Genomic DNA, 113,628 nt, shown 5'->3' with positions numbered 1-113,628 from the left:
TCCTGGCCGCAGGGGAGAGCCCGGCCGGCATCGCACTGATTGCCGGCACCGGCTCGGTGGCGTGGGGGCGGAGCCGCACCGGCCAGGAAGCCCGCACCGGCGGATGGGGCTACCTGCTGGGCGACGAGGGCAGCGCTTACTGGATCGCCCGGGAAGCCGTCCGCCACACCCTGCGCTGCTTCAACCGCGGACTGGAACCCGACCTGCTGGCGGAGTCCCTGCTGCGGGCCTGCTCCGTGACGGAGCCGGTGCAGCTCATCTCGCTGTTCCACGCCGATTCCGCCGGACGGCGCTACTGGGCGTCCAAGGCCGGTGTGGTGTTCGAGGCCGCGCTGCAGGGGAGCGGCGCCGGCGCCGAGATCGTCGAGGGTGCCGCCCGCCACCTGGCCGGGCTGGCCGCTGACACGGCACGCCTGCTCGGCATTGCGGGCCCGGTGGTGGTCGGCGGCGGCCTGGGCAGGCATCAGCCGCTGCTCCGGGACCGGCTGCGGCAGGACCTGGAACGGGCCGGGCTGGAAGACATCCGGTTCCTGCAGCAGGACCCCGTCTACGGCGCCCGCTACCTCGCGGCGCGGGACCAGCCGCGTGGCTGAGGACTTCGACGTCCGGATCGGCGCGTATGCCGTGGTGCTATCCGGCGGCAGCATCCTGCTCTCGCACTGGAACGACCACGGCTACTCCAGCTGGACCCTGCCCGGCGGGGGACTGGAGCTGCGCGAAGACGCCCCCGCCGCCGTCGTGCGGGAAGTCCGGGAGGAGACCGGCTTCACCGTGGAACCCGAAGAGCTGCTGGGCGTGGACAGCATCTTCATTCCGCCGGAACACCGCTTCCCCGGCGAAAGCCGCCGGCTCCTCCACGCCCTGCGGATCATCTACAGCGCCCGGATCACTTCGGGAGTGCTGACCCACGAGCTCGGCGGCAGCACCGACAAAGCGGAGTGGGTGCCGCTGGACCGGATTTCCGAGCTGGGCCCGGCACCCCTGGTGCAGGTGGGGCTGAAGCTGGCCATCCGCAACGCCTCCTGTTCCGAGTGAACAGCTGGACTACCAACATTCTCTGTCCTACCGTTCAAAGCGTGTCCTACCGTTGAACTTCCGGCAGGACACGAGTTCCGCAGGACCCCATGAATTCCAACGGAAGGCACCGCCATGACCCCGCCGGACCCCGCCCCGCGGGCCGCCGAGCCGATGATCAGCTTCCGCGGCGTGACGAAGTCCTTCGCCGGCTCCCCGGCACCTGCCGTGGACGGCCTCAGCATGGACATTGCCCGCGGTTCCATCACTGTTTTCGTGGGTCCGTCCGGATGCGGAAAGACAACGTCCCTGCGCATGATCAACCGGATGATCGAACCCACGGCCGGGTCCATCACCGTGGACGGCACCGATGTCAGCGCGGTCAAGGCGCCGGAACTGCGGCGGTCGATGGGGTACGTCATGCAGTCCGCCGGCCTGATGCCGCACCGCACGGTGCTGGACAACGTGGCCACCGTTCCCCGGCTGCTTGGGCAGTCCAAGGCCCGGGCCCGGGCGCGGGCCGCGGAACTGCTCGACGTCGTCGGACTCGACCCGTCGCTGGGCGGACGCTACCCGCTCCAGCTCTCCGGCGGCCAGCAGCAGCGCGTGGGGGTGGCCCGGGCGCTCGCCGCCGATCCGCCGGTGCTGCTCATGGACGAACCCTTCAGCGCCGTGGACCCCGTGGTCCGCGCCGAGCTGCAGGAGGAGCTGCTGCGCCTGCAGCGGGACCTGGCCAAGACCATTGTGTTCGTCACCCACGACATCGACGAGGCGACCATCCTCGGGGACCGGGTCGCCGTATTTGCCGTGGGCGGGCGGCTGGCGCAGTACGCGGCGCCCGAGGAGATCCTGCGTGCCCCGGTGGACGATTTCGTGGCGGGATTTGTCGGCCGGGACCGCGGCTTCCGGCATCTGTCCTTCCAGGCGGGACAGGATGTTCCGCTGCATCCGGTGCAGCTGCTGGAGCCGGCAATGCTGGCGGATCCGTCAGAGGCGGTCGCCGGAGACTGGGCGCTGGCGGTCGACGACGGCGGCCGGCCGTTGGGCTGGGTGCCGAGGGGGAACCGGGCTGCCGTCACCACCCCGGCGCAGCTGGTGCCCGGCGGCTCGCTGTACCGGGAAGGCGAGAACCTGCGCAAGGCCCTCGACGCCGCACTGTCCTCACCCGCCGGGCTCGGCGTGGCGGTGGACGCCGACCAGCGCGTGATCGGTGCCATCCGGCCCGCCGAAGTGCTGGCCCAGATCGAGGCGGCCCGGCTGCAGCGGAGCGGAGGCTGACGTGGAGTGGTTCCTCGCGCACACCGACCAGGTGTTCCGGCTGACCGGGCTGCACCTGTACCAGTCGATCGTGCCGCTGGTGCTCGGCGTCCTCATCGCCGTGCCCCTGGCCGCCCTGATCCGCGGCAGCAGCCGGCTGCGCGGCGCCGTGCTCGCCACCGGATCGCTGCTCTACACCATTCCGTCGCTGGCCCTGTTCGTCACGCTGCCGGCGATCCTGGGGACCCGAATCCTGGACATCAGCAACATCATCATTGCCCTGACGATCTACGCCGTCGCGCTGATGCTCCGGGTGGCGGTGGACGCCTTCGACTCGGTCGACGACGGCGTGCGGCAAGCCGCCGTGGCGATGGGCTACCGGCCCCTGCGCCGGTTCCTGACCGTTGACCTGCCGCTGTCGGTGCCGGTGCTGATTGCCGGGCTGCGGGTGGTGTCGGTCAGCAACATCTCGATGGTCAGCGTGGGGGCGCTGATCGGAGTGGAAAACCTGGGCTTCTTCTTCCGGGACGGACTGCGCCGCTATTTCATCACCGAAATTGTGGTGGGCATCGTCGCGACCCTGGTGCTGGCCTTCCTGATGGACCTGGTGTTCGTGCTGCTGCAGCGCGCCCTGACGCCGTGGCTGCGGGCGGGCCGGAAGGCAGGGGCGGCCGACGGCGGATCCGGGCCGGGCAAACCGGGCGGCCGGCGCAGCGGCCGCGGCGGCGGCAGTGCCGGCACCGGTGCGCCGCTGCGGGCGGGCACCGGAGCTGCCGCCCCGGACATCGCACTGAAGGGGGCGTAGATCATGCCAGTGACGATTCCCCGAACCGACTGCACCAGCACCAACGCCCTGGGACAGGGCTGGGAATGGCTCACCGACCCTGCCAACTGGACCGGCGCCGCCGGGATTCCGGTGCGGACCCTGGAGCACCTGCAGTACACCGGGCTGACCCTGCTGATCGCCATCGCCATCGCCGTCCCGGTGGGCCTGTACATCGGCCACACCGGACGCGGCCAGGTGGCCGTCGTCGCTGTCTCCGGCTTGCTGCGCGCACTGCCGACGCTGGGCATGCTGACCCTCTTCGTCCTGCTGGCCGGGCTCGGCCTGATGCCGCCGATCTGGTCCCTGGTGCTGCTGGCGGTGCCGCCGCTGCTGGCCGGAACGTACTCCGGGATCGCTTCAGTGGACCGCAGCGTGGTGGACTCGGCCCGCAGCATGGGGCTGACCGAGCTGCAGATCCTGTTCCGGGTGGAAGTCCCCAACGGGCTGAAGGTTCTCTTCGGCGGTCTGCGCGGCGCCACCCTGCAGGTTGTTGCCACCGCTGCCGTGGTGGCCATGATCAACCTCGGCGGACTGGGACGGTACCTGATCGACGGACTGGCCCTGGCCGACTACGGGCGGGTCTTCGGCGGCGCGGTGCTCATCGCTGCGCTGGCGCTCGCCGTCGACGGCATGATTGCCTTGGCAGCACGATTCTTGATTTCACCCGGCCTGCGGGAGGGCCGCCCGTCGGCGGCGGCCGCCGGGGCCGGGAGCGTAACCATACCGACCGGAGGCGGACCTGCCGCTGCCGGCTCACAAGGAGGAAAACAATGACCCAGCACATGCGCCGGAACTCCCGGCGGAGGGGCCTGACGGCCCTGGCCGGAAGCTTCACCCTGGCTCTCGCCCTGGCCGGTTGCAGCGGCGGCGGTGGCGGCGACCCCCTGGCCTCGGAATCGCCGTCGGAAACGGCAGCGTCCGGAGCCGCGGAGGCCATTGTGGTGGGCTCGGCCGATTTCCCGGAGTCCAGCACCCTTGCCGAGATTTACGCCGGAGCGCTGAACGGAGCCGGAATTCCGGCCGAAACCAAACTCGGCATCGGTTCGCGCGAGGTCTACCTGCCCGCCCTGGAAGACGGATCCATCAACTTGATTCCGGAATACACCGGCGCCCTGCTGGTGGGAGTTGATCCCGAGACCGACTCGGTGGACGCCTCCGAGATCGTCGACGCCCTGCCCGATGCCCTGCCCGAGGGCCTGGTCATTCTGGAACCCTCCGAAGCCGAGAACAAGGACGCCATGGTCGTCACCGCGGCCACGGCCGAGAAGTACCAGCTGGAGAGCATCGAGGACCTCGCCAAGGTCTGCGACCAGCTCACCCTGGCCGCCCCGGCCGAGTTCGCCGAGCGCGCGCAGGGGCTGGCCGGCCTCAAGGACAAGTACGGCTGCGAGTTCAAGGAATTCACGCCGATTGGCGACAGCGGCGGTCCGCTCACCGTGGATGCCCTGCTGAACGACGACGTGCAGGTGGCTGACATTTATACGACGACGCCGGCCATCGAGGAAAACGACCTCGTGGTCCTGGAAGATCCCAAGCAGAACTGGCCTGCCCAGCAGGTGGTTCCGCTGGCCTCGGCGGACGCGCTCACCGACGAAGCCACCGAGGTGCTGAACCGGGTGTCGGCGCAGCTGACCACCGAGGACCTGATCGAGCTGAACCAGGCTGTGAGCGGAGACCAGAAGCTGGATCCCAGCGAAGCGGCCCGGACCTGGCTGGAAGAAAAGGGCTTCGCCTAGCCACTGCCGCCGGTCCCCGAGGACCCCTTTCCGCTTCACATGCGGAAGGGGGTCCTCTCTCTGTGGCACGATGAATGGATGGCAGAATTCAAGCAGTCGCACAAGCTCCACAACGTTCTCTATGACATCCGGGGGCCGCTGCTGGAGCATGCGCAGCGCATGGAGGCGGCCGGCCACCGGATCCTGAAGCTGAACATCGGCAATCCGGCGCCGTTCGGCTTCGAGGCCCCCGAAGCCATCCTGGTGGACATGGTGCGCCACCTGCCCAAGGCCCAGGGCTACAGCGACTCCCGCGGCATCTTCTCCGCCCGCACCGCCGTCGTGCAGTACTACCAGAGCCGGGGCATCCAGAGCATCGACGTCGACGACGTCTACCTGGGCAACGGCGTCAGCGAACTGATCACCCTGTCCATGCAGGCGCTGCTGAACACCGGCGACGAAATCCTGGTGCCGGCACCGGATTATCCGCTGTGGACCGCGTCGGTGTCGCTGGCCGGCGGCACCGCCGTGCACTACCTGTGCGACGAAGACGCGCACTGGTGGCCCGACGTCGAGGATCTTGAATCCAAGATCACCGACCGCACCAAGGGCATCGTGCTGATCAACCCGAACAACCCCACCGGCGCCGTCTATCCGGAACACATCGTCAAGGCCATCGTGGACCTGGCCCGCAAGCACGGGCTGATCATTTTCTCCGACGAGATCTACGAGAAGATCCTGTACGACGACGCCGTGCACATCAACTCGGCCGCCGTCACCGGCGACGACGTGCTGTGCCTGACGTTCAGCGGCCTGTCCAAGGCATACCGGATCGCCGGCTACCGCAGTGGCTGGATGGCGATTTCCGGTCCCAAGCATGAGGCCGCCGACTACATCGAAGGCATCAACCTGCTGGCGAACATGCGGCTGTGCGCCAATGTTCCGGGCCAGCACGCGATCCAGACCGCGCTGGGCGGCTACCAGAGCATCAACGACCTGATTCTGCCCGGCGGCCGGCTGAAAGCACAGCGCGACCTCGCCCACAAGATGCTCAACGACATTCCCGGCGTCAGCTGCGAGCTGTCAATGGGGGCGCTGTACCTGTTCCCGAAGCTGGATCCGGAGGTCTATCCGATCGCCAGCGACGAGCAGTTCGCCCTGGACCTGCTCAAGCAGCAGAAGATCCTGGTCTCCGTGGGTACAGCCTTCAACTGGGTGCGTCCGGACCACTTCCGGATGGTCACGCTGCCCAACGTGGAGGACATCGAGGACGCCATGATCCGGCTCGGCGAGTTCCTGAGCACGTACAGGCAGTAGCTGCCTGCCGGCAGGGGACCGAAGGACGCCGCCGGCAGGGGAGCGGGACCGCGGGCTATTCCCCGCGGGCCTGCTCCCGGGCAGCGTCGAGGCGCCGCCGGGCGCCCTCCAGCCAGGACTCGCAGCGGGTGGCGAGCTGCTCGCCGCGCTCCCATAGGGCGAGCGACTCTTCGAGCGAGGCGCCGCCGGTTTCGAGCCGGCCGACCACTGACACGAGTTCGTCGCGGGCCTGTTCGTAGCTCATGGCCTCGATGTCGGCGGGAACTGCTGCTGCTTCGTTTGCTGCGGGGTTCATAACTGGTGCTTCCTTCGGTTCTGGGGAGGATTCCGTGCTGGTGGGGGACGGCGCGGGGGAGGCCGCCGGGGACAATTCATTCGCGCGCGGGCGGCTCTGCGGTGCGGGGAGCGGCGGTGGCCGCCAGCTCGCCGACGGCGACCCGGATGCGCAGCTGCGCCGCGTCGGGGACCGCTGCGGCGTTCCGGACCACGGCGCCGTCGGCCAGCTGCACGACGGCGTAGCCGCGGTCCAGCGTGTTCTGCGGCGACAGGGCGCGCACCTGGGCCCGGAGATGGGAAATGCGGTCGGTGTCCCGCCGGACCTCCGACACCATGCAGGACAGGGCACGCTCCCGCAGGCGCGAGACATCCTGCGCACGCCCGTCGATCATGGTCTGCGGCGCCGCCATCACCGGCCGGGACCGGATGTGGTTCAGCCGCTCCTTTTCCCGGCCAACGGTCAGCTCCACGATGCGCCGAAGCTGCGCCCGGGCGGCGGCAATGCGGTGCAGCTCCTCGCCCACATCCGGCACGATCCGCTTCGCGGCATCGGTGGGGGTGGAGGCCCGCAGGTCGGCCACCTCGTCCAGCAGCGGCCGGTCCGCCTCGTGCCCGATGGCGCTGACCACCGGAGTGGATGCCGCGGAGACCGCCCGAACCAGGTCCTCATGGCTGAACGGCAGCAGATCCTCCAGGGACCCGCCGCCGCGTGCGATCACGATGACGTCCACCTCGGGCATGGCGTCGAGCTGGGCCAGCGCCCGGGTGACCTCGGCGACGGCGTTCACGCCCTGCACGGCGACTTCGCGTACCTCGAAGGCCACCGCAGGCCAGCGCAGCGCGGCGTTCTTCATGACGTCCTTCATGGCGTCGGAATTGCGGCCGGTGATCAGCCCGATCCGTCCGGGCAGCAGCGGCAGCGGCAGCTTCCGGTCCTCGCGGAACAGTCCTTCGGCGGCCAGGGACTGCCGCAGGCGCTCGATCCGGGCCAGCAGGTCACCGATCCCCACCGGGCGGATGTCGCGGGTCTGCATGGACAGCCGGCCGGTCTTGACCCAGAAATCGGGTTTCACCTGGGCCACCACCCGGGCGCCGCGCTCCAGCGGCAGCTCCAGCCGGTTCATCACGGTGCTCCAGACGGTCAGCGAGAGGGAGATCTCCGCATCGACGTCGCGCAGCGTGATGTAGGAGGCGTTGGCGCGCTTGTTCAGCTCGATGATCTGCCCCTCCACCCAGGTGGCGGGGGCACGGTCGATGTACGTCTTGAGGTTCTTCGAGAGCAGCTGCAGCGGCCAGGGATTCTCGGGAGTCGTTTCCGCGGCGGTCTTCGGAAGGCTGGTGGGAGCCTTTTCGTCGGCACCGGAGGGGTCCAGGGGGTCTAGGGGGTCTTGCATAAGTTAATGTCTATCAGGTGCCGCCCACAACGCGCGTTCCGGACCCGGACGGTACGCTTCTGGATACGCTTCTGGAACCGTCGGATGCAACAGGTCCGCTGAGCCATTCTGCGAAGGAACGAGGAGACAATCCATGCGAACATTCGGTTCGGCACTTTTGGGCCTGGTGGCCATCCTGCTGGCGGCCGCCGCTTTCTGTTCCGCCTGGCTGGCGGAAAACGTGGTCTCCCAGAACGGTTTCACCTCCCTGGGACAGCCGCTGGGCACCGATGAGGCTTTCCAGCAGGAACTTTCGGAAGCGCTGGGGCGGCAGGCGGCTGCCAGCATTGAGGCGCCCTCCGCCGTCATGCCCCTGGTGGAGCCGCTGATCAGCACCGCGGTGCAGGGAGTGCAGGCGCTGCCGGCGTATCCGCAGGCCTGGGATGAGACGCTGCGCGCCTCGCATGCCGAGACGTTCGACGGCGAGGGCGAGGTCACCCTGGACGTGGCGCCTCTGGTGGGGCTGGTGACGGAAACCATCGGCGGCGAGACAGGGGTCGACGTCGTTCCGCCGGAACAGTCGCCGGTGCCCCTCGCGGGAGCGGACCAGCGCCACTATGTCGAGCTGGCGGTGAGCGCGGCCAATGCCTGGCCATTCCTGGCCGCGGGTGCCGTCGTGGCCGCCGTCCTGGCCCTGCTGCTTGCGCGCAGGCGCAGCGCCGCCCTGGCCTGGCTGGGCGTCGGCGGTGTGCTGGCCGGGGGATTGATCTGGGTGGGCGCCGCCAGCCTGCCGGGGCTCGCGGACCGTCCGGCCTACGGCAGCGCCGTTGCTGAAACGTTCGGCTCCGCTTTCGCGGCGGAAGTCTCCGCGAGCCTGCAGGCCTGGACCGTGGCCTTCCTCCTCGGGGCGGCGGTGCTCCTGGTGCTGGGACTGGTGGCACATTCGGTGAGCGGATTGCGCCGGCGCCGATAGACCGGCAGCTCCGGCGGGGAGGCAGGCCGGGCAGTGCGCCGACAGCGGACTGCCCGCCCCGGTGCCCGTTGGCCGCCGGGGTAACCGATAGCATGGAGGCATGACCAGCACTGCCGTATCCGTGCCTATGCCCACCGTGCCCCGCCGGCGCCGCAGCCCCCAGGAGGTGGCTGCTGCCGCCCCTGTAAACGGCCCCCGCCGTGTCCTGCTTGCCGCACCGCGCGGCTACTGCGCCGGTGTTGACCGTGCCGTGATCGCGGTGGAGAAGGCTCTGGAGGCCTACGGGCCGCCCGTCTACGTCCGCAAGCAGATTGTGCACAACCTCCACGTCGTCCAGACACTCGAGGAAAAAGGAGCCATCTTCGTCGACGAAACCGACGAGGTTCCGGAGGGATCGCTGCTGATCTTTTCTGCCCACGGTGTGTCACCCGCCGTCGTGCAGTCCGCCGCGGACCGCCAGCTACGCACCATCGACGCCACCTGCCCGCTGGTGACCAAGGTCCACAAGGAAGCCGTCCGGTTCGCCCGCGACGACTTCGACATCCTGCTGATCGGGCACGCCGGACACGAGGAAGTCGAAGGCACCTACGGCGAGGCGCCGGAGCACACGCAGATCGTCAACGGCCCCGAAGACGTCGACAAGGTGACGGTTCGCGATCCGGACAAGGTGATCTGGCTGTCCCAGACCACGCTGAGCGTCGATGAAGCGATGCACACGGTGGAACTGCTGCGCAAGCGGTTCCCCACTCTGCAGGATCCGCCCAGCGATGACATTTGCTACGCCACCTCCAACCGCCAGACCGCGATCAAGAAGATCGCACCCGAGGCCGATCTGGTCCTGGTGGTGGGTTCGGCGAACTCCTCCAACTCGGTGCGCCTGGTCGAAGTTGCCCTGGAATACGGAGCCAAGGCCTCCTACCGGATCGATTTCGCCAACGAGGTGGACGAGAGCTGGTTCGAGGGCGTCAGCACCGTCGGAGTGACTTCCGGCGCCTCGGTTCCGGAAACCCTGGTCCAGGAGGTGCTGAACCTGCTGGCCCAGTATGGCTACGGCGACGTCGAGGAAGTGGTCACGGCGCAGGAGGACATCATGTTCTCGCTGCCCAAGGAGATCCGCGCCACCCTCAAGGCCATGGGCGACACCTCCCGCGGTTTGGGAGGCCGGCGCGCCGGAGCGTAGCCGACACCGGTATGATTGTTTACCGTGGCTCTTACTATTGGCATCGTCGGCCTGCCCAACGTCGGCAAATCAACCCTGTTCAATGCGCTGACCCGCAATAACGTTCTGGCGGCGAACTATCCGTTCGCCACCATCGAACCGAACGTCGGCGTCGTCTCGCTGCCGGATCCGCGGCTGGCCAAGCTGGCCGAAATCCACGGCTCGGCGCGCATCCTTCCGGCGACGGTGTCCTTCGTGGACATCGCCGGCATCGTCAAGGGCGCGTCCGAAGGCGAAGGCCTCGGCAACCAGTTCCTGGCGAACATCCGCGAAGCCGAGGCGATCGCCCAGGTGATCCGCGTGTTCGATGACCCCGACGTCATCCACGTGGACGGCAAGGTGGATCCGCGCTCCGACATGGAGACCATCAACACCGAACTGATCCTCGCCGACCTGCAGACGCTCGAAAAGGCGATTCCGCGGGTGGAGAAGGAAGTCAAGATCAAGAAGCGCGACGCCGCGCAGCTGGCCGCCATGCAGGCCGCCCAGAGTGTGCTGGAGCGTGGCGACACCATCTTCGCTTCCGTCGCCTCCGACAAGCTGGACATGGAGCACCTGCGCGAGCTGAGCCTGCTCACCGCCAAGCCGTTCATCTACGTGTTCAACGTCGACGACGCCGTGCTGGCCAACCCGGAACGCCAGGCCGAACTGCGCGAACTCGTGGCACCGGCCGACGCCATCTTCCTGGACGCCAAGCTCGAGGCCGACCTCGTGGAACTGGACGAGGACGAAGCCCGTGAAATGCTCGAAATGAGCGGCCAGGAGGAGTCAGGCCTGGACAAGCTGGCCCGCGTCGGCTTCCACACGCTGGGCCTGCAGACCTACCTGACCGCAGGTCCCAAGGAAACCCGCGCCTGGACCATCCGCAAGGGTGACACCGCGCCGCAGGCTGCCGGCGTCATCCACTCCGACTTCCAGCGCGGCTTCATCAAGGCCGAGGTGGTTTCCTTCGACGACCTCGTCGAGGCCGGCTCCATGGCCGAGGCCAAGTCCCGCGGCAAGGTCCGCATCGAAGGCAAGGACTACGTCATGGTCGACGGCGACGTGGTGGAGTTCCGTCACGGAATAACCTCTGCGGCTCAAGGGAAAAAGTAAGCGCCAATGATCCTAGAAGCGTATGAGGCAAACGAAACCGCTGGTCCGGCGGACTTCGAGATCGCAAGGCTGCGTGCCGCCCTGCCGGAGTACTTCGACAAGGACGGCGGCTTCATGCTTGACCGCCTCCAAGAGGCGCTTCGCGCTGGCGAGGTAAACCTGACCCGAGAGGGATACGAGCTCAAGTTTCTCGGAAAGTCGTATGCCAAATACCTGACCTCGACGAAGACTGAGACAGTCGTGGTCCCCGATCTCGAGCACAATTCTGATGTCACCAACGCCTCGTCGGAGAATCTCTATGTCGTCGGCGACAACCTTGACGCGCTTAAGCACCTCCTTGGCTCGTACAGCGACAAGGTGAAGTGCATATATATCGACCCGCCTTACAACACCGGGTCGGATGGGTTCGTCTACAACGACGACTTCGGTTTTACCGAGAAACACCTCATGGAGAAGATCGGTCTGGGAGAGGACGAGGCTCGACGGATCATTGACCTACGAGGCAGGTCTTCACACTCCGCTTGGCTTACGTTCATGTACCCACGGCTTGAGCTCGCCAAGGAGCTGTTGGCAGACGATGGCGTGATCTTCATCAGCATCGACAATAACGAGCATACGAATCTCCGTGCTATCTGCGATGAAGTCTTTGGTGAGCAGAATTTCGTTGAAACTATCGTCTGGAACAAGCGAATTCCAAAGAACGATAAGGGTGTTGGAAGTATTCACGAGTACGTCCTGGTCTACGTCCGGAACGCATCGCGGGATCATGAGTTTACAATGCCGAAGGACGGGCTTTCCAGCGTTCATACTCTCCTAGAGAAGCTGAAACGCCGAAACATCCCAATCCCACAGGCCGAAGCAGAGATCAAACAGCTGTACAAGAAACAGCAGTTTGACCGCGGGATCACTTTATATAACTCGCTGGATAAAGATTACCGGCTGTGGGGCAAAATCAACATGAGCTGGCCCAACGCTGACACTTTCGGTCCAACGTACGATGTTCTGCATCCGGTTTCCGGTGTTCCCGTAGCAGTGCCCGATCGAGGCTGGCGCTGGAAGAAAGAGACTTTTGAAGCCGCTGCGGGGATCGTAGACGGGGCCTATTCGCATGTTGAAGAACTCCCAGACGGAAGTTTCCGAGCCGGTAAGATCTGGTTTGCAAGGAACGAGAAAACGCAGCCGAGCTCGATCAGCTATCTTGATGAGCTCGACACATTGCTCCTTCGGTCAATTCTTTCAACGAAGAGTGACGGAGGCGTTGAGGTCGAAAAGCTCCTGGGCCGCAAGGGTGTCTTTTCCTACCCGAAGCCAACTTCAATCCTCCGGACTTTGATCTCTTCCGTGAATATGCAAGATGGAGACATCGTTCTCGACTTCTTCTCTGGCTCCGCGACATCAGCGCATGCCGTTATGCAGCTCAATGCTGAGGACGGTCTTCGTAGACGGTATCTTATGGTTCAGCTGCCGGAGGCCGTCGACCGTGGGGGTTCTGCTTTCAAGGCGGGTTATAGCCATATAGACGAGATTGGACGGGACCGCATCAGGCGGTCTGCAGAGAAGATACGTGCTGAGACCGACGCTCAGATCGACTACGGATTCCGACTGTTCCGGCTCACTGAGCCGAGCCAGAAGACGGTGGACGAACTTCAGTCGTTTGACCCGAACAATAGCGACGTCCTTTTCAGCGGCGACTTCTTGTCGAAGTTCAGCTTCGGTGGCACGCCCGGTGACGAGGTAGCGCTCACGACCTGGTTGGTTCAGGACGGCTTCGGCCTGACGCCTGAGGTTCAGACGATCCGACTTGACGAGTACGAGCTCCGCGTGTGCCGCGGCTCCGGTTACGTTATCCAGCCAGGCCTGACTAGCGAGGACGTCCTCCAACTCGTGTCCATGCTCGAAAATGGTGAGCTTGATCTGGATCGTATGGTCGTGTTCGGCTATTCAGTCACATTTTCAGTGATGCACGAGTTGAAAAAGAACCTTGCATCGCTCAAGTCGGGGCGCACTATCTCCGTGATCGAGAGATTCTGATCAATGCAGATTCGCCTGCAGACTCTTGAGCACCAGCAGCGCGCCCTTAGGGCACTGACGCGTGTCTTCGACGGAGTCGATCTCGATACCAGTACCCCTCCCGAGGCCAACATTGCGTTCGACCCCGCAGACCCGCAGATCGCCCATAACATCGCCGAAATCCAGTCGGGTGTGCTTGACGGCATCGCTGCTATACCGCGCCCCTGGCGTGGTCACATCGACGACGGCGCTCTCGGCATTGACGCGAAGATGGAGACTGGAACGGGCAAGACGCTCGTCTACACGCAGCTCATGTATGAGCTGAACCGTATGTACGGGTTCACGAAGTTCATCGTCCTGGTGCCGTCGACTCCGATCAAGGAGGGCACGAAGGCTTTTGTGCAGTCGGATTACGCCAGAAAGTACTTCGCTGACGCATACGGGGGGCGACTGAGCCTCCAGCTGGACGTCCTCGACCCGCAAAAGCGCTCTAAAGGGCGGAAGATGTTCCCCAGTGCCATCGCGAGCTTCGCTCACGGTTCGCGGCTCTCTCGCGGACGTATTTCGGCGCTCCTGATGACCGACGGCATGTTGTTGTCCAAGACGACCATGGCTGCCGATTATGACCAGACTGTTCTGGGCACGGCGAGCGTCCCCTACGAGGCACTGCGCCAGACGCGCCCAATCGTGATCATGGATGAGCCCCACCGCTTCCGTCGTGAGAACAAGGCCTACCGGGCAATTGTCGAAGAGATACAGCCCCTGGCGGTCTTCCGTTTCGGAGCAACGTTCCCGAAGCTCGATAAGAGCGGTAAGACCGACTACAACAACCTCGTCTTCAACCTCGGGGCGGTCGAGGCGTTCAACGAGCAGCTGGTCAAGGGCGTCGCGATCCAGTACCCGGTGGACGCGTCTGGGGAGACAACCCGGCTGAAACTCACGAGTCTCTCGCCACGCAAGCCCAAGCAGGCCACCTTTAAGAACCTCGACACGGGAAAGCCGCTCACCTTCGATCTGGGCGAGTCGCTCTCGTTCGCAGACGGCGCCTTCGCCGGCATCACCGTCGAGTCGATCGGAAAGACTGAGCATCCTGCCATCAAGGCGGGTGTGACGCTGTCGAACGGTCAGGTGCTCGCGATCGGCGATACCCTCGCTGCCCGGGTCTACTCACACACCTACCAGAGCCTGATGATGCAGCAGGCGATTGAGAACCACTTCGAAGCAGAGTGGGAGAACTTCCGCCGCGCGATCAAGGTGAAGACGCTGACCCTGTTCTTCATCGACTCGGTCGCGTCGTACCGCGGCGACGGCACCAGCGGGCACCTTCGGTTGCGCTTCGAAGAACTGCTCGCCGCGAAGCTGACGGCCGAGATCGAGAACCGCCAAGGTGATACCTCACCGGTGGCACAGGAGTACGTCGCCTACCTGAAGGCATCGCTCGCAGATGTGCCTGCGACGAACGGCGGCTACTTCGCGGCCGACAACTCGACTGCCGACGAGGCGATCAAGGCCGAGGTCGATGACATCCTTCGCAACAAGGAGTCGCTGCTCTCGTTCCACGGCGCGGACGGTGCACCGAACACGCGGCGGTTCCTGTTCTCCAAGTGGACCCTGCGAGAGGGCTGGGACAACCCCAACGTTTTCCAGATCGTGAAGCTGCGCTCCTCCGGATCCGACATCTCCAAGCTCCAGGAGGTCGGCCGCGGGCTCCGCCTGCCGGTCGATGCCAAGGGCACCCGCCTATCCGGTGAGCAGTTCTACCTGACGTACCTCATCGATTACACCGAGCAAGAGTTCGCTGACTCGCTGGTGTCCGAGATCAACTCCGACGCGGCCGTCGGCCAAGCCACGGTCAAGGAGCTGCTGCCCAAGGTCGCTGCAGAGCTCGGCATCGACGAGACCAAGCTCTTCATCGAGCTCCTCACCAAAGGGCTCGTCGATTCGGACAAAAACGTCGTCGCGGGACGTGAGAACGATCTCTACGAGGCCTACCCCGCGTTCAACAAGACCGGGCTCAAGCCGGACAAGATCCGCAAAGATGGAAAGTCGACCAAGGTCGGCATTCGCCCAGAGCGGTACAGCGAGCTCAAGGAGTTATGGGAAACGGTCAACGCTAAGTATTACCTCCGGCTTGAAGACCTGTCGCTGGACGAGATCGACGAGTGCATCGACGCAGTCCTCGATCTGGAGATCTACCGCCCCGTCGTCGGTCGGTTCACGCAGGACACGATCGTCAAGGACGCCGAGGCAGGGCTGAAGATTCAATCTGAGACCAAGAGAATCTTCGATGCTACCGAGACGATTCCCTATGGGGAGTGGCTCAAGCTCGCTTTCGCTCAGACGTACCTGCCGATAGACCGGGTCCATGCAGGGCTCGTACGTCGGAACGCGAAGACGGCGCTTCCGAGCGACTTCTTCAACAAGGCGACGCTCGGTGAGTTCGTCATGCAGTTCGCTGAGTGGATGCAGAAGGAGTTCCTTGAGCGCTTCTCGTACTCGCGGATCGACGGTCTCGTCGGCGGCACTGCGCTCACTGATGCCGACGGTGCCCCCCTCGAGAGCATCGTCCAGGGCAACATTGGTGTGCTCCGTGATGAAGGAGAGAAGGTGCCGGATAAGTTCCTCTACGACGCCTTCGTGTACGACTCCCCGAAGGAGCGGGACACGATCCGAGACTCCAAACTCGACGAGGTCGTGGTCTACGGGAAGATCCCACGGAGATCGATCAGGGTTCCGCTCTACTTTGGCGGCACGACCAGTCCCGACTTTATGTACGTGCTCAAGCGCGCCGACGGGAAGCTGTCTCTCAACTTCGTCGTCGAAACGAAGGATGTCGAGAAGCACTCCGACATGCGTGAGAGTGAGCAGCTACGGATGGAGGCAGCGAAGCGGTTCTTCGACTCGATGAGCTCCGAGAACTTCGACGTGGCATTCAAGCCGCAGGTCAAGCGCGATGACATCGTCACGATGATCAAGCAATTGCTGAAGGCCTAACCTCGGGTTGAGGCTCGCTGACGCAGACGCCGGCAAAATATTAAACAGTCGCCGGTGTCGACCTGGGCTTCTAGCTGGGGACCCCAGCAGTGGCTAGGCATCTCAGATTGGGCGTCCCGCAAACATCTCCTAATTGAGACGAGACCCGTTCACCGCCAAAGCGCCGGCGAACGGGTCTCGGAATCTTGTCTCAGAAGGCTCAGCCTCATGGCGGGGTTTATGAGACTCCGGCCGCCGAACGGTGCCGGTAGTAGGTCGCCTTCGACCAGCCGACGGTCCGGGCGGCGTCAACTACTCCGAGTCCCTCGAGATCGATGAGGTGCTTCACCGTCCGGAGGTTGAGAGCGACCTTCTCGGCGTCCGGAGTGGGACGGCCGAACTTCACACCTCGGGCCTTGGCGGCATCGACTCCGGCCTGAACACGTTCCTGGATGAGCTCGCGCTCGTACTCGGCGAAGGTGGCCATGAGGTTGAGCATCAGGCGACCTTCCCGTGTCGACGGGCCGATGCCGTCAGAGAGAGAGCGCACCTCAACTCCCCGGTGAACGAGACCATTCACCGTCGTGATGACGTCGATCATTGAACGCCCGATGCGATCGATGCGCCACACGACGAGCTCGTCGCCTCCACAGAGCCGCGCGTCCAGATTTGCCCATCCAGACCGGGTTCTGGCCTCCTTCGAACCGGAGACCTGGTCAGCGAAGATCAGTTTCGCACTGACGCCGTCAGCGATGAGTGCCCGGCGTTGGAGGTCGTCGTCCTGCTTGTCCTTCGTCGATGTGCGGGTGTAGCCGTACTTCATGATGGGTTCCTTTCAGGAATCATTAGTTAGGACGCTGCCAGGAGCTGGAGGTGCCATGCGTTTTGGATATCGGAACGCGGCGTCGGAAGGGTGATGAGATCGGGATAACCGGAGTACGCCATTCGCAGATGTAGGGCCCTGTCGAATGCGGGCTGGATACCATCTGCTGCGTGAAGCTCGGAGCCGGCGAGCCGCAGGCCCACCGACGAGATCTCGCGGCGGTGGGCATCAACGTCATCCCGAACTTCCTGCAGGATTTTGTCGATACCGGCGTCGTCAGGCTCCAGGTCCATTACCGCTTGGGCGTAGGTCAGTGCGGCGCCCAAACACGTGAGCTCCCCGTCCTCACGGACGTGCTCGGAAGAAGTCAGACCGAGTTCTGCCGCCCGGCTGGTCGCATGGGCGCTGCGGGTCGACCGGGGGCCCTTGACCTCGTCCCAGATCGCGATCATGTCGATCAAATCGCCACGAATGCGTTCTGATTCCTCGGCGGCAATCCGCTCCTTGTACTCAGGCGTGGCCTGCTCCGCCTTGAGCGCGGCTTCGCGAGCTGCCTGTTCCTCAACCAACTGACGGTCCTGCGCTTCGCGCTCTTTCTGCTCGGCAACCTCCCGCTCGGCTGCGGTTTGGCGCTCCCGCTCGGCCTGTCTTGCAGCGAAACGTGCCCGCTCGGCCTGCTGCGCCTCTGCGGCCTGCCGGCGCTCCTCGGAGGCCGTGTGCGCGGTTGCTGCGGCATCCTGACGCTTCCACTCGGCAGCCTGGCGCTCCAGCGCCGCCCAGTGGCTCGTGCTCTTGGCCAAGTAGATCCTCTTGTTCTGGTTGTGAACATCCCGGGCAGTCAGTTCGCCAGCGAGCACGCGCTGAGAGAAGCGGTCGACCACGGTAAGACGTGCCTCGCGCTCAGGATCAACCTTCTCGCGGGCATTGAGAGCGTCGACCTCTGAACGCCAGTCCCAGCCCGGTGTCGCGATCATCTCGTCATCGCCGTACCGAGCCTTGCCAAGTGCCTGCTGGTCAGGGTGCTCATGGGTGTTGTACCGGGCGCCCCGTGCCATCGCGAACTTGCCGCGGTCGGTGCCGGGTTCACCCGGGTGGGTGATGAAGGGCTTCACGATCACTGGCACCGGAAACTTTCGCTGGATCGCCGCAGCAGTGCGTTGAGTTTTCGAGTAGAAAAAGAGGTGACCGTGGACATGCCTGCCGGGATCACGGTCATGGATCGCGCCGTGCGCCCGGTCGCGCGGATGGGCCGCGACGAACTTCACGATCATCTCGCGGGTCAAGGCATTGGACACGATGGACCAGCCGCGAGGACGGGGAGGCTCTAACGCGGTACGGTGGGAAATGTTCTTGGACATGTGCTGATGTCCTCTCTGAAACCCCCGGTTGCCGCCGGGGGTTTCACGTTGTCTGGATGGAGTTGGTGGCGGCGCCGCTGGGACGTAGTCACCCTTGTTGGGTATCTACTCAGTTTTTTGCGGAAAAAGTGAGTACGGGTCTGAAGGCAAGAAGTGCAGAAAATTAGGGAAGCAGGTTGTTGAGGCGTACTCACCTTTTCGGCGACCAAATCAAGTTGAGTACGAGCGCGTACGCGCATATCCGCATGATTCCGCTGGCTTCCCGGGTTCCGAAGGTGAAACGTACTCAACTTTGGGGCGTCACTTTCGGAGCTGGCTGCCGTAGAAGATTGCGCGACGGTTTTCGCGGCACATGTCAACCTTTCTTCTCCCGCCATTGGGGCCACCGGGGCATTCCGGAGCCCTTCCAAGTTGCAACCAAGGAAGTCGTCCATCTGGCTCCCACGAAGAGCCCATAAGCGACGACGGACACACCACAGGCGACCGCCAGCCAGCGCCCGATGCCGAGCCACACGCTGCCGTCAACGTCGGTGGCCCAATGCACGCCGGTAAAGAGCCCAGCGATGACGATCCAGAGCCCAGCGACGACCGTCGCGGTCGGCAGGAGCGTAAGGAACATGGCGGCAGCTGCCGACCAGAGCTGGCGATGGGCCAGCTTGGCGGTAGCTGCCATGATCTGGTCAGCACGTTTGTTGGCACCGCCGAGATTGGCAGTGACGGCTCGGGAAGCTTCGCCGGCGATCCGCTGGACTGCCTTTTCGATCTGCTGACCGGCATGCTCCTCGATCTGCTGAAGAGCTGCACCGCCGCGGCTGACGAGGGTCCTATTCTCTTCTGCCTGAACCTGGAGCCTTTCAGTCGCCGAAACCACGGCCTGACGATTCCTCTGTGCTTCGAGAATCAAGCTCTGCGAGGCGGCGCTGAGCTTCTTTCCGTCGAGATTGCGTGAGAACTCGGCGAGAGTCTTCTCGATCTCGCTCAACCTGTTCCCGATGCTCGCGATCTGCGGCGACATGCTGACGGAGGGCGGTGAGGTCGATGGCCGGGCCTTCTGCAGTTCGTCCTTGACCGTCTCCTCGATGACGATCTGCAGATACATCTTCAGACCGTTGATGGCCTTCGTCTGCACGTTCACCGCGGCGATGACCTCGGCGTTTGACGGCTCCGACGGAATCGACGGTGTCGAGTTTTGCTGCTCCTGACGGAGCCGGTCTGCGAGTCCCATAAGTGGTGCCTTTCTGCTTGTTCTGCTGGTGAATATCGAAGATGCTGGTGGCCCCCTCTGCGGTAAACTCCGGCGTAAGTGCCGAGGCCTTTTTACGTCCGAGCTTCCCGTTGTCGGAGCGCCGCATTTTGTAGGTCCACCCGTCGCGATGGGTGACGGCCAGCCTGATGCCCTGCTCTTCGAGCACCTGCTCATATGCCTGCTGATCGACTGAGCGGGGGTCCGAAAGTGCCACATACACCTTGTCGCCGAGGGTCTGTTCGAACCCTCCGGGGCTGAAGGCCTCACGGCGGAGCTCCCAGTCGGGTTTGGGCTGCTCGGGGTCGGGGAGCACCCACAGGCCTTCATCTCGCATGAGGTCGTCGTTCAGCTGACGGAGTCCGTGCTTCCAGCTGGTGTAACGCTGGAGGGACTTCCCTGTGAGATTGTCGTGGTTGGCCACGAGGATGTGCGCATGCGCGTGACCACCTGCTGAATCGGCGTGCACCACGATGAGGTAGTCAGCGGCATGCATCCGCTCAGCGAGAGTAACCGCGATGTCTCGGATACGGTTGAGGTCGTTCAGGTCGGTGACATCGAACTCGTCGGGAGCGAATGCGAGGACGTAGGACTGGAGCATGACCTTGCGGCCATGAACGCCAGCCATCATCTCGGTTCGTTCGATGAACGCCCCCGGCGAGGCTCCAAGGTCGCCGGCGACGGAGATTGCAAACGACGCGGCACGGGTGTGACCGGACTCGATGAGTTGGGTACGGTGTTTTCTCGAATTGCCGTAGAGGACATAGTTCACCGCACCGGCGGCATCACGGGACGACCGGACGTTGATCGTGCTCATGACGAGGTCCGATCTCCGAGAGACTCACGCACATCATCGACGGCGCCGCTCACCTGACGGAGTAGCCCGTCGTCGAGCACCGAGACCTCTCCAGAGTGGACAGCCCGGAGTGCCTGGTTGAGATTCTGACCGACCTTGCGAAGGTGTTCCACAGCTGCGGCAAGTTCCGGCGGAGTCGATGTAAGCGCCGCCAAATGCATCCGCGAGATCTCGTCCCTTCGGGCGTCCAGTGCGTCAAGAACGACCCCGCGCACCCACGCACTCGGCTTGGCGCCGAGCACGTGGGAACGGAGGCGGATCGCTTCGCGCTCCGTCTCCGTGAGCCGTACGTCCAAAGAGACCCGGCGACGCTCACGGGTAGTCTCATTGGACGTACGGCTGTGCCTACGCGGGAGGGGGTACGGATGCAGGCCAGCAGGGTACTTGTCGGACATTTCGCTGGCGCTCATGTCCTCCAAATACCGCTGGCCCTCGTCCTCGCTCGCTTCGCTCCCTGCGGGCGAGGGGGAGTGGCGTCCCCCTTCGTGATCATTCAAAACGGCAGAGGACGGCTCCGGAAACTCACTCTCGAGGAGTGTGCGCTGCTCCTCGATCAAGAGCACGGCGTCGAGCTGTACGCCGGACAATCGGCCGGCTTCCCGTGCATCTTTGAGATCGTCGGCGGCCATCAGGCACCACCACCAAGGATGGCGGCCAGACGTGCACGCTGGTCCTGGCTGAGCGGAGGGGCAGCTGCCACGATACGGTCGATGGCAGCGTCGACCTCGGGCGAGAAAGTCCTGCTAGGGGCGCGGGAGCCTACAGCTACATCTGCGGCGGTTACCTTCGGGACAGTTGTTATTCGATCCAAAACGGGGTTGGGCATGACTCTCCTGCAGTAAGTTCTGCAGGAAGAGAGCCTCGTGCACCATCTCAGGTGATCAAAACGAGGAGAGCAACCAGTCGGGAATTTTCCCTAACCCTTGAGCTTGTATTTGGGCTATCCTTTGTCCGACATTTACCCTAGGTCACTCAATGCTTTGTTGGCAATAGGAATCCGCCACGTGATTGAAAGGGAATCAGAATCGAAGATCCTCACACCTCTTGGGTGGGAGAAGAGATGAACTTCGCAGAGCATTTCGATTGTGCTTCTGCGTAGTCCCAAGTCACCGGCGTCGAATGTTCCAACCGGATCAGAAGAGCCGAGGACGGCATGCGCTGAGGTGGTGACTGTCAGCCTCAGGCGTTCGACCTCTAGGATGTCGATGGCGGCGTTTTCACGGTCCCTGATGCGTTTGAGATCAAAGCCTTCAATGATCTCCTGGTCATAGTCTCGCTGGGCCCTGTGGATCCGTGCGCGGTGATCGTCGATATCCGCCTTGAGCTCGCGCATGCGCGGCGCATCGGCAGATGGCAGGAGGTCGCGGAGATCCGGCAGCCGAAGCCGCCGTCGGACGGCCTCCACGACGAAGTCGTCGATTTGCTCTCGTGAGCGCATGATGTGACCTGCGCACCTATACCTTTGGCTGTGTGTCTTCACCGCCTTATCGCACATGCCGCACCGGTACAGGCCCGAGCCGAGGTGCTTCCGGTCGGTGCCTGCCCGGTTCGTAATGCGTGCCGGGTCATCGAGGCGGTCTTGCACGGTTTCCCACACGTCGAGATTCACAATCCGGTCCCAGATACCAAGGATCGGTTCACCGTGGTCGTCACGCAGGATCTGGGCCCGCCATGATCGGCGTCGGTCGCCGTTGGTAAGCACCTCCTTCGGTGTGTAAGTGCTGTAACCGGCATAACGGGGGTTGCGCAGAATACCTAGAACGGTCGACGGCGCCCAGGCGCTGTCGTCTGGAACAGGGCGTGGTTCGAGACCAGATTCAGTGCGCCGTGCATTGCGTTCCAGCATTAGGGTCCGGTTGTGCCGGGGCAGGGCCGGGATGGCAGAAAGATCGTTCCCCTCGCCCGACAACGCTGCTGCGATGGACCGCAGGGACGCCCCCGAGGAGAACGCAGCGTAGATCTTCCTGACAGCTTTGGCCTCGTGTTCGATGACATCGCCGTTGCCGGCATAGCCGAGCGGGCGCACTCCCTTTGGGGGTCTTCCTTGCTGAGCGCGCTGCCGTTGCGCCCGTGACTGCCGTTCAGCCTTGACCTCAATCTCATTGCGGGCGATCGCCGAAAACATGTCGGCCGACAGGCGGCCGGCCGCTGTCGTGCAGTCAATGTCGGACCCCTTGGCGAATGTCAGCAGGACGTGGTTGCGCTGGGCGGTTTCGATGATCCGCACGCCGTCTGCCCGGTTGCGTTCAAGGCGGGGCCACTCCTGGGCCACGACCACGTCGATGAGACGTGACTCAATGTCTTTGAGGAGTCGTTCAAAGGCCGGCCGCTTCTTGTGCCCCTTGCCGGAGATGTCGTTGTCCTCGTATACGCCGGCGGGTGTCCATCGGCGGGCGGCAACGAGGGCTTCGGCATCCTCCCTGTGCCTGTCCACACCGAGACGTGTGTTTTCCCGGTCCTGGGAGATGCGCAAGTAGATTGCTGCACGGCGCTGTTCGGAACTCATGGAACCACGGTACTGGACGGCCCATGGCGCCGGCCGTGTTGGCTCGTGCTGACGGCGGTGCGCTGCAGTTCCAGCCATTCATTGAGTGGGTCTAGAATCTTAATCACTTCGTCGGCCGTCTTGTACGCCTGTTCGATATATTCCGACAGATCGTTTGCAGCTATGCGCCATTGACCTCCGGGGGAGATGAGCAGCGCTCGTAGATCCCCTCTGGCAATCAATTCACCAACTGTCGCCGTGTCCACGTTCAACTGCACAGCGACCTGCGCCGGCGTTAAGAGTGGCTGCACCTTCGGGTCATCCCTTCCGGACGGATTCCAGAGCCGACATAAGCCGCCGCGCATTCCTGGGTGAGCGCAGCAGGTAGCTGGTTTCCACCAGCGCCTCGTACTCGTCCTTCGACATCAGGACGGCGGATCCGCGCTTTGACACAATCTCAATCTCGGTGCGGTCGAGGTTGACCCGTTCGATGAGACGAACAAGGTTGCGACTGGCTTCACTGCTCGTTACGGCCATGGCTGCCTCCTGGTTGCACCAGACATGCTACTTCACAGCCTTCCGGCGCCGCAGCTCCGTCTGTGCAGCGTGGACATTCCGGTCGCGGTCACACGAAAATTAGGCAAGGAGGAAGCCGATGACCGTTCCACGGAAGTACGATCCGGCCCAGAAGGATCAGGTATTCAACACGCTGCGCCGTGAGATCCTCGCCGCCCGCCTGAAAATCACCCTGGACGAGAAGCTGGGCGAGCAGACCTCGGAGACGGTGAAGAAACTGGCCAGTATGACGCTGCCCCCGCGGATCAGGGGCAATCACGACGACGGTGAATTGCCCGGCAGCAGGACATACGACCGTTCACGGAAGGATCAGATATTTGGGACACTGCGCCTCGAGATCCTTGCTGCACGCCTGAAAATCACCCTGGATGAGAAGCTGGGCGAGCAAACCTCGGAGACAGTGAAGAAGCTGGCCAACATGACCCTGCCGCCGCTTGTTCAGCAGCATTACTCTGCGCCGGTATCATCAGCAGGAACTCCGTCCCTTCTTCCTGATTCTGGGTGTGATCATTGAATGTGTTCGGTGATTCCACAACGTCGAAGGGCAGTAATTGAATTCAAAGGGAACAGGCAGACGCACCAGGCCATGGTCTGACTTGGCCGGGGAAAACGGCAAAGTGACCGAGCTCTGTCGGAGGTTGAGATCCAACCGCTACAGCATTGTCAGGATTGGGAGCCGACTCTTTACTGTGGCAGCACCTCGCTCCGTACAGCATCGGCAACGGTCCTACTACGCCTATGTGCGACCGTTACCGCGCCATCGATGGAACCAGACCTTCCGCGTGGAGGATGGAACGTATCTCATGTTTCAGCTCAGGGGGAAGAAGGGGCAATTTAGTCAGATTGAAGTAGTCCAAGCACGTGCTCATCGTGGGTGGGCAACAGATATGGTCAAGGCACTGCTCAAAGCCCACCCCGATGCAGTTTGGCAGAACGGGTCACTCAACGAAAACAGCGGCCCTCTGTTCGAAAAGCTAAGCTCGCAATTCCCTACCCGCATCGCAAAAGTTGCTAGCCAACCCGATGGGAGCTTTCTGATAGGGCCGCCCCTATGGCTGGAAAGCCGGGGCTAGAAAGCCGGCGATAGGAGACCCGTCTTCAGGTGAGGCGAAGCCGACGATGCGAGCCTGCTTGTGCGGCCGCTGGCCAAAGCCTCATCTGGAGGGAGCGTCTGATACGTCCGGGGCTCCGGGGATGTGCGGAATCTCCTGGGGCCTCATCGGGTTGGTGATCTTCCACGACACCCCGGCCGCCAGGATTTCCTCATGCAGCTTCCGGACACCGTCGATGCTCCAGCCCCGGATGCTCAGCAGGGTGCCGTCGCCGAAGGGCTCCGCATCTGCTGAGGCAAAGTCCGGCGGCGTTCCGAACTCGGGACGGGCCAGCCACGTCAGGTAGCTGGCGGAGGTGCGTGCGTAGTCCGGGATCTGCCGGGAGGTCAGGAAGGTGCTGAGCGTTGCCCTGTCCGGTTGCCAGGCGCTCACCAGCCTACGGAACATATCCGCAGCTTCCTCTCTGGAACCCAGAGGGTAGTCGGGCATGAAACGGATGGTCACGGTATTGGAAGTGTTCGTGATCAGCATTCCGGCACTGACAGAGTAGCGCGCGATTCCGGTCCCGTTCGGCCCGCCCGCCATCAGGCTGGCATGGAACGGCACCAGTCCATCTGGTTCGCCGTTCTCGTCCCGTTCCGCATTCTGCATCGCCAGTTGCTCAACGTCATGAAGAGAGTGGGGCAGGCGAACGAGCTCGTTGCTGTAGTACTCACCCACACCCGCCCAGGTGATGTCCTGGTAACGGGGATCGTCGGGCGGTACGGCAGCCGTGAGCGCTGTCGCCGTGGACCACGCCCGCGCGGCAACCTGCTGGGGAGTTTCCCTGCGGCCGGCCCACAGCATCATCAGGTAGACGTATTGATCGTCCGGGGAGAACAGCTCTTTGACAGTCTGCTTCATCCGTTCAGCCTTTCCGGTTTGGTGGGGCGGGGTAGTTCGGAATCTCCTCGAACCTGAGGATCAGGTTCTCACGAAGGGGAGAGTCCGCAGGCAGGTACTCGTCGAAGGCGTCCATGACTGGTTTCTCCGTGAAAACCATCTCATGGACATACCCTTCGCTGGCCGAATGGTCCAAGGCCGCCTTCTGCCGCAGAAGTTCATCGTCAATCCATCCGTCAAATTCTTCTGTGAGCTTGGAGGGCCACATCCAGCTGTAGTATCCCTTGACCTCGGTGAAGTGCTCTCTGTACACCGGTGGATCCGACCGATAGTCCCAACGCCATTGGTGCCCGTCAAAGGACACCTCCTTGCCATTGGGCTGCTCCATCACATACTCACGGGCGTGACCGTCATCGACCCGGTCCACTCCGGTCACGTATTGCTGCTCCGGCGCTCCGTGCTGGGTTCGTGGTTCGTCCCTGTAGAACCCGTTTCCCCCTCCGGTGTCCCCGGGTTGAGGTTGGTCGGAGGGATTGGTGGCGAAGGGGCCGTAGGAGGACAGGAACGGTATCCGCGGTTTCCCGTCCTTGAACCAGATGCCGTTATCGGGAACATCTGGAGTCCCCTGATTACCGGGGACGAACCCGCCGGGCAGCGCCGGAACGAGACCCTGGTTTTCAGGCAGCAGCCGGCGGCCCAGATTCTCCAGGCTGGTCCGGGCCTTGTCCTTCCACTCCGGCACCCGGGTGCCCGGCGGGTGCGCGGTTCCCGGAGGGACGGCTGCCCCTGAACGGGTCAGGGCATGTCCATCTGCGCCGGGGCGGGAGGGGACATTACTGTCTGCGCCGTGGGCGCCTCGGGTGCCGGCCTTGATGCCGGCTTTGACCAGCCCGCCGCCAACGAAAAGGGCTGCGACGTCGAAGAGGTTCCCGCCGAGAGCATGGCCCGGGTGTTCGCCTTCCCACTGCTCCAACCGGATCAGGTCCTGCCCGAGCAGTTCCATTTCCTTCTTAGCCGCAGCAGTGCGCTCGTCGCCGGTGATCCTGGATCCCAGACCAAGGACGACAGCGTTCTCACCGACCCGGTACATGCCTTTCCACGCGTCCCCTGCTTTGGGCCAGCCCTGCGCACCGACCAGCACGCCGACGTCCTCAACGGTTTCCCCAAGTGCCATGGGAACACCGGCGATGGTGTCCCAGGTGTCCTGGTACCAGGGCAGGTCGCGGTGCATTTTTCCGCCGCCGGCTGCGAAGTGGTCGTACTCGTCGTAGCCGTACGGGATGAGCCCGTCGCGCATGATGTTGTCGTGCTCCGTGTAGGAACGCTCGCTGCCGGTGATGTTCGCGATGCGGTTTGCCGCGTCCCGCTGTGCTTCGTCCAGCTCCGAGAGAAGCCGGGAGACATCGCGGGCGATGCTGTTGCGGGCGTTCACGGCTTGCTCGTCGTTGTTCCATTCGTCGATCTCGGACTCCGGGAATTCTGCGTCGAAGTCCGCCGCACGGGCCTGCAGCTCCTGGACCCGGCTCTTGAACCACTCCACGGATTCGGCGTACGCCTTCATCAGCGTGTCCAGTTGGATGGTGTAGTTGGCCAGCTCCGCGACGACGGTTCCGGAGCGGTCCAGTGCACTGAAGGCGATGTCGTTGCCCGGCACCGAGTAGACGCCGGGGGCCGCCAGCAGCAGCCAGGTATGCCTGACGGAATCCATCAGTTCGTCTGCGCGCGCACCGATGGCCATGATCTCCGCGGCATGAGCCCGGACCGTGTCCGCGTCGGGAAGGCGCTGCTCAAGCTCGGCGAGTCCGAAATCCATCAGAAGGCCTGCGCCGGACCATGGCCGGCATGGCGGGGACGGTCAGCGGCGCCGGGAGCGTCATCGACGCCGTCCTGCGCTGCCAGGGCAGCGGATCGGCGTGCGGTGTCACTCATCTGCTCATCGGCCTGGATGAGGGCCAGCACGGCCTCGGAGACGGCACCGGAAGCCACCGTGATCCGGCCCTCGGCTGACCTGATTCTTTTGGCGAGCAGGAACGTGTAGAAGGTACTCAGCTCCCGGGAGATGGGAGGTGCCTTGCACTCCTCGGAAAGACTGGCGGCCGCGGCGCCTGCGGCCGCCAGGAGTTCCTCGAACTCTGACGCTGCAGTCTGTACCTCGACGAGGATGGCGTGCACTGCCTCGGGCATGACGTCGAAGCTGCCGTCCGCTCCTTCGGATGAGGAATCAGGCTGCTGCGCGGTGAGCTCGAACTTCATGGCTGTCCCGTCTGTGCCGGAATGGCTGCTGGTTCGGCTCATGCAACAGGCGGCCGCAACCATCGGCAACAGTAACGACGGGGCTGTGGAAAACCCTCGGAGGTCAGCGGCGGCTAAGAGTCCGAAAAGGGACGCGCACGTGTGTTGTGGGCCTCTACCGTCCGCCTTAGCAGAGACAATGTTGAGGGACTCCAGTTGAAGCTCATGGCCGGCATGCTGCCGGCAACGGCGGAGTCAGGGACGTCCCATCTGTCTTCAACGACAAGTGGTATCGGGTTCGCCAGCGCGGCCTCAATATCGCGGTGGAGCGCATCAACGAAGTCCGGCATGAGGATGAAGACACCGTTGACCCAGCCCTCCTCGGGGGCGCTCCGGGATGCCCAGGCACTGCGTTTCTGTAGCGGCTGCTCAGAGGTGGGTTCTGGCTGCATCGGTTCTCCTTATCCGCACACGGCTGACCTGCGCTTCATGGAAATGCAGCAGACGATCATTGGCAACCGTGTCCAACCTGGCTGTGGATGTAGGCAGCCTGTCAGAACGGACGCCTCACGATGCTCCCTGACCAACACGATGACATAGACGGGCCGGCAGTGAGGGGCGATGATGGGCTCCAGTGACCAGCGAGGGGAATGCAGATGGTTAAGGAGAGAGCCTATGATCCGACGGATAAAGCCCAGGTCTTCCGGGCGCTGCGCCAAGAGATCCTGGCCGCAAGGCTGAAAGTCACCCTCGACGAAGAGCTGGGCCGGGAGACTTCCCCGGAGGTACTTAGCTTATCCAAGATGAAGGTGCCTCCGATTGCTCGGCCACAGCATCTTGCCTGTGACACCCAGGCTGGTGGAACGGAGACGGGCACGAAGGACGACTAGGATCCTCAGGTGCGCCACCGAATTCAGCGTCTTGGACCACTCGTTTGGACTTGCAGCCGTGGAATTGCAAGGGCTGAGACACTTCCTAAAAGTGACTCAGCCTCCGGCTGGACCTGTTATCTTCAATTGAAATAAGCCGGCGGCTGAGTCCCACTTGCTTCTTGGTGCTGCGCAGCCATTCTCGGTCCTAAAACACATATCTGTTGGCCTGTGGATTCCTGCGGTCCGCTTTCTTCTGTCTTTCCGCGGACATCTGCTTTGAAGCGGCGCAGGGCCCAAGGACTCTGGAGTCGAACTAGGTCACCTGGTGGAAGGCCACTGCGGCGGCGCTGGCCAAATCGCTTGGGACCCCCTCTTCCGCGAGGATATAGCCGGCGGAAACCACTATTGCCATAGAGGCGATGCGGTGCGCCTCCAAGTCCCGGTCGACGGCGGGGGGAGCTCCCACGCCTATCTTGTCATCACTCTCAGCCGGAGCGTAGCGGCCAGCCAAAAACCCCGATGCATGCGTCCAAGTCGAATCCTCACGCCACAGACGGTAAATTGCGCCGAGGTTTTGTTCCATGGCATTCACGGCAGCAGTCAGGTCCTTGGCCTGCTGTTGCATGGCTTTTTCTTTGGACGGAGCCAAAACGAATTCCTCCATCGCAGCGATGTCTATGTTCGAGGGAACCCCCATCGCCTGCATATGGTTATGTGTAGTCTTTTCCGTCGAACGACCTTGGTCAAGCATCGTGTCTGCGGCCTTCTCACGTTCTGACTGAGCCATGTCGGCGAACCAGAGCAACCGCACAGCGAGTTCCCAGAACGCACGGCGGTTTGGAGCGGCAGAGTGCCCCATCCCCATTTTCGTAAGTTTGGCGATGACCCGGCTCTGTTCGAAAGCCGCACGCATCCAGCCGACCGCGAACTGATTGACATGGGATAGCGGCACCTCACTCAGATCAACCGAGAGAACAGCGTCTGCCGAGCGAAGTACGATGTCGGCGGAAACCAAGTGCGCGGGTCGCTCACGCGTCGCCTGGCGCTGCTTATTCGATCTTCTGCCACTCATGGCACAACTGTATCCGCAGTGTAGAGAAGCCCAGCGACACCCGCATAGTAGTCATGGGGGTTAGAGACCGGGGACGAGAAAGACACAAAGTCGGAGGTCCGGAATGCCATCGGCGGCCTCCTTTTTCAATCCTAAAAGGGGCCGGAAACAGCGGGGAGAATAATGCCGGCGTGGGCTCCGCTAGATCTGCAAATTTCCTTTTCGCATGTGTGGAAGGATGCCAAACATGGCAGGCAATGGTTCTACGGCAAAGCTCCACCACTACGTTCCTCAGGGATACCTTCGTGGATTCGCCAACGAAAAGGGTCGAGTCAAGGTGGTGCCCCTCGATCCCGCCCGGAAGGCGTTTATTTCATCAGTGAAGAACGTGGCAGCTCAAACGCACTTCCACACGATTGATGATCCGGAAGAGCCTGACGGTTTCGAGACTGCGCTGAGCGGGATCGAAGGGGAGGCCATAGGCATTATCGGGAAGTTCCGAAGAAACGAGTTCCCTCCATCGGAGGAGGACCGGTGGACCCTCTCCTATTACATGGCGCTCCAGAGCGTCCGTGGCCCCGACACCCGCAAGACCCTGGAGCATCTCAGGGCACAGATCGTACGGTTCGAGATCGGTGCCGCTGGCCGAGTGAATGTTGGCAAATGGATCAAAGAGAATTGCGGATTCGACCCGTCACCGGAGCAGGAAAGCAGGGTTTGGGCCGATGCGACCCAGCCGGACGGACCACCGATAAGTTTCTCCAACCTTGCACACATCCGGCACATGCTAGATATGGCAGAAGAACTGACCTCGCACTTCGCCGGCAGACAGTGGTCTTTAGTACGGTTTGAACGACGTGCCCTCGTCACCTCAGACGCCCCGGTGAGTCTGATCCGAGATCCACAGGACGACGGCTGGGACGGCGTGGGTTTCATGACGGCATGGGGTATCACGTTCCCTCTCACCAGGGAGCTTGGGCTACTCATGAACGATCCGACCAGGATGCTTGAAGGTCTCGAACCAGATGACTCCAGAGTTCAAGAGATCAGAGCTGCTGTTCTCAGGGGGGAAGTCGACGGCATGCAGGCCGGGACAACGGCCATGGAAAAGCTCTTCAACGAGAATTTGGCGCATTCAGCCAGGGAGTACATTTACTGCCACCCCGAGGACGGGAAGTACGTGCCGGACGACTTACCTGAACCAGAACTCATCAACGTCAGAGCGGCAGGCGGGTTATTCGACGCCGAGTTCGATGGCGAACCGTGGTTTGGGAAATAGGGTGCTGAGGCGCAATCTGCTCTCCGTCGACTCATGAGTAGCGGGAGCTGCCACTTCACTGTTCAGGGCGCCCCACGCATAGGTTAGTCGGCTACGGAACGTGGTGGAGTTTAGATTTAATGTGTAGATTTCTCTTCTGAATCAATAGAAATGCCGCCCTCCGCGAAAACGTAAGAGGGCGGCATTTCTATATCGGGGGCAAGCTTTGATAAGTGTCTATTCCGGCAGGCGCCAGTCGGTTACCTTCGACTGCTTGCCGACGATGCTTACACCACCAACTAGGATTTCTCGCCCCGCAGGCGCCCGAGAAACCAAATTTAAACTAGGAAGCGCCGCTGCGGGCATCTACCCTGCGAACTCAAAGGCGACGGTGATCTCGGGATCGACGCTTGCGATGATCCCGGAGTAGGTCACCTTGGCCTGCTCTTTCAACGCTGCTTCGTTTTTGCTGATGAGCGTCTGCTTGTTCTCGTCGCTGAGAATGTTGTTGATCATGCGAGTTTGAACCGCTGGCGGTGTCAGCCAGCTAAGCGCGTTGCCCTCCTCGAGGGCATCCTTGAACACGGGATCGTCAAAGCCGATGCCGATGAATTCAGGGATAGTCACGAGAAACGACCCTGGGCCGGTGGGTTCGATCTTCACCTGTGACCCATCGATGCCTAATTTTGCGTCGAACTCGTACTGGATCAGCGTCGTTTTCTCGCTCGCGGGTACGGCCACGCCGAAAATCTCGCGATTGCTTTCCTTTCTGTCGATACCCTCGATGTGAAGGCTCAGCAAGGCGACCTCTTGCATTTGCGTGACGGACTGAACCACCTGCGAATCGCGTTCGCTCGAACTGCTGGTGAACAGCGACTTGAGAGCGAGAGCGTTGAGTCCACCGAATGCGAAAGCGGCGCCCGTTCCCGCGAGAACCAAGAAGGTGATCAGCATGAGAGGCCAAAGCCGAACCCGTGCTTTGAAAAAGTTCATTACGATTAAGTCTCCAGTTTCGTTCGACGTCGAAGCGCCTTCGGAATTCCGCGGTGTTGAACGGTCACAACAGATCGCCGCGCCGAGTCCCCTCGAACCATATACGCAAGCAGGAGTTGGCCGATTATGGCGCGCCGACCTAGATATGCGGCTGCGAGCCGATGTGCACTTGTCGGGTGCCATGAAGCCGAGGGTGGGCGGTTCCCTTGCCTCGCATTGCTCGTACGTGTCCGATGGCCGGCCGATTTGGGCGGCAGCAGCGCTGGGTTCCGACTGGTGGTCCCTCAGGATGCTGCCGTTCCGAACCTGCTGGTCCGCGTCTCAGAGCGCGCACGACTATGGACGCAGGATGGTCGGTCCCGGGCGCCGGACTCGACTGGCAGCTTCCAGAGGGTATTCGGCTACGGAACGTGGTGGAGTTTAGGTTCAACGTCTAGATTCCTCGCCTGGATCATTAGAAATGCCGCCCTCCATGAACGCACGAGGGCGGCATTTCTTGTAACTGGAGTCGATAGGTTTACGCTGACCTATTCGGGCAGAACTCCTTGGTCCATAAGTCCGTTGGACAGGCCGGATACTTGAACAAGAGAACAGAATCCCTGAAAGGCACAGTCTGGGCAATTAATGGAGAAGCGGAGAAGATCACCGAGTATGCTCCGTTGGCGCCCACTGACCTGTAGAAGGCCTTATTGTAAGGAGTGAACAGTGCCCGCCTTTAGGACACATATAAGGATGTTCATGGCCGCGGCTGCTGTGCTCCTGATGGGAATGACAATGACCGGATGCGCTGAGAAGGGGCCAGCCACGACAATGTCGGAGAAGAACACCCCGGAGGAGACCATCAGTGCCAGGGAAGGTCGGGACCGTGCGGTTGAACTCGTCTTCAATACCGCCGAACAGCTCGATGTCACCGGGTGGTGGCCCCGCAACGGCGTAGCGTGGGCGCAGGAATGTATCCCCAAAAGCCGCAGTGGTATAGAGCATGCAACGTCCAGTTACAGCTATGACCGCTGGGCACCCCGTGGAACTGACCATATTGGGGACGCCAAACGCGTCGCTGAGTATTGGGAGTCCCTCGGAATGACCGTACGCACGGTAAATCCGACAACACATCCGACTGTCTTTGCGGAAGGAGGTCCCGTTGCCCGGGCCGAATTCGATACTTATGCATCTGACAACTCGTACAGTATCGGGGCTACTGCCCCCTGTTCGCCGGGTGACGCCTTCACATTGAATGAGGAGGACGAAGCAGAGCGGGATCAAGGCAAAGTTCTCCCCGGAGACGAAGGCCTCGTGCTACAGGAAGAGCCCCCGCGGTAACTCCACGAAGCAATCCCAGCCGAACCCCGGCACCGAGCGCCGACCGTCCGTCGGACAGTTCTCACTGGGTGTGTTCCCAGTAACCATTCCCCAGTGAGTAGCGGCTGTGTGGGCACTGGACTTGCCGACTGCTGCGCAGACGTTATTCGGCTACGGAACGTGGTGAATTCCGCTTCAACGTCTAGCCGTGCTCATAAAAGCGCTTCCCGGATTTCGATCCGGGAAGCGCTTTATGTTTGCCTGCAGCCCTACGAAGCGCGGCTCCAACTGCAGCGTGGGGGCTTGGCCTTGGGCCACCCCGGTTCTGGAAACCCTGGCAGCCAGGCGTGAGTGCAGGAACAGAGAAGCAGGATGGTGGTTCTAGGCGGCCACCCGAGCAAGCAGCTGGTCCCGATGTACTTGAAGTGCCTTTGCGTATGGCCCTTTTGTTGCGTAGGTGTGGTTGAGCGGTGGAGCGAGTCCCTTGACTCGAGGTCTTTGGGCATTGGATGGAGCGTCCAGGTCACCTGCAAGTGTGTTGTCATCCAGTTGGACAGACACTGCTCTTCTGCTGGCGCGAGGCTAAATTTTGGTGCGACGTCGTGGGCTTGGGTCCACGCCGATGCCGGGTAGCAAGCGCAGTTCATCGACCAACAACGCCACCAGAGAACGGCGGAGTGTGGACATCCTAGTTTTTTCTAGGCATTTTACCTGCGCGCTCTGCGAGGGTGGTTCGGGCAATGCCGATGTACAACGGCTCGGTCTGATCTACCTGCGGAAAGCCGGCGGGCCAGAAACGGGCAAGGCCAGCAGCCGTTTCCCACCAGGCATAGACGCCAGGCTGATCGATTTCGCAGAGTGTCAGGGCGACGCGGGGGCTGCGCTGACAAGTTCATCGCGTACTTCGGTCCAGTCCATGGGCCTGCCTCCATGAAACGCAAAAGCACCGTCGTTGCGCTTGTGCTCGTCTCCGTGTCAGTGCCGGCCGCGGGGTGCCGCAATGATTCTGCTTCCCCTGCCACCCCGGCAACCGTGGATCCTGCCGATTCGGTGACTCACAGTTACAGCACGGACGATCCCGGAGCTGAATACTGGACGCCGGAGCGGATGGAAAGCGCTGTCCCGGAGATGCCCACCGAAGACTGAGCACCTCGCCACCTTTCTTGTCGCGGGGGACGGCGGCTTCGCCGGCCTCGTGACTCAGAAAGTGTGTTTCGCCCGGAACGTCGGAACCATCTGCCTGTCCCTGGGGAAAGCTGTTAGTGCCGGCGCCCCGGCACCGAGCAGCTCGGTGTGCATGTTCTTAACACCGGGCACGCTCCAATCGCGGGCGGTTAGCAGGGTCCCCTCGCCGAAGGACTCGGCAGAGGCTGACGCCAGATCAGGAGGTGTGCCGAAGGGTGCACTGGAAATCCAGGTCAGGTATCCGGCATAGGTGTCATACAGATCCGTCACCTCGCGGATAGTCTCTTTTGTGCTCAGGATTCCGGCGTCCGGCTGCCAGATGCGTACGAGGCCCCGGAACAACTCGGTTGCCTGGTCAATGGTGCCAAGAGGAAAGTTTGGCTGGAACGAGAAGTTCACGCTGTTGGCTACGGTCGTTTGGATCTCCCCGGCCATGGCATGCAACGACGCTATCGGGAGGCTTTCAGGGCCTTCCGGTGTGAGCTGAAGATGCACATGTGTCCGTCCGCATCTCTTGCCGTCACGTACTTCGGTTTCCTGGAGCGCCAGTTCCTCGACGGCCGGCAGCGTATCCGGTGCAGGCACGAATTCCAGCCCGTTCCCGGCAAGGACCGTCCAGAGGGCATCCGGGCAGCCGCCGCCTGCCTGAGCATGTTCCTTGATAAGGCCCATTGTGCACCAGATGCGCCATGCCACCTCTGCCGGATCTTCCTCACGCCCGCCCCACATCAGCGGAACGTAGGCACGCCCGACCTCTTCGGAGAACAACTCCGCAACTGTCTGTTTCATGTGGTCAACCTATCTGATGGTGGGCGGCGCCTTACGGCATCGGTTCGAACCGTACTTCAACGCCGGAACTGAGCTCCGGAAAGTCGATCAGAAGATCTTTGAAGGCGTCCGCAACAACCTTCTCCGTGAAGACCCATTCATGGATGTACCCGTCGCTTGCCGAATGATTTAGCGCGTCCATCTGACTGCGGAGCTGATTTATCAGCCCTTTGAGCTTGGTTTCCAGCAAGGTAGAAGACCCGAAGTTGTTGAAAAACTCGTAGTGGCCCTTCACCTCCGTGAAAACCTCTTTGCCGTCGCGCCAAGAGTGGCCATCGAAGTCCACCAGTGTGCCGTTCGGCTTCTGCAAGGCGTATTCGCGGGCGTGGCTGTTATCCAAACGGTCAATGCCGGTGATGTACTGCTGCTCGGGTGCTCCGCTCCGGCTGCGCCACACGTCCCTGAAAAAGCCGTTGCCGCCGTCGGTGTCTCCGGGCATCGGCTGCACCGAGGGGTTCCGGGCGGACGGACTGTACCCGGGCGCGAATTCAATGCGGGGTTTGCCGCCTCTGAACCAAATGCCGTTGTCAGGGGCGGCCGGAGTCCTCTGATGACCGGGGAGAGACCCGCCGGGCAGTGCTGGAACGAGCCCCTGATTCTCCGGCAGCAGCCGGCGGCCCAGATTCTCCAGGCTGGTCCTGGTTTTGTCCTTCCACGCCGGAGCACGGGTGCCCGGCGAAAGTGCGCTTCCCGGCGCAGCCGCCCCTGGACGGGCTGGGGTGTGGCCGGTTGGCCCCGGAGTGGACGGGGCGCGACCCTCTGCGCCGTGGGAGCCTCTGGTGCCTGCCTTGATGCCGGCTTTGACCAGTCCGCCGCCAACAAATAAGGTTCCGACGTCGAAGAGGTTCCCGCCGAGCGCGTGGCCCGGGTGCTCGCCCTCCCACTGGTCCATCCGGATCAGGTCCTTTCCCAGCAACTCCAGCTCTTTCATTGCTGCAGCGGTACGCTCGTCGCCGGCGATCGTGCGTCCCACGCCAAGGACGAAAAGGTTCTCACCGACCCGGTACATGCCTTTCCAAGCATTCCCTGCCTCGTACCAGCCCTGCATGCCAAACAGTGTGCCTATGCCCTCAAGGGTTTCCCCGGCCGCCTTTGGAACACCGGCGACGGTGTCCCAAGTGTCCTGGTACCAGGGCAGGTCGCGGTGCATCTTCCCGCCGCCGGCCGCGAAGTGGTCGTACTCGTCGAACCCGTACGGGATGAGTCCGTCGCGCATGATGTTGTCGTGCTGTGTGTAGGAACGCCCGCTGCCTGTGATGTTCGCGATACGGTTTGCCGCGTCCCGCTGCGCTTCATCCAAGTCCGAGAGAAGCCGGGAAACAGCGCGGGCAATACTGTTGCGGGCGTTCACGGCTTGCTTGTCGTTGTCCCATTCGTCGATCTCGGACTCCGGGAATTCAGCGTCGAAGTCTGCCGCACGGGCCTGCAGCTCCTGGTGCCGGCTCTTGAACCACTCCACGGATTCGGCGTACACGTTCATCAGCGTGTCCAGCTGGATGGTGTAGTTGGCCAGCTCTGCGGCAGCGGTTCCGGAGCGTTCCAGAGCCCTGAAGACGACGTCGTTGCCCGGCACCGAGTAGACCCCTGGCGCAGCCAGCAGGAGCCAGGTGTGTCTGATGGAATCCATCAGTTCGTCGGTGCGCGCACCGATGGCCATGATGTCCGCTGCATGAGCCCGGACCGTGTCTGCGTCGGGAAGGCGCTGCTTAAGCTCGGCGAGCCCGAAATCCATCAGAAGGCCTGCGCCGGACCGTGTCCCGCAGGGCGGGCCCGGCCAGCGGTCCCGGGCGCGTCATCGACGGCATCCTGCGCCGCCAGGGCAGCGGAGCGGCGGGCGGTCTCGTTCATCTGTTCATCGGCCTGGATGAGGGCCAGCACGGCCTCGGAGACGGCACCCGAGGCCACCGCGATCCTGCCCTCGGCTGACCTGATCGTGTTGGCCAGCAGGAAGGTGGAGAAGGTGCTCAGCTCCCGGGAGACCGGAGGAGCCTTGCAGGCGTCCGAAAGGCCTGCCATGCCGGCCCCGGCGGCCGCCAGAAGTTCCTCAAACTCCGACGCCGCGGCCTGCACGTCGACAAGGATGGCATGCACTGCCTCGGGCATGACATCAAAGCTGCCGTCCGGTCCTCCGGAAGGGGCCACGGGCTGCTGTGCGGTGAGCTCGAACTTCATGGCTTTCCCGTCTCCGCCGGAGTAGCTGCTGGTCCGGCTCATGCAACAGGCGGCCGCACCCGCCGGCAACAGTAACGGCGGGGCTGTGGAAAACCCCGAGCTCAGAGGCAATGTTGAAAGGCCCTTTTGCCTGAAGGTTCAGAACGCCTGGCGAGGATCGCTGAGTTGCAGTCCTAGAAGCGCGACTCACCAGCAGGTACGCCTGCGTTTTCACCGGCGGCACCGGCCTGCAGCGCGAGGCCATCGGTCAGCGCACCCAGCTCCAGGGAAGGCGGCGGCACTCCGCACGGCCCGAGCCTGTGCCGGCGGAATTCCGCCGCACGTCGGGGTCAGGCGGGCAAGAGGTTGGTCGGGCTGCTGTCTATGGTCGACTTTCTGGCCCTTAGGATCAGGGGATGAAGAACCTGACACGTGCGGCGGCTGCGTGAGCCTGTATTCGTTCCACCTCGCACGCCTGCCGTTGCTCGGGGCAGCAGGCGGGCTCCTGAGCCCGCCAAGGGCCCCGGGACTGCGCCACATCGAAGTGCTCGCCGGGATGCAGCTGGGGGCGCCAGTAGTGTCTCCGCGCCGGATGCAGTTGGGGCGAACAGCGGTATTCGCGGAGTGGGAGGATGAGGAAGCGCTTACTGACTTTCTCGCCGGGCACCCGTTTGGCCGGAAGCTGAACGACGGCTGGCATGTCAGGCTCGAGTTCGTGCGCCGTTGGGGTGAACTGCACGAATTGGCCGGATTGCCGGACGCGGCGGGGCAGCTGGCGCCCGACGAGCCGGTAATTGCCGTGACATTGGCCCGCATGCGTCTGCCCGAACTGCCCAGGTTCATCCATTGGGGCCGCCCCGTCGAGCGCCAGATCCGGGACCATCCTGAAGCAACACTGGCCATGGCTGCCATCCGGCTGCCGCGGACGGTGTCCACGTTCTCGATCTGGAGCAGCACCCGGGCGATGACGGGGATGGTGTTTGGCCGCGATGACGGTGAGGCTGCCCGCCGGCACGCTGACGCGATGACTGAACGTACCCGTCGGGACTTCCACCACGAATTTACGACGCTGCGCTTCAGGCCGTTGTCCGAGCACGGCTCGTGGGACGGACGATCCGACTACGTTCCGCGGTCCGTGTAGCGCGCTGCGCGGCAGGGAGCTATCCGGCGGGCACCGTGCCCACCTGCTTCGCCGGCACCCCCAGGACCACTGCGCTCGCAGGGACATCCTTGGTGACGACCGCGCCCGCGCCGACGACGGCGTTGTCGCCGATCGTCACGCCCGGCAACACCGTCACGTTGGCTCCGAACCACACGCCGGTGCCGATCACTACGCGTGCCGGGTGCATGTCGGCCCGGCGGCTGGGCAGCATGTCGTGGTTCAACGTCGTGATGACCGCGTTGTGGCCGATGAGGGAGCCATCACCGATGTCGATGCCGCCCTGGTCCTGGAACCGGCAGCCGCTGTTGACGAACACATTTTCACCGAACCTGATGTTCTTGCCAAAGTCGGCGCTGAACGGCGGGAAGAGGTGGAAGGAATCGGGGATGCTGCGCCCGGTCAGTTCACTCATCAGGGCCCGCACCTCTGCGGGGGAGTTGTAGCGCCCGTTGAGTTCGGCGGTTATGCGCAGCGACTCCTGGCTCGCGGCATGCATAGCCTTGTGATGGATCGATCCGCCGGGAATCGTCTCCCCGGCGTTCAGTGCCGCCAGAAGGCGGTCGAGTCCGGCAATGTTGGCCATGTGCCCACGATAGCGGCACCCGCGCCTGCAGCTAGCTGCTCACCCCGAGGGCTTTGCCGATGGTGGAACGGTCAGCGAGAAGCTCGAACAGACAGGCCGCGAGATCGCGGCGGGGGATCGACCCTTTGAGTTTCCCCTCGGCGCCCGTCTCGAGGGCACGCCAAGTGCCGGACGGCTGCTTGTCCGTGAGGCCGGTAGGCCGGACGATCGTCCAGTCCAGGCCGGAATTTCGAACAGCCAGCTCCTGCTTGTTGTGATCGGCCAGCGGTTTGGCCAGCACGACCCGGGTGATCATGCCCAGCGGACCAGGCAGCTGCGAACCCGAATCTCCGGCTCCCAGCGAGGACTGCACGATCAGCCTGCGGACGCCTGCTTCCTGCATGGCGCTGATGACGGTTCCGGTGACTGCAGCGCGCTGATCGGGGACCCCCTTGGCTCCGCCCACCGTAACAACGACGGCGTCGGCTCCGGCCACGGCGGAGGAGACCGCCGCGGGCTCCGCCGCATTACCGCGGATGGCCCGGACACCGGACGGCGCGCGTCCGCTCCGGGACATGACAGTGACGTCATGGCCTGCTTCGTGTGCCAGCGAAGCCAATGCGGCTCCGGTGCCGCCGGACCCGCCGATAACGGTGATTTTCATGGGTTCCTCTGCTTGGTCCTGAAGCTGTCGATACCCGAGCATTTTATCGCCGCCGGCCGGCCCGTCCGCGTTTCCGGGACTCGTTGCACCCGGTATCCGTGCGGTGTGCAATTATCTCAAGGTGCCATCGACGCCATTACAGTCCCGGGGAGCCAGAATGCGTTTGAACCGCCTGACCAAGCTGTGCGCCGCCGGCGCCGCAACCGTCCTGGCTCTGGGCGCCTGCACGGCCGAGCAGCGGACCGCCGAGGAGACGCCGGGGTCCGCGCCCACTCCCGGCGGTGTCATCGCGGTGGCGGAGGCCGGCGTCGTCGATTCCTTCAATCCGCAGTCCACGGCGGGAAACACCGACATCAACCGCAAGCTGGCGTACGCCACGCACTCCGGCTTCAACTACATTGACAACAACCTGGACATTGTTCCGTTGGAGGACTTCGGCAGCTACGAGAGGGTCTCCGAGGATCCGCTGACGGTCAAATACACGGTTAACGAAGGCGTTGCCTGGTCCGACGGCGCACCGGTGGGCGCCGATGACATGATGCTGGCCTGGGCCGCGGCCTCCGGGCGGTTCGACGACGAACTCACCACCGTCGACGGCGCCGTCCTGTCGGGAACGCGCTATTTCGACTACGCCGGTTCCACCGAAGCACTCAGCCTCACTGACGTGCCCGAGATTGGAGACGACAACCGATCCATCACGCTGACATATTCGCAGCCGTATGCGGATTGGGAACTGGCCTTCGGGTCGCTGACGGACAGCGGCGGCATCGGAGTTCCGGCCCACATCGTGGCCAAGGGGGCAGGGCTGGGCGATGAAAAGGCGCTCACGGAACTGATTCGGGAAACCCCTGCCGGAAACCCGCTGGACCCCGCGCCGGTGGACCCGGAGCTCCGCGCCGCCGCCGACTACTGGAATACGGCATTCAGCGCCCGGACCCTCCCCGAGGATCCGGCTTTGTACCTCTCCAATGGACCCTTCATCGTGGAGGACATTAATCCGGGGGAGTCCCTGACCCTGGCGCGGAACGAGGATTACCGCTGGGGCCCGGCGCCCAGCCTGGACGAGATCACCATCCGTTTCCTGGCGGACCCGGCCGAGCAGGTGGCTGCCCTGCAGGACGGTTCGGTGGACATCATTGCCCCGCAGCCGGACAGCAGGACGTTGCCGGACCTGGAGGCCCTGGGAAACGTCGACCTCCACCAGGGCAACCAGCTCGCCTACGACCACTTGGACCTGAACTTCAGCGGCGTGTTCGCCGACCGCTCGGTCCGTGAAGCCTTCCTGAAAACGGTTCCCCGGCAGGAGATCGTTGAAGCCACGGTGCAGCAACTGCAACCCGGGGCCAGGCCCCTGGACTCCGAAGTCTTCCTCACCGACCAGGCCGCGTACGAGCAGGCGGCAGCCGCGAACGGATCCCGGGAGTTCGCGGAGGCGGACCTCGAGCGGGCCAGGCAGCTGCTCGACGGCGATACTCCGGCCGTCCGCATCCTGTACGACCGCGACAACGCCTACCGGGCCGAGGCTTTCCGGCTGATCCGGCAGGCAGCGTCGGAGGCGGGCTTCGAAGTGGTCGACGGCGGCCTGCCCGCCGGTGAGTGGGCGGGCAGGCTCGGCTCCGGCACCTACGACGCCGCGATCTTCGGCTGGACAGCCACAGGCGTGGGTGTGGCCGGGGTGCCCCAGGTCTTCCGCACCGGCGCGGCCTCCAACTACAGCGGGTTCTCCAGCCCCGAGGCGGACGGGCTGATGGCCGAGCTGGCAACGGAGACCGACACTCAGCGCAGGGATGAGCTCCAAATTGAAATCGACAGGCTCATCTGGGACGCCCGCTACGGCCTGCCGCTTTTCCAGCTGCCCGGGCTGCAGGCCTCTGCGGACACCATTGAGCACGTGGAATACATGCCCAACGCCACCGGGCTGTGGTGGAACTTCTGGGAATGGAACATCCTCCGCTGACCGCGTCCTTCCTGGCCCTCGGCCCAACGGACGCCGGATTATGACACGGGTCAGCCCTAAAAGACACCATTGCGTCGTAACATGATGCACCGATGCCAAATCGTTACACGCGCATGTGTTTCTATGTATTTCCTGCGCAGCGGGCCCCTTTTTTGCGCCGTGACCACCCCCACGGGTCATGCGGCGGTCATTTGCAGCCTTCCGAAGTGAGTACGGTATGGGCCGAAAGCAATTGCTTTCGAACTTGTGAGTCGGCTCACTGCTAGAGGGCCGCACTGCCGGCCGCCATGCGTCCGGAGTTAGAAACTAAGGAGGCGGAATGCGCTCCCCACGCACTCCCAAACTACTCAGCGTTGCAGCCGTTGCCCTCATGGCACTCACCGCCTGTGGCAGCGGCGACAGCTCGAGTGAAGCCGCAGCGGAAGGCGACACCAGCCGTGTCATCATTGCCGACGGCTCAGAGCCCGCCAAGGGCCTGATTCCCACGAACACCACCGAGGTAGGTGGCGGATCGGTCCTCGACCTGCTCTTCGCCGGACTGATCAGCTATGACGCCGACGGCAAGCCGGTGAACGAAATGGCCGAGTCCATTGAGACCGAGGACGCCCAGAACTACACCATCAAGCTGAAGGCCGGCAAGACCTTCAGCAACGGCGACCCCGTCACCGCTGCATCCTTCGTCGACGCTTGGAATTTCGGTGCTGCAGCCAAGAACGCCCAGCAGTCGGGCACCTTCTTCGAGAGCATCGAAGGCTACGCCGAGGCCAGCGCCGAGGGTTCCACCGTGGAAACCATGACCGGGCTGAAGGTCGTTGACGACACCACCTTCACCGTTGCCCTGAGCCAGCCCGAATCCGACTGGCCGCTGCGCCTGGGCTACAGCGCGTTCTACCCGATGATCCCGGCGGCTCTGGCCGATCCGGTTGCCTACGGGGAAAACCCGGTTGGCAACGGCCCGTACAAGTTCAACGGCGAGGGCGCCTGGGAGCACAACCAGCAGATCGAACTGGTCCCCAACGAGTCCTACGACGGCCCGCAGAAGGCCCAGAACGCCGGCGTGACGTTCAAGATCTACCAGAGCGACACCACCGCGTACCAGGACCTGATCTCGGACAACCTGGATGTCTTGAAGACCATCCCGACGTCTGACGTCAAGAACTTCAAGGGCGACCTCGGCGAGGAGCGCTCCATCGAAGCGCCGTACGCCGGCAACCAGACCATCGCCATCCCGTACTACCTGGAGAACTGGAGCGGCGAAGCCGGCAAGCTGCGCCGCCAGGCGCTGTCCATGGTCATTGACCGGGAAGAGATCACCCGGGTGATCTTCAGCAACGGCCGAACCCCGGCCGAGGACTTCACCGCCCCCGTGCTCGACGGCTACGACGCCGACCTGGCCGGCAGCGAAAACCTGGAGTTCAACCCGGAAAAGGCCAAGGAACTGTGGGAAGAGGCAGAAAAGCTCTCACCCTACGACGCCTCCGAGCCGCTGACCATTGCGTACAACGCCGACAAGGGCGATCACAAGACCTGGGTTGAGGCTGTCGTCAACGGCATCAAGAACAACCTCGGCATCGAGGTCACCGGCAAGCCGTACTCCACCTTCAAGGAAGCCCGCACCGAAGCCGATGACGGCGTCCTCACCGGCGCCATCCGCTCCGGCTGGCAGGCCGACTATCCGTCGCTGTACAACTTCCTCGGCCCGATTTACCGCGAAGGCGCCGGCTCCAACGATGCCCGCTACGACAACCCCGAGTTTGAAGCTCTGCTGAACACGGGTCTGGCCGCCACCTCCGTGGAAGAAGGCAACAAGATCATGAACCAGGCGCAGGAAATGCTCCTGGAAGATCTCCCCGCCATTCCGCTCTGGTACCAGGTTGCCCAGGGCGGCTGGAGCAACAACGTAACCAACGTTGAGTTCGGCTGGAACGGCGTGCCGCTGTACCACGCCATCACCGGCAAGTAATTCCTCACAGCTCGGGGCCCGGCTGCACCGCAGCCGGGCCCCGGGCCGCTCCAATGTAAAGGTGCTCCTTAGAATGAGTTTCACCAACCCCCCTCAGCGTGCGCGTCCCGTGCCACAGGAAGATATCTGATGGCCGGATATGTGCTCAGGCGTTTTCTGCAGTTAATCCCCGTTTTCCTTGGTGCCACACTGCTTCTGTATTTCCTGGTGTTCAGCCTTCCCGGTGATGCGACCGCCGCCATTTGCGGCGAAAAGGGCTGCACCCCCGCGGTCGAAGCCTCCCTGCGGGCCCAGTACAACCTGGACCAGCCGTTCTGGATGCAGTACCTCCTGTATCTGAAGGGGATCCTGTCCTTCGACCTCGGCACCAACTTCGCCGGCCGGGAAATCGCCACCATCATCGCCGAGGTGTTCCCCACCACCGCAAAGCTCGCCGTCATGGCGCTGGCCTTTGAAGCCGTCTTCGGCATTGCCTTCGGCCTGTTCGCCGGGCTGCGCAAGGGCAAGTTCTTCGACTCCACCGTCCTCGTGGTGTCGCTGGTGGTCATCTCGGTTCCGATCTTCGTGCTCGGCTTCCTCATGCAGTTCGTGTTCGGCGTCAGCCTCGCCTGGACCAAGCCAACGGTCAGCGGCGACGCCGGATTCGGTGAACTGCTGCTGCCGGCCATTGTCCTGGGCCTGGTGTCCTTCGCTTACGTGCTGCGCCTGACCCGCACCAGCGTCATCGAAAACGCGAACGCCGACTACGTCCGCACCGCCACGGCCAAGGGCCTGAGCCGGCCGCGCGTGGTCACCGTCCACATCCTTCGCAACTCGATGATTCCGGTCGCCACCTTCCTGGGCGCCGACCTGGGCGCCCTGATGGGCGGCGCAATCGTGACCGAAGGAATCTTCAACGTCAACGGCGTCGGCAACACCCTGTACCGCGCCGTGCTCAATGGTGAGGCTCCGGTGGTCGTCTCAATCGTCACCGTGCTCATCCTGATTTTTTGCCTCGCCAACCTGTTGGTAGACCTGCTGTACGCGTGGCTGGACCCGAGGATTCGATATGCCTGAGAATGACCAAGCACTGACCCCCGCCGTTCGCGGCAAGGTTTCCCCCTACCCCATCGAGCACTTCGTGGCGGAGCTGGAAGACACTCCGGTACAGCCCGTGGACAGCTCCACCGCCGACGGCGCACCGCGCAGCCTGTGGAGTGAAGCCTGGCGCAGCCTGCGCAAGCAGCCGCTGTTCATCCTCAGCGCCCTGCTGCTCCTGATGGTGCTCGTGGTGGCGCTGTTCCCCGGTTTGTTCACCAACGAACAGCCCAACGACAACTGCCTGCTCGCCAACTCCGACGGCGGTTCCAGCCCGGGACATCCCCTCGGCTTTACCCAGCAGGGCTGCGATGTCCTTGCCCGCGTGGTGTTCGGTACCCGCTCCTCGCTGATGGTGGGGCTGTTCGCAACCCTCGGCGTCGTCCTCATCGGCGGCATCATTGGTGCCCTCGCCGGCTTCTTCGGCGGCTGGGTGGATGCCATCCTGGCCCGTCTGGGCGACATCTTCTTCGCGCTGCCGATGATCCTTGGCGCAATCGTCGTCGTCCAGCTGCCGTTCTTCCGCGAAAACCGCAACGTCTGGACCATCGTCGCGATCCTCGTGGCCTTCGGCTGGCCGCAGGTGGCACGCATTACCCGCGGCGCCGTCCTGGAAGTCCGCAACGCCGACTTCGTCACGGCCGCCCGGTCACTGGGCGTCTCCCGCATGTCGGCGCTGGTCAAGCACGTCATCCCCAATGCCGTGGCACCGGTGATCGTCATCGCGACCATTTCGCTGGGCACCTTCATCGTGGCCGAATCGACGCTGTCCTTCCTGGGCATCGGCCTGCCGCCGGACGTCATGTCCTGGGGCAACGACATTTTCTCCGCGAAGTCCTCCCTGCGCAGCAATCCGATGGCCATGTTCTGGCCCGGCCTGGCCCTGTCCCTAACCGTGCTGTCCTTCATCATGCTCGGCGATGCCCTGCGGGATGCGCTCGACCCCAAGTCGCGCAAGCGATGACTAAGGATGTGACCATGTCCACGAACACCATGTCCGCGAACCCGGCCCGGGACGGGCAGCCGAAGCCGCTGCTCGAACTGCGGGACCTGGCCATCACGTTCAAGACCAACAACGGCGACGTGCCCGCGGTGCGCAACGCGCACCTGACGATCATGCCCGGGGAAACCGTGGCGATCGTGGGGGAGTCCGGCTCCGGCAAATCGACGACGGCGCTGGCCGCCATCGGCCTCCTGCCCGCCAACGGGTCAGTCAGCGGCGGAAGCATCATCTTCGACGGTGAAGACATCACCCACGCGAGCGAGAAGCGCATCATCGAGCTGCGCGGATCCTCGATCGGCATGGTTCCCCAGGACCCCATGTCCAACCTGAATCCGGTCTGGAAGATCGGTTTCCAGGTCAAGGAGACGCTGCGGGCCAACGGCCTGCCGCACGACGCGAAGGATGTCGCCCAGGTCCTCACGGAGGCCGGGCTGCCGGACGCCGCGGCGCGGGCCAACCAGTATCCGCACGAGTTCTCCGGCGGCATGCGCCAGCGCGCGCTGATCGCCATTGGGCTGTCCTGCCGGCCCCGGCTGCTCATCGCCGACGAGCCGACGTCGGCCCTGGACGTCACCGTGCAGCGCCAGATCCTGGATCACCTGGACCGCATGACCGAAGAGCTCGGCACCGCCGTCCTGCTTATCACCCACGACCTGGGGCTGGCCGCGGAGCGCGCGCACAAGGTAGTGGTGATGTACAAGGGACAGGTGGTGGAGTCCGGGCCCGCCCTGGAAATCCTCACCAACCCGCAGCACCCGTATACGCGCAAGCTCGTAGAATCGGCGCCCTCGCTCGCCTCCCGGCGGATTGAGGCGGCCAGGTCCCTGGGTGTTGACAACGCCGAGGTCCTCGCCGCCAACCCCGAAGGCGCCGGCACCGAAGCGGCCCGGGCCGACAACGTCATCGAGGTGAAGCACCTGACCAAGGTGTTCAACCTGCGCGGCGCGCTGGGGAAGTCCACGGACTTCACCGCCGTCGACGACGTGTCCTTCTCGATTCCGCGCGGGACCACCACCGCCGTGGTGGGGGAATCGGGCTCCGGCAAATCGACGGTGGCCCGCATGGTCCTGGGACTGGAAAAGGCGACGGCGGGGGACATCCTGTTTGACGGGGTGGACATCACCACCCTGAACCGGAAGAAGATGTTCGATTTCCGGCGCCGGGTACAGCCGATCTTCCAGGATCCCTACGGATCCCTGGATCCGATGTACAACATTTACCGGACCATCGAAGAGCCCCTGCGGGTGCACAACATCGGCGATGCCAAGAGCCGGGAGGCGAAGGTCCGCTCACTGCTGGACCAGGTCTCCCTGCCGGCGTCCATGATGCGGCGGTACCCGAACGAGCTCTCCGGCGGACAGCGCCAGCGCGTCGCCATCGCGCGCGCACTGGCGCTTGACCCGGAGGTCGTGATCTGCGACGAAGCCGTCTCCGCCCTGGACGTCCTCGTCCAGGCGCAGATCCTGAACCTGCTGGCGGACCTGCAGTCCGACCTGGGGTTGAGCTACCTGTTCATCACCCACGACCTTGCCGTCGTCCGGCAGATCGCGGACCGGGTCTGCGTGATGCAGAAGGGCCGGATCGTGGAGACCGGAACCACCGACGACGTGTTCGGCAACCCCCGGCAGGACTACACCAAGGCCCTGCTGGCGGCCATCCCCGGCGCCGGCCTGATGCTGCCGCCGCAAGTCGCCTAGCGACAGCGGCCGCGGTCACGGTCCCGCCGGAAAAGGCGGCAGGCAACCCCGACGGGGATGCCTGCCGCCTTTCGTGTTGGCCAAGGTGCCGCGCCCGGGCGGATAGGCTTGCCCCACGAGGTCCATTAGGGAACTTATGGTCTTCGGATTAGAATGGTAGCGTGCCCGCTGACGGCGGCGCCTTCGGTACATTCTTTACGGAGCATACGTGTAGAGCGGGATTCGTACAGAACGGCCGGATCAACCCGGAAACACCACCGGGCTACTGTGCACCACCTTCGAACTTATCTCCTATGAATTGAGTCCTCACGCATGTCAGAAACCAACACGGCTGTAAACACCGCAGTACGAAGCGACCTCCGCAACGTTGCGATTGTGGCCCACGTTGACCACGGTAAGACGACCCTCGTCGACGCCATGCTGAAGCAGACGAACTCGTTTGCCGCCCACGGAAACGTGGAAGACCGTGTGATGGACTCCGGTGACCTGGAGCGCGAAAAGGGCATCACCATCCTGGCCAAGAACACCACGGTGTTCTACGACGGCCCGGCCGCCAAGGGTGAGACCATCACCATCAACGTCATCGACACCCCGGGCCACGCCGACTTCGGCGGCGAGGTCGAGCGCGGCCTGTCCATGGTTGACGGCGTCGTTCTCCTCGTTGATGCTTCCGAGGGCCCGCTGCCGCAGACCCGCTTCGTGCTGCGCAAGGCGCTGGCCGCCAAGCTGCCTGTCATCCTGCTGGTCAACAAGACTGACCGCCCCGACTCCCGCATCGAAGAAGTCGTCAGCGAATCCATGGACCTGCTCCTGGGCCTGGCCTCCGACCTCGCGGACGAGGTTCCGGACCTGGACCTGGACCTGATCCTGAACGTTCCCGTTGTCTACGCCGCTGCCCGCGTCGGCGCTGCCTCGCTGGAGCAGCCGGCTGACGGCTCCGCTCCGGACAACGACAACCTGGAACCGCTGTTCCAGACGATCGTCGACCACATCCCGGCCCCGACCTACAACCCGGACGGCGTCCTGCAGGCCCACGTGACCAACCTGGACGCCTCGCCGTTCCTGGGCCGCCTGGCCCTGCTGCGCATCTTCAACGGCACCCTGCACAAGGGCCAGACCGTTGCCTGGGCCCGCGCCGACGGCACCCTGAAGTCCGTCAAGATCACCGAACTGCTGGCCACCAAGGCCCTGGACCGTGTTCCGACCGATTCCGCCGGACCCGGCGAAATCGTTGCCGTCGCCGGCATCGAGGACATCACCATCGGTGAAACCCTCACCGACATCGACAACCCGATGCCGCTGCCGCTGATCACTGTCGATGATCCGGCGATCTCCATGACCATCGGTATCAACACCTCGCCGCTGGCCGGCCGGGTCAAGGGCGCGAAGGTCACCGCCCGCCAGGTCAAGGACCGCCTCGACAAGGAACTGATCGGTAACGTTTCGCTGAAGGTTCTTCCGACCGAGCGTCCGGATGCCTGGGAAGTCCAGGGCCGCGGCGAGCTCGCGCTGGCCATCCTCGTGGAGCAGATGCGCCGCGAAGGCTTCGAACTGACCGTGGGCAAGCCCCAGGTTGTTACCAAGCAGATCGACGGCAAGAAGTGCGAGCCGATGGAGCACATGACCATCGACGTACCCGAGGAATACCTCGGCGCCGTGACGCAGCTGATGGCTGTCCGCAAGGGCCGCATGGTCAACATGTCCAACCACGGCACCGGCTGGGTCCGCATGGAATTCATCGTTCCCGCCCGTGGCCTGATCGGTTTCCGCACCAAGTTCCTCACGGAAACCCACGGCGCCGGCATCTCCTCCTCCATCGCCGAGGGCTACGAGCCCTGGGTCGGCCCGATCGAGTACCGCACCAACGGTTCGCTGATCGCTGACCGCTCCGGCGTCGTCACCCCGTTCGCGATGATCAAGCTGCAGGAACGCGGCTCCTTCTTCGTGGAGCCCACCTCCGAGGTTTACGAGGGCATGATCGTCGGCGAGAACTCCCGCGCCGATGACATGGACGTGAACATCACCAAGGAAAAGCAGCTCACCAACATGCGTGCTGCTTCCTCGGACACCTTCGAGAACCTGACCCCGCCGCGCAAGCTGACTCTGGAAGAGTCGCTCGAATTCGCCCGCGAAGACGAGTGCGTGGAAGTTACCCCGGAGTCCATCCGCATCCGCAAGCTGGTCCTCAACGCTTCCGAGCGTGCCAAGGTCACCCGCGCACGCGCCAAGGGCTAAATCATTACCGCAGCATTGAGCCCCGTCCGCCGGGTCCCGCTTTGGCGGGGCCCGGCGGCGGCCGTGCTCGGGGGAGTGCTTGCTGCCGTCCTGGGGACCGGGCTGCACGCCCAGATCCTCTATGTTGGGGATGCTGCCGTGCCGCTGGGCGCGGTGGCAGCGCTGGTCCTGAGCTGCGCGGTGGCCGTGTTCGCCGGAGTCTGGGCCGGTGCCGCGCTGTGGACGGCGGCGGCGGGATTGGTCGCGTACGTTGTCCTGGGGCTCTTCACGCTCGATATCTGGGACACACCGCTGATCATTACCGGCACGGTGCTTGATGAGCAGCCCGGCATCGTCCTGGCCGGCCGCATCTGGCTGTTCGGGCAGGCGCTGGTCACCATTGCCGCCCTGCTGCTGACGGCACGCGTGCTGGCCAAGGCCCGCCGCTTCGAAGCGGAACGGGCGGCGGATCAGCAAATGCCGCAATCGCCGGACCTCCGCTAAGGCTTGATAACGCTGCATGCTGACCCCGCTCCCGGACTTCCGGGGGCGGGGTCTTTGCTTTCTCCGCACCGGAAGACCCGACTGCACGACGCTGCCTCACAGCCTCACAGCGGCACCCCGTTCAGCGCCGCGGGGCGCGCGGCGGCGGCGGAGGCGGCACTTCCTTCGCCGCGGTCACCAGGGCATACGCCACGGTCACCGTTCCGCGGCGGCCCTCAACCGTCACGCCGTCGGGCCCCGCCTGCACCAGATGGCCCAGCACGTCGGTGAAGCCGCCCTCGATCCGGTAGCGGACGACCACCCGCGCACCCGCGGGCAGGGCTTGAAGGACGGCGGCAGGGCTCGGAAGGTTCACCGTTACATGGTACGCGGGCAGCTCCGGCTGGGAGATAATGGTTCGGGCTACTACCGTGGAACCAACACTTCGTGGATTTTCCCCGTCCGGGACGGTCCGCAGACTCAGGAAGGCAAGGGACGTGACGTACGTAATTGCGCAGCCATGCGTGGATGTCAAAGACAAGGCATGTATCGAGGAATGCCCGGTGGACTGCATCTACGAAGGTGAACGCTCCCTCTACATCCACCCCGACGAGTGCGTCGACTGCGGTGCCTGTGAGCCGGTCTGCCCCGTAGAGGCCATTTACTACGAGGATGACACCCCCGAAGAGTGGGCAGAATACTACAAGGCCAACGTTGAATTCTTCGACGATCTCGGATCGCCGGGCGGTGCCGCCAAGATCGGCAATACGCACAAGGACCATCCGATCATCGCCGTCCTGCCGCCGCAGAACCAAGAGGCATGAGTTCCGTTCCTTCCCGCACCTTCGGGCTGGACCTGCCGGAGTATCCGTGGGAGGCGATGGCCCCCTATGCCAAGCTGGCGGCGGAACATCCCGACGGCGCGGTGAACCTCTCCATCGGCACGCCCGTGGATCCCACTCCGGCGGTTATCCGCGAGGCGCTGGCGGCGGCAGCTGACGCCCCCGGCTACCCCACGACGCACGGCACCCCGGCCCTCCGCGAGGCCATCGCCGCGTGGTACGCCCGGCGCCGCAATGTCCCCGGGCTTGATCCGCAGAACATCATGCCCACGGTGGGTTCCAAGGAGCTGGTGGCCTGGCTGCCGCTGCTGCTGGGCCTGGGGGAGGGCGACGTCGTCGTCCGCCCCACCGTCGCGTATCCCACCTACGACATGGGCGCGCTGCTGGCCGGGGCCACGCCGGTGGCAGCGGACAACCTCGAAGAGCTCGACGACGACGTCCGCGCCCGGGTGCGGCTGGTCTGGGTCAACTCTCCGGGCAACCCGACCGGAATCGTGCGTTCCGCGGCGTCGCTGCGGACCCTCGTGGATGCGGCCCGGAACATCGGAGCCGTGGTCGCCTCGGACGAATGCTACGCGGAGCTGGGCTGGGACGAATGGGATCCCTCGCGCGGCGGCCAGCCGGTGCCGAGCATCCTCGACCCGGCCGTCAGCGGCGGCAGCCATGAACTGCTGCTGTCGGTGTATTCGCTGAGCAAGCAATCAAATGTGGCCGGCTACCGCGCGGCCTTTGTCGCCGGTGACGCGGCCATTCTTGCCAATTTGGTCAACAGCCGAAAGCACGCCGGAATGATCGTTCCGGCGCCGGTGCAGGCAGCGATGATCGCTGCGCTGTCCGATGATGTCCATGTGGCGGATCAGAAGGACCTCTACCGCGCTCGACGCGAGCTCCTGATCCCCGCGCTGCAGGCCTTTGGCCTGGACATCCGGCACTCCGAAGCCGGCCTCTACCTGTGGGCCACGGCGGGCGAGGATACCTGGACCACCATCGAGCGGCTGGCTCGGCTGGGCATCGTGGCCGGACCCGGCGTCATCTACGGAGACGCGGGGGCGGGCTTTGTCCGGATTGCGCTGACCGGCTCCGACGAGCGCGTTGCGGCTGCTGCCGGCCGGCTGAGTGCTGCCGCGCCCTAGTGGCTCGCTGGCCGGCGCCGGCGGAGGAGCGGCATGTTTCGCTTCGGCAACGACGCGGCTCTCGATTCGTCGGAAAGGCCGCCCAAAGGGTAGCGTTTTGCCTTAGTAGATTTAGCGGAATTGACACTATGGGCGCTCCCCGAAACCAAACGAGGCCCGTAGCTCTGGTTTCTTCAAACTCCTGAAGGAGACTTAATGATTGAGCGTCCCAGTGCACAGCTGCACTATGGGGAAAATACCGAAGACCGTCTGGAGATTCCGCGCGTAGCCGCGTCGGAAGGCAACGACGGCCTGGATGTATCCAAGCTGCTGAAGCAGACCGGAACGGTCACGTTTGACCCCGGCTTCATGAACACCGCGGCCACCAAGTCCGCCATCACCTACATCGACGGTGACGCCGGCATTCTGCGGTACCGCGGTTATCCGATTGAGCAGCTGGCCAAGCACTCCACCTTCCTGGAGACCACTTACCTGCTGATCTACGGGGAGCTTCCCACCCCGACCGAGCTGGATGCTTTCGACCAGCGGATCCGCCGCCATACGCTGCTGCACGAGGAGCTCAAGGGCTTCTTTGGCGGCTTCCCGCGCGACGCGCATCCGATGCCGGTGCTTTCCTCGGCAGTGACGGCCCTGTCAACCTGGTACCAGGATTCCTTGGACCCGTTCGACGAGGAGCAGGTGGAACTTTCCACCATCCGCCTGCTGGCCAAGATGCCGGTGATTGCTGCCTACGCACATAAGAAGTCCATTGGCCAGGCGTTGCTCTACCCGGACAACTCCATGAACCTCGTCGAGAACTTCATGCGCCTGAGCTTCGGCACCGCCGCGGAACCGTATGAGATGGACCCGGTCCTGGTCAAGGCACTTGATCAGCTGCTGATCCTGCATGCCGATCACGAGCAGAACTGCTCCACCTCCACTGTGCGCCTGGTGGGTTCCTCCAACGCCAACATGTTTGCATCGGTTTCAGCAGGCATCAACGCGCTTTCCGGCCCTGCCCATGGCGGCGCCAACGAGGCAGTGCTGAAAATGCTGCGCCAGATCCAGTCGGAGGGCCTGAAGCCCGCCGACTTCATGGAAAAGGTCAAGAACAAGGAAGACGGCGTCCGGCTCATGGGCTTCGGACACCGCGTTTACAAGAACTACGACCCGCGCGCCAAGATCATCAAGTCGACGGCCCACGAAATCCTCGCCTCGCTCGGCGGAAACGACGAGCTGCTGGATATCGCGATGTCCCTGGAAGACCGCGCCCTGAACGATGACTACTTCATTGAGCGCAAGCTGTATCCGAACGTGGACTTCTACACCGGCCTGATCTACAAGGCCATGGGCTTCCCGGAGAAGATGTTCACGGTGCTCTTCGCCATCGGACGCCTTCCGGGCTGGATTGCCCAGTGGCGCGAAATGATGCAGGATCCGCAGATGAAGATCGGCCGCCCCCGTCAGCTCTACACGGGTTCGCTCGAACGCAGCTACCCGACGCGCTAGAACCGCCGGGAGTTCATCAAAAAGGGCCCCTGGAATCCATCCGGATTCCAGGGGCCCTTTGTCATTCACGGCTGCGGCATATGCAGCCGTCCGTTCTCAGGCGCCGGCGTAGCCCTGGGGGTTGTTCTTCTGCCAGCGCCAGTGGTCCTCGCACATGGCTTCCAGGCTGCGGTTCGCCGACCAGCCCAGGTCCGCCAGTGCCGCCGAGGGATCGGCGTAGCTGACAGCGGCGTCGCCGGGGCGGCGTGCGGTGATTTCGTAGGGGATCTCCTTGCCGGCGGCCTTGGTGAAAGCGGCCAGCACCTCCAGCACCGAGGATCCGTTTCCGGTGCCGAGGTTCCAGCGGTGCACGCCGGACTTCACCGTGATGTAGTCCAGGGCGGCGAGGTGGCCGGCGGCGAGGTCCACCACGTGGATGTAATCGCGGACGCCGGTGCCGTCGGGGGTGGGGTAATCGTTGCCGAAGACCATAACCTTCTCGCGGCGGCCAACGGCCACCTGGGCCACGAAGGGCAGCAGGTTGTTCGGGACGCCGGTGGGGTCCTCGCCGATCCGGCCCGATTCGTGCGCGCCGGCCGGGTTGAAGTAGCGCAGCAGCGCAATGTTCCAGCGCTCGTCCGCCGCGCCCAGATCGGCCAGGATGTCTTCGATCTGTTCCTTGGTCCGGCCGTAGGGATTGACGGCGTCCATCGGCATATTTTCGGTCAGCGGCACTTCTTCCGAGGCGCCGTAGACGGTGGCCGAGGAGCTGAAGACCAGGGTCCGGACGTTGTGCTTGTCCATCATGCGCAGCAGGTTCAGGGTGCCGCCAACGTTGTTGTGGTAGTAGTACAGGGGTTTCGCCACGGATTCGCCCACGGCCTTCAGCCCGGCGAAGTGAATGACGGCGTCGATTGCGTGGTCGGTGAAAACGGCCTCGACGGCGCCCTCATCGAGCAGGTCAGCGCGGACAAACTCGGCGCGGCGCCCGGCCAGGTCCTGGACCCGCTTCAGGGATTCCTCGCTTGAATTGGCCAGATTGTCCAGCACGACGACGTCGTGGCCCGCTTCCAGCAGGGCCAGTGTCGTGTGGGAGCCGATGTATCCCGTGCCTCCGGTAACTAGTATTCGCATGACTTCAGAGTAATGGATCCTGCGGCGACCCCGGGGTCAGGACCCTTCCGCTCCCCGGAAGACCGTCAGGACCACGGCATTTTCCGATGCCGGAGAGGGATCCCAGCTGCCGGTCGCGCGGGTCCAGCGCAGCCCGTCAAAGGCCACCGAATCCAGCGAGAGGGAGTCGGCGGCGGCGACGGCCCACTGCGCCACCGACCAGCCGTAGCTTCCGGACCCTGCCACCGTGATGCGCGAGCCTTCGACGGTGGCCTCCACGGGACCGTAGACGGCGGTCAATGCGGCCAGCACAGCGTCCGGGCTTCCGGAGGCCGACGGCGGATCCAGGGTGCACGTCATGGCCGCGGGGGAGTGCCCGGTCAGGGCGGAGGCGAAGGCCTTCGCCTCGGCCTCGTGGTCGGCATAGGCGTCGGGAAAGGCGCTGCGCTGGACCGTCTGCGCGGCCACCGTCAGCGGCAGGTCCGGATAGCCCGGCACCTTGTCCAGGGCGTCATAGAACGCATTGACGGCGTACACCGGGTCCATCACCTGGTCCTCGCTGCCCCAGCCCTGGGACGGGCGCTGCTGGAACAGCCCGCGGGAGTCCGGACCGGCGTCGTCCCCGTAGTCGAGGTTGCGCAGCCCGGACTCCTGGATGGCGGTGGCCACGCCGATGGACGCGGCCCGCGCCGGCATGCCCCGGTACACCGAGATGCCGGCAATGAGCGCAGCCGTCTCGGCCCTGGCCGGCGTCAGGTGATAGGCCACCCCGTCCGCGGTGGCCGTGCAGGCCGCCGGGGCGGGCGGCTCATCCCGCGGTTCACTGAGCACGTTCACTGCATACACAGTGACCGCGACCAGGAAGAGCACCACCAGCAGCAGCACCGGAAGGACTCCGCTGCTGCGCCGGACGCCGGAGGCAGGCATGGCTGTCGCCGCGCGCTAGTTGGCGTGCAGGGCGGCGTTGAGCTCCACGCTCGCCCCGCTGCGGGCAAGTGCTTCCACGGTGCCGGTGGTGGAATTGCGGCGGAAGAGCAGGTTCGGAACGCCGGAGAGCTCCACTGCCTTCACGATCTGCGGTTCCTGGCCCGGGAGCAGCACCGATACGCGGGTGCCGGCGGTGACGTAGAGACCGGCTTCCACGACGGACTCGTCGCCGATGCTGATGCCGACGCCCGAGTTGGCGCCGAGGAGGACACGCTCGCCGAGGGTGATTTTCTCCCGTCCGCCGCCGGAGAGGGTGCCCATGATGGAGGCGCCGCCGCCGACGTCGGTGCCGTTGCCGACCACCACTCCGGCGGAGATGCGGCCTTCCACCATGGAGACGCCCAGGGTGCCGGCGTTGAAGTTCACGAAGCCCTCATGCATGACAGTGGTGCCTTCGGCCAGATGCGCGCCCAGCCGGACCCGCCCGGCGTCGGCGATCCGCACCCCGGCCGGAACCACGTAGTCGGTCATCCGGGGGAACTTGTCCACGCCGAAGACGGTTACCGGGCCGCGGGCGCGCAGGCGCAGGCGGACGGCTTCGAAGCCCTCGACGGCGCACGGCCCGAAGTTGGTCCACACCACGTTGGGCAGCTGAGCGAAAATGCCGTCCACGTTCAAAGTGTTCGGCGCCGCCAGCCGGGCGGACAGCACATGCAGGCGAAGGTACGCGTCGGCAGTGGAGGAGGGGGCGGCATCCAGGTCGATCTCGGTGCGCAGTACCTCGCCGCGGGTGCCGCGGTCGGTGTCGGTCATCGTCGCGGCCGCGGCGTCGAGTTCAGCGGAGAGGGTGTCGGAGGCAGAGTCCCGGGCAGCCGCGGTCTCCAGCGCCGCGAGGACGGGCCGCGGATACCAGACATCCAGGACGGTGCCGTCATCGGTGATGGTGGCCAGGCCCAGGCCGGAGGCAATGCGGGCGGGGGAGGCAGAAGCTGTTGAAGTCATGGGTTCAAGTCTACCGACGGGCATCGGCCGGCCGCGGGCCGTCCCATCGCCGGCAGGGCGTCCTCGGTAGGGTGGAAGCATGACTGTATCGCCATCCCGGTCCCTGGACCTGACCCAAGACGTTGCCCTGCTGACCGCCGATCTCATGGATATTGAAAGCGTGTCCGGCAACGAAAAGAACGTGGCCGACGCCGTCGAGGCGGCCCTGCGCTCGCTGCCGCACCTGGAAACGGTGCGCGACGGGGACTCCATCATTGCCCGGACCTCGCTGGGACGCGGCGAACGGGTGCTCCTGGCCGGCCACTTGGACACCGTGCCGCTGCCAACGGTCGAAGGCTCCCGCGGCACGGTGCCCTCGTCCTGGGACGGGAACGTGCTGTACGGCCGCGGCGCCACCGACATGAAGGGCGGCGTGGCGGTGCAGCTTGCCCTGGCCGCAGAACTCACCGCCCCGAACCGTGACGTGACCTATGTGTTTTATGACCACGAGGAAGTGGAAGCCTCCTTGAGCGGACTGGGCCGGCTGCAGCGCAGCTATCCGGACTGGCTGACGGCGGACTTCGCAGTGCTGCTGGAGCCGACCAACGGCACCGTCGAAGGCGGCTGCAACGGCACCATGCGCTTCCATGCCTCCACAGCCGGCCGGGCCGCCCACTCTGCCCGCGCCTGGATGGGCGAGAACGCCATTCATGCGGCGGCGGAAATCCTGACCCGGCTGCGCGACCACGAACCGGCCACCGTCTCGGTGGAGGGCCTGGACTACCGGGAATCGCTGAACGCCGTGAAGATTTGGGGCGGCACCGCCGGAAACGTCATTCCGGATGCCGCAACCGTGGAAATCAACTACCGGTTTGCTCCGAACAAGACCATCGAGGAGGCTGATGCCTATGTGCGGTCCCTGCTCGCCGGCTTTGACCTGGTCCGCACTGATGCCGCGTCGGGTGCCCGGCCGGGCCTGGACCAGCCGGCCGCAGCCAGCTTTGTGGCCGCCGTCGGCGCGGAGCCCAAACCCAAGTACGGCTGGACCGACGTCGCCAGGTTCAGCGAACTGGGCATTCCGGCCGTGAACTTCGGCCCCGGTGACGCGCTGCTGGCCCACACCGACAATGAGCACGTGCATGCCGACGCGGTGCGGGCCTGCCTGGCGGCGCTGCGCACCTGGCTCAGCTGACCGTTCTTCAGGTCCCAAAGGGAGAGGCCCCGGACAGATGTCCGGGGCCTCTCCCTTTGCGCGGGCGGGCTGCAGGCTTTGGCCTACCTGACCGGCGCTTCCACACCTTCGGGATCGATGGCGTCTTCACGTTCCAGCAGCTTGCCGGCGCGGGCACCGAGCAGGCGGGAGAGCCGCTGCGCGGTGAACGTCAGGAGCATGTTGATCAGGATGAAGATGAGGGCCGTGACCAGCAGCGCCGGCAGCATGTTGCCGGCACCGGCGCCGAAGCGCTGGGCATTGGCCAGCAGGTCCGTGTAGCCGATGATGTAGCCGAGCGCCGAGTCCTTGAGGATGACGACAAACTGGCCCAGCAGGGCGGGCAGCATGGCCACCAGCGCCTGCGGAATCTCGATGCTGCGCAGCGACTGCGCGGGGGTGAGCCCGATCGCCAGCCCCGCCTCGCGCTGGCCCTTGGGCAGCCCAAAGACACCGGAGCGCACCAGCTCGGCGATCACCGACCCGTTGTAGAGCGTCAGTGCCACCACCACGGCCCAGAACGGAGACTGCGAGGCTTCCATTGGCGTGGACTTGGCGAAGAATTGGTAGAGGAAAATCATCATCAGCAGCACCGGCACCGCGCGGAAGAACTCCACGACGACGTTGCACACCCAGCGCAGCGGGGCCAGCCCGGAGAGCCGGCCGAAGCCGAAGAGCAGGCCAAAGGCGATGGAGGTGACGACTGCGACGCCGGCGGCCCTCAGTGTTGCGAGCAGTCCGGGCAGCAGCGTGAAGCGCCAGGTTTCCCATTCCAGCAACGGCGTCCACTTGGCCGCCTCGAACTGGTCCTTTTCCGCCAGCCCGTTGACGGCCACGGCCAGGATTCCCAGCACGAGAAGCGCGCCGAGGATATTGAAAACCAGGATCCGGCGTTTGGCCTTGGGGCCGGGAACGTCGAACAGGACAGCTTGGGTACTCATCGCGCCACCGCCAGCTTCTTCGAGGCCCAGGTGGTGAGCAGGCCGATGGGAATGACGATGATGACGAAGCCGATGGCGAAGGTGAGGAAGATCTGGGTCATGACGTCGGGCCGGAACTCGATCATGGTCTTCATCAGGCCCGAGGCCTCGGCCACGCTCGCGGCGGCCGCCACAGTCGTGTTCTTGACCAGGGCGATCAGCACGTTGCCCAGCGGAGCGACGGCGCCGCGGAAAGCCTGGGGGAGGATGATCAGCCAGGCAGCGGGCAGGAAGGACAGGCCGATGGACCGGGCCGCTTCCGCCTGTCCCAGGGGGACAGTGTTGACGCCGCTGCGGATCGCCTCACAGACAAACGCGGCGTGGTAGATGCTCAGCGACAGGACCGCCAGCAGGAAAAAGTTAAGGTTGAAGTCAGTGCTGAAGTTGACCTGAAGCTGGCCCCACAGCCCCAGCACCGAGAACACCATGATGATGGTCAGCGGGGTGTTGCGGAAAATGTTGACGTAGGCGGTGCCGAACCAGCGCAGGCTGGCGATGGGCGAGATCCGCATGACGGCGAGGATGGTGCCGAGCACCAGCGAAGCGATGCCCGCCCAGAACGCGAGCTGGATGTTCACCCAGAACGCTGCGACGACGTCGTAATCCTCGAAGAGGGCGAAAAAACCACCCATGATGTACCTCTTCTGTGAGAGAAAGAAACCGGTGCATGCGAAGGACATTGATTCCTTCGCATGCACCGAGGTTTACGCCGGCGGTTTCACCGCCGGTTGGCGTGCCTAGGCGCAGGCGGCGGGCTCCGGCGGGTTCAGCTCAGCGTTGTAGGTGTAGTCGGCGCCCTCGGTGTTGGCCTTGATGGCCTCTTCCCAGGAACCGTCTTCGATCATGGAGCGAATGGCCGTGTTGATCGCCTCGCACTCGGTGCTTTCCTTGGAGATGCCCACCCCGTACTGCTCTTCGGTGAACGGGTTGCCGACCACCTTGAACTTGCCGGCGTTCGCATCGGTGGAGGCCAGGCCGGCGAGGATGATGTCATCGGTGGTGACGACGTCGATCTGGCCGCCCTGCATGGCGGTGACGCAGTTGGCGTAGCTGCCCTGCTCCAGCAGCTTCACGTCGGACGCGAGGGTGTCCTTGATCTTCTGGGCGGAGGTGGAACCGGTGACTGAGCACAGCGTCTTGCCGTTGAGGTCCTCGGGGCCGTTGATGTCGCTGTTGTCGGCGTTGACCAGCAGGTCCTGGCCGGCAATGAAGTACGGCCCGGCGAAAGCCACGCGCTCCTTGCGGGTGTCGTTGATGGAGTAGGACGCCAAGATCATGTCCACTTCGCCGTTCTCCAGCACGTTTTCACGCTGCGCGGTCGGGGTTTCCTTCCACTCAATCTGGTCTTCGCCGTAGCCCAGTTCCTCGGCAACATACTTGGCGACGTCAACGTCGAAGCCGGAGGGCTCGCCGCCTTCCATGAAGCCAACGCCGGGCTGGTCAAACTTGATGCCGATGGTGATCTTTTCTCCGGAAGCTGTCTCGTCGCCGCCGGCTTCATTGCCGGAGTCGCCTCCGCAGGCGGACATGGTCAGTGCTGCGGCAGCGGCGAATGCCACTGCGGCGTAACGGGTCTTGCGCATGATTTCTCCTTGTTTGGCGGCTTCCCGGACGGGGTTGGCCTTGCTGCAAGGGGTTGCCCCCAACTGGTGAATCGATGAATCGGTGAATCTGGCCTAACGGTGAATCTGGTCAAGCGGCGAATCTGTGGAAAAGGCGGATCTAGTGGGCCAGGATCTTCCCCAGGAAGTCCTTGGCGCGGTCGCTCTTGGGCCGGGTGAAGAATTCCTCCGGCGTGGCTTCCTCGACGATCTGTCCGTCGGCCATGAACACCACGCGGTCGGCGGCCTTGCGGGCAAAGCCCATTTCGTGGGTCACCACGATCATGGTCATGCCTTCCTTGGCCAGGCCCACCATGGTGTCCAGGACTTCGTTGATCATTTCGGGGTCCAGCGCCGATGTGGGCTCGTCGAACAGCATGACCTTCGGTTTCATGGCCAGCGCCCGGGCAATGGCCACGCGCTGCTGCTGTCCGCCGGAGAGCTGGGCGGGAAGCTTGTTCGCCTGGTTCGCGACGCCCACCCGCTCCAGCAGGTCCATCGAGAGCTTCTTCGCCTCGGCGGACTTCATTCCCTTGACCTTGATCGGACCCAGGGACACGTTGTCGAGGATGGTTTTGTGGGCGAAGAGGTTGAAGGACTGGAAGACCATGCCGACGTCGGCGCGCAGCTTGGCCAGCGCCTTTCCCTCGGCGGGGAGGACCTTGCCGTCGATGGCGATTTCACCGTCGTCGATGGTCTCCAGCCGGTTGATGGCGCGGCAGAGCGTCGACTTTCCGGAACCCGACGGGCCGATCACCACCACCACTTCACCGCGGGCCACGTCAAGGTTGATGTTCTGCAGGACATGCAGGTCGCCAAAGTGCTTGTTGACGTTCTTGAGTGAAACAAGAGGGGCGGCGGGATCAGGCGGTCCGGATTCAGGCGGTCCGGATTCAGGCAGGCCAGATTCAGGCGGTCCGGATTCAGGCATAGCGCCATCGGATGTGTCACGGGTCATAAGTAGAAGATAGTCAATGATTGTGTCCGAAATGTGTCGCAGTGCACACATTCGCCGAAATCGTGACGCAAGAGCAATCAAACCCGGCCGACGGCGGCCCTGCGGCGTGCATGAGCCTGCGCAGCACTTGTGGCTACCCTTGTAACCATGGAATTCAGCGACAACACGTCCCGTGCCCGTACCAGCAGCCCGCGCAAGCGGGGCCCGGTGGAACTGCGCCGGGCGCAGGCCGGCGCACCGCAGTCAGACCGCTACCTGCTTGATACCCAGGATCAGACCCACTTCACCCACACCGACCCGTGGCGGGTGCTGCGCATCCAAAGCGAATTCGTGGAGGGTTTCGGCACCCTCTCGGAGCTGGGGCCGGCGGTCAGCGTGTTCGGCTCCTCCCGCAGCGTGCCCGGATCGGCGTACTACAAGCTCGGCGAGGAGGTCGGCAGGCTGCTCGCGGAAGAGGGGCTCGCGGTGATCACCGGCGGCGGACCGGGCTCCATGGAAGCGGCGAACAAGGGCGCCGTTGAAGCTGACGGACTGTCGGTCGGGCTGGGCATCGAACTTCCCTTTGAGACCGGCCTGAACGACTGGGTGGACCTGGGGATCAACTTCCGGTACTTCTTCGTGCGCAAGACCATGTTCGTCAAGTACGCCCAGGGGTTCATCGTCCTGCCGGGCGGCTTCGGCACCTTGGATGAACTCTTCGAAGCCATGACCCTGGTCCAGACCCAGAAGGTGACGTCCTTCCCGATCGTGCTCATCGGCACCGACTTCTGGAGCCCGCTCCTGGACTGGGTCCGGAGCACGCTGCTTCAGGAGGGAATGATCTCGGCGAAAGACCTGGAACTGATCCATGTGGTGGACGATCCGGCGGAGGCCGTGGCGCTGATGATCGCCGACAGTGCCGGCCACGTCTCGCCGTAGCCGGGCGGAGGGCCGCGCCTCATCTGGCACGATGGTCCTGTGACAATATTCCTGGTCTTCGTGGCCGTTCTTGCCGCCGGGGCCGTCGCCCTCCTGGCAACGCGGCATCCGCCCTCCCGCCTGCCAGCAGTGACCCGTGCCGACGGGCTGGCCGAGCCGGACCCCAGGATGCCCCCGGTCCTGCTGCCCGAGCAGGTGCAGCCGTCGGACATTGAGCGGCTGCGGTTTTCGGTGGCGCTGCGGGGTTACCGGATGGACCAGGTTGATGCCGTGCTGGTGCGGCTGGCGTCGGCGCTGGCCGAGCGGGATGCCGCGCTTGCCGCTGTCCGGGGCCGGCCCGGCGGTGCGCGCCCGGAGGAGCCGGGGGCGCTTTCATGAGCACCGTCGCCGGCACCGACGGACTGCTGCGCTGCCCCTGGGCCGTGGCCAGCCCCGACTACCAGCGGTACCACGACGAGGAATGGGGCCGGCCGGCCACCGGCGAGGCTGCCCTGTTTGAACGCCTCAGCCTGGAAGCCTTCCAATCAGGCCTGAGCTGGATCACGATCCTGCGCAAGCGCCAGGCCTTCCGGGCAGCGTTCTCCGGCTTTGACCCCGCTGCCGTGGCCCGTTTCACCGACGCCGATCGGGAACGGCTGATGGCCGACGCCGGAATTGTCCGCAACCGGGCGAAGATCAACGCCGTCATCGCCAACGCCCGGGCACTGTTGGAGCTGCCCGACGGCGAGAGCCTGGAGCTGTTGCTGCAGAAGCACCGACCGGACCCGGGCCGCCCTGCGCCGCGGACCATCGCCGATGTTCCCGCGATCACCGCGGAATCCACGGCCCTGGCCAAGGCGCTGAAGCAGCGCGGCTTCCGCTTTGTCGGCCCCACCACCGCGTACGCCATGCTGCAGGCCACCGGATACGTCAATGACCACCTGGAGAGCTGCTGGGTGCGCAGTGAGGGGTAGGACCGCCACGGGAGAGGAACGTCCGCCGGCGTCGGGCCCCAACCGCGTCGTGGCCCAGACCGCGGCTGCGGCTGGGGCGGCCTTTGCCCGCTGGCCCTGGTACGCGAAGGTCCTGGCGGTTTGGGCCGTGGCCCGCGTGTTCACCTTCGCGGTCTTCATGGCCGTGGCCGCCCAGCAGGGGCTGAATCCCTGGGGCTGGGAGGGCACGCCGTCGTACCTGCAGTTCATCGGAGCCTGGGACAGCGAGTGGTACCGGAATATCTTCGACGGCGGCTACCCGGGGGAGATCCCGCGCGACGCGACCGGACGCGCGCAGGAGAACGAATGGGCGTTCTATGCCCTCTTCCCGGGGCTGGTCCGGGCGCTCGCAGCCCTGACCGGACTGGGCTGGGAAGTGCTCGCGCCGCTGGTCGCCACCGCGGCCGGTTTCGGTGCCGCCCTGATGGTGTACCGGCTGTTCGCCCTTCGGGCGTCCGCCGGCACTGCGCTCTGGGGCGTGGTGTTTGTGGCGGTCTGCCCGGTGTCGCCGGTCCTCCAGGTGCCCTATGCCGAATCACTGAATCTGCTGCTGCTGGCGGCTGCGCTCTACCTGCTGCTAACCCGCCGCTACTTGGCCGCGGTGCCGGTTGTCCTGGTCATGTGCCTGTCCCGCCCGGTGGGCGTGGCCTTTGCCCTGATGCTGGGCATCCTGTTCCTCCGCCGCTGGATGCGACGCGGCAAGGAGCCCTTTCCCTGGTCCGAGGCCTGGCGGATGGTGGTCCTCGGCATCGCCTCCGGCGTCGGGGCGCTGGCCTGGCCGGCGATCGCCTGGGCGGTCACCGGGGAACTGCGCGCGTACACGGATACCGAGACCGCGTGGCGGGGAGATTCCCTGCTGCCGTTCAAACCCTGGCTGGTCGAGGCGGAACGGCTTTTCGGGCCGGTGCTGGGACCGGTGGCGCTGATCGTTCTGGTTCTCTTCACCGTGCTCTGCCTCAATTCCAGCGCCGTACGCCGGCTCGGCGTGGAACTGCAGGTCTGGTGCGCGGCGTACCTGATGTACCTGTTTGTCTTCCTGAACCCCCTGACCAGCACGTTCCGGCTGCTGCTGCCGCTGTTTCCCCTGGGCTTGGCCCTGGCCTGCCTCAGCAGCTCGCGCGCCTACCGCTGGGCCGTGGCCGCAGCGTTTCTGATCCTGCAGATTGTCTGGGTTGCCTGGCTTTGGCGGTGGACCCCGCTGCCCGGCGGAGGGGATTATCCACCCTGACCCTGTGGCGGGGAACACAAGAAATTTCGTTTGCGGCCTGTTTGTGCGGAATAATGAAGGACAATTGCCGCCGGAGCTGGTTATGAGGCCGTGCGACAGAGGATTACATGCGACTGGGGGATCGCCCGCAGCGCACTGTGAAAGGGGAACTGGAACATGGCTGCCATGAAACCGCGTACTGGGGACGGACCAATGGAGGTCACCAAGGAGGGGCGAAGCCTCATCCTGCGGGTGCCGATCGACGGCGGTGGGCGCCTCGTTGTGGAGCTGAACGCCGAGGAAGCGGGCAAACTGAAGGATTGCCTGCTGGGCGCGACGACGAGCTAGGAATCGAACCGATGCAGCGACCTCCCAAAGGATCAAAGGCAACCCCGGAATCCGGGGAAGCCAACAGGCCTGACCAGCAGGACACGGCGATGACCGCCGTGTCCGCGGTGGAGCAGCTGCTCGCACGGACCGGCGCCCCCACCGCCGGCACCGGGCTGCAGCCGGCGCCTGATGAAGGAGTTGACGTCCTGGCAGTGGCCATGGCGGCCGCTCCGACGACGACAGTCCGGGAGGACACGGACGAAGCACTGCATCCCACCCCGCAACCGCGCCGGGGCGCCGTCGAGACTGCGCTCTGGTACGAAGTGGACGTGGCCGCCCGTGCGGCCACCGCGGGAGTCACCGGAAAAGCCGGTGAAACGCTGCTGGTGGAACCGCCCTCCGCCAAAGCAGAGCTGCTCCCCGCAAAACTAATTTTCCTCGGTGTCGGGGACGAATCCGTCCGGAGCATGCGCCGCGCCGGCGCCGCCCTGGCCCGGGCAACCCGGGGAGCTGCCCGGATCCGCGCCTCAGTGGTGGACGGCCTGGCCCCTGCCGCGCAGCAGGCCTTTGTGGAGGGTTTCCTCCTGGGCGGATACCGGGCACCCAAACACGGCAAGACGCCTGCCGGCCCTGCGATGGCCCGTGAAATGCAACTGACGGGGCTGGACCGGGAGGCCCTCCGCGTCGCCGAAATTACTGCCCGCGCCGTCTGGCTCGCGCGGGACCTGACGAACCTCCCGCCCGACACCGCTACCCCGGAGTGGATGGCAGCACAAAGCCGTGCCGTGGCGGCCCGCGCCGGACTGGAGATTGCGGTGCTGGACGAGGCCGAGCTCCGGCGGAAGGGATTCGGCGGTCTGCTCGCCGTGGGCTCCGGCTCCGCCCATCCGCCCCGGCTGGTGCAGATTTCCTACCGGCCGGCGTCCGGCGGCGGAGAACATATCGTGTTGGCCGGAAAGGGCATCACCTTCGATTCCGGCGGAATTTCGCTCAAGCCCCGTGATGCCATGATGACCATGAAGATGGACATGGCCGGGGCCGCCGTGGTCCTGGCCGCCGTCGAGGCCGCTGCCGCGCTCAGGATTCCGCACCGGGTAACCGCGGTGCTGGCGCTGGCCGAAAACGCCATCGGCGGATCGGCCTACCGCCCGGGCGACGTGGTGACCACGTACAACGGAACCACCGTGGAAATCGGCAACACAGATGCTGAGGGCCGGATGGTCCTCGCCGATGCCCTCGCGTACGCCGCTGCCGAGCTGGCCCCGGATGCCCTTGTGGACGTGGCAACACTGACCGGAGCCGCGGCCCTGGGGCTGGGCCAGCAGTACGGAGCCCTGTTCTCCAATACGCCGCAGCTGCTCAACGCGCTGGAAAAGGCCGGCGGCGACTCCGGCGACCGGGTCTGGCAGCTGCCGCTGGTGCACGAGTACGACTACGCCCTGGATTCGCACACCGCAGACCTTGCGCATGTCGCGCCGCCTGCCCTCAAATTCGGGGCCGGGGCCATCGTGGCTGCCCTGTTTTTGGAGAAGTTCGTCGACGGTGTGCCGTGGGCGCACGTCGACATCGCCGGGCCCATGCGTGCCGGTTCGGACAGTCATGAAATCGCCAAGGGCGCCACCGGCTTCGGAACGCGGCTGCTGATTTCCTATCTTCGGGACGCGCCGGTGGGCGGGGAACGCCGCTCCTAGGCGGTCTTCACCGCAAGCAGCAGCCCGTCGCCGGTCGGCAGGAGCGAGGAAACGAGGGACTCGTTTTCCCGGATGGCCTTGCCGACCTTGCGCATGGTGTTGGTGGTCGCCTCGCGGATGGCCGGGTCCGAGACCTTGCCGTGGTCCAGGGCGTCGTTGACCACCAGCAGGCCTCCGCGTTTCAGGAGGCGCACGGCCTGCGCCACGTAGACCGGGAACGACGGCTTGTCAGCGTCGATGAACACCATGTCATAGGCTCCGTCGGTCAGGCGGGGGAGGACTTCGGCAGCCCGCCCCGAAATGGTGCGTGTCCGGTTTCCCGCCACCCCCGCTTCCCGGTAGGCCTCCCGTGCCGCCCGCAGGTGGTCCACGTCAGAGTCAATGGTGGTCAGGACCGACTGCGGGCCCAATCCGCGCAGCAGGCAGACACCGGAAACACCGGCACCGGTTCCCACCTCCACCACTGTCTGGGCCTTGGAAGCGGCCGCCAGGACCGTGAGCGCCGCTCCGACGCCGGTGGAGACGGGAGTGACTCCCAGCTCGTAGGAACGTTCCCGCGCGCGCAGCAGCACTTCATCCTCGAAGGGCAGCCCCTCCGTGTAGGACCAGTTGGTCTGCTTGTCGGCGCTCATTGGTGTCACTTTCATTGGAGGGAAGCGTGCTCAGTCAAGCTTAGGCCCCCGCAGCTGTCCGCCTGGCTTTCGCAGGGCGATGCGGCGAACAAAGAAGCGACGGGACCGCCCTTGTGTGCTCGCACCGGGCGTGCTAACAGAGAATTCCCAGACTGATGGGTCAACATAATTATGCAGGAAACAGAAGCGGATTATGCAGCAAGGATAACCCGGGGGTCCGTTCGGCCCCGGCGCGGACGCAAAGATCAGCGGAAGGAGGGAAGACCATGACGACGACGCCCTCAATGGCAGCCGACGGATCGGCTGACTCCGAGTGGGTTAGGCCCACCTGGGAGGAAGTGGTCACGGCGCATTCAGCGAAAGTCTACCGCCTGGCCTACCGGCTCACTGGAAATCGGCACGACGCCGAGGACCTCACCCAAGAAGTGTTTGTCCGTGTCTTCCGCTCACTGGCGAACTTCCAGCCCGGCACCCTGGACGGCTGGCTCCACCGCATCACCACAAACCTGTTTCTCGACCAGGCCCGCCGCAAGAGCCGGATCCGCTTTGACGGCATGAGCGATGAAGCCGAGAGCCGACTGCCCAGCAACGGCCCCGGTCCGGAGCGCAGCTTCGAATTCAACAACCTGGATGTGGATATTGTCCGCGCCCTGGACGAACTTCCCCCGGACTTCCGCGCCGCCGTGGTGCTGTGCGATCTGGAGGGGCTTTCCTACGACGAGGTAGCCCGCGCGCTAGGCGTCAAACTTGGAACGGTCCGCTCCCGCATTCACCGGGGACGGACCATGCTGAAGGAGAAGCTGGCGCACCGCGACCCGCAGCAGCGGAGGACCGGATCCCGGCTTGCCCTTCCACGCGTGGCGGGCGCCAACTGACCCATGCGCCATCCCAAACGCCTTCTGCAGGAGTATCTGGACAACACGGCCGGCCCCGCTACCACTGCGGCCGTAGAGACGCACCTCTCGCGGTGCGACCAGTGCCGGGCCGAAGCCGCACGGGAACGCCGCCGCCGGAGCCGCATGCGCTCGGCGCAGATCCCGGAACCCGGCCCGGAGCTTCGCGGGCGAATCGAACAAACCCCGCAGATGGGCGCTCCCGGAGTGGAGAACGGTTACGCCGCCGGGGCGGGGCACCACGGAGGCGGGACCCGGCACCTCGGCCTGATGTTTGCCGCCGGCGCAATCGCGGCTGTCGGGTTGGTCCTCTCCACGGCGTACCTGCTGGGCGGATTAGCCCCGGATCCTTCCCTGAATGCCTCGGCGCCCGGCCTGGCCTCCGGGTGGAGTGAGGTCACCGGCGGCGAGGCGAACCAACTGACCCGTGAGCAGATCGACGCACTGCGGACCCGCGGCTGGGCCTGCCCCGAACTGCAGGCCGAGGGAATGTCGCTGGTGGCGGCACATTCGGCCCGCATCGCCGGACAGCCCGCCGTCGTCATGACGCTGGAAGGGCAGGGGAGCACTGTAACCATCCACGAAGCCCGATCCGACAGCGGTGCCCGGGGGCCGGCGATCGACGGAATCAGCGGGCATTCGGTCCTTGACGAGGGCTTCATCCTCCAGGAGCAGGAATCCGGACCGGGCCGTCCCGACGTCTGGTTCCATCCGCAGCGTCCCCACCAAGCAGTGGTGGCCTCGCGGCGGGTAACCTACACCGTTTCCGCGGCTCCGTCCGGCGACGTCCTGGATCAGGCCGTCAGTGAGATCTCCCTCAGCGAGTCCTCCAGGCTGGTCCTGCACACCCCCGATACAGCTCAGGGCGTCTGGGAACGGATCCAGCGCGGGCTTTCCGCGATGACCGGCGCGGGGGCCTAGTCTTGAGCGGGATCTTCGTTCGGCTGCCGGTCCGGCCGGCGAGTGGCCTGCAACGGTGCGGGAAAGGTAGTCTTCACAGGTGATCGGAATCAACGGCTATGAGCTGCTAGTGCTGGCCCTCCTCGCCGTGGTGGTGCTTGGCCCGGAACGCCTGCCGGAATACGCCTCCCAGCTGGCCCGGCTTGTCCGTGAACTGCGGCGCATGGCCACCGGAGCGCGGGACCAGCTCCGTGAAGAGGTGGGACCTGAAATTGACGAAGTGGATTGGCGCAAGCTTGATCCGCGGCAGTACGATCCGCGGCGGATCATCAAGGAAGCCCTGATCGACGATTTCGAGGATGCCGTCAAACCCGTCAGCGCGCGCCCCGAGCCGGCGGCACCCCGGGGTAACACCCGGCCGGGAGTCGAACGCGCGGCCGCACCCTCCTCGCCTCCCGCCGTCACGCCGCTGATGCGGTTGAAGACCGGAGAACGGGCACCCTTCGATACTGAAGCGACCTAAGACCCGAAGCCGCCGCTCAGCGCGGCGTGACGTCCAGCTTCAGGCCGGAGAGCCCCCGCGGCCGACGAGCGAGCGAAGCGGCGATGCGCCGCAGCTCCGCGCCTGCCGACCCCTCCGCGGCGGCGGCTTCCGAGAGCACCACGGGTGCTCCGGCATCACCGCCGGTGCGCAGATCAACGTCCAGCGGGATGCTGCCCAGCAGTGGAATCTCCTTGCCCAGTGCATCGCTGAGCCGCTTGGCCACGATCTCCCCGCCGCCTGAACCGAAGAGTTCCATCCGTTCGCCGGTGGGCAGCTGCAGCCAGGACATGTTTTCGATAACTCCGGCCACGCTCTGCCCGGTTTGGGATGCGACGGACCCGGCGCGTTCGGCGACGTCGGCGGCGGCTGCCTGGGGAGTGGTGATCACGAGGATTTCCGACTGCGGCAGCAGCTGGGCCACGGAAATGGCAATGTCTCCGGTGCCCGGGGGAAGGTCGAGGAACAGCACGTCGAGGTCGCCGAAGTACACGTCCGTCAGGAACTGCTCCAGCGCCCGGTGCAGCATCGGCCCCCGCCACGCGACCGGAGCGTTGCCGGCCACGAACATGCCGATGGAAATTGTCTTGATGCCGTACGCCACGGGCGGCAGGATCATTTCGTCCACCCGCGTGGGCGGCTGGGCAATGCCGAGCAGCCCCGGAATGGAGAACCCGTGGACGTCGGCGTCCACGATCCCCACGCGGAGACCGGAGGCGGCCATGGCGGCGGCGAGGTTCACCGTGACGCTGGACTTGCCCACGCCGCCCTTGCCGCTGGCCACCGCATAGACCCGGGTCAGGGAGCCGGGCCGGTTGAACGGAATGTCTTTGGCCCCGCCGGGTCCGCGCAGCTGTTCCTTCAGGGCCGCCCGCTGCTCGGCACTCATGACGCCCAGATCAACGCGGATCCCGGTGATGCCCTCCACCCCTGCGAGGACGCGTTCGACGTCGGCGGTAATGGTCTCGTGAAGCGGGCACCCGGCGATGGTCAGCAGGATGCCAACGGAGGCGACGCCGTCGTCGTCCACTGAAACTTTGCTGACCATCCCCAGTTCCGTAATGGGACGCCGGAGTTCGGGGTCCAGGACCGAGTCCAGGGCCGCGAGGGCGCGGTCCGCCGTTAGCTGCGCTGCTGCCACGCCTTAGTTTTCCCTTCCGCCGGGATTGAGCTTGGGCATGCTGTCGGTGGAACCGGCCGCATCGGTGCGCCGCCGGTTTCCGCGGCGTGCGTGGCTCTCATCGGGTGCCTCGTTGGCCTCCAGCAGTTCCTCAAGGAGGCTGCGGAGTTCGGAGCGCACGTAATCGCGGGTGGCAACCTCGCGCAGGGTGATCCGCAGTTCAGCGATCTCCCGGGTCAGGTACTCGGTGTCCATCAGGTTGCGTTCAGCGCGTTCGCGGTCCTGGCGGACCGAGACCCGGTCGCGGTCATCCTGGCGGTTCTGCGCCAGCAACAGCAGCGGGGCGGCGTAGGAGGCCTGAAGGGACAGCATGAGGGTCAGCAGCGTAAAGCCCAGCGCGACATTGTCGAACCGCAGCGGTTCCGGCCCCCAGGTGTTCCAGATCAGCCAGAGCGCACAAAAAACCGTCATGTACACCAGGAACGCGGGCGTCCCCATGAACCGGGCAAAGTTCTCAGTGGCGCTGCCGAAGGCGTCCGGATTCGGAGAGAGCCGGGGCAGCCAGCGGGTGCGGGCGGTCCGGGGGGTATCCAGGCCGTTGGTTTGGGACTTCACTCTTTCAGCCATGTGTCCTTCCCTGCTTTGCATCAGTCGGGGCGTCGTCGGAGCGCCAGTCATCGGGGAGCAAGTGGTCCAGGACATCGTCCACCGTCACCGCCCCCACCAGGCGGCCGCCGTCGTTCACGACGGGCAGCGAGTTGAGATTGTAGGTGGCGAGCATCCGGGACACTTCGCTGATGCTCGCGTGGTCCCGGACCGGCTCCAGGTCTGTATCAAGGATATTCCCCAGCGCTTCCGGAGGAGCCGCACGCAGCAGCTGCTGGATGTACACGACGCCGAGATACCGCCCGGTGGGCGTCTCCAGCGGCGGCCGGCACACATAGATCGAGGACGCCAGGGCGGGAGTCAGTTCCTCACGGCGCACATGCGCCAGCGCTTCGGCCACTGTCGCCTCCGGCGGCAGGATCACCGGTACCGGCGTCATCAGCGAGCCGGCGGTGTCCTCCTCATACTGCATCAGGCGCCGCACGTCACGGGCGTCTTCGGGCTCCATGAGCTGCAGCAGCTCTTCCTTCTGCTCCTCGGGCAGCTCATTGAGGAGGTCAGCGGCGTCGTCGGGATCCATCTCCTCGAGGACGTCGGCGGCACGCTCCACGTCCAGTGACTGAAGGATCTGCACCTGGTCATCGTCCGGCAGTTCCTGCAGGACATCGGCCAGGCGTTCATCCTGCAGCTCGCTGGCCACTTCGATGCGGCGCTTGCCGCTCATCTCATGCAGCGCCTCGGCGAAGTCCGCGGCCTTCATGTCATCATTCTGCGCAACGAACTGGGTGGCGGCCTGCGGCCCGCTGATGTCCCAGTGATAGATGTCCGTCCAATCGATGATGATTGGCTCGCCGCGCCGGCGCAGGGAGCGCAGCCGCGGCTGCGAACCGCCCCGCCGGACGAACAGGTTGGACACGTGCCAGTCGCCGGCGCGGTTCTGCTCAATGGCAATGTCTTCGATGGTTGCCTCGCCGCTGCCATCACGCAGCACGACCTTGCGGTCGAAGAGCTCGGCCACCACCAGCATCTCCGCTCCGCGCTGCTCAAAACGGCGGAGATTCACGAGGCCGGTGCAGATGATCTGCCCCGGGTCCATGGAAGTGATGCGGGTGATGGGAACGAACACCCGCTTTTTTCCGGGAACTTCCACCACAATGCCAACGGCCTGCGGCGGCCGGCCGGGGCCGCGGTCGAGCACGACGGCGTCACGCAGCCGGCCCAGACGGTCACCCAGGGGGTCGAAGACGTCGAGGCCGAGCAGGCGTGCAATGAAGACGCGGGTAGGATTTTTGCTCACATTCCAAGGCTACGGGGTGCCCGGCGCTTCCGCCGTATTTGGGTTCGGCTCCGGCCGCAGGACCCGGCAGCGAACGCGCCGGCAGTTGGGAAGGGACGCGGGGCGCCGTTCACTTCAAGCGATACACCCTCCGCCGGAGCGCCAAGTGGGACAGAATGGGAGGATGTCTAACCTTTTCGGTTCAAAGCCGCCACGCGATGAAGGCCGCAGCCTGCCCCAGGGAGAAACGGTGGGCCGCTACACGGCCTACCTGGACGCCCAGAAAGCGGTGGACTATCTGGCAGACAGCAAGTTTCCCGTCCAGATGGTCTCGATCATCGGCAATGAGCTGAAGTCAGTGGAGCGGGTGACCGGCAGTCTGTCCTACCCGAAGGTGGCGCTGTCCTCGGCCGCGACCGGCGCCTGGTTTGGCCTGTTTGTGGGACTGGCCCTGATGCTGTTTGCCGGCGGGGAATCCTACTTGTCGTTGATTCCCTCCATGGCGCTGGGCGCGGCCTTCTGGCTGCTGTTCGGGGTGCTGGCCTACGCCATGCAGCGCGGCCGGCGGGATTTCACGTCCATCAGCCAGGTCGTCGCCACCAGCTATGACGTGATTGTTGCCCCGCAGGCCGCCAATGACGCCCGTCGGCTGCTGCAGCAGCTGCCGATGATCGGGCAGCACGGCCATCCCCAGCCTCCGCAGAACCGACCCCCTTACCAGGGCACGCCGCCGCACCAGGGCGGCCAGGGCGCAGCTCCGGACCGTCCGGCAAGCTGGGCCAATCCCTACGGCGCGGCGACCGGCCAGCCGCAGGCCCCGGCGGGCCAGCCCGACGCCGGACAGCAGGGGGCCAGCGGCACCCACGGCGCATCTGCAGCACCGGACTCCACCGGAACCGTGCCCCGCGGCCAGTTCCCGGATCTTCCCGACGGCCGACCGCAGTACGGGGTGCGGCTTCCGCCGGCACCGGAGGCACCGGCGGATTCGGCGGATTCGGCCGAGCCGCAGCAGAACAGCGCCGACGGGCAGAACAGCAGCAACGGTGCAGAAAACGGGAACAGCACCGACGGCGCAGAAAACGGGAACAGCAGCACCGGAAGCAACCGCTAGCAACCGGCTACACGGCAACAGCAGCACCGCAACCAACGCCTCCCACCGGCGAACCGCCAACGGCAGAGGCTCCGCACCCAAGGGGTGCGGAGCCTCTGCTGGTTCCCGGCAACCTGGTTTATTCAGGCGGCTCGGGTCATTCCGGCGGGCCGGCGCTATTCAGCGGCGTACAGGCCAGCCATCCAGTTTTCGACGTCCTCGGGATTGCGCGGCAGGGCAGCGCTGAGGTTGACGGGACCGTCGGCCGTGATCAGGATGTCGTCCTCGATCCGAACGCCGATGCCCCGGTATTCCTCGGGGACGGTCAGGTCCTCGTTCTTGAAGTACAAGCCGGGCTCAATGGTGAAGACCATGCCCTCGGTGATGATGCCGTCCAGATACAGTTCCTTGCGTGCCTGCGCGCAGTCGTGGACGTCCATGCCAAGGTGGTGGCTGGTGCCGTGCGGCATCCAGCGGCGGTGCTGCTGGCCTTCGCTGGAGAGTGCTTCCTCGAGCGGAACCGGAAGCAGGCCCCAGCTGTCGAGCCGCTCGGCCAGCACCCGGACAGCTGCGGCATGGACGTCGCGGAACTTGGCGCCGGGCTTGGCGGCGGCGAAGCCTGCGTCCGCTGCGTCCAGGACGGCCTGGTAGATCTTGCGCTGCACGGGGGAGTAGCTGCCGTTGACCGGAACCGTGCGGGTGATGTCTGCGGTGTAGAGGCTGTCGGCTTCCACCCCGGCGTCCAAGAGCAGGAGTTCGCCGGCGTTTACCGTGCCGTTGTTGCGGATCCAGTGCAGGACCGTGGCGTTGTTGCCGGCGGCGGCGATGGTGTCGTAGCCGAGGTCGTTGCCCTCTTCGCGTGCACGGGCGAAGAACGCACCCTCAACGACGCGTTCGCCGCGCGGATGGGAGATGGCACGGGGCAGCGCCTTGATCACCTCGGTGAAGCCGTTGACAGTGGCTGCCACGGCGGCCTTCATCTGCTCCACTTCCCATTCGTCCTTGATCAGGCGAAGTTCGGACAGCGCCTCGGTCAGTTCGCCGTCGAGGGCATCGAGTGCGCTGAGGTCCACGTTTTCCGGATCCATGGCGGTGTTGTAGCGGACGGTGTCCACCAGGGCGTCGACCATTTCGTCGACCTTGCGCAGCAGGCGGACGGAGATGCCGCCGAACTTCGGGTCGCCGACGTTGGAGGTGATGGCGGTTTCGGCTTCGTCCAGGTGGCGGGTCGGCAGGTCCAGCAGGGCGCTGACCTGCTCCAGTCCCAGGCGGGAGCCGATCCAGAACGCGCCGTAGCGGGCGTTGGAGTAGAACTCCTCGCTGTCGGTGCCGGCCAGCGGACGGAAGTACAGGACCGCGGTGTGGTTGCCGCCGTCGTCGCCGGTGCCCGGCTCCACGGGATCCAGTACGAGAATGGCATCCGGTTCCTGATCCAGCCCCAGTCCCGTCATGTGCGCAAAGCCGGAGTGCGGCCGGAAGCGGTAATCGGTGTCGTTGGAACGGACCTTCAGCGGGCCGGCGGGGATCACCAGGCGTTCGCCCGGGAAGCGCTCCGAGAGTGCACGGCGGCGCTGAGCCGCGTGCGCGGCGACTTCTGCACGGGCCGGAAGTGCGGCGTCGTCATCGGCCCAGCCGGTGGCCATGAAGGCCTTGTAGGCTTCGTTGGAGGGCTTCTGCGAACGGTTGTTTACGCGGTCATCCAGGGGCTGCCCTTCGGACAGCTCCTCGAGTCCGGACGCATCGGCGGTGGTCAGTGGATTCGCATCAGTAGTCACTCTTCCATGGTCTCACTGAGCAGCCGGGGCGGCCAAACATCCCGGGCTGCGCTGCCGTGCCGCAGGAGCAACGGGTGAGGCGGAACCAAGTAGATTGATGAGGTGAGAATCGACCTGCATACGCACTCAACAGTCTCCGACGGAACCCAGCCGCCGGCGGCCGTCATGAAGTCCGCCAAGGAAGCCGGACTGGACGTCGTTGCCCTGACCGACCATGACTCGACCGCCGGCTGGGCGGAAGCCGGGGAGGCGGCCCGCAGCATGGGCCTGACCCTGGTGCCCGGCATGGAGGTGTCCTGCCGCAGCCGCGAAGGCATCAGCGTCCACGTTCTGTCCTATCTGCACGATCCCGCGCACCCGGGGCTGCTGGCAGAGATCGCCCGGTCACGCTCGGCCCGGGTGTCGCGGGCGGAGTTGATGGTGCAGCGGCTGGCTGAAGACTTTCCCATCAACTGGGAGCTGGTCCAGGAGCATGTGGCGCCGGGGGCGACCATCGGGCGGCCGCACATTGCCGACGCCCTTGTTGCCGCAGGCGTGGTGCCGAACCGCTCCGCGGCGTTCTCCGGCATCCTCACCGCCCGATCGCGCTACTTTGTGGCGCACTACGCCCCGGACCCGGCCCGCGCCGTCGAACTGATTCGGGAGGCCGGGGGCGTGCCGGTGTTCGCCCATCCGGTGGCATCCTCCCGGGGGCGGGTGGTCGGTGAGCAGACCTTCGCCGACATGATCGACGCCGGATTGCTTGGCGTCGAGGCCGACCACCGGGACAACCCGGTGGAGGGCCGCGCCTGGCTGCGGCAGCTGGCGGCAAAGAACTCCCTGCTGGTCACCGGCTCCAGCGATTACCACGGAACGGGCAAGCCCAATCTGCTGGGAGAGTTCACCACGGCACCGGACGTACTGGAGCAAATCACGGCGCTGGCCACCGGATCCCCAGTGATCTCGCCCTAGGACTTTTTGTCCACGGCAACGGGAGGCTAACTGACGGCCTCTGCCGTCACCGCGCCGGCAGTGACAGCGGCGGCTGTCGCATCTGCCGCGGCAGCCGCAGCTGCCGCGGCAGCCACCGCCTCGCTCGGCACCAGATCCGCGGCATGCCCCAGCCGTTTGGCCATCACCTCGATGGCCTGCGGGTTGGCATCCACGCAAACAAACCTGCGGTTCAGCTTCGCAGCGACGGCGCCGAGCGTTCCGGAACCGGCGAAGAAGTCCAGAACCCAGTCGCCCTCGCGGCTGCTGGCTGCCACCGTGCGGCGCAGCAGTCCCTCGGGCTTCTGCGTGGGATAGCCGGTTTTTTCCTTGCCGGTGGGCGACACAATGGTGTGCCACCAGACATCCGTCGGCAGCTTGCCCAGCGCCACCTTCTCGGGGGTGACCAGCCCCGGGGCCATGTACGGCTCACGGTCCACCTCAGCGTTGTCGAAGTGGTACGCGGCAGGGTTCTTCACATACACCAGGATGTTGTCGTGCTTGGCGGGCCAGCGGTTCTTCGCCCGTCCGCCGTAGTCGTAGGCCCAGATGATCTCGTTGAGGAAGCAGTCCCTGCCGAAAAGGGCATCGAGCATGACCTTCGCGTAGTGCACCTCCCGGTAGTCCAGGTGTACATACAGGGTTCCGTCGTCGGCCAGCAGCCGCCAGGCTTCAGCCAGGCGCGGTTCCAGGAACGCCCAGTAATCCTCGAACGCGTCGTCGTAACTGGAGAGCAGGCCCTTGACCGTGCTGTAGCTGCGGCCCTTGAACCCGACGCGGTCGCCGCTGCCGTCGGCGCTGCGGACCATGGTGGTCTGCTGCCGCCGCTGTGACCGGCCGGTGTTGAACGGAGGATCCACGTAGATCATGGTGAAGGCGCCGTCGGGCAGGGTGGGCAGGAACACGGCGTTGTCCGCGTGCACCACCAGCGACCTGCCGTCCGGCGACCAAAGGGGTGTGCTCATGGGCTGTGGCGCTGCCCGGCTATTCGGCGGCGGGTGCGGCGTCGCCCACCACTTCGCCGTTGCGGCGGCGGGTGCGGGTCCGGCGGGGACGGCCGGCAGCGCCGTCCGCGGCAACCGCTGCCGGCGCCTCGGCCTTCTGGGCGGGCGCGGCTGCGGAATCGTCGGAGCGGCGCGGGCTGTCGCGCTTCTCCGACCGCGGCCGGTCGCTGCTGCGTGTGCGGTCGCTGCCGCGGGGGCGGTCACCGCGCGTGCCGCCGCGGGAGCGGTCGCTGCCGCGGGAACCGTCGCGGGCGGGGGCCGCGGCGTTCTTCTTTCCGGTTTCGCCCAGGTCCTCGATCTTTTCGGCGCCGATGCCGGCCAGGGTGCGCTTGTTGCGCGGCAGCCGGCCCTTGGTGCCCTCGGGGATGTCCAGGTCGGTGTAGAGGTGGGGCGAGGAGGAGTAGGTTTCCACCGGCTCCGCCTGGTCCAGGCCCAGGGCCTTGTTGATCAGTCCCCAGCGGGGGACGTCGTCCCAGTCCACGAAGGTCACTGCCGTCCCCTTGTTGCCGGCGCGGCCGGTGCGGCCAACACGGTGCAGGTAGGTCTTCTCGTCTTCGGGGCACTGGTAGTTGATGACGTGGGTGACGTCGTCGACGTCGATGCCGCGGGCCGCGACGTCGGTGGCGACGAGAACGTCCACCTTCTCGTTGCGGAAGGCACGCATGGCCTGTTCGCGGGCGCCCTGGCCCAGGTCGCCGTGCATGGCGGCTACGGCGAAGCCGCGGTCCGCCAGTTCCTCGGACAGCTTGGCGGCCGTGCGCTTGGTCTTGGTGAAGATGATGGTGCGGCCGCGGCCCTTGGACTGCAGGATGCGGGATACCACTTCGCTCTTGTCGAGGTTGTGGGCGCGGTAGACAACCTGGCGGATGTCCTTCTTAGTCAGGCCCTCGTCGTCGGGATCGGCGGCGCGGATGTGCGTGGGCTTGGTCATGTAGCGGCGCGCCATGGCGACGACGGCGCCGGGCATGGTGGCCGAGAACAGCAGCGTCTGGCGGACGGCGGGGGTGGCCGCCATCAGGGTCTCGACGTCGGGCAGGAAGCCCAGGTCCAGCATTTCATCGGCTTCGTCGAGGACGACGATGCGGACGTTCTTCAGCGACAGGTGCTTTTTGTTGTACAGGTCGATCAGGCGTCCGGGGGTTCCGACGACGATCTCCACGCCGGCGGCCAGGGACTCGATCTGCGGTTCGTACGCACGTCCGCCGTAAATCGTGACGATGCGGGCGCCGCGGCGCTTCGCTGCGGTGGAGAGGTCGCCGGCCACCTGGACGGCGAGCTCGCGGGTCGGGACGACGATCAGGGCCTGCGGTGCGCCGGGCACGGCGAGGGAGGCGTACGCTTCGTCGTCCGGGGCGATGACGCGCTGGATGGCGGGAATGCCGAAGCCAAGTGTCTTGCCGGTACCGGTCTTGGCCTGGCCAATGATGTCGTGGCCGCCCAGAGCCACCGGAAGCGTCATGGACTGGATCGGGAAGGGATGGGTAATCCCGGCCTCGGCCAGCGACTCCACGATGTCGGAGCGGACACCGAAATCGGCGAAGGTCAGGTCCGGAATTTCAGCTGCCGCCTGTGAAGTGGCAAGGGTCTCGGCGACGGTCAGAGCTTCGTTGCTGTCGTCCGCGGTGAGGTGGCGGTTGTCGTCCACCTGGGTAAGTTCAGTGTTCAATTAAATACCGTTCAGTTAGGCATCGCGGCGCCATGCTCGACGAGTGGCTGTCAAAGCCCATACCGGAGCGGGTGGCACGCGCATGATGCGTCCAGCGGAAGCCGATCGCGGGCTAACAACTGCAGGTCCGCCGCGGTGCATCGGGCACGGGAGGCGGCCAAAAATATCAAGATCGCGTAGGTATTGCGGGTCTGGCTAAGGTCTATCAGACGACCGGGCATCCTTTTACTACCCTCCAAGTCTACCCGGTGGTCGCCGGTGACCGCGCATTGGCAGCGGGTGCGGCGTGCGGCCGGGCGGCAGCCTGTTCTTTCGGTGAAAAGGCAGCTGGAAGGCAGGCGGCAGGTCGGAGGGGTCCGCTGTGGCCTGCGCCCGCCGGTGCGGTCCCGGCGGGGCACCGGCGGTACGCTGGGATCCATGACTAACCGGACACGCCCCGAGCCAGTTGCCACTTCCGGCCCGGAGATTCCGGACCCTTCGCTTGACCCCGCGGAGCTGTACCGACGCTTCCTGTCGGACCTCTTCGGCGTCATGGCCTACGGGGAGCTGTCAGCGTTCGAGCGCATGTCCTCCGACGCCCGGTTTTCCCCAACCCTGCATGACCGCACGGTCCTGGGCCGGCTCGCCGTGCGCGAGTATGAACACTATGAACGGGTGACGGGCCACCTTCAGTCGCTGGGTCTGGATCCCGAGGCGGCGATGCGGCCGTTCCAGCCGTCGGTGGACGCCTTCCATGACCGGACCCGTCCCGCTGACTGGTTTGAGTCGCTGATGAAGTTCTACGTCACGGACGCCATTTCCGATGACTTCTATCAATCGGTGGCTGCGCGCCTGGACCCGGCGACGGCGGATCTGGTGCTTGGGCTGCAGGAAGCAGAACCAACGGGGGCGGTCCTTGAGGCGCGGCTTCAGCAGGCGCTGGCGGATGATCCCCGGCTGTCCTCGCGCCTGGCCCTGTGGGGCCGCCGGCTGGTGGGCGAAGCCCTGACCCAGGCGCAGCGCGTGGTCCTGGAGCGTGCTGTTCTGGGCGGACTGCTGCAGGACACGGATCAGGGCCTTTACGAGGATGAGGTCAAGAACCTCTTTGCCGCCCTCACGCGCAACCACTCGCGCCGCATGAGCAGGCTCGGGCTCACTGCCTGACCGTGCGAACTGAGATCCCTGCTGGCCTCACGCGTCGGACCGGGGCAGTTCCGGGGCTAGGACCGCAGCACCCGCTCCAGTTCCGCCGTATCCCGCGCCTCGCGCGCCGGGCCCAGGACAAGCGCCGTGCCAACGGCACCGACGGCGCCGATTACCGGAGGAAGAACCCAGACGAGCCAGTGCAGGTCAGGATCCGAACCGGCGCCGGCCAGTTGCAGAAGGATCCAGGACAGCATGCCGGCAACCAGGGCCAGCCCCGGGAGCAGGAAGATGCCGTAGCGGGACCGGCGCCGGTCAGCGCCCAATACGACGAAACCGACCGCCAATGAGGCTAGGGCGGTGACGATCAGGCTGGTCATCTTCCTGTCTTCCGGTTCGGAGGCTACAGGGCGCCGAAGCCGACGCGCCGAACCTCTTCGGCACCAATTTCCACATAGCCGATCACACCGGCCGGAACCATGATGAGACGGCCCTTGTCGTCCTTCAGGCGCAGTTCCTTCTGCGCGGTCAGGGCCTCTGCCACCACATCGGCAACGGCGTCGGCGTTCTGGCTCGACTCAAAGACAATTTCGCGCCCAACATTCTGAATACCGATTTTTACTTCCACCGTGGTGCCTCCTGTATTAATGAACGTATCCGGTTCGAAATCTACTCTAGATCTCCTTGGGGAACCGGCTGATTCCGCGCCAAGCTAAACGGTAAATGAGTTCGGAGGCCGCATCGATGTCCAGGTCTCCGTTAGTCTCCAGCCAATAGCGGGCGCTGACCTGCGCCATTCCGGCAAGCGCCCGGCCCAGCAGGGTGGCTTCCACGGGGGAAAGCTTGGTGTCCTCAGCGATCACGCCGGCAATACTGCTGGCGAAGCGGGCATTAAACTCCTCGATCCGGGCGCTGACCTCCGCATCGTTCGTCAGGTCGGATTCGAACACCAGCCGGTGGCCCTGGCTGTCCTGCGCCACAAAGCGGAAGTATGCCCGCATCGTTTCCCGGACGCGCAGCTTGTTGTCAGTGGTGGAGTTCAGCGCCGACGTAAGGAACTCCGTCAGTGTTCCCAGATGGTTCTCCAACAGCGCCAGATACAGCTCGCGCTTGCCGGGAAAATGCTGGTAGAGCACGGGTTTGCTGACACGGGCCGCTTCGGCGATGTCATCCATGGCGGCTCCGTGGAAGCCGTTGCTGACAAAGACCTCCTGCGCGGCGCTCAGCAGCTGGCGGCGGCGTTCCTCCCGGGGGAGCCGGGTTGCTTTGCCGGTTTGCTGGTTGCTCACGTGTTTGGACCTCTCAACAACACCGGGCCGAAGCGCCCGGAGAACGGACTTCAGTTTACCCGCGGGTAATAAGCGCGAAAGGTTCCGCGGCGCGATTGGGTACTAGATTGGGAGCCATGACTGAGCTTCAGACCGCACTGCCGCCGCTGGTCGAGCCTGCGGCAGGGCTTACGGGCGAGGAAACCCTTCGATATTCCAGGCATTTGATTCTGCCTGAATTCGGCATGCAGGCGCAGCAGCGCCTGAAGAATGCCCGGGTCCTGGTGATCGGCGCCGGCGGGCTGGGATCGCCGGCGCTGCTGTATCTGGCGGCCGCAGGGGTGGGAACCCTGGGCATCCTGGACGACGACACGGTGGAGGCCTCCAACCTGCAGCGCCAAGTGATCCACGGGGTCTCCGACGTCGGCAGCTCCAAGGCGGAGTCGGCCCGCCGCAGCGTCCTGGAACTCAACCCCCTCGTCGAGGTCCGGCTGCATCCGGTGCGGCTGGACGCCTCCAACGCGGTGGACATCTTTGCCGGCTACGACCTGATCCTGGACGGCACCGACAACTTCGCGACCCGCTACTTGGTGAACGATGCCGCCGAGATCCTGGGCAAACCCTATGTCTGGGGTTCCATCCTGCGCTTTGACGGCCAGGTGAGTGTTTTTTGGGGAAAGCACGGCCCGACGTACCGGGACCTTTACCCCGAGGCTCCGCCGCCGGGTTCGGTACCTTCCTGCGCCGAGGGCGGGGTGCTGGGTGTGTTGTGCGCGCAGATCGGCGCGGTGATGGTCAATGAGGCCGTGAAGCTGATCACCGGCACCGGGGTGACGCTGCTGGGACGGGTCCTGGTGCTCAATGCCCTGGACATGGTCTGGCGGGAGATCCGGGTGCGGAAGGACCCGGCGGCAGTGCCGGTCACCGAGCTGATCGACTATGAGGCTTTCTGCGGCCTGCCGGAAGGAAGCGGCGCCGGCCGGGGGAGCGGTGCCCAGGTGCCTGCTGTGGGAGTCCATGACCTGCAGCGGCTGCTTGCCGCGCGGCTGGCCGGTGCCCGGGACTTCGACCTGCTGGATGTCCGGGAGCCCGGCGAGCACGCGATCGTGAGCATCGACGGAGCGCTGCTGATGCCGCGGGCAGGAATCCTCTCGGGGGAGAACCTTCCGGAGCGCGGGCGGGAGCTGTACGTTCACTGCAAATCAGGGGTGCGGTCGGCCGAAGTGGCGGCCTTCCTCCTGGGGCAGGGCTACACCGACGTATTTAATGTGTCCGGCGGAATCCTGGAGTGGGTGCGGGAAATCGAACCGGCCAAGCCGGTGTACTGAAATGCCGGAGAACTGAGAAGCCGGCGCTGAGATCCGGCTAGGCGGATTCCGCCGTGTCCGAGTCGTCGATCGAGGCAATTCCGGCGTGCCCGGCCGGCAGGCTGCCGTGCGCGGGGGCGGCGGGCCGGCGCGTGACCGGCTGGTCCGGGGTGATGCCGAAGAGGGCTTCGAGTCCCTTGATGTAGTCGTCCTGCTGGCCGCTGGCAGCCAACTCGCGGGCGCGGACCGTGGGCACGTGTAGCAGCTGCTTGACCATGCGGCGCATGGCGAATTCCACTTCCTCAGCAGCACCGGTGCAGCCGTGCTGGGCGCGGACCTTTTCCAGTTCCGAGTCCAGGACATTCAGCGTGTGCCGGCGCAGCGCCACGATCGCCGAATCCATTTGCCGGCTCAGCTGGAGCTCGGAAAACTGCTTGGCGGCGTCGGCCACGATGCCGCTGGCCTGCTTCAGTGATTCGGCCTGCTCGGCCGGCGCGGCAAGGCGCACCGATTCCAGGGTGATCAGGTCCACGCCGTCCACTTCGCGCACGGCGGGCTCGAAATCATGTGTCAGGGCCAGGTCGATGATGATCAGCGGCTTGTTGCTGTGGGCCCGCACGCGGCGGATGTCCTTGGCGCTGACCTGGCTGTCGCTGCCGCTGCAGCCGATCACGACGTCGGCAGCGGCCAGGGCTGCGGGAAGGGAATCCCGTGTCAGCGGAGTGCCGCCGCGGGAAGCCGTGAAGGACTCGGCGCGCTCGGAGGAGGAGTAAACGCTGATCTCGGTGCACCCGCGTTCCTTGAGCAGTGCCATGGTGGCGCCGGCGTAGGCGCCGGTGCCGAACACGACCACTGACTTGTTCCGCCAGTCGATGTCCACGGAAAGGTCGGTGGCCAGTTCCAGGGCGACCGACACAATGGACAGCCCCCGTTTGCCCAGGGCAGTCAGGGCGCCGACATCCTTGGCGGTGCGGGATGCGGTCTGGAAAAGCCGGGTCAGGCCGCCGCTGGCGGTGCCTTTTTCCTGGGCTTCGATCAGTGCCCGCCGGACCTGGCCGGCAATTTCGCGTTCGCCCACGACGGCGGAGTCCAGGCCTGCGCCGACGGCGAACAGGTGCTTGGCAACCGATTCGCCGGTGTTCGTGGTGAAGGAGCGCGAAACGAGGTCCTTGTTCAGTCCCGAGTGGCGGCTGATTTCTGCGACGACGGCGGAGCGGGCAGCTTCAATGTCCGCCTCCGACTTGGCCTCGCAATAGACCTCGAACCGGTTGCAGGTTGCCAGGACAACTGAGCCTGACACCGCCGACCCGGTTTCGAGCAGGGAAGTAGAGACCTGGGACGCGCCGGCGCTTAGGCGGGCAACAGTCTCCAGATCAACATCGGAGTGCGTCGCAATAAGGGAAAGTAGAACCACAGTGAGTCAATACTAGCCACCGCTGCCGCCGTACCCTCAATAGGCGCCCCTAACCTGGGCCCTTTTCGAGGTGTTTCCCGTCACCTCGGGGGTCTGCGCGGGCACCGCCGGAGCGGCTGGTTATCGTTCGGGCCGGATTTTGGAGAGAATCAGGGTATGACTCTTAGCGCCTCTCATCCGCTCATGGATGGCCGCACGGCCGATTCCCCTCTGATTACTGCGTACCGCGGGGGAATTCCGTCCCGCCGACCGGTCTGGTTTATGCGTCAGGCCGGCAGGTCGCTTCCGGAATACCGCAAACTGCGGGAAGGGACCGCAATGCTGGATTCCTGCCTGGATCCGGCCATGGCCTCGGAAATTACCCTGCAGCCGGTTCGTCGGCATGACGTTGATGCGGGGATTTTCTTCTCGGATATTGTCATCCCGCTCAAGCTGGCAGGCGTCGACGTCGACATTGTTCCCGGCGTCGGGCCGGTCCTGGGTTCACCGGTGCGCACGGCGGCCGATGTCGCTGCGCTGCCGACGCTGACCGAGGAGGCCCTGGAGCCGATCCGTGAAGCTGTCCGCCTCACCGTGGCCGAACTCGGCACAACGCCCCTGATCGGCTTTGCCGGAGCCCCGTTTACGCTGGCCGCCTACATGGTGGAGGGCAAGCCGTCCCGCGACCATCTGGGCCCCCGGACCATGATGCATGCGGATCCGGACACCTGGCAGGCCCTGACCTCCTGGGCAGCTGATGCTTCGGGCATGTTCCTGCGTGCCCAGCTGGAGGCCGGCGCCAGCGCCGGGCAGCTGTTCGACTCCTGGGCCGGATCCCTGGGCCTGGCCGATTACACCCGCCACGTCGCGCCGGCCTCGGCGCGGGCGCTGGACCACGTCCGGGATCTGGGCGCTCCGCTGGTGCACTTCGGCACCGGCACCTCCGAGCTGCTCGGTGCCATGCGCGACGTCGGCGTCGACGTGGTCGGCGTGGACTACCGGCTGCCGCTGGATGAGGCCAACCGCCGGCTGGGCGGAACCACGCCGCTGCAGGGCAATATCGACCCCGCACTGCTGGAAGCCCCCTGGCCCGTGCTGGAGGCACACGTCCGCGAAGTGCTGGCGGCCGGAGCCGGAGCCCCCGGCCACGTCGTCAACCTGGGCCACGGCGTCCCGCCGGACACCGATCCGGACGTCCTGACCCGTATTGTCGAGCTGATCCACTCGGTGGAGCCGTAACCATGCCGCACCGTCCGGTTCTTCCCCATTTCCCGGTTTCCCGGAAATCCAACCCCGAGACTGAAGCAGCGGAACTCCCCGTCCCGGCTCGGAGCGCCGTGGTGGTTGGCGGCGGAATTTCCGGCCTGATTGCAGCCCGCGACCTGGCCCGCGGCGGCCTTGCCGTGACGCTGCTGGAAGCCGGCGCTGCCGTGGGCGGCTGCGTGGGCACCCACTCCGTCGCCGGCCTGACCCTGGACAGCGGAGCGGAATCCTTCGCCACCCGTTCGCCGGCCGTTCCCGAGCTGATCGGGGAACTGGGCCTGGGCGACGCCGTCGTAAGCCCCAACCGGGACGGTGCCTGGCTGCAGCTCGCCGGCGAGGACGTCGCTGCCGCCGCCCAGCGGATGCCGCAGAGCGGCCTGCTCGGCATCCCCGCCGATCCCCGGGCACCTGAAATCGTCCGGGCCATCGGGCGGGCCGGCGCCGCCCGGGCGGCCTTGGACAAGATCCTGCCCGTCGGTGCCCTGGCCCGCAGGGAAAGCGTCAGCCTCGGCGAGGTGGTCCGCGCCCGGATGGGTGATGCAGTGCTGCGCCGGCTGGTGGCACCCGTTGTGGGCGGCGTTTATTCGTCGGATCCGGACGTCCTGGACGTGGACTCCGTAGCTCCCGGGCTGCGCGCGGCCTTGGCCAAGCACGGGTCGCTGGCTGCGGCTGTGGGGTCCCTGCGCGCCTCGGCGCCCGCCGGCTCCGCTGTTGCCGGCCTTGCCGGCGGCATGGGCAGGCTCAGCCGCGCTCTGGAGGAGGATCTCGCGGCCCGGGGCGTCAAGGTGGATACCGGTGTGGCCGTGGACTCGGTGGCACGCGACGGCGCCGGATGGACCGTTTCCGCTGCCGGACGCACCCTGTCCGCGGACGCGCTCGTGGTGGCAACCGACGGTCCCGCCGCCGTGGACCTGCTCGCCGGCACCGTGCCGGAACTCGCCGCCGCCCGCCCGGGCCCGGGCCCCGGCGTCGCACTCGTGACCCTGGTCATCGACCAGCCGGACCTTGACGCCCATCCCCGCGGCACCGGTGTCCTCGTGGCCGAAGACGTTCAGGGCGTGGATGCGAAAGCCCTGACCCATGCCACGGCCAAGTGGCAGTGGCTTGCGGACTCCACCGGACCGGGCACCCATGTGCTGCGGCTGTCCTACGGGCGGGCGCTCAGCGCGGCAGACGCGGCGTCAGCCCGGCCCAGCCCGGTGGAACGGGACGACGACGATCTCTTCGCTCAGGCGCTGGCCGACGCCTCGGTGCTGCTCCAGGTTCCACTGGGCGTTGACGACGTCGTCGGCTGGGATGTGGTCCGGTGGGTGGGGGCACTTCCCTCCGCCGCCGTCGGGCACCGGGACCGGGTCGCCTCGGTCCGTGCCGCCGTCGACGCGGTTCCCGGGCTGGAAGTTGTCGGAGCATGGCTGGCCGGCACCGGACTGGCCGCCGTCACCGCCGACACCCGCACCCGGATGTCCGGTCTGGTGGAGCAGCTGGACCAGTTGTGACATTAGCCACTTCTACACCAAGTAGAAGTGGAGTATTTCGTCTAAGCCTGCCCGGAAGGGCAGACTGTTAATCATGAGTGAGCCCATGGGTCAGAGCACCGAAGAAACAGCCGTTAACGAAGAACAGTTCTTTACCCTCTGGACCGTTTTCAAGCGGTCTGCGGCGGGCGGAGCCGGCGCTGACGCTGCCGACACCGAAGAAAACACCAGGGCCTTCGAGGCCCTCACGCAGGAGCTCGCCGGCCGGCAGGTCACCCTGCGCGGGCTGTACGACGTGTCGGCCATGCGCGCCGACGCCGACATCATGGTGTGGCTGCACGGCGGCCGCGCCGAAGACCTGCAGTCCGCCGTCCGCGAGATCCGCCGCTCGGGCCTGTTCGCCGGCACTGAAATCGTCTGGTCGGCCATGGGCGTGCACCGGGATGCCGAGTTCTCCAAGAACCACTGGCCCTCCTACGCCCGGGGCATCGCTCCCGAAACCTGGATCTGCGTCTACCCGTTTGTCCGCTCCTACGAGTGGTACCTGCTGCCGGCCGAGGAACGCGGCAAGATGCTGCGCGACCACGGCATGCTCGGCCGTGAATTCCCCCAGGTCCTGGCCAACACCGTGGCCTCCTTCGCCCTGGGTGACTGGGAGTGGATCCTGGGCCTCGAGGCCCCGAACCTGACCGACCTGGTGGATATGATGCGCCACCTGCGCTCCACCGAGGCCCGCAATCACGTCCGCGAAGAAATTCCCTTCTACACCGGCCGGCGCATCGCCGCCGCCGAAGTTGCCGAGGTGCTGAAATAATGACTTCCCCCACCAACGAGGCCGGCAACGAGCCCGCGGCCTTCGACCCGTTTGACGGCGTTGACGACAACGGCCGGATGGCGCCGAAGCACTACGACGCCATCCTGTTGGCCTCCTTCGGCGGCCCCGAAGGACAGGAAGACGTCATCCCCTTCCTGCGCAACGTCACCCGCGGCCGCGGCATCCCCGACGAGCGTCTCGAAGAGGTGGCCACGCACTACCGCGCCAACGGCGGCATCAGCCCCATCAACGAGCAGAACCGCGCGCTGAAAGCGGCGCTCGAAGCCGAGCTGAAGCGCCGCGGCATCGACACCCCGGTGCTGTGGGGCAACCGCAACTGGGCGCCGTACATCAAGGACGTGCTGCAGGAGGCCTACGACACCGGCTACCGGCGCCTGCTGATGGTCACCACCAGCGTGTACTCCTCCTACTCGAGCTGCCGCCAGTACCGCGAAGACCTGGGCATGAACCTGCTGGCCACCGGCCTGGACAAGAAGCTGCAGGTGGACAAGGTCCGCCAGTACTTCGACCACCCCGGGTTTGTGGAGCCGTTCGTTGAAGGCGTCCGCGAGTCCATCGCCAACGTCCGCGGCCAGCTGGCCGAACGCGGGGAGGACGGCGGGAAGATTGAAATCCTCTTCTCCACCCACTCCATCCCCACCGCCGACGCCGAAGCTTCCGGGCCGCGCGACCGCGAGTTCGAGGAAGGCAGCGCCTACGTGGCGCAGCACCTTGCCAACGCCCGCGCGATCATCGACCGCATCCCCGAAGCGGCGGGCCTGGACTGGCAGCTGGTGTACCAGTCCCGCTCCGGATCCCCGCACACCCCTTGGCTGGAACCGGACATCAACGATGCCATCGCCGAACTGCCGGCCAAGGGCGTCCGCGGTGCCGTGATTGTTCCGCTGGGCTTTGTCAGCGACCACATGGAAGTCCTCTGGGACCTCGACACCGAAGCCATGCAGTCCTGCCGGGACCTGGGCCTGGCGGCGCACCGCACACCCACCCCCGGCATCCATGAGACGTTCGTTTCCGGCCTCGTGGACCTCCTGTCCGAGCGCACGGCGGAGCACAACATCGCCGACCGCCCGGCCGTGACGAAACTCGGTCCCTGGTACGACGTCTGCCGCCCCGGCTGCTGCGCCAACCTGCGCGGAGAGAAGCCGACGATCGCCGGCGCCGACTCCACAGTGGGTGTCCAGTAGTGGCGCAGTCGCCCGTTCTGATCGGGACCCGGGGCAGCGCCCTGGCCGTCACCCAGACCACGACCGTGGCCAATGCACTGTCCGACCTGGGCGGCTTCGACGTCGAACTGGTCCGGATCCGGACTGAGGGGGACATCAACCGCGCCGCTCTCTCGCAGATCGGCGGCACCGGCGTTTTCGTCGCCGCGCTGCGTGACGCGCTGCTGCGCGGGGACTGCGACGTTGCCGTGCACTCGCTTAAGGACCTGCCCACCGGGGCGGCCGAGGGCCTTGCCATCGGCGCGATTCCCACCCGGGTGGACGTTCGTGACGCGCTCTGCGCCCGGGACGGCCTGATCCTGGCCCAGCTTCCGCAGGGCGCCCGTGTGGGCACCGGATCCCCGCGCCGGGCCGCGCAGCTGCGCGCCGCGCGTCCGGACCTGGAAGTGGTTGATATCCGCGGCAACGTCGACACCCGGCTGGGCCGGGTCGCCGGCCTCGTGGAGGGCGCCCCCGGCGACCTCGACGCCGTCGTCCTGGCGGCTGCGGGACTGGCGCGCCTGGGCCGGCTGGAGATGGTCTCGGAATTCCTGGACCCCTCGGTGATGCTGCCGGCTCCGGGCCAGGGCGCCCTCGCCGTGGAGTGCCGGAGCTCCGACGCCGCCGACGGTCCGCTGAGCCGTGCTCTTGCGGCCTACGACAACAATGCCGCCCGGCTGACAGTGACCGCCGAACGGGCGCTGCTGAACCGGCTGGAGGCCGGCTGCACCGCACCGATCGGCGCCCTGGCCACGCTGACCGAGACGCGGCTGCAGCTGGAAGCCGTGGTGTGCAGCGACGACGGAACGCGGGTTATGCGGCGTTCGGCCGCAACCGCGGTGCTGGACGAAGACGGTGCCCGCTCCCTGGGCATCCGCCTCGCCGAAGACCTGCTCGCCGCCGGCGCGGCGTCCCTGACGGACCTCGCGGTCAGTTGATGCGCCGTTCCCGGAGCTGCTGACGTGGCAGCCAGGAAACCCCGGCCGGAGCTCGCGGGACTGACAGTGGTCCTCCCGCGCACTCCGGACCGGGCGGCCGCCATGGCCGCCGAACTCGCCGAGCGGGGCGCGGCCGTGGACCTGATGCCGCTGATCGATTTCCAGTTCCCCGAGGACACCACCGAGCTGGACCGGGCGCTCAAGGCACTGCGGTCCGGACGTTTTGCGTGGGTGGTCTTCACCAGCGTGACAACGGTCCGGGCCATGGTCCGGCGCTGCGCCGCGCTCGGGGTGCCGGTGCCCACCGCCATCCCGTCCGGAACCTGCGTCGCTGCCGTGGGAGCAGGCACACGGCAGGCCCTCGAAGACATCGGGCTGGACGTTGACCTGATGCCCGACGGTGACCAGTCCGCCCGCGGGCTGGCAGAATCCTGGCCCCACCCCTCAGCGTCCGATCCCGAGGGCGGTGCCCTGCGGATCCTCCTGCCCCAGGCCGACCTGGCCGATCCGGCACTGTCCAACGCCCTGACCGGGCTCGGCTGGGACGTCCGCACGGTCACCGCTTACTGCACTGTCGACTACCCGGCGGCGGGCGTGCGCTTCACCCCGGCAGCCGACGACGGCGCGGCCGGCGGAAGCCGCCTGCTCACCCCGCAGGAATTCCTGGCCGGGGCGCCGGCCGGTCCGCGCGCCGTCGTCCTGACCTCGCCCAGCATTGCCACCCGCTTTCTGCGGCAGTGCGCGCCGGTTCCGCCGGGCACGCTGCTTGTCGCCATCGGGGACAGCACCGCCGCCCGGATGACCGAGCTGGGCGTGAGCCCGCAGGCTGTGGCGCAGCAGCCCACGCCGGCGGGAATAGCACAGGCCCTTGCCGTTGCTGTTGCTAAGAGCCCCTCAACCTGAATTTCCCAGAAACCCGGAAGGCAGAACACCATGAGCTTCCCCCAGCACCGTCCGCGCCGGCTGCGCACCACCCCCGCCATGCGGCGGCTGACCGCAGAGTTCCGGCTGGATCCCGCCGAGCTGATCCTTCCGGCCTTCGTCCGCGAGGGCCTGACCGAGCCCAATCCGCTGGCCTCGATGCCCGGCGTCGTGCAGCACACGCTGGACAGCCTGAAGAAGGCGGCCGCGGAAGCGGTGGACCTGGGCGTCGGCGGCATCATGCTCTTCGGCATCCCGGCCGAGCGGGACGCCGTCGGCAGCGCCGGAACTGATCCGAACGGCATCCTGAACCGCGGCATTGCCGCCGTCCGCGAGGAGGTGGGCGACGAGCTCGTCATCATGAGCGACGTCTGCCTGGATGAGTTCACCGACCACGGGCACTGCGGCGTCCTGGATGCACAGGGCCGGGTCGACAACGACGCCACGCTGGAAATCTACGGCCGCATGGCCGTGGAGCAGGCCCGGGCCGGGGCCCATGTGCTGGGCCCGTCCGGCATGATGGACGGCCAGATCGCCGTGATTCGGCGCGCCCTGGACGAGGCCGGTCACACCGATGTGTCGCTGTTCGCTTACGCCGCCAAGTACGCCTCCGCCTTCTACGGGCCGTTCCGCGAAGCCGTGGACTCCCAGTTGAAGGGGGACCGGCGCACCTACCAGATGGACGCCGCCAACCGCCGTGAGGCCCTGGTGGAAGTGGAACTGGACCTTGAAGAGGGCGCCGACATGGTGATGGTCAAGCCGGCCATGAGCTACCTCGACGTGCTGGCCGATGTGGCCGCCATGTCACCGGTGCCCGTGGGTGCTTACCAGATCTCCGGCGAGTACGCGATGATTGAAGCCGCTGCCGCCAACGGCTGGATTGACCGCCGCCGCGCGATTGAAGAGTCGGTCCTTGGCATCAAGCGGGCCGGCGCGAACATGATTCTCACCTACTGGGCCACCGAACTGGCGGCCTGGCTGAAGGAAAGCAAGTAATGACTTCACCTGCAACAGCCACCTCCTCCCAGGAGCTCTTCGACCGTGCCCGGGCCCTGATGCCCGGCGGCGTGAACTCGCCGGTGCGGGCCTTCGGGTCCGTCGGCGGCACACCCCGGTTCATGGTCTCGGCCAAGGGACCCTACATCACCGATTCCGAGGGCCGCGAGTACGTGGACCTGGTCTGCTCCTGGGGGCCGGCCCTGGTGGGGCATTCCCATCCGGACGTGCTGGCTGCCGTGCACGCCGCCGTCGACAACGGGCTGTCCTTCGGAGCCTCCACCCCGGCTGAGGCCGAGCTGGCCCAGCTGGTGATGGACCGGGTGCCGGCCGTGAAGCGTCTGCGCATGGTCTCCACCGGCACCGAAGCCACCATGACCGCCGTTCGGCTGGCCAGGGGCTTCACCGGCCGCAACCTGATCATCAAGTTCGCCGGGTGCTACCACGGCCATCTTGACGGTCTGCTGGCCGCCGCCGGCTCGGGCCTGGCCACGCTGGCCCTGCCCGGATCCGCCGGCGTCACCGAAGCGACAGCCGCCGAAACGCTGGTGCTGCCGTACAACGACGTCGCGGCCGTGGAGGCTGCCTTCGCCGAGCACGGTGCGAACATCGCCGCCGTCATCACCGAAGCCGCCCCCGCGAACATGGGCGTGGTGACACCGGAGCCCGGCTTTAATGCGGCGCTTTCCCGGATCACCGCCGAACACGGGGCGCTGCTGATCCTGGATGAAGTGCTGACCGGATTCCGCACCGGACCTGCCGGCTACTGGGGGCTCACGGGCGGCGCCGCCGACGCAGCCGAGCCCTGGGCGCCGGATCTGTTCACCTTCGGCAAGGTCATTGGCGGCGGCATGCCCGTCGCCGCCCTGGGCGGCCGTGCCGATGTCATGGACTACCTGGCACCGCTGGGACCGGTCTACCAGGCCGGAACCCTGTCCGGCAATCCGATCGCCATGGCGGCCGGCGTTGCCACGCTGCGCGCCGCCACCGCCGAGGTCTACGCCACCGTGGACGCCCGCTCCGCCGAGCTCTCAGCAGCGGTGTCCGCGGCTCTGGACGCGGCCGGCGTGGACCACAGCATCCAGCGGGCCGGCAACCTGTTCAGCGTCGCCTTCGGCACCTCGGCCACCGGCGTGCACAACTACGAGCAGGCCCAGGCCCAGCAGGCCTTCCGCTACAAGCCGTTCTTCCACTCGATGCTGGATGCCGGCGTTTACCTGCCGCCGTCGGTCTTCGAGGCCTGGTTCCTCTCCGGCGCGCACGACGACGCCGCGATGGAACGCATTTACGCAGCGCTGCCGGCGGCCGCGAAGGCTGCCGCCGACGCCCAGCCGTAGGTCCCGCGCCCGGGATCCAAACGGATCAGAAAAGCCCCGCACCGGTCAGAACCGGTGCGGGGCTTTTCTTTTTCAGCGGGGTGGTGGACTACCGGGCAGCCTTAGAAGGCGGCGGTGACGTCACCGTTGGGCCAGGTTTCCTCGATGAAGGTCTTGACCTCGGGGGAGTGCAGCAGCTCTTCGAGCTTGTCGATGCGGGCGTCCTTGTTGCCGGTCTTCCAGGCCACGAAGTTGGCGTACGGGTTGTCCTCGACGGATTCCACCAGCAGAGCATCATCGGTGCTCAGGCCGGCGGCCAGGATGTAGTTGCCGTTGAGGATTGCCAGGTCAACGGTGGGATCGCTCAGGTCGTTGACCAGCAGTTCCGGCTGGTTCTCGACAAAGTCCAGGCCCTTGGGGTTCTGCTCGTCGGTCAGGGCGAGCACCGAGGCGTCGTCCTCGATGTTCTCCAGCAGGCCGGCCTCTTCCAGGAGCGTCAGCGCGCGGGCCTGGTTGGACGGGTCATTGGTGATGGCGATGCGGGCGCCGTCGCCGACGGCCGAGATGTCCTCGTGCTTTTCCGAGAACACTGCGTACGGCTCCACGTGGACGCCGGCGCCGTGTTCAAAGTCGTAGCCCTGCGACTCGACCTGGGACTCGAAGTACGGCAGGTGCTGGTAGTAGTTGGCGTCCAGCGAGCCGTCATCCAGGGCGATGTTCGGAGTGACGTAGTCGTCGAATTCCTTGATTTCCAGGTCCAGGCCCGCGTCGGCAGCCAGGTTGTCGTCAACGTACTGGAGGATCTGGGCGTGGGGCAGCGGGCTGGCGCCCACCGTCAGGGTCGCCGGGTTGGCCGGGTCCAGGGAATCGACGGAGGTGGAAGCTTCTTCCGAGCTTCCACAGGCCGACAGCGCCAGGGCCGCGGCCACACCGGTGGCAACAAGGGTCAGAGATTTACGCATCGGATGCGTTCCTTTCAAGTGACCCGGGTCGGGAGACTTCCGGCCCGGACAGGGAGCAGCTAGCGGCTACTGGCTGCAGATTCGCGGGCGCCGCCCGCGGAGAGCGGGGCGGCGGCCCGGAAAGCGGAGGTGGCAACGGGATTGCCGGACGGGCGTCGGGCGTCAGCGGGACGTCCGGGTGCCGGAGTTGCCGCGGCCGCCTTCGGCGGCGGCCTCGGGGGAGGCTTCGGCGGCGGCGAGCTCGTCCGACGGCTGGCCGGACCGGGCGGAGGCGCCGACAGACGCGGCCGCGGCGGCTGCCTGCGGACGGCGGCGGCGTTTGCCGGAGCCGCCGGCCGAGCGGTGGTCCACCCGGCGGGCAACGATGTCGCCGGTGATCTGGATGATCTGGACAATCGCCACGATCACAATGATGGTGACCACCATGACGCCGCTGTCGAAGCGCTGGACGCCGTAGTTGTAGGCCAGCCGGCCCAAACCGCCGCCGCCGACGATGCCGGCCATGGCCGAGTAGCCGACCAGGGTCACCATGGTGGTGGTCAGGGCGGCTACCAGCCCGGGCATGGCTTCGGGCAGCAGGACCTTGGTGACAATCTGCATTTTGGTGGAACCCATCACCAGTGCGGCGTCGATCTTGCCGCCGGAGACGTCGCGGAGCGCGGTTTCCACCAGGCGGGCAAAGAACGGAATGGTGCCGATGCTCAGCGCCACGCAGGCGGCGATCGGTCCGATCGAGGTGCCGGTGATGATTCGGGCCAGCGGAATCAGCGTCACCATCAGGATGGCGAACGGAATCGAGCGGGTGATGTTCACGATCACTCCGCTGACGATCCTGTTGGTCACCGGCAGCGGACGCAGGCCGCCGGGTGCGCTGGTGTGCAGGAAAATGCCCAGCGGCAGGCCGATCAGCAGTGTCACCAACCCGGAAATGGCGACCATCTGCAGCGTTTCCAGAATGGATTCGGGCAGTGCCTTGGTGATTCCGGGGTTGTTCAGGAGTTCAGTAAGGAAGTTCATGCGGCCACCTCCACGGCAACGCCCTGGTCGGCGAGATAGTCGGTAACGGCTCTCATGTCAGTGTGGACATCGAGCTGGATGCGCAGCCGGCCGAAGCGGCGGCCCGCGAGGGTCTCCACGGAACCGGCCAGGACGTTGACGTCGGTGTCGAAGCGCCGGGTCAGGGCGGAGAGCACCGGCTCGGTGGCGTTGCCGCCGGTGAGCAGGAGCTCCAGGACCGGACCGGTCGGGTCCCCGGGAAGGATGGGGGTGGCCGGCAGCGGGATGAGCTGCTTCGCCAGCCGGCCGCCCAGGTTCGAGGCGACCTCGTTCAGGGCGCCGTGCTCCGCCACGCGTCCGGCTTCAAGCAGGGAGACGGAGTCGCAGATGCGCTTCACGACGTTCATTTCGTGCGTGATGATCAGCACCGTCAGCCCCAGGCGGTGCGACAAATCAGCGATGAGGTCGAGGATGTCGTCGGTGGTGGCCGGATCCAGTGCGGAGGTGGGCTCGTCGCAGAGCAGGATGTCCGGGTCCGACGCCAGGGCGCGGGCAATGCCCACACGCTGCTTTTGGCCACCGGACAGCTGCGCCGGATAGGCGCCGCCGAAGCTTTCCAGGCCGACCAGGCGCAGCAGGTCGGAAACCTTGTCCTGGATGACCTGTTTCTTGGCGCCGGCCAGTTCGAGGGGGTGGGCAATATTCGCTGCCGCGGTGCGGGAGTCCATCAGGTTTGCGTGCTGGAACACCATGCCGATGCGGCGCCGCGCGGTGCGGATCTCGGAGTCCTTCACCGCTGTCAGTTCCCGGCCGTCGATGGTTACCGAGCCCGACGTCGGCCGGTCCAGCAGCGTGAGGCAACGCACCAGCGTTGACTTGCCGGCGCCGGAGTGCCCGATGATCCCGTGAATGGATCCCTTGGGCACGCTCAGGCTGACGCCGTCGAGCGCGGTGACGTCGCGGTCGCCCTGGCGGTATACCTTGCGCAGGTCGGTAACTGTGATCATTGATCCTCGTGGTCTACGTAGGGGGCCGGCCAGTGGCCGGTTGCCCGCGGCGGATGTGATGGGGCACGTCCGGGGCCGGGCCTGGGGAGGTGTCTGCCAATCCCGTGGCACGAGGCGCCGGGTCCGCAGGAGCGCCCCTGCCACGGGGGTCTCCAGGGCACGCCTGGGGCGCCATCAGCGCCTAACACAGGTGCAAGTATCTCATGCAGAGGGCTCAGGACATGATTCATGCCGATGTATGAAGCAGGCTTCCTTTATGTTGCGTCCTGTGACTCACGGTATTGCCTTCCGGCTGCGTGGATGACCCGTCCTGCCCGGGCGCGGAAGTCAGGCGCGGGCGGGCCAGGAGCCGTCCACCACGGCTGCCGGGTCCTTGCGCCTCAGATAGTCCTGGAAGCTGGCGGCCTGTGCGCCGGCCCAGCCGATCTGCGCCTGGTGCAGCGCTCCGGCGTCGCCGTGCAGCGCGGGATAGCGTCCGGCCATGGCGCGGGCAACGCCCAGCGTGGCCATGACATCCGCCGCAGAGGTGTGGGCGTTCTCGAACCCGACACCGTAGTGCTCGGTCAGGGCGGTGAGAGTGCGCTTGCCGCGGCGGTACCGGTCCACCTGCTTGTCCAGGATGTAGGGGTCGATCACCGGAGCGGGTGCCGGCGCGGTCAGGTTGAAGCGTTCGCATTCCCGGTTCAGGACGGTGAAGTCGTAGCAGGCGTTGAAGGCCAGGACCGGGATGCCGGCGGCAAACATGCCTCCGAGCACGCCGGCGATTTCAGCGGTCACCTCAGGCGCGGGGCGGCCTTCGGCCCGGGCACGCTCGGTGCTGACGCCGTGGATGGCGGCGGCTTCGGCGGGGATGTCCTCCTCGACTGCGGCGAGCCACTCGTGGTGCTGCAGAATCTCCCCCTGTCCATTGACGAGAATGATGGAGGCGGTGACGATGCGTGCGGTGTGCGGATCGCGGCCGGTGGTCTCAAGATCAAAGGCCGCGTGGGGGAGTTCATGCCAGCTGTTCATGAAATAAACGTACCGGCGGGCACCGACAATCGAAGATTCAGGGGTCCGCGCCGTGCGGACTAGGCTGGTGGACATGCGGAATGAGTATGTCGAGGCGGTCCGTTCCGTCACTGCGCTGATCCCGGCAGGGCGGGTCCTCTCGTACGGGGATGTTGCTGAGATCCTGGACTCAGGCGGTCCCCGGCAGGTGGGCGCCGTCCTGTCCCGCAACGGATCCGGCCTGCCCTGGTGGCGGGTGATCCGCGCGGGCGGCGAGCCGCCGCGCTCTCACGAACTCCGGGCCCTGGAACAGTACCGCAGCGAGGGCACACCGCTGTCGGGGACGCCCGACGACGACGGCGGGGGCTACCGCGTGCGGATCGCAGCGGCACGGTGGTTCCCCACGGAAAAGGACTGGACAGTGATCGAGGGCGTCCGGACCGGGCTCGCCGGGCACGGAACGGGAATGTCAGCGGGACGTGATGAAGTAGAGGCATGAGCGTAAAACTGCAACTGGTTGGGCCGTCGGCCGGAACCGCCAAAGCACCGCAGCTGAGCCCGGACCAGCAGGCCATTGTCGACCTGCCCGCCGGCAGCGGCCCGGTCCTGGTCCTGGGTGCTCCCGGCACCGGCAAATCCACGGTCCTGGTGGAGGCGGCAGCCGCGCGGATCAGCCGCGGCCTGGATCCGGCCGGCCTGCTGCTGCTTGCGCCCACCCGCCTGGCAGCGGCAGCCCTGCGCGATTCGCTCTCCGCCAGGTTGCAGGGCACACTCAGCACCTCGCCGGCACGCACCTGGGCCTCATACGCCTTCGACCTGATCCGGCGGGCCAAGGCCGAAGGACGGCTGCCGTACATCACCCGCGCACCGAAGCTGCTCTCCGGCGCCGAGCAGGACGTCATCATCAAGGAGCTCCTGGAAGGACACGGCCAGCAGGGCGTGCCCGCCCTGCCCTGGCCCGATTCCCTTGATCTCGCGCTTCCCACCCGGGGGTTCCGGCAGGAGATCAGGCAGCTTTTCGACCGCATCATCGAATACGGCATCTCCGCCGAAGAAGTGGCCGACCTGGGGCGGCGGCACCGCCGCCCGGACTGGGTTGCCGCCGGGGCGCTCTACGCGGAGTACCGAGACGTCCTGGACATCCGCATGCCGGAGGCCTTCGACCCCTCCGGCATCATCACCACGGCGCTGCAGATCCTGGAATCGGACCCCGAGTTCCTGGCGGCGGAACAGGCCCGCCAGCAGCTGATCCTCGTCGATGACCTGCAGGAGGCCAACCCTGCCATCCACGCCCTGCTGGGACTGCTGGCAGGTGGCCGGGACACACTGGTGACTGCCTGCCCGGACACCGTGGTCCAGGGTTTCCGCGGCGCCCGGCCGGATCTGCTGGGCAAGCTCGGCGACTCGCTGGGGGAAGGCCTGCAGACCTTCGTCCTGTCCGGACCGCACCGGCTCACCGGGTCGGTTGCTTCCGCGTGGCTGCGGACCGCTTCCCGGATCTCCGTGGTCGGGCAGCTTCCCCGTTACCGGGCGGCGGTCCTGCCTGCCGCTGCGGAGCAGGAGACGGGCGGCGAAGATCCAGGCGGCGAAGATCCCAGCGGCGAAGGGACAGCCGCGGGGGAAGCTGCACCTGCCGGCCGTGCCGAGGCGCACGTTGTCGATTCCTCCATGCATGAACTGCGCTACATTGCCCAGCGCATCCTTGAGGCCCAGCTCCTGGACGGACGAAGCCTGGAAGACATCGCCGTGATCGTGCGCACCGGCGGCCAGCTGGCCCGCATCCAGCGCTACCTCAGCGGGCAGGGCATTGATGTGAAGGTTCCCGTCGCGGAAAAAGCGGTGCGGGATGAAGCAGCAGTTCGGCCGCTGCTGGAAGCCTTCGCCATCGTCCTGGATCCGGACCTGCTGACGCCCGAGACCGCGGTCTCGCTGCTCACCTCGCGGATCGGCGGCGCGAGCTCGATCGAACTGCGCCGCCTGCGCCAGTCGCTGCGCCGGGAGGAAATGCGCGGAGGAGGCGGACGCACCAGCGACGCCCTGCTGGTCGAGGCACTGCTCGATCCGCTCTCGCCCAGTGGCCTGGCGCTCGCCGGGCTGTCCTGGGAAGCACGATCGGCGCAGCGCACTGCAGCCATGCTGCGGGCCGGACGCACCGCCGCGGAACAGCCCGGAGCCACCGCTGAAACCGTTCTGTGGGCCCTCTGGTCCGCCTCCGGGTGGTCCAAGAAGTGGGCGGACACCGCCCTCTCCGGCGGCCCCGCCGGTGCCCGCGCCGACCGGGACCTGGATGCGATCATGGCCCTGTTCCAGACCGCTGAACGCTATGTGGACCAGCTGCCCGGTTCCACGCCCGCGCAGTTCCTGGAGTACCTCACCAGTTCCGAGCTGCCCATGGACACCCTCGCCGCACGTGCCCAGCGCCGGGACGCCGTGGAACTGCTCACTCCCGCCAGTGCGGCCGGCCGGGAATGGCCGATGGTGATTGTTGCCGGAGTGCAGGACGGCGTCTGGCCCAACCTGCGCCTGCGCGGTGAGCTGCTGGGCAGCGGGGACCTCGTCGCCGCGATCGAGCACGGCGACGGCTTCGCCAAGCACCGCAGCCCGCAAACGTTGATGCACGCCATCCGGCACGATGAACTCCGCAGCTTCTCCACCGCCGTCTCACGTGCCCGCGAGCTGCTGATCTGCACGGCTGTGTCCTCCGACGATGAGCAGCCGTCGGCGTTCCTGGATTTGGTGGAACCGCTCCCGCCCCAAGCGGTGAAACGGGAACGCACCGAGGTCCTGCGTCCGCTGACGCTGCGCTCCCTCGTGGCGGAACTGCGTGCCTACACCCAGCAGGCCGAGGACAAGCCGGAGCTGGCCGGCGAGGCGGTGCATCATCTGGGCACCATGCTCAACCACCCGGTCCGGGTGCCCGGCGCCGCGCCGTCCGAGTGGTGGGGCCTCTGCGACCTGTCCACCGACGCTCCCGTCATCCCCGAGGAAACCTCCATTCCGGTGTCGCCGTCCAAGGTCGACGCCGTGCTGAAGTCACCGTTGAGCTGGTTCGTGTCCGCCGCGGGCGGTGAACAGGCCACCGACTTCGCCCGGTCGCTGGGCACCTTGGTGCATCAGATCGCCCAGGACCTGCCTGACGCTTCAGGCAGCGAATACGTCCAGGAACTCCAGCGGCGCTGGCCCACCCTGGGGATGAAGGACAACTGGGAAGGCAAGCTGGATTTCCGGCGGGCCGAGACCATGGTGCGCAAGCTCGCCGCGTATGTCATCAGCATGCGCCAGGAAGGGCGGTCCCTGGTGGATGTGGAGCGGGACTTCGCCGCCGAGGTGCCGGTCGAGATCCGCGGGCAGGAACGGACCGCCCTGCTGCGCGGGCAGATCGACCGGCTGGAGATCGACGGCGAGGGTCGGCTGTTCATCGTTGACCTCAAGACCGGCAAGTCCGCTCCCAAGGGGGCCGACCTGGAAAACCATCCACAGCTGGCCGCCTACCAGGAAGCCGTCCGGGAGGGGGCGGTGAACCGCGAAATGCCGGCGCCCGGAAACGCCGACTCCAGCGCTCCGGAGCCGTCCCGGCCCGGAGGCGCCGCCCTGGTCCAGCTGGGCACCACCAGCAAATCGGTGGCCGTGCAGCAGCAGCCGCCGCTGGATCCGGAAGACACCCGCGCCCGGGACATGGTCCGCGAAGCCGCGGCGCTGATGTCCGACTCCACATTCGAGACGGTGCACGATCCCACCCGGGGCAGCTTCGGCGGCCACGGCTGCCGGCTGCCCGAAATCTGCCCGCTGTGCCCCGAAGGAAAGCAGGTCACCGAATGAGTGCCTCCCTGACCGAGACGCTTCCGCCCGAGATTCCCCCGGCTCCGCGCTACTCCGCCCGGGAGCTGGCCGAAATGCTGCACACCGACCCGGCGAATCCCGTGCAGTATCCGACGCCTGATCAGATTGGCATCATCGAGGCGCCCCTGGAGCCGCTGCTGGTCATCGCCGGCGCCGGTTCCGGCAAAACCAAAACCATGGCTGACCGGGTGGTGTGGCTGGTGGCCAACCAACTGGTGCGCCCGGAACAGATCCTCGGCGTGACCTTTACCCGCAAGGCTGCCGGGGAACTCGACAGCCGGATTCGGCAGCGCCTTGACCTGCTGTACCGGGTCCTGGCCAGCGGCACCGCGGATCCCGGCCTCATCCCGCCGGGACTCGAAACCGACGAGGCTGAGGATGCCCGGCTGGATCCCGCCGTTTCCACGTACCACTCCTACGCCAACGGCATCGTCAACGACTACGGGCTGCGCCTGGGCGTGGAGCGCGATTCCGTCATGCTGGGCGGCGCGCAGTCCTGGCAGCTCGCCACAGAAGTGGTTGAGGCGTATGCGGGCGACTTTGAGCACTTCACCGCAGCGAAGTCGACCCTGGTCAACGGGGTCCTGCAAATGGCCGGGGAATGCGCAGAACACCTCACGAGCCCCGCGGAAGTCCGCGAACACCTGACCGCTCACCTCGAGGCCGTCAGCCGGCTGCCGTACCTGGCGGGCAAGCCCAAGGCAGCCACAGCCGCCGTGCAGAAACTCATGGACCGGCTGCGCACCCGGATTTCCGTCACCGAGCTGGTTGAAGCGTACCGGCGCGCAAAGTTCGAACGCCGGCAGCTGGACTTCGGCGACCTGGTGGAAATGGCAGCCACGATCGCCGCCACCATCCCCGAGGCGGTGGAGATGGAGCGGGCCAAGTACAAGGTGGTGCTGCTGGACGAGTTCCAGGACACCTCGCACGCCCAGATGGTGCTCTTCTCCCAGCTGTTCGGAGACGGCCGCGCCGTGACCGCGGTCGGTGATCCGCACCAGTCGATCTACGGCTTCCGCGGCGCCTCGGCCGGCCAGCTGGGCACCTTCCGGGACCAATTTCCGCTGTTCCTCCCGGACGGCTCACGCGCCTTGGCGCCCGTCGCCAACCTCTCCGTCGCCTGGCGCAACTCCACGGCCATCCTGGCCACGGCCAACGCCGTGTCAGCGCCCTTGAACACCGTTGCCCCCTGGCTGTCCAAGCAGCGCCTGCCGCATGTTCCCGAGCTGCAGGCAAAGCCCAAAGCGCCGGTGGGAGAGGTCTACCTCGGGCGCTACCTGGCTGACGTTTCAGTTCCCGCCGCGGACGAGGCCGAAGCCATCCTCGGCGAGGCCGACGCCGTCGCCGACCAGGTGCTGGCGCATCGGAACCGCTGGTTTGAAAAGGACGACGCCGGCCAGCCGCTGCATCCCACTGTGGCGGTCCTGTGCCGCGGCCGCAAACAGTTCGGTCCCATCCGGGAAGCGCTGGAAGCGCGGGGCATCCCGGTGCAGATTGTCGGGCTGGGCGGGCTGCTGTCCACCCCGGAAGTGGTGGATGTGCTGGCGGTGCTCCGGGTGCTCGGCGACCCGGGCCGGTCCGACTCCATGCTGCGGATTCTGGCCGGGGCACGCTGGCGGATTGGTCCGGCGGACCTGATGGCGCTGGCGGACTGGTCCCGGCACCTGGTCCGGGTCCGCGAGCACGCGATGTCCGTCGCCGACGCCGCGGACGTTCACCGGCCGGACGAGCAGCCGGACGGCGCCGACACCGTTGTGGAGGCGGACATGGCCGAGGCCGGGTCGCTGGTCGAAGCCGTCGACTCGCTGCCGCGTCCGGAGTGGGTCTCCAGCGCCGGGCGGTCGCTTTCGGCGGAAGGACTGCGTCGGCTGAAGCTGTTGCGTGACGAGCTGCGGGACCTGCGCAGCTACGTGGGGGAGGACCTCACAACGCTCATCGGCGAAGTCGAGCGGCGCATCCTGCTGGACATCGAGGTGGCCGCGAAACCCGGCGTCTCCATCCACGAGTCCCGCCGCAACCTCGATGCCTTCATCGATGCCGCCGCAACCTTCAGCTCATCTTCCGAACGCGTGGACCTCACGGCCTTCCTGGCCTGGCTGGAGGCGGCCAACGACGAGGAAAACGGACTGCCCGTCACGCAGCTGGAGGCCAGCCGGGAAGCTGTTCAGCTGCTGACCGTCCACGCCTCCAAGGGGCTGGAATGGGACGTCGTGGTGGTGCCCGGCCTGAACGAGGGGCAATTCCCCAATGACCGGGATTCGCGCTGGAGCAGCGGCGAGGGGTCCATTCCCTGGCCGCTGCGCGGAGACGCACCCGACCTGCCGCAGTGGGATTGGGAGCAGGAGGACCAGAAGGGCTGGGTGGACAGCGAAAAGCTCTTCAGCGAGGACGCGCGCGGGCATGCGGAGCGCGAGGAACGCCGCCTCGCCTATGTGGCCTTTACCCGCGCCAAGTTCGTGCTGATCTGCACGTCCAGTGTCTGGGGCGGCGGGCGGTCGAAGCCGACGGCAGTCTCGCGTTATCTCCAGGATCTTTACGAGCTCGGTGCGGCCGGCGCTCCGGGCTTCACCCTCCTCTCCTGGGTCCAGCCCGGCGAGGAAGGCGATTCCAACCCGGCCAACGCCGATGTGCAGCGGCAGAAATGGCCGATTGACCCCTTGGGGAACCGGCGCGCACGGATGCAGGCTGCAGCGGCAGCGGTGATGGACGCGGCGGCGCGCCAGGCCGGGCGGGTCGGCCAGTCGGAGATCGACATCCTGGCCGGGGAGGGACTGCCGGAGGAAGAGGTCCATGAGTCCTCCCCGAGCGTGTTTGAACCCACCCGGTGGGCGCGTGAAGTGGAGCTTGTCCTGGCCCGGCACCGGCCGCCGAACGAGGTGGTGGAGGTTGAATTGCCCGCGCACATCTCTGCCTCGCTGCTGGTGGACCTGAAGGACGACCCTGACGAGGTCACCCGGCAGCTGCGGCGCCCCGTGCCGCGGGAACCGGGAATGGCGGCGCGCAAGGGCACCGCCTTCCATGCCTGGGTGGAGGAATTCTTCGGTTCCAGCGGCATGCTGGACATCGACGAGCACCCCGGGGCAGCCGATGCCTACGTGGACGAGGCCTACCAGCTGGAAGACATGATCGCCACATTCGAGTCTTCGCCGTGGGCCCAGCGCACTCCGGCCTTCATCGAGGTGCCAGTGGAAACCCGGGTGGACGCGGTGGTGGTGCGCGGCCGCATCGACGCCGTCTTCCAGGACGCCGACGGCACCTGGGACCTGATCGACTGGAAGACGGGCGCACCGCCCTCCAAGGACAAGCTGGCGGTCCGAGCGGTGCAGCTGGCGGTATACCGGCTGGCCTGGGCGCGGCTGAAGCGGGTGCCGTTGGAGAAGGTCAACGCCGCGTTCTACTACGTGGCGTCGGACAAACTGATCCGTCCGTTCAATCTCCTCGGCGAGGAGGACCTCGAAGAGATCATCCGGGCGGCCAACTCTTCCTCACAGAAGGCTCAGACGAGGTAGAAGGCTCAGACGAGCCCGGATGAGCCCCGGTCAGAACGGTGCCGCCGTCCCCGTGCGGGGCGGCGGCACCTTTCCGGGGGCACCTTTCCGGCGGCACCTTTCCCAAGTCCGGCGGGCGTAGGTCGACCGGTGCTAGGGGATGGCCCGGCGCAGGGTGCCGTAGGACCCGGCGGCCAGGACCACGCCCCCGAGAAGGAGCCAGCCGGTCAGTGCGAGCGGCGTGAGCCGGACGAACCAGGCTCCCACCTCTGCCCAGGATTGGGTCCAGGTCGCCGCCGCGACGGCCCCCAGCAGGACCAGGGCGAGGCCGATGACCGCCGCCATCAGGCCCGTCATGCGCCAGCGCTTATAGACGGTGGCGAACCAGAAACCGAACATGAACAGGAGGGTCGACAGCGCAAAGTACAGCAGGATCTGCGTGTGCCAGGCGGATTCTGCAATCCACGGCAGGGCGAAGACGTGGGCGTTAATGCCCCAACCGCCGGTGGCTTCCTCCACCAGGCCGAGCAGCCAGTAGAGCACACCCAGTCCAAGCGCCATCACCGCAAAGAGGCCAAGGGTTCCCAGGTAGAAGGAGCGTCGGCTGACGCTCATGGCCTGCGAGAACGGGAAGGTCAGTATTAGTGCCTGCACCCCGATGCTGAGGAAATACCACATGACCGCCTGTCCGGCGAAGGACATCCGAGATGATCCGGTGTCCGGGATGAGCGCCAGGATGGCCAACGCGACCAACGTGGACACAACCAGAATGATGGCGGGGACGCCGAGGTAGATCCATTTGTTGAGCAGCTGCATGCGCGCCACTGCTAGGGCCCGGTTCATTGCAGTACCTCCAGATTCTTGTCATTCTGCTCGGACGGTGGCCCGTAGGCTTCGTTGGCCTTCAGGGTCCGCCGGATAATCAATTGCTGCAGGGACACCGGTGCCAGTTCCAGGCCCAGCTCCCGGGCACGCTCGCGGTCGTCGTCGGACAACGGGGCATCGACCGTGACCGAGGACAGGGCGCCCAGTCCGTCCCGGTGAAGCACCGTCCTGTTGTCCACAAACTGTTCCACCGCCGCGGCCTGGCCGGCGACGGCGAAGGCAGAGCCGGTGACGGCCTCCACCTCGTCGTCCATGACGATGCGTCCGTGATCGATGACGATGACGTGTTCCAGCAGGTTTGCCACTTCATCAATCAGGTGTGAGGACAGAATGACGGTCCGGGGATGGTCGGCGAAATCTGTCAGCAGCCGGTCGTAAAACAATTGCCGCGCCACGGCATCCAGGCCCAGGTACGGTTCGTCAAAAAAGGTCAGCTCGGCCCGGGAGGCCAGGCCGATGATCACTCCGACCGCTGAGAGCTGGCCGCGGGAGAGTTTCTTAATCCGCTGTTTGCGCGGACTGGGCAGTTGGAAGTCCTCCAGCAGAGTCTGTGCCAGGTCCTTGTCCCAGTGGGGAAAGAACAGTGCCGCCGCGTCCAACGCGTTGCGGATCGTGAAGTCGTCCGGATACTTCTGCGATTCCCGGACGAAGCAGAGCCGTGACAGGACCTGCTCGTTTTCGAACGGGTCGGAGCCGAAGACCCGCACGTCTCCGGAGCTGGCGAATGCCTGTGCGGTGAGGATGGACATCAGCGTGGTCTTGCCTGCGCCGTTACGGCCCAGAAGGCCGTAAATCCGGTTGGCCTGAAGATTCAGGGTCACGTCGTCCAGGGCCAGCTGGTCCCGGTAGCGGCGGGTGAGGCCGCGGGTCTCTATGACGTTCATGGTGCCGGGGTCCCTTCGTGTTCGACGGCACTGCGGTGAATGTGTTCGGTGAGTTCCGCGACGCCGATTCCCAGTTTTCGTGCTTCGTCGGCGACGGGTTGGACATACTGCCGGTAGAACTGTTCACGGCGCTTGTCGAGCACGACAGTGCGGGCTCCCGGGGCCACGAACATCCCGATGCCGCGCCGCTTGTACAGCAGGCCTTCGTCAACCAGCAGGTTGATGCCCTTGGCAGCAGTTGCCGGATTAATCCGGTAGAAAGCGGCGATCTCATTGGTCGAGGGCACCTGGCTCTCTTCGGCCAGCACACCGTCCAGGATGTCCCCTTCAACGCGTTCGGCAACCTGCCAGAAGATGGGGCGGGCGTCATCAAACGCGCTCATGGATTGGGCCTGCAGTTCATGGTGGCCTCGGTTCACGGGCCGGAATCGCAGTGGCAGCCGATGGCGGTCCATTGGTTAGTTGGTGATGTAGCTAACCATAGAACCGGTGCGTGTCCGCCGAAAAGGGGAAAGCGAAAGAATTTTTGCAGGTTTCCGCAGCGGACACGGGCGGGCTTGCGGGGAACCGACGGGCACGGACGGGCCCGCCGTCGTACCGGGCGCCGGCCTTGCCGTGACCGCCGGTACGGCCGCCCCGTGAACGTGACGGGATCCTGCGGCAGCCCGAGCCGTCTGACCAAAGGCCCTCCTGCACGTGTTCCCAGTCTCTGTGGCGGGTGAGCCCTCGCGGGGTCACATCCGCCCCATCAGGCAACAAAGAGTGGGAACCAGTGCGCACCCCGACTGGTGTTCCGCTGTGGACTGCTTTCCGGCGCGGACCGGGCATGCTGGAGCCTGAGGCGGCTCGTCTGCCGGTGCGTTACTTGGCTTTTCCGCGCTGCTTTGACACGGCATTCCGGCCGGCCTTGCCGGCCTTGCCGGCTTTTCCAGCTGTGCCGGGCTGACCGGCTTTGCCCGAGTCAGGCATTCCGGTTGCCCGCGGACCGGGGTTGGGCACCGGACCGGGGCCCGGCTTCGCTGCGGGCGGGGAACCGGCCGGCAGGACAGTAACCCGGGAGACGGGGTCGGTGGGGCCCCCGGCAACGGCGACGCCGGAGCTCTGGCCGACGGGATCCGCAGCCCCCTTCGGCGTGGCACCGGTCTCCGGCTCGACGTCGGCCTGCGGCTCGGCGCCGGCTACGGCTGACGTGCCTGCCGGCTCCGGAGAGGCGGCAGGGGATACGGCAGGAGAGACGGCGGCCGCAGCACCGGAGTCCGGTGAAATGGGCGTCACGCTGACCCGGGTTGACCCGGGGCTGACGGCGGGACCCTTGGACGGGACAGGCAGCGCCGCAGCCAGAGGGACCGAGGCGGCAGAGGCTTGCTCGGCGGACGCGGCGGCTTCGGCGGCGGCCCGCTCCGCGGAAACAGCGGCAGCCTTGGCCGCTGCCGCAGCTTCCGCTTCCTCGACCCTTGCCACAGCGTCCTGTTCCACGATGTCAGCTTCCAGCGTGGCCAGCATTTCCTCGGCCTCGGAGATCATCACCGAGTTTTCCGCAGCAACGCCGCGCACCAGCCACTGCGCCAGGGCGAATTCGGCGGACAGCGCCGCACGGCGGATCAGATGCGGGTCAGGAGTCTCCGGGCGTGCGGCGGTGTAGGCCGCGTGCACCGCGTCGGTGAAGGTGGGGTCGTTCGCGGCGATCAGCCACGCGAAGTCGTCTGCCGGATCGCCGATGCGGAGGTCCGTCCAGCCGGTGACCGCAGTGATGCGCCCGTTGGAGACCAGCAGGTTGTCCTCATGCAGGTCACCGTGCACCACTGAGGGATTGAACCGCCACAGGGTCACGTCCTCCAGGGCATGCTCCCACCGCCGCAGCAGCACCGGGGGGATCTTGCCCGTGGTGGCGGCCTGGTCCAACTCGTTGAGCTTGCGCTGCCGGAATTCATTTGCGGAGTAGCTGGGCAGGTCCGCGTCGTTCACCAGGTTCTGCGGAAGGCTGTGGATGGCGGCCATGGAGCGTCCCACTTCCGTGGGCAGGGCTCCGCCTTCGGCAACCAAGGAGTCGATGTCCCGGGTGGTCCCGGGCAGGTGGGAATAGACGAAGGTGCACAGGTCACCCTGCCGAACGGTTCCCGCCACGTGGGGGAGGGCGAACGGAAGCTCGGCGCGGACCGCGGGCACGAAGGCGCGGAGCACAAGGAGTTCGTTTTCCAGCCTCATGCTGGCATCAACGTGCTTGGGTGAACGAACCCGCCACTGCTTTCCTGCTTCGTCAACCAGTACCGCGGCGTCGAAGTCCGCGGCATCGTCGGGGGAGCCGGCAACGCCGGTGGGGGCCAGCCCGGGGACGGCGGCGCTGGCCATTGCGGCCAATTCCATGGGGGTGCGTTTCACATGTTCAACGGTAGAGGTAGATGTGGCACGAATAACCATAGGCTGGCGGCGAGTCGCGGGATGCGTGAGCAATAACTCACGCCGTGCAGGTAGCCGGGCTCCAACTACAGGTTGGGGGGTGCAAGTCAGTACGGTAGAGACATGAGCAGCCCAGCACCGCTAGCAGTTGTACCCCCTCTTGGAATTTTGCCGCTGGCCCGCACCGCAGTGGACCGCGGTTCGGACCGCCGCGTGGCAGCGGACCTGTTCGAACAGATCCGCGCCAACCCCGCCACCCGCGTCATGTACATGGCTGGCGGGAAGGCACTGATCAACGACACCGAGATGGTGCTTGCCCGGGTCGCGGAGAGCGGCTTCGGGGAGGTCCCCATCTACTTGGGCCGCACCCTGGCCGACGCACAGGAGCCGGCCGGCACCGACGTCGTTCTGGTCACGCTGGCCCGGGAGGATCCCGCGCTGGAGAACGACGGCGCCCGCTGGGCTTCGCTGCGCGACGTCGCCGTCCTGCTCGGCGAGCTCGATACCGCACTCTTCGTGGAAGCCGCTGCCGTCTCCAACTGGCATGCCACCCACACCCACTGCCCGCGCTGCGGCGCTCCCACCCTTCCTGAGCAGGGCGGCTGGGTCCGCCGGTGCACCGAGGACAACAGCCAGCACTTTCCGCGCACCGATCCGGCCATCATCGTGGCCATCACCGACCCCGAGGACCGGCTCCTGCTCGGTTCGGCAGCGGCCTGGAAGGGCAACCGCTACTCCACGCTGGCCGGTTTCGTCGAGCCCGGCGAATCCCTGGAGGGCGCGGTGATCCGCGAGGTCGCCGAGGAATCCGGACTGGTTGTCCACTCGCCGCAGTACCTGGGCTCGCAGCCCTGGCCGTTCCCGTGCTCCCTGATGCTGGGCTTCACCGCCCGGACCGAAGACGCCGCGGCAGCGGTGTCCGACGGCGTCGAAATCTCCGACGTGCGCTGGTTCACCCGGGAAGAGCTGGGGAACGCCGTGGCCAGCGGTGAGATCACGATTGCCGGCGGCATCTCCATCGCCCGGAACCTGATCGAGCGCTGGTACGGAGGCCCGATCGCCGAACCGCAGACCGAGGCCCGGGCATGAGCGAGAACTCCGCTGAAGCACGGATTCTTGCCGGACTCGATGACGAACAGCGGGAAGTGGCCACCTCCCTGACCGGGCCGCTGTGCGTCCTGGCCGGCGCGGGCACCGGCAAGACCCGGGCCATCACGCACCGCATGGCCTACGGCGTGCACACCGGCGTGTACAAGCCGCAGCGCGTGCTGGCGGTGACCTTCACCGCCCGGGCCGCCGCCGAGATGCGCACCCGGCTGCGCGACCTGGGCGCCGGCGGCGTGCAGGCCAAGACCTTCCACGCCGCAGCGCTGAAGCAGTTGCAGTACTTTTGGCCCCAGACGGTCGGCGGCCAGATGCCGGACCTGCTCAGCCACAAGGCCCAGTTCATCGCCGAAGCCGCCCGCCGGCTGCGGCTCTCCACCGACCGCGCCGCCATCCGCGACGTCGCGGCCGAAATCGAGTGGGCCAAGGTTTCCATGCTCACCCCGGAGAGCTACGTGTCGGCGGCCAAGGACCGGGATGCCCCCGCCGGGTTCGACCTCATCACGATTTCCCGCATCTTCCAGGCCTACGAAGACGTCAAGGTGGACCGCAACGTCATCGACTTCGAGGACGTGCTGCTGATCACCGTGGGGATCCTCCAGGAAGATCCCCGCGTGGCCGCGACGGTGCGCGACCAGTACCGGCACTTTGTGGTGGACGAGTACCAGGATGTGTCCCCGCTCCAGCAGCGGCTGCTGGACCTGTGGCTGGGCGGCCGCGACGAGCTGTGCGTGGTGGGCGACTCCAGCCAGACCATCTACTCCTTCACCGGCGCCACCTCCAAGCACCTTTTGGGCTTCCCCTCTCGCTTTCCGGAGGCTCCCATCGTGAAGCTGGTCCGGGACTACCGCTCCACGCCCCAGGTGGTGGGCCTGGCGAACCGGATCCTGGCCGCCCGCACGGCCGAGAGCGAGCGTTCCCGGTTCGCCCCTCCCTGGCCCAAACCGCTGGAACTGATTGCCCAGCGTCCGGCCGGCCCCGAACCGACCTTTACCGAATGCGCCGACGACGACGCCGAGGCCGCCTCCGTGGCCGAGCGCATCAAGGCACTGATCAAGGAGGGCGTGCAGCCCGCCGAGATCGCCATCCTGTTCCGCACCAACGGGCAGTCACAGGCCTACGAGCAGGCCCTGACCTCTGCCGGAATCGGCTACCAGCTGCGCGGCGGCGAGCGGTTCTTTGCCCGGCGCGAGGTGCGTGATGCCATCGCGCAGCTGCGCGCGGCGTCCCGGGCCGTGGGCAACGACCCGGTGCCGCAGCTGGTGCGGGACATCCTGGTGTCCCTGGGCTACAGCCCGGAGGCGCCCGCCGGCGGCGGCGCCGTCCGGGAGAAGTGGGAGTCACTGGCGGCCCTGGTATCCCTGGCCGACGAGCTGCACGCCAGCCGCACCCAGGACCCCGATGCAATCTTCACGCTCATGGATTTCGTTTCCGAGCTCGACGAGCGCGCTGCCTCCCAGCATGCCCCCACCGTGCAGGGCGTCACCCTGGCCTCGCTGCACTCGGCCAAGGGCCTGGAGTGGGACGCAGTGTTCCTCGTCGGCCTGAGCGAGGGCCTGATGCCGATTTCCTTTGCCGACACCCCCGAAGCGGTGGATGAGGAACGGCGGCTGCTCTACGTGGGCATCACCCGCGCCCGGGAGCACCTGCACCTGTCCTGGTCCACGGCGCGGACGCCCGGCGGGCGCGCCAACCGCAAGCCGTCCCGGTTCCTGGACGGCCTCCGCCCGCAGACGGCCCGCGACGCGCAGCGGGCAGTGGCTCCCAAACCCGCGTCGCGGCGCAAGGCCAGCGGCCCCGCCAAGTGCCGGATCTGCGGAACGCTGCTCACCACCGGTGCCGAACGCAAGGTGGGACGCTGCGGGGAATGCCCGGTGACCTATGAGGAAAGCACCTTTGACGCCCTGCGCGAATGGCGCCGGACCACAGCTTCCGAAGCCGGAGTGCCGGCCTTTGTCGTTTTCACTGATTCCACGCTGGTGGCTATCGCCGAGGACCGCCCGCCGTCCCTGAACCGGCTGGCCACCCTCCCCGGTGTTGGTCCCTCCAAACTGGAACGCTACGGTGAAGCCGTCCTGCGGGTCCTGGCGGATAACTAGCCGGCGGTCAGCCCTCCGGTGCTGTCCGCCGAAGCGGCGGACAGCAGAACCGTCAGGATGCCTGCGCGGGGGAGTCTCTTTGCTGCAGACGGCATCCGCAGTCCGGATGGAAGGACAGCCTTTTCAGTCCGGGATAGCCGTCGGCTGCGCGCAGCACCACCACCGCGGACCACGTGGCCGGCTGGACCACGCCGTCCAGGAACGCGAGCACCTGCCCGGCGGCGGCACCGGCGGCGGCAACGGCCCCGGCGGTTTCCTCCCCGGCCGGCGCGGCGTCGATCTGCTGCCGCCCGAGGGCATCTGCCGCGGAATACCAGGTGCTGTCGCCGTCGGCCAGCTGCCGGTCCAGGCACTCCAGACACGGGGTCAGCCCGGGAACAACCAGGGGACCGACGTCGACGCCGGTTTCCTGGACGGTGACCGCGAGATGCGGATGTTCCATCGCCGGAACACCTGCAGTCCGCCCGGCAATGGGCGGGGTGCCCACCCAGACTGACAGGTCCAGGTGCGCCGGCCGCGGTCCGGGATTCAGGGTGTTGGCGGTGAGGACCTGGATCGTGGGATCCAGGCGGTAGATGTGCCGCTTCACTGCCTGCGCCCGCAGCATGCCCTGATCCGTCAACGGATAGCCCGGCCCGACGTCGGCGGGGAGGACGGCGCCCGGATCGGCGAGCATCAGCGTCCCCACCCCCGCTCCGGCCAGGGTCCGGGCCAGCAGTGAGCCGATCCGGCCGAGCCCGTTGATTTCCACCGCAGCCCGGGATCGCCGCCGGACGATCATTGAGCCGTTCACGCGGTACGCGGCCGAGAGCCGGCTGCTGTCGGCGGCCAGCCGTTCCAGGCGCAGTGCCGGAACTGCGGGGTCGCCGGAACCGGCGGTGTCGGGGAAGGGCAGCAGGATGGCGGACAGCGCCTGGGTCAGGGCCCGGGCCCGTTGAGAGGGCACTGAATGACTGCGTGCTGCTGCCGATTCCGTGCCGTCGGGCAGCCCGTCGCGGAGGTCGGCCAGAAAGGCGAGGTCGCTGTCCCGCAGACCGCGCAGGACCAGGGCGTCCGGTCCCAGACCGTACTGCCGGGCCGAAGACGAGAGCGCCAAGACGTGAAGCCCGGGATTGATCCGCATGGGACCTCCTGCAGTGGATAGCCGGTCCGGCAGCAGGCGGGGATGGCCTGTGAGGCCATCTTGGCACGCGCGCCATCCGGGTTGGCAGGTTATCCACAGGGGCCGGGGCACCCCGGCGGCTCGCCTAGGGTTAAGGCATGCCTATAGGAGACGCGCGCCGCTCGAAACACCGTCAGGAACCGGGGCCCGGCACTCTGCCTTCCCCTCTGCCTTCCCCCGTGCCTTCCCCCGTGCCTTCCCCCGTGCCGTCCGCTCTGCCTTCCCCTATGCCTTCCCCCGTGCCCTCGGTGACCAGTACGGGAATTCCGATCGAAGTCCGCCGCTCAGCCAAACGCCGCCGGACGGTGAACGCCGCCTTCCGCGACGGAAAGGCCGTGATTTCGATACCGGGCCACTTCACGAAGACCCAAGAAGCGGAATGGGTCCGGCGGATGGTCACCCGGCTGGAGCAGCGCGCGGCACCGGCGCCGCCGTCCAATCCGCAGGCCCAAGCGGGGGAGCTGGCCGGTCGGGCTGCCGAGCTGTCCCGGCGCTACCTGCACGGAGCGGCGCAGCCGGTGTCGGTACGGTGGGTGACCAACCAGAATTCACGCTGGGGATCGGCCACGCCGGCCCGCGGAACCATCCGGCTTTCCGACAAGCTGCAGGGCATGCCCGCCTGGGTTGTTGACTATGTGCTGCTGCACGAGCTGGCACACCTGATCGAAGCTTCACATTCAGCCGCATTCTGGCGCTTGCTGGAGTCCTACCCGTACACGGAAACCGCCAAGGCCTACCTCCAGGGGGCGGCCTTCGCCAGCTCCCGGGGACTGGAGGGGGCCATGCAGGAAGACCAGGGCGCTGACGAGCCCGTGGTGCCGGATCTTGGCGACGACGCTAGGGGCGACGCCCAAGGACCCAGCTGACGCCGACCATATGCTGATGCCGAAGGACCCCGATTCAGGGACGCCGCTTAACGCAGCGGGGGGGGGGGGGGCCGCCCCGGGCGGGGGGGCGGGGGGGGGGGGGGGGGGGGGGGGGGCGGGGCGGGGGGGGGGGGGGC

At 65.8% G+C, this 113,628-nt stretch carries 102 protein-coding genes and 1 pseudogene (1 of these 103 only partly in view); 55 read left to right on the top strand and 48 right to left on the bottom strand.

From position 1 onward, the window contains the following. The 7 genes from QNO00_RS05250 to QNO00_RS05220 form a co-directional block, all read left to right on the top strand. A protein-coding gene (locus tag QNO00_RS05250; protein ID WP_284023861.1) for an N-acetylglucosamine kinase crosses the window boundary here: on the top strand, positions 1-593 show its 3' portion. 334 nt of this gene lie to the left of the window's left edge; the window shows 593 of its 927 coding nt (coding positions 335-927); the start codon falls outside the window, past its left edge; it ends in the stop codon at positions 591-593. Next, a complete protein-coding gene (locus QNO00_RS05245; RefSeq protein ID WP_284023860.1) occupies positions 586-1,035 on the top strand; it encodes an NUDIX hydrolase in 450 nt (149 codons plus the stop codon). The genes QNO00_RS05250 and QNO00_RS05245 overlap by 8 nt, the downstream gene beginning before the upstream one ends. Before the next feature lie 153 nt (positions 1,036-1,188). Next, positions 1,189-2,292: an ABC transporter ATP-binding protein gene (locus QNO00_RS05240; RefSeq protein ID WP_284023962.1), complete on the top strand. Its 1,104-nt coding sequence runs from the start codon at positions 1,189-1,191 to the stop codon at positions 2,290-2,292. Position 2,293: 1 nt separating this feature from the next. Next, positions 2,294-3,076, top strand: a complete 783-nt coding sequence (locus tag QNO00_RS05235; protein ID WP_229964941.1) for an ABC transporter permease — start codon at positions 2,294-2,296, stop codon at positions 3,074-3,076. Positions 3,077-3,085: 9 nt separating this feature from the next. Beyond that, complete coding sequence (locus QNO00_RS05230) at positions 3,086-3,871, top strand: ABC transporter permease (protein WP_284023859.1); 786 nt, start codon at positions 3,086-3,088, stop codon at positions 3,869-3,871. Continuing rightward, entirely contained in the window at positions 3,868-4,833 is a 966-nt protein-coding gene (locus QNO00_RS05225) for an ABC transporter substrate-binding protein (protein WP_229964943.1), read from the top strand. The genes QNO00_RS05230 and QNO00_RS05225 overlap by 4 nt, the downstream gene beginning before the upstream one ends. Before the next feature lie 78 nt (positions 4,834-4,911). After that, the gene (locus QNO00_RS05220; RefSeq protein WP_229964944.1) at positions 4,912-6,129 is read left to right on the top strand and encodes a pyridoxal phosphate-dependent aminotransferase; all 1,218 of its coding nucleotides are present in this window, start codon (positions 4,912-4,914) and stop codon (positions 6,127-6,129) included. Between the two features lie 55 nt (positions 6,130-6,184). Here QNO00_RS05220 and QNO00_RS05215 read toward each other — a convergent pair whose 3' ends face one another. Together QNO00_RS05215 and xseA are read right to left on the bottom strand one after the other, a co-directional pair. Then, positions 6,185-6,424: an exodeoxyribonuclease VII small subunit gene (locus QNO00_RS05215; protein WP_229964945.1), complete on the bottom strand. Its 240-nt coding sequence runs from the start codon at positions 6,422-6,424 to the stop codon at positions 6,185-6,187. Positions 6,425-6,500: 76 nt separating this feature from the next. Next, the gene (xseA, locus tag QNO00_RS05210; RefSeq protein WP_284023857.1) at positions 6,501-7,799 is read right to left on the bottom strand and encodes an exodeoxyribonuclease VII large subunit; all 1,299 of its coding nucleotides are present in this window, start codon (positions 7,797-7,799) and stop codon (positions 6,501-6,503) included. 133 nt (positions 7,800-7,932) lie between these two features. Here xseA and QNO00_RS05205 point away from each other — a divergent pair, with 133 nt between their 5' ends. The 5 genes from QNO00_RS05205 (at position 7,933) to QNO00_RS05185 (ending at position 16,069) form a co-directional block, all read left to right on the top strand. Next, the gene (locus tag QNO00_RS05205) at positions 7,933-8,751 is read left to right on the top strand and encodes a hypothetical protein (RefSeq protein WP_284023856.1); all 819 of its coding nucleotides are present in this window, start codon (positions 7,933-7,935) and stop codon (positions 8,749-8,751) included. Positions 8,752-8,851: 100 nt separating this feature from the next. Then, positions 8,852-9,931, top strand: coding sequence for a 4-hydroxy-3-methylbut-2-enyl diphosphate reductase (locus QNO00_RS05200; RefSeq protein ID WP_284023855.1), 1,080 nt, complete (start codon positions 8,852-8,854; stop codon positions 9,929-9,931). Positions 9,932-9,955: 24 nt separating this feature from the next. After that, positions 9,956-11,065 carry a redox-regulated ATPase YchF gene (gene ychF / locus QNO00_RS05195; RefSeq protein ID WP_284023854.1) on the top strand — a complete coding sequence of 370 codons (1,110 nt, stop codon included), beginning with the start codon at positions 9,956-9,958 and terminating at the stop codon, positions 11,063-11,065. Positions 11,066-11,071: 6 nt separating this feature from the next. Next, complete coding sequence (locus tag QNO00_RS05190) at positions 11,072-13,096, top strand: site-specific DNA-methyltransferase (protein ID WP_284023853.1); 2,025 nt, start codon at positions 11,072-11,074, stop codon at positions 13,094-13,096. A 3-nt stretch (positions 13,097-13,099) separates the two neighbouring features. After that, positions 13,100-16,069, top strand: a complete 2,970-nt coding sequence (locus tag QNO00_RS05185; RefSeq protein ID WP_284023852.1) for a type III restriction-modification system endonuclease — start codon at positions 13,100-13,102, stop codon at positions 16,067-16,069. Between the two features lie 217 nt (positions 16,070-16,286). On the opposite strand, the gene QNO00_RS05180 is transcribed toward QNO00_RS05185, so the two are convergent. The 8 genes from QNO00_RS05180 to QNO00_RS05145 form a co-directional block, all read right to left on the bottom strand. Next, positions 16,287-16,871, bottom strand: a complete 585-nt coding sequence (locus tag QNO00_RS05180; RefSeq protein WP_284023851.1) for a recombinase family protein — start codon at positions 16,869-16,871, stop codon at positions 16,287-16,289. Between the two features lie 26 nt (positions 16,872-16,897). Next, positions 16,898-18,229 carry a coiled-coil domain-containing protein gene (locus QNO00_RS05175; RefSeq protein WP_284023850.1) on the bottom strand — a complete coding sequence of 444 codons (1,332 nt, stop codon included), beginning with the start codon at positions 18,227-18,229 and terminating at the stop codon, positions 16,898-16,900. A gap of 355 nt (positions 18,230-18,584) precedes the next feature. Then, the gene (locus QNO00_RS05170; protein ID WP_284023849.1) at positions 18,585-19,100 is read right to left on the bottom strand and encodes a KH domain-containing protein; all 516 of its coding nucleotides are present in this window, start codon (positions 19,098-19,100) and stop codon (positions 18,585-18,587) included. Beyond that, positions 19,084-20,289: a relaxase/mobilization nuclease domain-containing protein gene (locus QNO00_RS05165; RefSeq protein ID WP_284023848.1), complete on the bottom strand. Its 1,206-nt coding sequence runs from the start codon at positions 20,287-20,289 to the stop codon at positions 19,084-19,086. Before QNO00_RS05165 ends, QNO00_RS05170 begins: the two co-directional genes overlap by 17 nt. After that, entirely contained in the window at positions 20,286-20,957 is a 672-nt protein-coding gene (locus tag QNO00_RS05160; protein ID WP_284023847.1) for a plasmid mobilization protein, read from the bottom strand. The genes QNO00_RS05165 and QNO00_RS05160 overlap by 4 nt, the downstream gene beginning before the upstream one ends. A 329-nt stretch (positions 20,958-21,286) precedes the next feature. Then, positions 21,287-22,834 (bottom strand): recombinase family protein, encoded by a 1,548-nt coding sequence (locus tag QNO00_RS05155; protein WP_284023846.1) that lies wholly within the window; start codon positions 22,832-22,834, stop codon positions 21,287-21,289. Next, positions 22,831-23,178 (bottom strand): helix-turn-helix domain-containing protein, encoded by a 348-nt coding sequence (locus QNO00_RS05150; protein WP_284023845.1) that lies wholly within the window; start codon positions 23,176-23,178, stop codon positions 22,831-22,833. The genes QNO00_RS05155 and QNO00_RS05150 overlap by 4 nt, the downstream gene beginning before the upstream one ends. Beyond that, positions 23,132-23,350 (bottom strand): type II toxin-antitoxin system Phd/YefM family antitoxin, encoded by a 219-nt coding sequence (locus QNO00_RS05145; RefSeq protein ID WP_284023844.1) that lies wholly within the window; start codon positions 23,348-23,350, stop codon positions 23,132-23,134. The genes QNO00_RS05150 and QNO00_RS05145 overlap by 47 nt, the downstream gene beginning before the upstream one ends. A 118-nt stretch (positions 23,351-23,468) precedes the next feature. On the opposite strand from QNO00_RS05145, the gene QNO00_RS05140 reads away from it, so the two are divergent. After that, positions 23,469-23,903, top strand: a complete 435-nt coding sequence (locus QNO00_RS05140; RefSeq protein ID WP_284023843.1) for a hypothetical protein — start codon at positions 23,469-23,471, stop codon at positions 23,901-23,903. A gap of 640 nt (positions 23,904-24,543) precedes the next feature. On the opposite strand, the gene QNO00_RS05135 is transcribed toward QNO00_RS05140, so the two are convergent. The 3 genes from QNO00_RS05135 to QNO00_RS05125 are packed head-to-tail and all read right to left on the bottom strand — an operon-like array spanning position 24,544 to position 27,576. Further along, complete coding sequence (locus QNO00_RS05135) at positions 24,544-25,344, bottom strand: hypothetical protein (protein WP_284023842.1); 801 nt, start codon at positions 25,342-25,344, stop codon at positions 24,544-24,546. 4 nt (positions 25,345-25,348) lie between these two features. Next, entirely contained in the window at positions 25,349-27,136 is a 1,788-nt protein-coding gene (locus QNO00_RS05130; protein WP_284023841.1) for a hypothetical protein, read from the bottom strand. Beyond that, a complete protein-coding gene (locus QNO00_RS05125; protein ID WP_284023840.1) occupies positions 27,136-27,576 on the bottom strand; it encodes a DUF6507 family protein in 441 nt (146 codons plus the stop codon). The genes QNO00_RS05130 and QNO00_RS05125 overlap by 1 nt, the downstream gene beginning before the upstream one ends. Before the next feature lie 635 nt (positions 27,577-28,211). Here QNO00_RS05125 and QNO00_RS05120 point away from each other — a divergent pair. After that, a complete protein-coding gene (locus tag QNO00_RS05120) occupies positions 28,212-28,445 on the top strand; it encodes a hypothetical protein (protein WP_284023839.1) in 234 nt (77 codons plus the stop codon). Between the two features lie 295 nt (positions 28,446-28,740). On the opposite strand, the gene QNO00_RS05115 is transcribed toward QNO00_RS05120, so the two are convergent. Continuing rightward, complete coding sequence (locus QNO00_RS05115) at positions 28,741-29,499, bottom strand: hypothetical protein (protein ID WP_284023838.1); 759 nt, start codon at positions 29,497-29,499, stop codon at positions 28,741-28,743. A gap of 226 nt (positions 29,500-29,725) precedes the next feature. Between QNO00_RS05115 and QNO00_RS05110 the strand changes: the two genes are divergently transcribed. Then, complete coding sequence (locus QNO00_RS05110; protein ID WP_284023837.1) at positions 29,726-30,757, top strand: DUF4238 domain-containing protein; 1,032 nt, start codon at positions 29,726-29,728, stop codon at positions 30,755-30,757. Between the two features lie 345 nt (positions 30,758-31,102). Here QNO00_RS05110 and QNO00_RS05105 read toward each other — a convergent pair whose 3' ends face one another. Continuing rightward, positions 31,103-31,729 carry a hypothetical protein gene (locus tag QNO00_RS05105; RefSeq protein ID WP_284023836.1) on the bottom strand — a complete coding sequence of 209 codons (627 nt, stop codon included), beginning with the start codon at positions 31,727-31,729 and terminating at the stop codon, positions 31,103-31,105. A gap of 2,229 nt (positions 31,730-33,958) precedes the next feature. Between QNO00_RS05105 and QNO00_RS05100 the strand changes: the two genes are divergently transcribed. Further along, positions 33,959-34,174: a hypothetical protein gene (locus QNO00_RS05100; protein ID WP_284023835.1), complete on the top strand. Its 216-nt coding sequence runs from the start codon at positions 33,959-33,961 to the stop codon at positions 34,172-34,174. Between the two features lie 54 nt (positions 34,175-34,228). Here QNO00_RS05100 and QNO00_RS05095 read toward each other — a convergent pair whose 3' ends face one another. From QNO00_RS05095 to QNO00_RS05085, 3 genes are read right to left on the bottom strand one after another with little or no spacing between them, the layout of a single operon-like run. Then, a complete protein-coding gene (locus tag QNO00_RS05095) occupies positions 34,229-35,002 on the bottom strand; it encodes a hypothetical protein (RefSeq protein ID WP_284023834.1) in 774 nt (257 codons plus the stop codon). A gap of 31 nt (positions 35,003-35,033) precedes the next feature. Then, on the bottom strand, positions 35,034-36,773 hold the full coding sequence (locus tag QNO00_RS05090) for a hypothetical protein (protein ID WP_284023833.1): 1,740 nt from the start codon (positions 36,771-36,773) through the stop codon (positions 35,034-35,036). Beyond that, a complete protein-coding gene (locus tag QNO00_RS05085; protein ID WP_284023832.1) occupies positions 36,773-37,255 on the bottom strand; it encodes a DUF6507 family protein in 483 nt (160 codons plus the stop codon). Before QNO00_RS05085 ends, QNO00_RS05090 begins: the two co-directional genes overlap by 1 nt. 382 nt (positions 37,256-37,637) lie before the next feature. Between QNO00_RS05085 and QNO00_RS05080 the strand changes: the two genes are divergently transcribed. Beyond that, positions 37,638-38,333, top strand: a complete 696-nt coding sequence (locus QNO00_RS05080) for a hypothetical protein (RefSeq protein WP_284023831.1) — start codon at positions 37,638-37,640, stop codon at positions 38,331-38,333. A gap of 19 nt (positions 38,334-38,352) precedes the next feature. Here the strand turns inward: QNO00_RS05080 and QNO00_RS05075 are convergent, their stop codons facing one another. Further along, positions 38,353-38,937 carry a DapH/DapD/GlmU-related protein gene (locus QNO00_RS05075; RefSeq protein WP_284023830.1) on the bottom strand — a complete coding sequence of 195 codons (585 nt, stop codon included), beginning with the start codon at positions 38,935-38,937 and terminating at the stop codon, positions 38,353-38,355. A gap of 31 nt (positions 38,938-38,968) precedes the next feature. Continuing rightward, positions 38,969-39,580, bottom strand: coding sequence for an NAD(P)-dependent oxidoreductase (locus QNO00_RS05070; RefSeq protein ID WP_284023829.1), 612 nt, complete (start codon positions 39,578-39,580; stop codon positions 38,969-38,971). Positions 39,581-39,737: 157 nt separating this feature from the next. Between QNO00_RS05070 and QNO00_RS05065 the strand changes: the two genes are divergently transcribed. The 7 genes from QNO00_RS05065 to QNO00_RS05035 all read left to right on the top strand — a co-directional run bounded on the left by QNO00_RS05065 (position 39,738) and on the right by QNO00_RS05035 (position 49,995). After that, entirely contained in the window at positions 39,738-41,537 is a 1,800-nt protein-coding gene (locus QNO00_RS05065) for an ABC transporter family substrate-binding protein (protein ID WP_284023828.1), read from the top strand. 319 nt (positions 41,538-41,856) lie between these two features. Continuing rightward, positions 41,857-43,500: a peptide ABC transporter substrate-binding protein gene (locus QNO00_RS05060; protein ID WP_284023827.1), complete on the top strand. Its 1,644-nt coding sequence runs from the start codon at positions 41,857-41,859 to the stop codon at positions 43,498-43,500. Positions 43,501-43,629: 129 nt separating this feature from the next. Then, entirely contained in the window at positions 43,630-44,556 is a 927-nt protein-coding gene (locus QNO00_RS05055) for an ABC transporter permease (RefSeq protein WP_229964959.1), read from the top strand. After that, positions 44,549-45,541: an ABC transporter permease gene (locus tag QNO00_RS05050; protein ID WP_229964960.1), complete on the top strand. Its 993-nt coding sequence runs from the start codon at positions 44,549-44,551 to the stop codon at positions 45,539-45,541. The genes QNO00_RS05055 and QNO00_RS05050 overlap by 8 nt, the downstream gene beginning before the upstream one ends. 14 nt (positions 45,542-45,555) lie before the next feature. Beyond that, on the top strand, positions 45,556-47,277 hold the full coding sequence (locus QNO00_RS05045; protein WP_284023826.1) for an ABC transporter ATP-binding protein: 1,722 nt from the start codon (positions 45,556-45,558) through the stop codon (positions 47,275-47,277). Positions 47,278-47,589: 312 nt separating this feature from the next. Beyond that, entirely contained in the window at positions 47,590-49,512 is a 1,923-nt protein-coding gene (typA, locus tag QNO00_RS05040; protein WP_229964962.1) for a translational GTPase TypA, read from the top strand. Positions 49,513-49,527: 15 nt separating this feature from the next. Then, positions 49,528-49,995: a hypothetical protein gene (locus QNO00_RS05035; RefSeq protein ID WP_284023825.1), complete on the top strand. Its 468-nt coding sequence runs from the start codon at positions 49,528-49,530 to the stop codon at positions 49,993-49,995. 121 nt (positions 49,996-50,116) lie between these two features. Here QNO00_RS05035 and QNO00_RS05030 read toward each other — a convergent pair whose 3' ends face one another. Next, positions 50,117-50,350, bottom strand: coding sequence for a putative acetyltransferase (locus QNO00_RS05030; RefSeq protein ID WP_284023824.1), 234 nt, complete (start codon positions 50,348-50,350; stop codon positions 50,117-50,119). A 121-nt stretch (positions 50,351-50,471) separates the two neighbouring features. On the opposite strand from QNO00_RS05030, the gene fdxA reads away from it, so the two are divergent. From fdxA to QNO00_RS05015, 3 genes are all read left to right on the top strand, one after another. Beyond that, the gene (fdxA, locus tag QNO00_RS05025; RefSeq protein WP_229964965.1) at positions 50,472-50,798 is read left to right on the top strand and encodes a ferredoxin; all 327 of its coding nucleotides are present in this window, start codon (positions 50,472-50,474) and stop codon (positions 50,796-50,798) included. After that, positions 50,795-51,949: a succinyldiaminopimelate transaminase gene (dapC, locus tag QNO00_RS05020; RefSeq protein WP_284023823.1), complete on the top strand. Its 1,155-nt coding sequence runs from the start codon at positions 50,795-50,797 to the stop codon at positions 51,947-51,949. Before fdxA ends, dapC begins: the two co-directional genes overlap by 4 nt. Positions 51,950-52,144: 195 nt before the next feature. Continuing rightward, a complete protein-coding gene (locus QNO00_RS05015) occupies positions 52,145-53,437 on the top strand; it encodes a citrate synthase (protein WP_229964967.1) in 1,293 nt (430 codons plus the stop codon). A gap of 96 nt (positions 53,438-53,533) precedes the next feature. Here QNO00_RS05015 and galE read toward each other — a convergent pair whose 3' ends face one another. Genes galE through dapD form a run of 3 tightly spaced genes read right to left on the bottom strand, consistent with a single transcriptional unit; the run spans position 53,534 to position 56,458 of the window. Continuing rightward, entirely contained in the window at positions 53,534-54,550 is a 1,017-nt protein-coding gene (gene galE / locus QNO00_RS05010) for a UDP-glucose 4-epimerase GalE (RefSeq protein ID WP_229964968.1), read from the bottom strand. Between the two features lie 36 nt (positions 54,551-54,586). After that, positions 54,587-55,456: a hypothetical protein gene (locus tag QNO00_RS05005; RefSeq protein WP_284023822.1), complete on the bottom strand. Its 870-nt coding sequence runs from the start codon at positions 55,454-55,456 to the stop codon at positions 54,587-54,589. Between the two features lie 15 nt (positions 55,457-55,471). Next, positions 55,472-56,458, bottom strand: a complete 987-nt coding sequence (dapD, locus tag QNO00_RS05000; RefSeq protein ID WP_284023821.1) for a 2,3,4,5-tetrahydropyridine-2,6-dicarboxylate N-succinyltransferase — start codon at positions 56,456-56,458, stop codon at positions 55,472-55,474. A 79-nt stretch (positions 56,459-56,537) separates the two neighbouring features. Between dapD and dapE the strand changes: the two genes are divergently transcribed. Then, complete coding sequence (gene dapE, locus QNO00_RS04995) at positions 56,538-57,629, top strand: succinyl-diaminopimelate desuccinylase (protein ID WP_284023820.1); 1,092 nt, start codon at positions 56,538-56,540, stop codon at positions 57,627-57,629. A gap of 83 nt (positions 57,630-57,712) precedes the next feature. On the opposite strand, the gene QNO00_RS04990 is transcribed toward dapE, so the two are convergent. The 4 genes from QNO00_RS04990 to QNO00_RS04975 all read right to left on the bottom strand — a co-directional run bounded on the left by QNO00_RS04990 (position 57,713) and on the right by QNO00_RS04975 (position 61,159). Beyond that, entirely contained in the window at positions 57,713-58,588 is an 876-nt protein-coding gene (locus tag QNO00_RS04990) for an amino acid ABC transporter permease (RefSeq protein WP_284023819.1), read from the bottom strand. After that, positions 58,585-59,259, bottom strand: coding sequence for an amino acid ABC transporter permease (locus QNO00_RS04985; protein ID WP_229964973.1), 675 nt, complete (start codon positions 59,257-59,259; stop codon positions 58,585-58,587). Before QNO00_RS04985 ends, QNO00_RS04990 begins: the two co-directional genes overlap by 4 nt. A gap of 105 nt (positions 59,260-59,364) precedes the next feature. Continuing rightward, positions 59,365-60,210 (bottom strand): glutamate ABC transporter substrate-binding protein, encoded by an 846-nt coding sequence (locus tag QNO00_RS04980; protein WP_229964974.1) that lies wholly within the window; start codon positions 60,208-60,210, stop codon positions 59,365-59,367. 139 nt (positions 60,211-60,349) lie between these two features. Next, entirely contained in the window at positions 60,350-61,159 is an 810-nt protein-coding gene (locus tag QNO00_RS04975) for an amino acid ABC transporter ATP-binding protein (protein ID WP_284023818.1), read from the bottom strand. A 174-nt stretch (positions 61,160-61,333) separates the two neighbouring features. Between QNO00_RS04975 and QNO00_RS04970 the strand changes: the two genes are divergently transcribed. From QNO00_RS04970 to QNO00_RS04945, 6 genes are all read left to right on the top strand, one after another. Further along, positions 61,334-62,104: an LOG family protein gene (locus QNO00_RS04970; RefSeq protein ID WP_229964976.1), complete on the top strand. Its 771-nt coding sequence runs from the start codon at positions 61,334-61,336 to the stop codon at positions 62,102-62,104. Between the two features lie 39 nt (positions 62,105-62,143). After that, the gene (locus tag QNO00_RS04965; protein ID WP_284023817.1) at positions 62,144-62,482 is read left to right on the top strand and encodes a DivIVA domain-containing protein; all 339 of its coding nucleotides are present in this window, start codon (positions 62,144-62,146) and stop codon (positions 62,480-62,482) included. Next, entirely contained in the window at positions 62,479-63,057 is a 579-nt protein-coding gene (locus QNO00_RS04960; protein ID WP_284023816.1) for a DNA-3-methyladenine glycosylase I, read from the top strand. Before QNO00_RS04965 ends, QNO00_RS04960 begins: the two co-directional genes overlap by 4 nt. Next, positions 63,047-64,303 carry a putative hexosyltransferase gene (locus tag QNO00_RS04955; RefSeq protein WP_284023815.1) on the top strand — a complete coding sequence of 419 codons (1,257 nt, stop codon included), beginning with the start codon at positions 63,047-63,049 and terminating at the stop codon, positions 64,301-64,303. Before QNO00_RS04960 ends, QNO00_RS04955 begins: the two co-directional genes overlap by 11 nt. A gap of 156 nt (positions 64,304-64,459) precedes the next feature. Further along, the gene (locus QNO00_RS04950) at positions 64,460-64,630 is read left to right on the top strand and encodes a DUF3117 domain-containing protein (RefSeq protein ID WP_229964980.1); all 171 of its coding nucleotides are present in this window, start codon (positions 64,460-64,462) and stop codon (positions 64,628-64,630) included. A gap of 11 nt (positions 64,631-64,641) precedes the next feature. Continuing rightward, a complete protein-coding gene (locus QNO00_RS04945; RefSeq protein ID WP_284023814.1) occupies positions 64,642-66,303 on the top strand; it encodes a leucyl aminopeptidase family protein in 1,662 nt (553 codons plus the stop codon). On the opposite strand, the gene QNO00_RS04940 is transcribed toward QNO00_RS04945, so the two are convergent. Next, a complete protein-coding gene (locus tag QNO00_RS04940; protein WP_229964982.1) occupies positions 66,300-66,935 on the bottom strand; it encodes an O-methyltransferase in 636 nt (211 codons plus the stop codon). The genes QNO00_RS04945 and QNO00_RS04940 overlap by 4 nt on opposite strands. 155 nt (positions 66,936-67,090) lie before the next feature. Between QNO00_RS04940 and sigE the strand changes: the two genes are divergently transcribed. The 3 genes from sigE to QNO00_RS04925 all read left to right on the top strand — a co-directional run bounded on the left by sigE (position 67,091) and on the right by QNO00_RS04925 (position 69,251). Next, entirely contained in the window at positions 67,091-67,810 is a 720-nt protein-coding gene (sigE, locus tag QNO00_RS04935; protein WP_502863112.1) for an RNA polymerase sigma factor SigE, read from the top strand. A 3-nt stretch (positions 67,811-67,813) separates the two neighbouring features. Then, positions 67,814-68,749 (top strand): zf-HC2 domain-containing protein, encoded by a 936-nt coding sequence (locus QNO00_RS04930; RefSeq protein ID WP_284023813.1) that lies wholly within the window; start codon positions 67,814-67,816, stop codon positions 68,747-68,749. 79 nt (positions 68,750-68,828) lie between these two features. Next, positions 68,829-69,251: a twin-arginine translocase TatA/TatE family subunit gene (locus QNO00_RS04925; protein WP_284023812.1), complete on the top strand. Its 423-nt coding sequence runs from the start codon at positions 68,829-68,831 to the stop codon at positions 69,249-69,251. Between the two features lie 16 nt (positions 69,252-69,267). Here the strand turns inward: QNO00_RS04925 and QNO00_RS04920 are convergent, their stop codons facing one another. The 3 genes from QNO00_RS04920 to QNO00_RS04910 are packed head-to-tail and all read right to left on the bottom strand — an operon-like array spanning position 69,268 to position 72,292. Then, positions 69,268-70,410 carry an Mrp/NBP35 family ATP-binding protein gene (locus tag QNO00_RS04920; protein ID WP_284023811.1) on the bottom strand — a complete coding sequence of 381 codons (1,143 nt, stop codon included), beginning with the start codon at positions 70,408-70,410 and terminating at the stop codon, positions 69,268-69,270. A gap of 3 nt (positions 70,411-70,413) precedes the next feature. Continuing rightward, positions 70,414-71,016 (bottom strand): DUF1003 domain-containing protein, encoded by a 603-nt coding sequence (locus QNO00_RS04915; RefSeq protein ID WP_229964987.1) that lies wholly within the window; start codon positions 71,014-71,016, stop codon positions 70,414-70,416. After that, positions 71,009-72,292 carry a magnesium transporter gene (locus tag QNO00_RS04910; RefSeq protein ID WP_229964988.1) on the bottom strand — a complete coding sequence of 428 codons (1,284 nt, stop codon included), beginning with the start codon at positions 72,290-72,292 and terminating at the stop codon, positions 71,009-71,011. Before QNO00_RS04910 ends, QNO00_RS04915 begins: the two co-directional genes overlap by 8 nt. A gap of 163 nt (positions 72,293-72,455) precedes the next feature. Here QNO00_RS04910 and QNO00_RS04905 point away from each other — a divergent pair, with 163 nt between their 5' ends. After that, entirely contained in the window at positions 72,456-73,382 is a 927-nt protein-coding gene (locus QNO00_RS04905; protein WP_284023810.1) for a YflT domain-containing protein, read from the top strand. A 155-nt stretch (positions 73,383-73,537) separates the two neighbouring features. Here QNO00_RS04905 and QNO00_RS04900 read toward each other — a convergent pair whose 3' ends face one another. Beyond that, on the bottom strand, positions 73,538-75,136 hold the full coding sequence (locus QNO00_RS04900; protein ID WP_502863109.1) for an aminopeptidase P family protein: 1,599 nt from the start codon (positions 75,134-75,136) through the stop codon (positions 73,538-73,540). A gap of 102 nt (positions 75,137-75,238) precedes the next feature. On the opposite strand from QNO00_RS04900, the gene QNO00_RS04895 reads away from it, so the two are divergent. After that, positions 75,239-76,087: a PHP domain-containing protein gene (locus QNO00_RS04895; protein ID WP_284023809.1), complete on the top strand. Its 849-nt coding sequence runs from the start codon at positions 75,239-75,241 to the stop codon at positions 76,085-76,087. Between the two features lie 26 nt (positions 76,088-76,113). On the opposite strand, the gene QNO00_RS04890 is transcribed toward QNO00_RS04895, so the two are convergent. Continuing rightward, the gene (locus tag QNO00_RS04890) at positions 76,114-77,070 is read right to left on the bottom strand and encodes a DNA-methyltransferase (RefSeq protein WP_284023808.1); all 957 of its coding nucleotides are present in this window, start codon (positions 77,068-77,070) and stop codon (positions 76,114-76,116) included. Between the two features lie 19 nt (positions 77,071-77,089). Continuing rightward, entirely contained in the window at positions 77,090-78,709 is a 1,620-nt protein-coding gene (locus tag QNO00_RS04885; RefSeq protein ID WP_284023960.1) for a DEAD/DEAH box helicase, read from the bottom strand. A gap of 483 nt (positions 78,710-79,192) precedes the next feature. Between QNO00_RS04885 and QNO00_RS04880 the strand changes: the two genes are divergently transcribed. Further along, entirely contained in the window at positions 79,193-79,918 is a 726-nt protein-coding gene (locus QNO00_RS04880; RefSeq protein WP_229964992.1) for a ferritin-like fold-containing protein, read from the top strand. A gap of 56 nt (positions 79,919-79,974) precedes the next feature. On the opposite strand, the gene QNO00_RS04875 is transcribed toward QNO00_RS04880, so the two are convergent. From QNO00_RS04875 to QNO00_RS04865, 3 genes are read right to left on the bottom strand one after another with little or no spacing between them, the layout of a single operon-like run. Beyond that, the gene (locus QNO00_RS04875; RefSeq protein WP_284023807.1) at positions 79,975-80,277 is read right to left on the bottom strand and encodes a hypothetical protein; all 303 of its coding nucleotides are present in this window, start codon (positions 80,275-80,277) and stop codon (positions 79,975-79,977) included. Between the two features lie 23 nt (positions 80,278-80,300). Continuing rightward, positions 80,301-80,525 (bottom strand): DUF3107 domain-containing protein, encoded by a 225-nt coding sequence (locus QNO00_RS04870; RefSeq protein ID WP_229964994.1) that lies wholly within the window; start codon positions 80,523-80,525, stop codon positions 80,301-80,303. A 46-nt stretch (positions 80,526-80,571) separates the two neighbouring features. Next, positions 80,572-81,186 carry a TetR/AcrR family transcriptional regulator gene (locus QNO00_RS04865; protein ID WP_229964995.1) on the bottom strand — a complete coding sequence of 205 codons (615 nt, stop codon included), beginning with the start codon at positions 81,184-81,186 and terminating at the stop codon, positions 80,572-80,574. A gap of 116 nt (positions 81,187-81,302) precedes the next feature. Here QNO00_RS04865 and moeB point away from each other — a divergent pair, with 116 nt between their 5' ends. After that, positions 81,303-82,493: a molybdopterin-synthase adenylyltransferase MoeB gene (gene moeB / locus QNO00_RS04860; protein ID WP_229964996.1), complete on the top strand. Its 1,191-nt coding sequence runs from the start codon at positions 81,303-81,305 to the stop codon at positions 82,491-82,493. 37 nt (positions 82,494-82,530) lie between these two features. On the opposite strand, the gene QNO00_RS04855 is transcribed toward moeB, so the two are convergent. Next, positions 82,531-83,886, bottom strand: a complete 1,356-nt coding sequence (locus tag QNO00_RS04855; protein ID WP_229964997.1) for a glutamyl-tRNA reductase — start codon at positions 83,884-83,886, stop codon at positions 82,531-82,533. Between the two features lie 156 nt (positions 83,887-84,042). Here QNO00_RS04855 and hemE point away from each other — a divergent pair, with 156 nt between their 5' ends. The 8 genes from hemE (at position 84,043) to hemL (ending at position 92,832) form a co-directional block, all read left to right on the top strand. After that, the gene (gene hemE, locus QNO00_RS04850) at positions 84,043-85,104 is read left to right on the top strand and encodes a uroporphyrinogen decarboxylase (protein ID WP_284023806.1); all 1,062 of its coding nucleotides are present in this window, start codon (positions 84,043-84,045) and stop codon (positions 85,102-85,104) included. Between the two features lie 2 nt (positions 85,105-85,106). After that, the gene (gene hemG, locus QNO00_RS04845) at positions 85,107-86,624 is read left to right on the top strand and encodes a protoporphyrinogen oxidase (RefSeq protein ID WP_229964999.1); all 1,518 of its coding nucleotides are present in this window, start codon (positions 85,107-85,109) and stop codon (positions 86,622-86,624) included. A 73-nt stretch (positions 86,625-86,697) separates the two neighbouring features. Continuing rightward, positions 86,698-87,417: a hydrogen peroxide-dependent heme synthase gene (gene hemQ, locus QNO00_RS04840; protein WP_229965000.1), complete on the top strand. Its 720-nt coding sequence runs from the start codon at positions 86,698-86,700 to the stop codon at positions 87,415-87,417. Beyond that, positions 87,417-88,622 (top strand): ferrochelatase, encoded by a 1,206-nt coding sequence (locus tag QNO00_RS04835; protein WP_442860468.1) that lies wholly within the window; start codon positions 87,417-87,419, stop codon positions 88,620-88,622. The genes hemQ and QNO00_RS04835 overlap by 1 nt, the downstream gene beginning before the upstream one ends. After that, positions 88,622-89,578 carry a hydroxymethylbilane synthase gene (gene hemC / locus QNO00_RS04830; RefSeq protein ID WP_229965001.1) on the top strand — a complete coding sequence of 319 codons (957 nt, stop codon included), beginning with the start codon at positions 88,622-88,624 and terminating at the stop codon, positions 89,576-89,578. The genes QNO00_RS04835 and hemC overlap by 1 nt, the downstream gene beginning before the upstream one ends. A 24-nt stretch (positions 89,579-89,602) precedes the next feature. Then, positions 89,603-90,481 (top strand): uroporphyrinogen-III synthase, encoded by an 879-nt coding sequence (locus QNO00_RS04825; RefSeq protein WP_229965002.1) that lies wholly within the window; start codon positions 89,603-89,605, stop codon positions 90,479-90,481. Positions 90,482-90,511: 30 nt separating this feature from the next. Continuing rightward, positions 90,512-91,495 (top strand): porphobilinogen synthase, encoded by a 984-nt coding sequence (gene hemB / locus QNO00_RS04820; RefSeq protein ID WP_229965003.1) that lies wholly within the window; start codon positions 90,512-90,514, stop codon positions 91,493-91,495. Further along, a complete protein-coding gene (hemL, locus tag QNO00_RS04815) occupies positions 91,495-92,832 on the top strand; it encodes a glutamate-1-semialdehyde 2,1-aminomutase (protein WP_284023805.1) in 1,338 nt (445 codons plus the stop codon). Before hemB ends, hemL begins: the two co-directional genes overlap by 1 nt. Positions 92,833-92,933: 101 nt before the next feature. Here hemL and QNO00_RS04810 read toward each other — a convergent pair whose 3' ends face one another. From QNO00_RS04810 to QNO00_RS04795, 4 genes and pseudogenes are all read right to left on the bottom strand, one after another. Beyond that, positions 92,934-93,773, bottom strand: a complete 840-nt coding sequence (locus QNO00_RS04810; protein ID WP_229965005.1) for a MetQ/NlpA family ABC transporter substrate-binding protein — start codon at positions 93,771-93,773, stop codon at positions 92,934-92,936. Between the two features lie 339 nt (positions 93,774-94,112). After that, a pseudogene (locus QNO00_RS04805) lies at positions 94,113-94,790 on the bottom strand (methionine ABC transporter permease); the annotation flags it as partial. After that, positions 94,787-95,776 (bottom strand): methionine ABC transporter ATP-binding protein, encoded by a 990-nt coding sequence (locus tag QNO00_RS04800; protein ID WP_229965006.1) that lies wholly within the window; start codon positions 95,774-95,776, stop codon positions 94,787-94,789. The pseudogene QNO00_RS04805 and the gene QNO00_RS04800, both read right to left, overlap by 4 nt. Positions 95,777-96,103: 327 nt before the next feature. After that, the gene (locus tag QNO00_RS04795) at positions 96,104-96,787 is read right to left on the bottom strand and encodes a 3'-5' exonuclease (RefSeq protein ID WP_229965068.1); all 684 of its coding nucleotides are present in this window, start codon (positions 96,785-96,787) and stop codon (positions 96,104-96,106) included. Between the two features lie 73 nt (positions 96,788-96,860). On the opposite strand from QNO00_RS04795, the gene QNO00_RS04790 reads away from it, so the two are divergent. Genes QNO00_RS04790 through QNO00_RS04780 form a run of 3 tightly spaced genes read left to right on the top strand, consistent with a single transcriptional unit; the run spans position 96,861 to position 104,115 of the window. Continuing rightward, the gene (locus QNO00_RS04790) at positions 96,861-97,265 is read left to right on the top strand and encodes an MGMT family protein (RefSeq protein ID WP_284023804.1); all 405 of its coding nucleotides are present in this window, start codon (positions 96,861-96,863) and stop codon (positions 97,263-97,265) included. Next, positions 97,262-100,585 (top strand): ATP-dependent helicase, encoded by a 3,324-nt coding sequence (locus tag QNO00_RS04785; RefSeq protein ID WP_284023803.1) that lies wholly within the window; start codon positions 97,262-97,264, stop codon positions 100,583-100,585. Before QNO00_RS04790 ends, QNO00_RS04785 begins: the two co-directional genes overlap by 4 nt. Next, positions 100,582-104,115 (top strand): ATP-dependent helicase, encoded by a 3,534-nt coding sequence (locus tag QNO00_RS04780; RefSeq protein ID WP_284023802.1) that lies wholly within the window; start codon positions 100,582-100,584, stop codon positions 104,113-104,115. The genes QNO00_RS04785 and QNO00_RS04780 overlap by 4 nt, the downstream gene beginning before the upstream one ends. 132 nt (positions 104,116-104,247) lie before the next feature. Here the strand turns inward: QNO00_RS04780 and QNO00_RS04775 are convergent, their stop codons facing one another. The 4 genes from QNO00_RS04775 to QNO00_RS17295 form a co-directional block, all read right to left on the bottom strand. Next, positions 104,248-104,937: a hypothetical protein gene (locus QNO00_RS04775; protein ID WP_284023801.1), complete on the bottom strand. Its 690-nt coding sequence runs from the start codon at positions 104,935-104,937 to the stop codon at positions 104,248-104,250. Next, the gene (locus QNO00_RS04770) at positions 104,934-105,863 is read right to left on the bottom strand and encodes an ABC transporter ATP-binding protein (RefSeq protein WP_284023800.1); all 930 of its coding nucleotides are present in this window, start codon (positions 105,861-105,863) and stop codon (positions 104,934-104,936) included. Before QNO00_RS04770 ends, QNO00_RS04775 begins: the two co-directional genes overlap by 4 nt. Beyond that, positions 105,860-106,246, bottom strand: coding sequence for a GntR family transcriptional regulator (locus QNO00_RS04765; protein ID WP_229965012.1), 387 nt, complete (start codon positions 106,244-106,246; stop codon positions 105,860-105,862). Before QNO00_RS04765 ends, QNO00_RS04770 begins: the two co-directional genes overlap by 4 nt. 478 nt (positions 106,247-106,724) lie before the next feature. Continuing rightward, complete coding sequence (locus QNO00_RS17295; RefSeq protein ID WP_349643465.1) at positions 106,725-108,242, bottom strand: macrolide 2'-phosphotransferase; 1,518 nt, start codon at positions 108,240-108,242, stop codon at positions 106,725-106,727. A 141-nt stretch (positions 108,243-108,383) separates the two neighbouring features. Here QNO00_RS17295 and nudC point away from each other — a divergent pair, with 141 nt between their 5' ends. Beyond that, positions 108,384-109,349: an NAD(+) diphosphatase gene (gene nudC, locus QNO00_RS04755; RefSeq protein ID WP_284023799.1), complete on the top strand. Its 966-nt coding sequence runs from the start codon at positions 108,384-108,386 to the stop codon at positions 109,347-109,349. Beyond that, positions 109,346-111,463 (top strand): ATP-dependent DNA helicase UvrD2, encoded by a 2,118-nt coding sequence (locus QNO00_RS04750; protein ID WP_284023798.1) that lies wholly within the window; start codon positions 109,346-109,348, stop codon positions 111,461-111,463. The genes nudC and QNO00_RS04750 overlap by 4 nt, the downstream gene beginning before the upstream one ends. Before the next feature lie 52 nt (positions 111,464-111,515). Here the strand turns inward: QNO00_RS04750 and QNO00_RS04745 are convergent, their stop codons facing one another. Continuing rightward, entirely contained in the window at positions 111,516-112,586 is a 1,071-nt protein-coding gene (locus QNO00_RS04745; protein ID WP_284023797.1) for a ThiF family adenylyltransferase, read from the bottom strand. 266 nt (positions 112,587-112,852) lie between these two features. Here QNO00_RS04745 and QNO00_RS04740 point away from each other — a divergent pair, with 266 nt between their 5' ends. After that, positions 112,853-113,491 (top strand): M48 metallopeptidase family protein, encoded by a 639-nt coding sequence (locus QNO00_RS04740; protein ID WP_284023796.1) that lies wholly within the window; start codon positions 112,853-112,855, stop codon positions 113,489-113,491. The last annotated feature ends 137 nt before the right edge of the window (positions 113,492-113,628 follow it).

The sequence above is a fragment of the Arthrobacter sp. zg-Y1219 genome (assembly GCF_030125545.1).
Taxonomy (GTDB): domain Bacteria; phylum Actinomycetota; class Actinomycetes; order Actinomycetales; family Micrococcaceae; genus Arthrobacter_B.
Note: the sequence above shows the minus strand (reverse complement) of the source record. Positions and strands in the feature narration are given on the sequence as shown.

What these genes read in the sequence shown, in the direction of transcription:
- QNO00_RS05240 (WP_284023962.1), top strand. Translation starts at nt 1,189, where the DNA reads ATGATCAGCTTCCGCGGCGTGACGAAGTCCTTCGCCGGCTCCCCGGCA.
- QNO00_RS05225 (WP_229964943.1), top strand. Translation starts at nt 3,868, where the DNA reads ATGACCCAGCACATGCGCCGGAACTCCCGGCGGAGGGGCCTGACGGCC.
- QNO00_RS05220 (WP_229964944.1), top strand. Translation starts at nt 4,912, where the DNA reads ATGGCAGAATTCAAGCAGTCGCACAAGCTCCACAACGTTCTCTATGAC.
- QNO00_RS05215 (WP_229964945.1), bottom strand. Translation starts at nt 6,424, where the DNA reads ATGAACCCCGCAGCAAACGAAGCAGCAGCAGTTCCCGCCGACATCGAG.
- xseA (WP_284023857.1), bottom strand. Translation starts at nt 7,799, where the DNA reads ATGCAAGACCCCCTAGACCCCCTGGACCCCTCCGGTGCCGACGAAAAG.
- QNO00_RS05205 (WP_284023856.1), top strand. Translation starts at nt 7,933, where the DNA reads ATGCGAACATTCGGTTCGGCACTTTTGGGCCTGGTGGCCATCCTGCTG.
- QNO00_RS05200 (WP_284023855.1), top strand. Translation starts at nt 8,852, where the DNA reads ATGACCAGCACTGCCGTATCCGTGCCTATGCCCACCGTGCCCCGCCGG.
- QNO00_RS05190 (WP_284023853.1), top strand. Translation starts at nt 11,072, where the DNA reads ATGATCCTAGAAGCGTATGAGGCAAACGAAACCGCTGGTCCGGCGGAC.
- QNO00_RS05185 (WP_284023852.1), top strand. Translation starts at nt 13,100, where the DNA reads ATGCAGATTCGCCTGCAGACTCTTGAGCACCAGCAGCGCGCCCTTAGG.
- QNO00_RS05180 (WP_284023851.1), bottom strand. Translation starts at nt 16,871, where the DNA reads ATGAAGTACGGCTACACCCGCACATCGACGAAGGACAAGCAGGACGAC.
- QNO00_RS05175 (WP_284023850.1), bottom strand. Translation starts at nt 18,229, where the DNA reads ATGTCCAAGAACATTTCCCACCGTACCGCGTTAGAGCCTCCCCGTCCT.
- QNO00_RS05165 (WP_284023848.1), bottom strand. Translation starts at nt 20,289, where the DNA reads ATGAGCACGATCAACGTCCGGTCGTCCCGTGATGCCGCCGGTGCGGTG.
- QNO00_RS05160 (WP_284023847.1), bottom strand. Translation starts at nt 20,957, where the DNA reads ATGGCCGCCGACGATCTCAAAGATGCACGGGAAGCCGGCCGATTGTCC.
- QNO00_RS05155 (WP_284023846.1), bottom strand. Translation starts at nt 22,834, where the DNA reads ATGAGTTCCGAACAGCGCCGTGCAGCAATCTACTTGCGCATCTCCCAG.
- QNO00_RS05150 (WP_284023845.1), bottom strand. Translation starts at nt 23,178, where the DNA reads ATGCGCGGCGGCTTATGTCGGCTCTGGAATCCGTCCGGAAGGGATGAC.
- QNO00_RS05145 (WP_284023844.1), bottom strand. Translation starts at nt 23,350, where the DNA reads ATGGCCGTAACGAGCAGTGAAGCCAGTCGCAACCTTGTTCGTCTCATC.
- QNO00_RS05140 (WP_284023843.1), top strand. Translation starts at nt 23,469, where the DNA reads ATGACCGTTCCACGGAAGTACGATCCGGCCCAGAAGGATCAGGTATTC.
- QNO00_RS05135 (WP_284023842.1), bottom strand. Translation starts at nt 25,344, where the DNA reads ATGAAGCAGACTGTCAAAGAGCTGTTCTCCCCGGACGATCAATACGTC.
- QNO00_RS05130 (WP_284023841.1), bottom strand. Translation starts at nt 27,136, where the DNA reads ATGGATTTCGGACTCGCCGAGCTTGAGCAGCGCCTTCCCGACGCGGAC.
- QNO00_RS05125 (WP_284023840.1), bottom strand. Translation starts at nt 27,576, where the DNA reads ATGAAGTTCGAGCTCACCGCGCAGCAGCCTGATTCCTCATCCGAAGGA.
- QNO00_RS05120 (WP_284023839.1), top strand. Translation starts at nt 28,212, where the DNA reads ATGGTTAAGGAGAGAGCCTATGATCCGACGGATAAAGCCCAGGTCTTC.
- QNO00_RS05115 (WP_284023838.1), bottom strand. Translation starts at nt 29,499, where the DNA reads ATGAGTGGCAGAAGATCGAATAAGCAGCGCCAGGCGACGCGTGAGCGA.
- QNO00_RS05110 (WP_284023837.1), top strand. Translation starts at nt 29,726, where the DNA reads ATGGCAGGCAATGGTTCTACGGCAAAGCTCCACCACTACGTTCCTCAG.
- QNO00_RS05105 (WP_284023836.1), bottom strand. Translation starts at nt 31,729, where the DNA reads ATGAACTTTTTCAAAGCACGGGTTCGGCTTTGGCCTCTCATGCTGATC.
- QNO00_RS05100 (WP_284023835.1), top strand. Translation starts at nt 33,959, where the DNA reads ATGAAACGCAAAAGCACCGTCGTTGCGCTTGTGCTCGTCTCCGTGTCA.
- QNO00_RS05095 (WP_284023834.1), bottom strand. Translation starts at nt 35,002, where the DNA reads ATGAAACAGACAGTTGCGGAGTTGTTCTCCGAAGAGGTCGGGCGTGCC.
- QNO00_RS05090 (WP_284023833.1), bottom strand. Translation starts at nt 36,773, where the DNA reads ATGGATTTCGGGCTCGCCGAGCTTAAGCAGCGCCTTCCCGACGCAGAC.
- QNO00_RS05085 (WP_284023832.1), bottom strand. Translation starts at nt 37,255, where the DNA reads ATGAGCCGGACCAGCAGCTACTCCGGCGGAGACGGGAAAGCCATGAAG.
- QNO00_RS05075 (WP_284023830.1), bottom strand. Translation starts at nt 38,937, where the DNA reads ATGGCCAACATTGCCGGACTCGACCGCCTTCTGGCGGCACTGAACGCC.
- QNO00_RS05070 (WP_284023829.1), bottom strand. Translation starts at nt 39,580, where the DNA reads ATGAAAATCACCGTTATCGGCGGGTCCGGCGGCACCGGAGCCGCATTG.
- QNO00_RS05065 (WP_284023828.1), top strand. Translation starts at nt 39,738, where the DNA reads ATGCGTTTGAACCGCCTGACCAAGCTGTGCGCCGCCGGCGCCGCAACC.
- QNO00_RS05060 (WP_284023827.1), top strand. Translation starts at nt 41,857, where the DNA reads ATGCGCTCCCCACGCACTCCCAAACTACTCAGCGTTGCAGCCGTTGCC.
- QNO00_RS05055 (WP_229964959.1), top strand. Translation starts at nt 43,630, where the DNA reads ATGGCCGGATATGTGCTCAGGCGTTTTCTGCAGTTAATCCCCGTTTTC.
- QNO00_RS05050 (WP_229964960.1), top strand. Translation starts at nt 44,549, where the DNA reads ATGCCTGAGAATGACCAAGCACTGACCCCCGCCGTTCGCGGCAAGGTT.
- QNO00_RS05045 (WP_284023826.1), top strand. Translation starts at nt 45,556, where the DNA reads ATGTCCACGAACACCATGTCCGCGAACCCGGCCCGGGACGGGCAGCCG.
- typA (WP_229964962.1), top strand. Translation starts at nt 47,590, where the DNA reads ATGTCAGAAACCAACACGGCTGTAAACACCGCAGTACGAAGCGACCTC.
- dapC (WP_284023823.1), top strand. Translation starts at nt 50,795, where the DNA reads ATGAGTTCCGTTCCTTCCCGCACCTTCGGGCTGGACCTGCCGGAGTAT.
- QNO00_RS05015 (WP_229964967.1), top strand. Translation starts at nt 52,145, where the DNA reads ATGATTGAGCGTCCCAGTGCACAGCTGCACTATGGGGAAAATACCGAA.
- galE (WP_229964968.1), bottom strand. Translation starts at nt 54,550, where the DNA reads ATGCGAATACTAGTTACCGGAGGCACGGGATACATCGGCTCCCACACG.
- QNO00_RS05005 (WP_284023822.1), bottom strand. Translation starts at nt 55,456, where the DNA reads ATGCCTGCCTCCGGCGTCCGGCGCAGCAGCGGAGTCCTTCCGGTGCTG.
- dapD (WP_284023821.1), bottom strand. Translation starts at nt 56,458, where the DNA reads ATGACTTCAACAGCTTCTGCCTCCCCCGCCCGCATTGCCTCCGGCCTG.
- dapE (WP_284023820.1), top strand. Translation starts at nt 56,538, where the DNA reads ATGACTGTATCGCCATCCCGGTCCCTGGACCTGACCCAAGACGTTGCC.
- QNO00_RS04990 (WP_284023819.1), bottom strand. Translation starts at nt 58,588, where the DNA reads ATGAGTACCCAAGCTGTCCTGTTCGACGTTCCCGGCCCCAAGGCCAAA.
- QNO00_RS04985 (WP_229964973.1), bottom strand. Translation starts at nt 59,259, where the DNA reads ATGGGTGGTTTTTTCGCCCTCTTCGAGGATTACGACGTCGTCGCAGCG.
- QNO00_RS04980 (WP_229964974.1), bottom strand. Translation starts at nt 60,210, where the DNA reads ATGCGCAAGACCCGTTACGCCGCAGTGGCATTCGCCGCTGCCGCAGCA.
- QNO00_RS04975 (WP_284023818.1), bottom strand. Translation starts at nt 61,159, where the DNA reads ATGCCTGAATCCGGACCGCCTGAATCTGGCCTGCCTGAATCCGGACCG.
- QNO00_RS04970 (WP_229964976.1), top strand. Translation starts at nt 61,334, where the DNA reads ATGGAATTCAGCGACAACACGTCCCGTGCCCGTACCAGCAGCCCGCGC.
- QNO00_RS04960 (WP_284023816.1), top strand. Translation starts at nt 62,479, where the DNA reads ATGAGCACCGTCGCCGGCACCGACGGACTGCTGCGCTGCCCCTGGGCC.
- QNO00_RS04950 (WP_229964980.1), top strand. Translation starts at nt 64,460, where the DNA reads ATGGCTGCCATGAAACCGCGTACTGGGGACGGACCAATGGAGGTCACC.
- QNO00_RS04945 (WP_284023814.1), top strand. Translation starts at nt 64,642, where the DNA reads ATGCAGCGACCTCCCAAAGGATCAAAGGCAACCCCGGAATCCGGGGAA.
- QNO00_RS04940 (WP_229964982.1), bottom strand. Translation starts at nt 66,935, where the DNA reads ATGAGCGCCGACAAGCAGACCAACTGGTCCTACACGGAGGGGCTGCCC.
- sigE (WP_502863112.1), top strand. Translation starts at nt 67,091, where the DNA reads ATGGGTCAACATAATTATGCAGGAAACAGAAGCGGATTATGCAGCAAG.
- QNO00_RS04930 (WP_284023813.1), top strand. Translation starts at nt 67,814, where the DNA reads ATGCGCCATCCCAAACGCCTTCTGCAGGAGTATCTGGACAACACGGCC.
- QNO00_RS04915 (WP_229964987.1), bottom strand. Translation starts at nt 71,016, where the DNA reads ATGGCTGAAAGAGTGAAGTCCCAAACCAACGGCCTGGATACCCCCCGG.
- QNO00_RS04905 (WP_284023810.1), top strand. Translation starts at nt 72,456, where the DNA reads ATGTCTAACCTTTTCGGTTCAAAGCCGCCACGCGATGAAGGCCGCAGC.
- QNO00_RS04890 (WP_284023808.1), bottom strand. Translation starts at nt 77,070, where the DNA reads ATGAGCACACCCCTTTGGTCGCCGGACGGCAGGTCGCTGGTGGTGCAC.
- QNO00_RS04880 (WP_229964992.1), top strand. Translation starts at nt 79,193, where the DNA reads ATGACTAACCGGACACGCCCCGAGCCAGTTGCCACTTCCGGCCCGGAG.
- QNO00_RS04875 (WP_284023807.1), bottom strand. Translation starts at nt 80,277, where the DNA reads ATGACCAGCCTGATCGTCACCGCCCTAGCCTCATTGGCGGTCGGTTTC.
- moeB (WP_229964996.1), top strand. Translation starts at nt 81,303, where the DNA reads ATGACTGAGCTTCAGACCGCACTGCCGCCGCTGGTCGAGCCTGCGGCA.
- hemE (WP_284023806.1), top strand. Translation starts at nt 84,043, where the DNA reads ATGACTCTTAGCGCCTCTCATCCGCTCATGGATGGCCGCACGGCCGAT.
- hemG (WP_229964999.1), top strand. Translation starts at nt 85,107, where the DNA reads ATGCCGCACCGTCCGGTTCTTCCCCATTTCCCGGTTTCCCGGAAATCC.
- hemQ (WP_229965000.1), top strand. Translation starts at nt 86,698, where the DNA reads ATGAGTGAGCCCATGGGTCAGAGCACCGAAGAAACAGCCGTTAACGAA.
- QNO00_RS04835 (WP_442860468.1), top strand. Translation starts at nt 87,417, where the DNA reads ATGACTTCCCCCACCAACGAGGCCGGCAACGAGCCCGCGGCCTTCGAC.
- hemB (WP_229965003.1), top strand. Translation starts at nt 90,512, where the DNA reads ATGAGCTTCCCCCAGCACCGTCCGCGCCGGCTGCGCACCACCCCCGCC.
- hemL (WP_284023805.1), top strand. Translation starts at nt 91,495, where the DNA reads ATGACTTCACCTGCAACAGCCACCTCCTCCCAGGAGCTCTTCGACCGT.
- QNO00_RS04810 (WP_229965005.1), bottom strand. Translation starts at nt 93,773, where the DNA reads ATGCGTAAATCTCTGACCCTTGTTGCCACCGGTGTGGCCGCGGCCCTG.
- QNO00_RS04800 (WP_229965006.1), bottom strand. Translation starts at nt 95,776, where the DNA reads ATGATCACAGTTACCGACCTGCGCAAGGTATACCGCCAGGGCGACCGC.
- QNO00_RS04795 (WP_229965068.1), bottom strand. Translation starts at nt 96,787, where the DNA reads ATGAACAGCTGGCATGAACTCCCCCACGCGGCCTTTGATCTTGAGACC.
- QNO00_RS04790 (WP_284023804.1), top strand. Translation starts at nt 96,861, where the DNA reads ATGCGGAATGAGTATGTCGAGGCGGTCCGTTCCGTCACTGCGCTGATC.
- QNO00_RS04785 (WP_284023803.1), top strand. Translation starts at nt 97,262, where the DNA reads ATGAGCGTAAAACTGCAACTGGTTGGGCCGTCGGCCGGAACCGCCAAA.
- QNO00_RS04780 (WP_284023802.1), top strand. Translation starts at nt 100,582, where the DNA reads ATGAGTGCCTCCCTGACCGAGACGCTTCCGCCCGAGATTCCCCCGGCT.
- QNO00_RS04775 (WP_284023801.1), bottom strand. Translation starts at nt 104,937, where the DNA reads ATGAACCGGGCCCTAGCAGTGGCGCGCATGCAGCTGCTCAACAAATGG.
- QNO00_RS04770 (WP_284023800.1), bottom strand. Translation starts at nt 105,863, where the DNA reads ATGAACGTCATAGAGACCCGCGGCCTCACCCGCCGCTACCGGGACCAG.
- QNO00_RS04765 (WP_229965012.1), bottom strand. Translation starts at nt 106,246, where the DNA reads ATGAGCGCGTTTGATGACGCCCGCCCCATCTTCTGGCAGGTTGCCGAA.
- nudC (WP_284023799.1), top strand. Translation starts at nt 108,384, where the DNA reads ATGAGCAGCCCAGCACCGCTAGCAGTTGTACCCCCTCTTGGAATTTTG.
- QNO00_RS04750 (WP_284023798.1), top strand. Translation starts at nt 109,346, where the DNA reads ATGAGCGAGAACTCCGCTGAAGCACGGATTCTTGCCGGACTCGATGAC.
- QNO00_RS04745 (WP_284023797.1), bottom strand. Translation starts at nt 112,586, where the DNA reads ATGCGGATCAATCCCGGGCTTCACGTCTTGGCGCTCTCGTCTTCGGCC.
- QNO00_RS04740 (WP_284023796.1), top strand. Translation starts at nt 112,853, where the DNA reads ATGCCTTCCCCCGTGCCCTCGGTGACCAGTACGGGAATTCCGATCGAA.